Below are 112,685 nucleotides of genomic sequence, written 5' to 3' on the forward strand. Positions count from 1 at the left end.
GATCCCATCCCGAACTCGGCCGTGAAAAACCCCAGCGCCCATGATACTGTGCCTCAAGGCACGGGAAAGTCGGTCGCCGCCAGATCTTCCAGTCAGTCCTTTCCTAAACCCCCTCCTGTTTCCAACAGGAGGGGGTTTTTTGTTCTGCAGATACAGTAATGGGTGGGATCAGCGTCGGCGTGTGGCCATGTGCAACGTGAGCAGGAAGGCAAGCGTGGCGCAGATCCCACCCACCAGAAAGACCGAGGCATATCCGGTGCGATCCGCCAGCAGGCCGGTCAGTGGTCCTGTCGCGCCATAGGCCAGGTCCTGAAAAGCGGCAAATCCGCCGAGTGCGGTCCCACGCAGATGTGGCGGCATGATGCGTACGACCTCCACGCCCAATGCCGGATAGACCATCGAGCATCCCATTCCTGTCAGCACCGCCCCGACCAGCGCCAGCGTAGGAGAGGGTGCACACCACAGGAGATATTGTCCCGTTGCCTCCACCATCAGGGAGGCCAGCGCAACACGTACGCCCCCGACCCGGTCCGGCAGGTGCCCGCACAACAGACGGACAGCAACGAATGCTCCGCCGAAACAGGTGAGCCCCAGGCCTGCATGGGGCCAGTTACGGTGCATGAAATAGAGTGAGATGAACGTCCCCAGTGCGGCAAAGCCAACGCCCTGCAACCCCAATGCACAGCCGGGTTGCCAGATCCGGCCCAGTATGTGCCAGAATGGTTCGCGCCGTCCGTCATGTATGGGTGACGGCATGATGTCCTGTGACAGCAGCAATCCTGCGGCAGGCAGAATGGCACAGGTCAGCATGACCCCGCCAAATCCCGCCAGGTGAAAGATCGCAAGCCCCAGCGGTGCCCCCACGGCAAAGGCGCCATACATGGCCATTCCGGTCCATGCCATGACCTTTCCCGCGCGGGCATGTCCCATCAGGCCAATGCCCCAGCCAAGCATGCCGACCACGGTCAGGCTTTCCCCCACACCCAGCACCAGTCGCCCGGCCACCAGGACGAGATAGCGTAGTGGATAAGGCAATATGGGCAGGCTTGCCCCCGCGCAGATCAGGCCGGCAAGGATATAGCCCGCAAGGCCCAACCGCATGCAGGTGCGTCCGCCGCGCCCGTCTGCCAACTGTCCGGCATGGTTCCGGCTGATGATGGTGGAGGCAAAGGCAATTCCCACTGCCAGCCCTGCCAGCATGTTGCCGTATCCCGGCCATTGCGTGACGTACACCGGAATGACCGGCAATGATAACGCAACCGCCAGATATCCCAGGAACAGTGCTGCCGTCAGGCGCATCAGCACGCGGGAACGGTCATCGGGAGGGGAGATATCCATAATGTGCCTGCCGTCGTGCAAGGGAAGAGGAAAGACCGGATAAATTCATCGGATGTTTTTAAGGCATTTCGGGATATCGGCAAACCATGCCACGTATCTGTGATGGAAAGGCCCTGATCCCATCAACATGAATCAGGTGACTGCTTTACCTGACGACATCCGATACAAAGCCAGTCCTATGGGGATGGAAAATAATCTTTTTGCCAAGACCTGCTGCGATCAATGCATGACTGGCAGGGGAGATGCCCGGTACGATCGATTTGTTGTTCCGGATACGTCATATGAGCGAATGAAGCCATTTTACAAACGATATTCGTAACGTTATCGAGGGCATGTTTGTAAAACTGAAAGGATCATTGGCGGATGGATATGATCCATGATGCTGTCCGTATCAAAACTCCTGACAGGCTTGGTGAGACTGCTATATTGCATGTAAATAGCAACAGACAGAATGACGATGAGAGTTTTCTGCTGATTTTATCGTCAATTTTTTAAATCTGTTCGCGCTTGTGAGCCAAATAGAAAATGTTCAGTCACATAAGCCGATCTTGTGAAAAACTTGCTGTGGCATGTACAAGAGACATCTGCCGAGGTGTGTTGTCAGTGTACGGATCCCGACAAACGGGCACTTCCTTGAAAACGGGTTCTTCTGCTCAGCATGCAGATAGCCTGTAACGCAATGATTGGTTATGGGCGTGTCTGGGACAAAGACATCCCCCATGGAAAGCGAGGGCCGGGAAACGAACCGGGCAAGATGCACGACAATATGGTTTCTGATGGAAAATTACACGGATCATCAAAAACTTATAATTAAAAGAAATATTCCAATCCCGGATACGAAGTAAAATATAATAACACTAAAAAAACATTTATGATCATCTATGATGAAATCGCGGAAAAAAGAATGCGCTTTCCTGTCTCCTCATCTCAATGACGTTCTATTGCATGTATTTTTTAAATAAATAAGCTGCACATATTATCTTTTTATGCTGGCAAAAAGGTTGCGCGACTTCGCCGAAGGTGATGCTCTCGAGACATCAATATCTCGAAACATCAGGACGAGGCATGAAGATGACAACGCGTAAATCGGTGGGAACCTACCTGATCGAACGTCTCATGGCGCTGGGGGTTCGGCGGATCTATGGGGTGCCGGGTGATTACAACCTTGAATTCCTCGAACTGATTGAACGGACTGAGGGTATTTCCTTTGTCGGGAACTGCAACGAACTCAATGCGGCCTATGCCGCTGATGGTGATGCGCGCCTGTCGGGCCTGTCGGCGGTCCTGACCACCTATGGCGTGGGGGACCTCAGCGCCCTGTCCGCCATCGCGGGGGCCTATGCCGAAGGTGTGCCGGTCATCATGATCTCCGGCGTGCCGCCCTTGCATGCGATCACGCAGCGCGCGCTTCTGCATCATACGCTGGCCGACGGCAATTATGAAAATGTCATGAACTGCTATAGCCAGTTCACCGTCGCGCAGGCGCGGCTGCTGCCGCAGGATGCGGCGGGCGAGATCGACCGTGTGCTCGGTGCCGCATGGCGGGAGAAGCGTCCGGTCTATCTGCAACTGCCATCCGATACCTGCTGTGTGTCGGTGCAGGTTCCCGCCACGCAGGACGTGCCCGCACCGTGCGGCAGCGATCCGGTGCAACTGCAGGCCGCCGTTGCGAACATCATGGAGCGTCTGGCGCATGCGACAAGGCCCGTGCTGCTGCTTGATGCCCTTGTAAGGCGTTTTGACCTGCATGAACGGGTGGGAAAGCTTTCGCGGATGCTTGATATCCCGTTTGCAACCCTTCCGACGGGCAAGGGGGCATTATGTGAAACAGACCCGAATTATCAGGGGATCTACAGCGGCAAGGCCTCGGCCCCGGCATTGTATGAACGGGTCAGGACGGCTGACTGCGTGATCGGGCTTGGGGTCAGGTTTGTGGATGCGACCTCGGGCTATTTCTCATATGCCTTTGATCCTGCCGCATTCATCAATATCCAGGATTTTGACACGCGCTGCGGTGGGGATGTGTTCATGGGGGTGGCGGCAGCGGATCTGCTTGATGCCATCCTTGCGCAGGTCAGTGAACGCAGCGCGGCGCAGCAGGCGCCCACCCCCGCGGCCCCGCAGCCTGTGACGCCGCCACGGCACGCCACGGACACGCAGGACGCCGCGAACTGGGGACAGCCCGCATTCTGGGCACGTATCCAGACATTCCTGCGGCAGGGGGATGTCGTGCTGGCGGATAACGGCACGTCGCTGGTGGCGCTGACGCATATGCGCCTGCCCGCGCAGTGCCATTTCGTATCCCAGCCCATATGGGCGGCAATCGGCTATACGCTGCCGGCCCTGCTGGGGTCGCTCAATGCCGGGCCCAAGCGGCGTCACCTGCTGTTTATCGGGGATGGATCGTTCCAGATGACCGCGCAGGAACTGTCGGGCGTACTGCGCGCGCGGCACAAGCCGGTGATCTTCCTGCTCAATAACCGTGGCTATACCATTGAACGCATGATCCTTGGGGAAACGGCGGCCTATAATGACATCGCCAACTGGGACTATGCCGCGCTGCCTGGTGCGATGGGACCGTCCGATGCGGCCGTGTGCCTGCGGGTTAACAGCATGGCCGAACTCGAGGAGGCGCTGAAACAGGCCGAGGACCCGCAGCGCCTGGTGTTCATCGAGCTTGGATTCGCGCCAATGGATGGTCCGACGGGAATCACCACCTTTGGCGGCGTGGTGCGCCATTATGATTACGGCGCGTTTGGCGAGGGCTGATTTTCCCGCCGATATGTCACGGCAGGGGGCGATTTTGCATTGCGCTTCCTGCCGATCCGGCTATCCTATTGAAAAGCACGACAATCTGGTTTGCCTGCACAATTTTGCATCGCACGGCATTCCTGATGCAAAAATCAGCATCCCCCACATTCCAAAAATCATCACGAAAACGTGATCACAGTGATTAAAAAATAGGCTGTTCGCCCGTTTTTTGTGCATCGGATTGGGGCGGCAGGATCATTTGCGCATGGCCTGCCGTTATTTTCGTCACAAATATTCAAATGGTATTTTGACCCGACCGGATGTGGCATGGCGCAGTGTTTGTTTTGTGGTCAAATAATAATGACGATTTCCTTATGAAAATGTCATGAAAATAGTTCCCGATTATTTCCCGTTGCGGTGCGCCGGTGTTTCGTGTTTTTACCGCGTCACTCGAAGCCGAGAAATTGAAGGACAAAAAGAAATGCTGATCCAGAACCTGAGCGCCCTGCTTGCCAACTCCGTCCATGCCATGTCTTCGCTGACCATGGTGTCTTTCCTGCCGATGATCGCGGCACTGATGATTGCGACCCTGGTTTCCGACCGCGTTGCATAAGGCGGGGGTTTCTACCCCCACCTTGACCCTGTCCTCTTTTTTACCGGGCAGGTTTCCTGCAGTGGTTCCGATATGATGGCCAATGCCGCGGAAAATCCCGGCAGACATGATATCCCGCTGTAGTTCGCGATCGGGAGATGCCCGCAGGTTCCATAATGGACCTGATGGGAAGAAGATCGCGCTTCCGGCAATCTGGCATGTCATGATGCCAGTATTGACCGGGTATGATGACCATGAAGACATCATGAACAGAACTGTCACGCAGGGCAGGTCATCCGGACCGTTTCCCCCGATTGCCTGACAGAAGAGATCGCACGATGCCCGGCCATGCCGGGTCGGCGCATACAGGCCCAGCGCCTGTCCACACACCACCATGCCAGTCATCAGGATGTTTTGGGTGAAGCTTTTTTCAAAAAGCCAGCATCCGGAAATCCGTCCTGTCTCAAACCACCCCGATCAACTGATGGGCAGGTTCCGGTTGAGCGCACTCATGCCGCGGATGATGCTGTAGATTGTCCATGCGGCCCACCACAGCATCAGCAGCGCCGGGAAAGCCAGCAGGATGATCCCGGCCCCGCCCGTCAGTGCGGCGATCGCGATGCTGCACAGGTACAGGACCAGTCCTGCAATGGCGTAAAGCAGGCCCTTGAGGAAAAGGGTGATCTGGAACTGAAAGTGCGAGGTATAGGGTTGGGTCGAACTGTCCCTGTTGATGTAGGCCAGTATGATTCCCATGGCGCTGGTGCCGGGGATGAAAAACCCGATCAGGTAGAGAATATAGATAATATTGACCATGGAATTTCCGCTGCTCCCGGTGGGGGAGGGAGGGGAGGCCATGCTGTCATGAGGACTGAATTCCATGATGTGCCTTTTCTGCTGCCGTATCTGCTGGGGCGCGTCTGACGGTGAGTGACGGGCGTATGTCATCGTAGCATCCTGCTGCCGCGATGTGGTTGGAAGATGACATGGAGCCGGCCCGGTACGATGTGTAACCCTGCATGCCTGCGTGCAGCCTGCTGTTCCTGTCGTACTGCGTTTTGATATTATCGCAAATAACAGGATTACGTTCCGTATGGAATGCGCTGTCCCTGTTGGACTGGCGCGGATGCGACGGCATGTGCGGCGGATTTTGTCGAAATGTGGCGACGGGCCATCCCGGTGGGGAGGGGGCTTGCCTCCATCGGGGACGTGGGTGTATCGCCGATGCAAAGACGACCGTAAAACCGGTCATTACTATACTTCCATACAGAGCAGATACATGACCGAAACACCGACCGTCCAGCGTGCCGGGACGTCCGAGTCCTGGCGTGCGTCCATACATCCCGCATGGATCTTCTTCATTCTGGCGATGGGGGGATTTGCCATCGGCACCGCCGAATTCGCGGCGATGAGCCTTGTGCCGATGATTTCGCACGACATGCATGTGACCGTGCCGCAGGCGGGGCACGCGATCATCGCCTATGCGGTGGGGGTGTGCGTCGGCGCGCCGCTGATTGCCCTGATCGGGGCGAAGGCCAGCCGCAAGCTGATGCTGATCGGCATGACCGCGCTTTATGTGCTGGGCAGCGCGCTGACCGCGGTCGCGCCATCGTTTTCGTGGCTGCTGCTGTTCCGTTTCATCAGCGGCCTGCCCCATGGGGCCTATTTCGGCACGGCGGGCATTGTCGCAGCCTCCCTCGTGCCTGAACGCCAGCGCACGCAGGCGGTCGCGCGCGTGGTGCTGGGCCTGACGATCGCGACCATCGCGGGCGTGCCGCTGGCCAATGGGCTGGGGCTGCTGCTGGGATGGCGCTGGGCCTTCGTGCTGATTGCAGGCCTGGCCTTTGCCACCATGATGCTGGTGGTCGTGTTCGTGCCTGCCGATCCGGCGCGTCCCGACGCCAATGCCCTGACCGAACTGCGCGCCATGCGCAGCCGCCAGGTCTGGCTGACGCTGGGGATCGGGGTCATCGGGTTTGGCGGTATTTTCTGCGTCTATACCTATCTTGCCTCCATCTTGCAGGAGGTGACGCATGCGCAGCCGATCATGGTGCCGGTCATGCTTGCGGTCTTTGGCGTGGGCATGACGGTGGGCACGATGGCGTGCGCCTGGGCGGCGGACCGCAAGATGATGCCGACCATTGGCGGTACGCTGCTGGTCAATGCGGCGGCGCTGGCCGGGTTTCCGGGATCAATTCACAGTGTATGGGGCATGATGCCCATCGTGTTCATGATCGGCTGTGGCGGGGGGCTGGGCACCGTGATCCAGTCGCGGCTGCTCAGTGTCGCGGTCAATGCGCAGGCCCTTGCCGCCGCCATGAACCAGAGCGCCTTCAACCTTGCCAACGCCATTGGCCCATGGCTTGGCGGCCTTGCGATCTCGGCAGGCTGGGGCTGGGGTTCGGTCGGCTGGGTCGGGTGCGCGTTGGCGATGGGCGGATTTACGATGTGGATGCTCTCGCTCAGTGACGAGCGCGCGGCCGCCCGGCGCAGGGCTGGTGGCTAGGCTACGGTATTGAATGGTCAAGCCCCGGGCCTGTAACCTTGGGGCATGACATCTTTTTTTCCTGATGGGGTGATGCTGCCGCCTTTGCTGGGCGATCTCTTTCCCCCTTATGTCCTTCCACGCGCGGATGCGCCGCTGCTTTTGCGGGTGCAGGAAATACTCGACGCCGATATCGCCCCGCATGCGGCCGACCATGACCGTAACGGGCGGTATCCGGTCCATGCCGTCTCGCTGCTGAAACAGGCGGGGCTGCTGCTGCTGCCGGTGCCGCGCGCCTATGGCGGGATGGGGGCGACGCAGGCCCTCTCGCTGGAGGTCATGGTCAGGATCGCGGCGGCCGATCCCGCCGTCGCACAGATATATAAGGTGCATGACGACCTGGTGCGGGAGATATTTTCCTACGCCACCCCGGCCTTCTGCCATCACCTGGCCCAGCGCATCATGTCGGACCATGCGATCATCGGCATGGCGGTTGCGGAAAATGGCCGCACCGCCGACAGTTTCGTCCAGACGCTGGCCATTGCGCAGCCCGGCGGGCACTGGCTCCTGCGCGGGCGCAAGATCTATGCCACGGGTGCGGCGGGGGCGGACCTGATCGCCATTACGTCCTTTGACCCGCTTGCGGCACGGCGGTGCGATGACGTGCGTGCCGGCCTGCGTTTCGACCTTGTGCCACGTGGCGCGCCGGGATTGCGGGTCCTGCGTGACTGGGACCGGATGGGCCAGCGCGCGACGGATTCGGGCACGGTTGTGCTGGACGATGTCCGGGTCAGTGCCGCAACCAACGCCCTTGCACCGCAAAGCCCCCTGCCGATCCATACATCGCTGCGCCACCAGGCGGGATTCAGTGCCATCCTGGTCGGGATCGGCATCGGCGCGCTGCGTGCCGGGTGCGCCTTTGTCGCGCAGCACAGCCGTCCGTGGGGCGCCGCACAGGTCGAACGCGCGACGGATGATCCGTATGTGCGTCGCATGGTGGGGGAAATGGGGGCGGACCTGTCGGTGGCGTACTGCGCCGTGCGGCAGTGTGGCGACCTGCTGGACCTGTATGAACGCGGCGGCCTGTCGCGGGCCGCCCTGGCCATGCCCGTCAGCGCGGCGCGCTCTGTCGCGACGCGCGCGGCATTGCGGGCAACATCGGACATCCTGGCCGCGACCGGTGCGCGCGGCACGGACGCCCTGCATGGCTTTGACCGTTACTGGCGCGATGCGCGCACCCTGTCGCTGCATGACCCGGTGGACTGGAAAAATGCGGAGATCGGGCGACATCTCCTGACGGGCTGGACGCCGGAACCCGGGCCGTACCAGTAAGCCGGTGACGGAAAACTGCCATTGATGGAAAGGTAGAAGTTTTTGGTGAAGCTTTTTCCAAAAAGCTTCGAAAGACACTGCCTTTCTGAAAAAGGGCGGCACCCAGAAATTTTTATCTGATGCATGTAACGTTTCCTCCTTGGGGGGAGGAGATGGCCTGTGGCCTGTCATTTCGAATATACAACCACGTCCTGCCGCCAGTATGGCGGACATGGTGGAGAAAAGGATGATGGGCATGTTGCACGCGATCGGGTTGATGAGTGGCACGTCGCTTGACGGGGTTGACGCGGCACTGGTCGAGACGGACGGCCACAGGGTTGGCGCCCGTGGGCCGTCGCTGTCGCTTCCCTATGCCCCGGCCCTGCGGGAGAGGATGCGCGACCTGCTGGACCGTGCGCCCACCCTGCCGGCCGACGCCCCCGAAGTGCGCGCGGTGGAGCGTGAACTGACCCTGCGCCATGCCGAAGCCGTGCAGGCCCTGCGGGAAAAGGCGGGAAACCCGCATGTCGATGTTATCGGTTTCCACGGGCAGACCCTGCTGCACCAGCCACAGGCGCATCGCACATGGCAGGTGGGGGATGCGGACCTGTTGTGGCGGGAGACGGGGATCCCGGTTGTTTACGACTTCCGCAGCGCCGACGTGGCGAATGGGGGGGAGGGCGCGCCACTGGTCCCGTTCTATCACGCGGCCCTTCTGGCGGGGCGGGAACGCCCGGTTGCGATCGTCAATATCGGTGGCGTGTCGAACGTGACGCTGCTGGACACCGACGGGCGCGTGCATGCCTGCGATACGGGGCCGGGCAATGCGCTGCTTGACGACTGGGCGCGCATCCATACCGGCCATCCCTGCGATGTTGACGGGCAACTGGCCAGTGCGGGGCAGGTGGATGCGGATGTGCTGCATGCGCTGCTGTCGGATCCGTTCTTTGCACGGCCCGCGCCGAAATCGCTGGACCGGCAGTCGTTTCACCGCGCGCTGTCGATGGTGTCGCACCTGTCGGCGCAGGACGGGGCGGCGACGCTTGCGGCCTTTACCGTGGCGGCCATTGCCTCCGTCCCGCTGCCGCAGGTGCCGCGTGCGTGGTACATCTGCGGCGGCGGGGTGCATAACCCGGCCATCATGCGGGGCCTGCGCGCGTGTCTGCCCGGTATCGTCGCCCCTGTGTCCGGACTGGGCTGGGACGGGGATGCGCTGGAGGCGGAATGTTTCGGCTTCCTTGCCGTGCGTTCACTGCTGGGCCTGCCCATTTCCGCGCCCGAAACCACCGGGGTCAGCCATCCGCTGACGGGGGGATGCATTGTCGGTGCGCCTTTGCGCGCGTAAATAAGGCCCCCCGCGTTCATAACGGACTGTCCCTTCCCATGCCCGATGCCGCTTCCCTGCCTTTTGTCACGGTCATCTCCACCGGTGGAACGATCGCACGCCATTCGGACAATCCATGCGATACCGTGGATTATGCGGAAATAGGGCGCGACCTCGGGGCCGGTCACCTGCTGTCCGCGCTGCCCGATGTGGTGCGTGCGCGCTTTCGCGTGCGTGAAATCACGTTTTCCCAAAAAGACAGCAGCCATATGGATATGTCGCAATGGGCGGACCTTGCGCGCCGGATCCGCGACGTGCTGCGGGAAAGCCCCGACATGGCGGGCGTGGTGGTAACGCACGGCACCACCACGCTGGAGGAGGCGGCATTCTTCCTTGACCTTGTCCTGCATGAGGAACGCCCGGTCGTGCTGGTGGGGGCGCAACGTCCCGCCAGCGCCATCAGCGCGGATGGCCCGGCAAACCTGCATGCGGCCCTGCTGGTTGCCGCCAGCGTGCAGGCGCGGGGGCAGGGGGTACTGGTGGTTTCCGACAACGAGATCCATGCCGCGGGCAGCGTGACCAAGGCCTCGACCTATCGCCTGGATACGTTCCGCTCCCCCGATTTCGGCCCGCTTGGCGTGATCGAGGGGGATGAGGTCTGCTTCGCCCGGAAGGTGACGGCGCGCAGGCACATTGATGGCGATGTGCTGGACCGCATCATGCACGACAGGCCGCGCGTGGATATCTGCTACAGCTATTCCGGTGGGGATGGGGCCGCGATCGCGGCGTTCCGTGCGGCGGGCGCGCGGGGCATCGTGGTTGCCAGCATGCTGCCGGGCATGTGCGCCCCGGCGGAAAGTGCGGCGCTTGATGCGGCCTGCGCGCAGGGTGTGGCCATCGTCATGTCCAGCCAGGGATCATCCGGCGCGACACTGGCACGGCAGGACCTGCGTCAGCGCGGGATCATGGCGGCAGGGCGACTGCGCCCACGGCAGGCACGCATCCTGCTGACACTGTGCCTTGCACTCGACATGCCAGCGGCGCGCATCCAGCACCTGTTCGATCTTCCCTGAAGATAAAGGGCCGAAAAGAAGTTTTTTGGTGAAGCTTTTTCCAAAAAGCTTCGAAAGACGCCGCCTTTCTGAAAAAAGGCGGCACCTGAAAACGTCCATCACCCTACCGCGTCCATCAGAATACGCTGTTGAACGCGAATTGCGGGCACAGGACGCGCGCCGTGTTGTGCCCGGCGAACAGTGCGGACACCCCGGCAATGATGCCGAAACGCGGTGACCAGTTATATTCGATGGCCGGGGCGATCATCCAGTCACCCGAAGCCTCACCCGTGCTGCGTACCAGATGGCCCTGCGCATCGTGGCCATGGACGTACGCCCCGTCGGCCCAGTCGCGGGCGAGGTCCATCGCCAGGACCCATCTCTGGCTGATGCCGTATTCCAGCGAAAATCCACCCTCCCCATACATGCCGGGATGCGCCGCGCCACGAAATCCCGGCGTCGTGCCATAACTGCTGGTGTTGGTGATGCGTGCGGCACCCAGCGCGCGGCGCCATGTGCCCCATATCCGCAGGCGCAGCGCATGGTGCCCGGGCAGGACGTAGGTGGACTGCTCCGTCATGGCGAGGCGGAAGGTATAGGCCCCGCTGCCCACGCCGTCCTCGCTCCGGCCGAGGTTGCGGTAATCCCCGGTGGGAAAGGCGACGCCGGCAAAGATGCTGAGTGCGGGGATGAAATGCCGGGGATCCGCATTCAGGTAACGCCACATCACGTCCACGGGCAGGTCGCCCATTTTCGCGCCGCTGGTGGTGTCGCCATGCCTGCGCCACCCGTAGCTGATGGTGGGTGTGGTCTGCACGCTGATGGAATCGGTAATTGCGTATTTGTACAGCGTGAAATTCGAAATCTCGCGCATGCCGTCATGGATGGGGCGGCCATGTCCCCCGCTATCGAGGAAACCTGTCGGCGTGCTGTAGGTGAAATAGGGTTCCCACGCAAAAACGCCCTTCTGCGTCAGCGCGCCGGAGGGCGAGACGAGGGAGCCGGTATACCACTGTTCATACGTCCGTTCCTGCGCCTGTGACCCGCCGGCCGTACCATTGCCGGTATTCGCTGCCCGGGCGTCACACAGCGGCAGCATGATGATGGCGGCAAAGGCAATCCATGCATGCCGCATGGCGCTGCATGGACGGCGCTGCGTGGTGGTCAGGCATCTGTCGGGTATGTGTCCATGGGGGGCGCCATGGTCTGTGTGGGCGGGCAATAGGCTGGACTCGATATCGCAGGACAGGAAGGGAACCCGTGTGGAAACAGGGCGGGCCTGTCCGTGCGGTTCATGATGGGAGGGGCTGCGGCGGGGCGCTGCATTTCAGGGCATCATGACGGTTCTTGCTTTCCACCACATATCCATGATCGCCCGCCTGTCGCGCTCCTGCGCCACGGGTCGGGCCGGGCAGGACCGGGTCAGGTCCTGCCATGGTGGGAAAGAAAAGATAAAAGCCCGGGTGAAACAACAGTTTAAAAAGAATGGCTGCCATTTCCCCCTGAAAGGTGGGTTTTATTTGCGCCGCAGCATGTACCACCCCAGCGCAAGGATGGCGCCAATGATGGGGGTCGCCGCGATCGTGGAGGTGCCGGCGGGATAGTCACACAGCATCAGGAACAGCACGCACACCAGAAAGCCGAGCGACAGCCATGCCGTGACGGGGGCGCCGGGCATGGGAAAGCCTGTGGGCGCGATCTCGCCGCGTGTAATGGCCTGACGCAGCCTGATCTGGCTGAGCAGGATGAAGATCCACGTGCTGATGATGCCGACGGACGCGAAATTGAGGACGATTTCAAAGACCTGACTTGGCACGATGTAATTGAGCACCACGCCGATCAGGTAGATCGCAACCGTCAGCCCGATCCCCGCCGCAGGCACGGAATTGCTGTTCATGTAGGACAGGAAACGCGGCGCCGTGCCACCCAGCGACATGGCGCGCAGCACGCGGCCGGTCGAATACAGGCCGGAATTCAGGCTCGACAGGGCGGCGGTCAGCACGACGATGTTCATGACCGTGTCGATCCCCGGGATGCCCAGCGCCTGAAAGAACGTGACGAACGGGCTGACACCCGCATGATACGCCGTCCACGGCAGCAGGCAGACCAGCAGGATGACCGACCCGACATAGAACAGGCCGATGCGCCAGATGACGCTGTTGATGCTGCGCGGCAGGACGGTGCGCACGTCCTCGCACTCGCCCGCGGCGGTGCCGATCAGTTCGATCCCCGAATAGGCAAAGACCACGCCCTGCGTCAGGATCAGCGCGGGGATCAGCCCATGGGGAAACAGCCCACCATTTTCGGAAATCAGGTGAAAGCCCGTGGTATGCCCGCCCACCGGCACGCGCAGGCCCAGCACCGCCGCACCGACGACAAGGAACAGCGACAGCGCCACGACCTTGATGAGGGAGAACCAGAATTCCATCTCCCCGAACCATTTGACGCCGATCATGTTCATGCTGGTGACGATGCCCATCGCACCCAGCGCGAACACCCATTGCGGCACATGTTCGAACGTACCCCAGAAATGCATGTACAGCGCCACGGCGGTGATATCGACAATGCCCGTCATGGCCCAGTTCAGGAACGACAGCCATCCCGCGACGAAAGAGGCCTTCTCGCCAAGGAATTCGCGCGCATAGGACACGAAGCTGCCGCAGGTGGGGCGATACATCACCAGTTCGCCCAGCGCACGCAGGATCAGGAACGAAAAGAACCCGCACACCAGATAGACGATCGCAAGCGACGGCCCCGCGATCTGCAGTCGCGATCCCGCGCCAAGGAACAGGCCGGTGCCGATCGCCCCACCAATGGCGATCATCTGGATCTGACGTTTGCCAAGGCCCTTATGATATCCTTCGTCTTCCCCATCCGGCAGGATATGCACGTCGTCTTCGGGAGAGGGGGCGGGAGGGTTCATGCTTGTGTTTCCGATTGCCGATGGGAAATGGGGGCAGGGGACGAAAGGGCCTTTTCCCTCTCGATACGATAAAGGACCGGGGCAAGTGCCGCCCTCAGGTCCGGGGGATGGGGACTGTCATGTGGTGGTGGGACTGCGCTCGCCTCGATCCGTTCCAGCAGCAGCGCACGCGCACGTGGCATGTCGCCATCGCCCATGGCCTCCATGATGGCGGTGTGCGCTGCGTGCACTGCCCGGGCGGTATGGAACGTCGGTGTCGCGCGTGCAAGGCAGGAGCGCGCCATGAGGGAGCGCATGCTTTCCGTCATCGCCGGATTGTGGATCAGGCGCGTCAGGCAGACATGGAAATCCGCCAGCAGGAAGCATGTGTGGATGATGTCGCCATCTTCCAGCGCCGCGTGCTGCCGCGCAAGGTGATGGCGCACGGAGGCCGCATCCCGCGCCGACAGCGGGACCGTCAGGGTCAGGATGCCCGTCTGTATGATCCGCCGTGCCTCGCAGGTTGCGCGGATTTCGTCGCATCCCTGTTCGGGGATGAACCATCCGCGCTTCGCCACCACATGCACAAGCCCGCGTCCCTGCAGCCGGACCAGGGCCTCACGCACGGTTGCGCGCGACGCGCCAAAGGCGAAGGCAAGCCGCCCCTCGCTCAGGCAGGTGCCCGGCACAAGGCGGCGCGCCATGATGGCACGCAGCATAACACGCTCGATATACACGGGAAAAGCTTCGTTCATTGCCCTGTCGTGTTGTTCCGGGTTGCGCTCGAACTTGTCAGACATCTTCATGTCTGACAAGGGCACGGCCGTACCGCGGGGGCAGGCGGGGCCTGACAACAAATTGTGCCGCCCGGTGGGGTACGGTATCGAGGCGGGGCCATGCGCGAAAGCGCGGATCATGGGGTGTGATGGTGGTGCTGCGCGGACTGCTTTGTATGTTTCTGTTCCTTGTCGGGACGCTGTGCGCGGCCCATGCGGAGGACGAGCGTTTCGACGCCGACGAACTTGCGTCCGGCGCGCCCCGGTATTTCGTGCTGCGTGCGACCGATGCGCGCACCACGCGCATGACGGGTGATGTGCGGCTGTCGGAAACGGCGCTGGATTTCACCAACGGCAGCAGGATGGACGTGCAGCCCGTCGATGCCGACATGCGCGACGGCCTTGTCTATCGTGTGCTGGACAATGAAAATCCGCTGATGCCGTCGGGCCGTCCGCTCTGTCCCGCGCCGCTGCACCCGCTCTACCTTGTCTTTGACAATACGGGCGGGCATGCGGCTTCCGGTCCGTCAGGCGACGATACGTATCACATGACGCTGTATTGCGGGTCGCGGCCGCTGGATTTCGCGCTGGTGGATCCCGCGCGGCGGGCGGCGGTGCTGACCTATCGCAGGACCACGGACACCAACTGGGCCCAGTCGGCGGACGAAGGGGGATATGTGCGCGGACAGGTGGAGGCGCATTGCCGTGCGACCCATCCCCCCGGCGTTCCGGGCGAACAGGTCTGCATCCAGCGCGAGGAGGAGGCCTACCGGCAGATCCTGCTGCTCAGGGCGCCATCGGACGCCCTGAAACGCTGCGGTTCGTACGTGACGGCGCGGGCGTCGCATGCGCAGGGCGAGGATGTCAGTTTTTCCAACATCCTGCACTGCCTCGGGCTACGCGACAGCCGTGCGGTGTTCGATTACTGCGCCATGCGGATCACGGGGCAGAAACGTCCCAATGACACGACCTTCTGGGACGGGCAGCCCGAACAGGCGCACGGGATATCGCTGTGTTTCAATGCGCTGGCGGCCCGCCAGGGACATAACTGACGTCGCGGCGGGGCGAGCGGATCAAGGGTCCGCGGTGCCGCACGATCAGCCGATCGGGTCGAGGATCATGATTTCAAGCGGCTTTGCCAGCAGCGTGGCAAAGCTTCGGGCCATCGCCTGGAAATGCGGGGTCTTTTCATGCTCCGCCAGTGCTTCGCGGCTGGCCCAGCGTTCGACGAACACGAAACGCGACGGGTTGGCGCTGTCACGATGGGGGACGTAGGCGTCATTGGCGGCCTCCGCACGTGATGGCGGCACACAGGCAGCGATGGCGGCTTCCACCTGTGCTTCGCATCCGGGCCTGGCCTCCGCGATGGCGACGACGGTGATCTGCTTGCTCATGCACGACTCTCCATAAAATACCGGGACATGGTGCCCCGGATACAGGCCCGGCAAAGGTCGGACCATTGTCCCTATGTCCTGATGGGCCGGAAAGTTCAATGTCGTGCGTCCCGCTGCCATCGCGGCGGTGGCCTCAGGCGACCTGCGGGGCTTCGACCTGGCTTGCGAATTTCTGCAGTTCCTCGTGGTGGAGCACGAAGACACGGCTGCTCTTGCCAAGCTGTATCGCCTGCTGCGTGTATGGCGCGTTGGAGACGACAACCGCGATCCGTGCCGACAGGCCCGCGCGCGCCGCGATGCACTGGCGCACGATGTCTTCCTCCACCGGGCGGCGTTCGGTCCAGCACTGCACCACCATCGACAGGCCATCCTTCGTCGCCACGATCACCGTGGCGGCCTGTCCCGCGTTTGCGGACATGCGCGTATCCCAGCCCGCCTTTTCAAGCAGCCCCATGCAGTAGCTGACATACTGTGCGCACGTCATGTCCGCGTGGTAGGGGACAGGGGCCGTGACCAGGCGCAGGTCGGGGCGGGGACGTGCGCGTGTGGAAACGGCCTCGATGCAGGCCAGCACCTTTCTTTCGATCGCGGCCCAGTACTGCTCCCGCCACTCGTGGGCGAGGGCGGGCATAAGGGTCGTGCGGCAGAAACGGTCCACCTCGCGCTGCCATTGCTGCGCTGGGGCATGGCCATGGGCGGCCTGCCCCTCATGCGCGTGCAGGCGCCGCTGGATCAGCAGCCCGGCATTGCGTTCCACCAGCGCCGTGGCCTGGCGCAGGGCCGCACGCCGCCCCACGAATGCCATGATCATGCGATAGACAACCCACAATACCCATCCCGCCCCGAGGGCAAGCAGCGCGGAGAGCAGCATTGAGCCCAGTTTCTGGAACCCCCCGGTCATGAAGAACAGGTCCGTTGGTGCCGGCGGGTCGGTATGGGTGATGATGACCGGCGCGGTCTGCGGTGATGCGGCGCTGTCGGCGGCCTGCGGGTCCGTGACGTCGGCGGGCTTTGCCGGTGCGGGCGCGGGCGTGGCGGTGTCGGCGGGCCTGCCGGGTGCCGCGGGGGGAGCCGTGATGTCGGCAATGTCGGACGCCATGAAATATAGCGGCGGCATCCCCGCGATCGGCGGGTTGCGCCGCAGCAGCGGAAGTCCGTTACGGTTGGCGATCTTTTCCCAGCGCATGTCGGGTGTTACGGTGTAGCACTGGCCCTGCACCATCGTGGCCTGCCGCCATTGGGGATCGGTCAGGTGCTGATTGGTCCGGTCGTTCAGGGCCTTCAGGGCGAAGTCATCGCCACAGGCGATACTCGGGTGCTTCACCCGGTAGGTGCTGCCGGCCTGGGCATGGACAGGCAGGCACAGAAGCAGACAGGCAAATGCCCATATCCGCATGTTTTTCTCCGTCTTGCCCCGTCCACCGCAGGGTTGGTGGCCAGCATATAGATGATTTCTGACGATTTGTGCGAAAACAACGCAGATATGCAGAAGATATCCATATCTGTAAAGTTGAGGGGCGGCCCCTTTCCGGCATGTGACCGCGTGCCGCGCACATAACATTTAAGCGAGGTCCGCGCCGCGCCACCCCGTTCCCCGGCGTTTGCGTGGCGGGCATGTGTCCACCGGATATCTGCCCCATCCCTTCGGGTATGGCGTACGGGGTGTTCCTGTCGGAACCTGCGGGCGGTTTTTGGCGGACGTGGGCGGGACAGGGCGCATGGATAATCAATTTCTGGTGGCACTCGCGCGGCATCCTGCGGTCCGGGACGCGCTGGGACGCTGTTACGGCCGTGCCGACATGATGCTTGATGCCGGGTGGGAACAGGTGGCCGACGGGATGAAGGCGGTCATGCGCGGAATCGGGTGCGAGGTCATCTTTACCTCTCCCGCCACGCGCTGCCGCCTTGTCGCGCAACGGATCGCAACCGCGCTGGGGCTGGAAATCCGCATTGACGAACGCCTGCACGAACTGGATTTCGGCCGGTGGGAAGGCATGCTGTGGCGTGACGTGCCCCGCCCCGCCCTTGATGCATGGGCCAGCGATGTGGAGGGGTTCACCTTCCCGGAAGGCGAGAATGGCCGCGCCCTGCGCGCGCGCGTGGGCGAATTCTGGGACGATATCGTGCGGCAGGGGCGTGCGTGCGCGGTGGTCACGCATGGGGGGCCGCTGCGCCTGATGCGTGCGCTGGCGCGCGGGGATGTGGCCTCGCTCCTTGCGGATGCCCCCCCGATTGGCAGCGTCCATGTCATGCAGGCGCGCGCCCATCCCGTCCCCATGGCCGGAGGTGGCGCTCCCGGCATGGCCATGCCCTCCCTGACCTGACCCCGCGGCAGTCACAAAGGAATGTCCCTTATGCAAGGGCCGCAGGTATGGCCGCCAGCAGCACACATTCCCCAAGGCACGCCACGGCGCCGAGCACATCGCCCGTCTGCCCGCCCACCTGCCGGTAGGCAAGGGCCGCCATCGCGCTCCCCATGGCCAGTGTGACGAGGATCGCCCATCCCCCCGCCCATGCGCCAAGCAGCCACGGCGCAAGCCCGAGCGGCGGCAGCATGCATGCGGCCAGCGCGGGCAGGGGGATGCGCGCCATCGTGCTGGCCAGCCCATCGGTGCGGGCGGGGGGCAGCACGGCCAGCACGCCCGCCATCGCCACGCGCGCCAGTGCGCCCGCGACCGGCAGCACCAGCAGCGCCAGCCCCGCCGGAAGGGTGCTGATCGCCCCCACGCGCGCCAGCAGCGCAAGGCAGAGCGCCATCATCCCGTAACTGCCGATGCGGCTGTCGCGCATGATCTCCAGTTTGCGCGCGCGTGTTCTCCCGCCGCCAAACCCGTCCGCCATGTCCGCCAGTCCGTCCTCATGCAGGCCACCGGTCAGCAGCAGTTGCGCCGCCACCGCAAGGGCCGCGGCAGGCAGCGGCGCGATGCGCAGGTGCGACAGTGCGATGAACATTCCCGCGCCAAGCAGGCCGCACACAGCACCAACAGTCGGCCATGTCCACACGCTGCGCGTCATGGAATACGGCAGTCCGTCGCGCGCCAGCACACCCACCGGCAGGCGTGTCAGCAGCCCCACGCCGTAGACGATATCCGCGCGCAGGCGTGCCAGCGCGCCGGTCATGCGCGGCCGCTGACCCGTGCCTGTGCGAAGGTGGCCATGCCGGTATGGCACGCAAGCGCGCTGCGCAGCAGCGGGATGACCAGCGCCGCACCCGAGGCCTCGCCCAGGCGCAGGCCGAAATCCAGCAGCGGCGACAGCCCCAGCGCGCGCGCCAGCACCACATGCCCGCTTTCGGCGGAACAGTGCGACAGCACGGTGTGGTCCAGCCCACGGGCATGCAGGCGCGCCAGCGGGGCGGCGGCGGCGGTGCAGACAAACCCGTCCAGCACGACCGGAATCCCGCGCCACCGCGCGGCAAGGACCGCGCCCATGATCGCCGCGAGTTCGTATCCCCCCAGCATCCGCGCCACCAGCAGCGGATCGTCCAGCACGCCTTCATGCAGGGCCAGCGCACGGTCGATCACGCTGCCCTTGTGCACGACGCCCGCCCGGTCCAGCCCGGTGCCGCGCCCGGCCCACTGCGCCCCGTGACCACCGAACAGGCCCGCAGCAACGGCGGACGCCGCCGTGGTGTTGCCGATTCCCATCTCGCCAAGGCACAGGAGGTCGGTTTCCTCCCCCACGGCGTTCATGCCAGTGGTGACGGCGTTAAGGAACGCGGCCTCGGTCATGGCGGGGGCGCGGGTGAAATCCGCCGTGGGATGCAGGTCCATCAGGGGCACGACCCGCAGCTCGGCCTGCCCGATCCGGGCGATCTGGTTGATGGCCGCGCCCCCGGCCTCGAAATTCGCCACCATCTGCGCGGTGACGCTGGCGGGCCAGGGGGAGACGCCCTGCGCCACGACTCCATGGTTCCCGGCAAAGACGATTATGCGCACATGATCCAGCGTCGGGCGCGCACGCCCCTGCCAGCGGCCCATCCATGCCGTCAGCCGTTCCAGCCGCCCGAGGCTGCCCGGTGGTTTCGTCAGCGTCAGGTCGCGTTCGGCGATCAGGGCGTCAATGCTGGCGTCGGGGGGCGGCATGTCGCGGCATGCGGCGCGGAGTTGCGTCATCGACGTCAGGCGCTGCGGAAGGGAAGCTGCCGTGGCAGCGCTGGAGGCATGGGGTGGCATAGACGCAGTTGTGTGGTCTTATGCCGCGCGATGCAAGATGGCGGAGGGGTTTAATGCAGGCTTCGGATGGGACGGCGGGTGCCGCGTGCGGCATGGCGGGCGCCGTGCTGGTGCTGGGTGGGGCGCGTTCGGGAAAAAGCAGTTTCGCCGAAGGGGTTGTCACACGCTGGCCACGCCCATGGACCTATGTCGCGACGTCACGTGTGTATGACGCGGAAATGCGCGAACGCGTCGCCCATCACCGTGCCGGGCGGGCCGAAGGCTGGGACACGGTGGAGGAGGCGCGCGACATCGCCCCGGTGCTGGACGCGGCGGGCGCCCGGCCCGTGCTGGTGGACTGCCTGACGCTGTGGCTGACGAACCTGCTGCTTGACGGGTGCGATATCGTGGCCGCGCGCGAGGGGCTGCTGTCCGCCCTGCGGCGCAGGGCCGGCCCCACGGTGCTGGTGGGGAACGAGGTCGGATTGGGCATCGTGCCCGACAATGCGCTGTCGCGCCGTTTCCGTGACGAGGCAGGCCTGCTGCATCAGGCCATTGCGCGGGAGGCCGGGCGCGTGGTGTTTGTGGCGGCAGGTTTGCCGATGGAGATGAAATGACCGATATGCCCGACGCGGAACGCCACCGCGAAAAGATGCGCAAGCGCAAGGAAGTGCAGGACCGCGAGGTCGCGGCCAAGGCGGTGGAGAAGGGGCTGCTTGCGGTCCATACCGGCCCCGGCAAGGGCAAGTCCACGGCGGCGTTCGGCATGGCGCTGCGCACGGTGGCGCATGGCGGGCGTGTGGTGGTGATCCAGTTCATCAAGGGTGCATGGAACACGGGGGAGCGCATCGCGCTGGAGAAATTCGGCGACCTTGTGGAATGGCATGCGCTGGGCGAGGGATTTACATGGAACACGCAGGACCGTGCCCGCGACATCGCCGCGTGCGAACGCGCGTGGGAACAGGCGCGCGCGGCCCTGCGGCGGGAGGATGTGGCGCTGGTGATCCTCGATGAACTCAATATCGCGCTACGCTACGACTACCTGCCGCTGGAGGAGGTCATCGCCGACATCGCCGCACGTCCCCCGATGCAGCATGTCGTCGTCACGGGCCGCAACGCGCGCCCGGCCATGATCGCGGCCGCCGACCTCGTGACGGAGATGGGGCTGGTGAAGCATCATTTCAAAGATGGCGTGAAGGCGCAGGCCGGGATCGAATTCTGATGGCGCGTGCGCTGATGTTCCAGGGCACGGGATCAAGCGTCGGGAAATCGGTGCTGGTCGCGGGCCTTGCCCGTGCGTGCGTGCGGCGTGGGGTGCGGGTGCGGCCGTTCAAGCCGCAGAACATGTCCAACAATGCCGCCGTCACCGCCGATGGCGGCGAAATCGGCCGCGCGCAGGCATTGCAGGCGCGTGCCTGCGGTGTGGCGCCGGGCGTGGACATGAACCCCGTCCTGCTTAAGCCGCAGGGGATGACGGGATCGCAGCTTGTGGTGCGCGGGCAGGTGCGCGGGCAGGTCCATGCGCGCGATTTCCAGTCCTTCAAGCGTGGCCTGATGTCCGAGGTCCTGCAGTCCTTTGCCCGCCTTGCCGATGAATGTGACCTCGTGCTGGTCGAAGGCGCGGGTTCCGCGTCGGAGGTCAACCTGCGCGCCGACGATATCGCGAACATGGGTTTCGCGCAGGCGGCGGACATTGACGTCGTGCTGATCGGCGATATCGACCGGGGCGGCGTGATCGCAAGCCTCGTCGGCACGCAGGCCGTGCTGGATGCACGCGATGCCGCGCGGATCCGTGGGTTCATCGTCAACCGCATGCGTGGCGACCCGTCCCTGTTCGCCGATGGCATGGATGCGATCGCACGTCATACGGGGTGGGCCGCGCTGGGGCTTGTGCCATTCCTTGACCGCGTCCGCGACCTGCCGGCGGAGGACGCGGCCGACCTGCGCGCGGGACGCACTGGGCATGGGCGCATGGGGCAGGGGACGTTGCACGTGGTCGTGCCATGGCTGCCGATGATCGCCAATTTCGATGACCTCGACCCCCTGCGCGCCGAACCCGGTATCGTCCTGACGGTTGTCGCGCGCGGGCAGCCATTGCCGCCATGCGACCTTGTGGTGCTGCCGGGGTCGAAGGCGACAATCGCCGACCTTGCCGCCCTGCGCGGGGAAGGGTGGGATATCGACATCCTTGCCCATGTGCGTCGTGGCGGGCATGTACTGGGGATCTGTGGCGGATACCAGATGCTGGGCCATCATGTGGCCGACCCGCAGGGGATCGAGGGACCGCCCGGTCGCGTTGCGGGACTTGGGCTGCTGGATGTGCAGACCGTGCTGTCGGGGGACAAGCGGCTGGAAAACGTGTCGGGCAGGCTGCTGCCCGAAGGCGTTGCGGTGCGCGGGTATGAAATGCACATGGGCGTCACCGACGGGCCGGACCATGTGGATCGTCCCCTGATCGACCTTGGCACGCATGCCGATGGCGCGGTTGCGCGTTCGGGGCGCGTGTGGGGCAGTTACGTGCACGGGCTTCTGGCCGATGGCGCGGCGCGCCGGGCGCTGCTTGCACGGCTTGGCGCGCAATCAGGCGGGCGCGACCATGATGGGACGGTGGAAGATACGCTCGACGCGCTGGCCGATCATCTGGAACGCCATGTCGATATCAGCGCCCTGCTGGAACTGGCGCGCCCGGTTGCCTCATGACGGGCGACGTGCGCGCCACGCACGGCGCAGCATGACCGACAGCGCCACAAGCACGCCGCCCTGCAGCATGCAGGCGCGGCGGTACAGCGCGAGCGCACGGTCAAGGTCGTGCGGCGTCAGGTCCGCACGCCCGTCACCCACCCATGGTTCGTGGGAGACCACCCCGTTATAGGAACGCGGTCCCGACAGGCGCACGCCCAGCGCGCCCGCCATCGCCGCCTCCGGCCATCCGGCATTGGGGGAGCGGTGATGGCCCGCATCGCGCCGCAGGATACGCCATGCCCCGCGCGCATCCATGTCCGCCATGGTCATGGCGGCAAGGAGGATCCACACCGCCGACAGCCGTGATGCGGGCAGGTTTACAAGGTCATCCAGCCTTGCCGCGGCAAAGCCGAAACGGTCATGGCGTGGCGTGCGGTGGCCGATCATGCTGTCGGCGGTATTGACCGATTTGTAGAACACCGCCCCCGCCGGGCCGCCCAGCGACATCCACAGCAGGGGGGCGACGATACCGTCCGAGAAATTTTCGGCCAGTGTTTCCACCGCCGCGCGCATGACCGCCGCCTCGTCAAGCTGCGCGGGATCGCGTCCGACAATATGGGAAACTGCCGTGCGCGCCTGTGGCAATCCCTGCCGCGCGGCGATGGAGACGGCGCGCACATGCTCCCACAATGAACGCTGCGCGCTTAGCGAACTGCCAAGGATTCCCCCCGCGATGATGGCAAGTGGCGGCGGCAGGCGGCGAAAGGCGAGCACCTGCACCAGCGCCACGGTCGCGCACGGGACGGTCGCGATGATCGACATTGCCACAAAACCGTTCCGGTACCTGACAGGATCGGAATCCGTGTCGCGGTTCAGTCGCCGGTCCAGCATGTCCGTCAGCCGTCCGATCCACATGACGGGATGGCCGATCCGTTGCACCAGGCGCTGCGGATATCCGGCAACGGCGTCGCATGCCGCGGCGATGGCAGTCGTCGAAAGGTTGCGGCCAGGGAAAAGGACGATCTTCATGGGCGCGCAATATTGTGCCGCACGGGTATGGTCAAGGCAGGCGAGCGAATATGTCCAACCTGTACACATGGCTTGTCTGTTCCCAGCGTGGGGCAGAAATGTCCGCAGGGAGAATGAAAATTCATTTCATATCAAAAAACTGATGATTTTATCATCGGATATCGAAAATACGTTCTGGCGTCCATCCTGGCGCGATACTGCCGCGTCATGTTTTTACGTTCCGGATTGTTACGCTTGATATTAAGAAAAACAGCCGGATTATTCCACATTCGCTTGACATTGTCAGGTTTCGCGTCGCAATGAAGGAACATTCTGGTATATCCATAATGTCCCAGTTGCGTGTTTTGTAATGTCAGCCCAACAGCAGGTCACTGCGATGAAAAGCATCGTCGGGGCGTGATCTGTCATCCGGTCGGGAACGGTGCGGGCGGTGCCGATTGCGATGTCATGCACCGGGTTGATGATGGGATACATACATTTATATTCTCAAAGGTGGAGTGTATGGCAGACAACAAAAAGGCAACCGTTCGCAAGGGACGGCGTACGGTAGCCGCAGGCGCATCCCGTCGCGCCAGGGCCGTCGAGGAAGCTGAAATCGTGGAACAGAAAGTGTCCGCTCCGAAAAAGCGCCCTGCACGGAAGAAGAAAACCGAAACCGTGCCCCAGGCCGAACCCGTCCAGATCGAACTGATCGAGGAAGTGGTCGAAGCCGTGCCGGCGCGCAAGGGCAAGGGCCGTCGCAAGGCCGCCGCAACGACAGCGCCCGCCGCCCCGGTCGGGGACAGCGTGGCGGAAAAGAAAACCACCACCCGTCGCAGGCGCGCCACCCCTGCCGCCGTGGCGGAAGCACCCGCTGCGGCAGAGGTGAAGCCGCGTCGCCGTCGTGCCGCAGCCCCCGTACCGGTTGAGGAACCTGCCGCACCGGTCAGGAAAGTCCGCAAGCGTCGCGTGGCCGCACCCGCCCCGGTGGAAGTCGAGGTCGAGGCGGTGGAAGTCGCGGCGCCTGCACGCCGCACCCGCAAGGCGAAGGCAAAGACGGCCCCTGTGGAGGCGGTTGCCGCCCCCGCGCCGAAGCGTGCGGCTCGCCGGAAGGCGGCCGTGGCCGACGTGGTGGAAGAACCCGCCCCCGCGCCAAAGGCGACCCGTAAGACACGCCGCACCACAAAGGCGGCAGACGCGGAAGAAGTCGCGGTGCCAGCACCCGCGCGCAAGGCCACCAGAACCCGCACGGCAAAGGCGCCCGCGAAAAAGGCCGCCCCCGCGAAGGCCGAGACGGCCGCCCCCGCGCGTCGCACGAAGGCGGCCGAACGTGCGCCGAAGGTGAAGCGTTCCGCCGTGGAGGCATGGCGCGAGGCCCGTGCGCTGCGCAAGCAGGTGCGCCTTGAACGTCTGGCCGCGGAACGCAAGGGACGCTGATTCCGCCGCCATTATTCTGACGGACCGTTCCCGCGCGTCGCCTGCTGCTGGCACGCGGGTGGAGACACTGTCCCCGATGATGCGACCCGCCCCGTGTGGCGGGTCGTTTCATTTTCGGGACGAATGGTTCAGGATATGACAATGATTTGCTGGCATGGATCGGCCAGTATGGGGCAGGCATGGCGATGTCCCCCTTGCATCCAGACCGTAATGATGGAGACATGACATCTCGATGAACAGGTCGCATGCCCTCCCTTCCCGTCGCACGTTCATGCAGGTCATGGCTGGCACCACCGCACTGGTGGCGATGCCGTATGGCGTGGCGCGTGCCGGTGCCCCCACGGCCGGTATGTCCCATACGCCGGTATTCTTTGACGCTGCCGAATGGAAATTTCTCAACGCCGCGTGTGCGCGCCTGATCCCGCATGATGCGCTCGGGCCGGACGGGGTGGCGCTTGGCGTGCCGCGCTTCATCGACCTGCAGATGGATACGCCCTATGGCCGGGGGGAGATGTGGTACATGCACGAACCCTTTGTCGAAGGGCCGGCCAACCTTGGCTACCAGTTGCCCTATCCCCCGCGGGAGGTCTATCGCCGGGGGATTGCGGGCGCCAATGCATGGTGCCAGCACAATGATGGTGCGGATTTCGCCGCCCTGTCCCCCGAACGTCAGGATGAAGTCCTGGCCATGATGGAAAAGGGGGAAATGATGTTTCCCGACCTGCCCGCCGCACAGTTTTTTGAACAGTTGCTGTCCAATACGATGGAAGGCGCGTTTGCCGATCCCATCCATGGCGGGAATGTTGGACTGCGGTCATGGACCATGATCGGCTTCCCCGGCGCGCGTGCCGACTTCATGGACTGGGTGGACCAGTATGGCGTGAAATATCCGCTGGGGACCGTCTCGATTTCCGGGGAGACCGCCTGACATGGATGATGCAACGCGACTGAAACCCGTCGATGTCGTCATTGTCGGGGGTGGCTGGGCCGGTTCGATCATGGCCAAGGAAATGACCGAGGCCGGGCGCAATGTCGTCATGCTCGAACGCGGTCCCGACCGCAGCACCGCCGTCGAGGGGGCCTATCCCGGTTCGATTGATGAACTGGAGGGCAATTTCCGCTATCGCCTGTTCCAGGACCTTTCGAAAAACACCGTTACAATCAGGAACAATATCCACCAGCGCGCCCTGCCATACCGGCGCATGGCCGCGTTCCTGCCGGGCGAGGGCGTCGGCGGCGCGGGCCTGCACTGGTCTGGCGTGCATTTCCGCATGCCACCCGATGACCTTATCCTGCGTTCGAAGGTGATCGAGCGGTATGGAAAATCCTTTATTCCCGAAGGCATGAACCTTCAGGATTACGGCGTCACCTATGACGAACTGGAACCATTTTTCGACCGCGCGGAAAAGGTGTTCGGCACGTCGGGGGAACCTTACAAGATCAATGGCAAGGTGGTGGGGCAGGGCAATGTCTTTTCCCCGTCGCGTTCCGGGCCGTTCCCGCTGCCTGCGCTCAAGGACGTCTATAGCGCGCACCTGTTCCGCAAGGCCGCGACGGAGGCGGGCTTCCATCCCTATTCCATGCCTGCGGCCAATGCATCGGCGCAGTATACCAATCCCTATGGCGCGCAGATGGGGCCGTGCAATTTCTGTGGATATTGCAGCGGTTATGCCTGCTACATGTATTCCAAGGCATCGCCCAACGTGAACATCCTGCCGGTCCTGCGGCGTGACCCGCTGTTTGAACTGCGCACGCATGCCAATGTCCTGCGCGTGGAGATGGACAGCACGAAAACCCGTGCCACGGGCGTGACTTATGCCGATCGCGAAGGGCGGACATGGACGCAGCCTGCCGAACTGGTGATCCTCAGCGCGTTCCAGTTCCATAACGTCCGGCTCATGCTGCTGTCGGGAATTGGGAAACCTTATGATCCTGTCGCCAACGAAGGCGTCGTGGGGCGTAACTTCGTCTACCAGAACGTGACGACCAGCATGGTCTGGCTGGATCAGGGGATCGAGACCGAACAGTTCGTCGGTACCGGCGGTGGCGGTGTCGCATTCGATGATTTCAACAGCGAAAATTTCGACCATGGCCCGCTGGGATTTGTCGGGGGATCGCCCGTATGGGTGAACCAGGCGGGGGTGAAGGCCATCGCCGCGGCACAGGCGGGCGGGCCGCCGGGCACGCCGCGCTGGGGCAGTGCGTGGAAAAAGGGACTGGTCGATACCTACCGCCATTCCCTGCGCATTGATGCGCACGGGGCGAACATGGCCTATCGCGATGTGTTCCTCGACCTCGACCCGACATGGAAGGACGCCTATGGCCTGCCTCTGCTGCGCATGACGTTCGACTGGAAAGACAACGATATCCGCATGAACCGTTATGTGGTGGACCGCATTGGCGATGTGGCGCGTGCGATGGGCGCGCGGCAGGTGCAGTTGACGAAGCGGGAATTCGGCGTGCCGTTCGACACGCGCAAATACCAGACCACGCATCTGGGCGGTGGCGCGGTGATGGGGACGGACCCGAACACCAGTGCGCTCAACCGTTACCTGCAGGTGTGGGACGTGCCGAATGTGTTTGTCATCGGCGCCAATGCGTTTCCGCAGGGGACGGGATACAACCCGACCGGCATGGTCGCGGCCCTTGCCTACTGGGCGGCGCATCATATCCGGCAGACCTACCTGAAAAATCCCGGCCCCCTGGTGTCACTGTGAAGGGGGGGCGTGTCCTTGCCCTGCTGCTGGGGCTTGCCGGATGGGGGACTGCTCCCGCGCGTGCGGCGGATGACGCGGGGGAGCAGGCGCAGGTCGCGGCGGGGGAGTATGTGGCGCGTGCCGCGGACTGTTCCGCGTGCCACAGCCTGCCGGGCGGGAAGCCCTTTGCCGGGGGGCTGGCGTTCCACCTGCCGATGGGCACGATCCGCGCGTCCAACATCACGCCCGATCCCAAGGCGGGTATCGGTAGCTATAGCGAGGCGGAATTCGCCCGCGCGGTGCGTCAGGGGATCCGCCGTGACGGGGCGACGCTGTATCCGGCCATGCCCTATCCGTCCTATGCGCACATGACGGATGCGGATGTGCATGCGCTGTATGTCTATTTCATGAAGGGCGTTGCCCCTGTCGCCACCCCGGTTGCGCCCAATGACATTGTCTGGCCGCTGTCGATGCGCTGGCCGCTGGTGGCGTGGCGGATGATGTTTGCCCCGTCGGGTGCGCAGGGCGTGCGGACTTTCGCCGATCCGCAACTGGCGCGCGGGGCCTACCTGGTGGAGGGGCCGGGCCATTGCGGGGCCTGCCATACTCCACGCGGCATCGCGATGCAGGAAAAGGCCCTGACGGCGGTGGACGGGCCACTGTACCTGTCGGGCGGCAGCGCGGTGGACGGGTGGAATCCCGTCAGCCTGCGCGGGGAAATGCGCGAGGGCCTTGGCCGGTGGAGCGAGGAGGATATCGTGACCTTCCTGCAGACCGGCCGCGTCATGCATGCCGCCGCCTTTGGCGGGATGACGGATGCGATCCGCCACGGCACGCAGCATCTGAGCGATGATGACCTGCGGGCGATCGCCCATTACCTGAAATCCCTGCCGCCCGCGCACCCGCAGGCGCGCGCGTGGCAGTATGATGAAACGACGGGCCGCACCCTGCATGCAGGCGACCTGTCGGCGCGTGGCGCGCGGGCCTATGTCGATAACTGCGCCGCCTGCCACCGCACCGACGGGCGTGGCTATCCCACGACGTTCCCGCCGCTTGCGGGAAATCCGGTGGTGATGGATGCCTCCGCCACGTCGCTGATCCGCATCGTGCTGACGGGCAGTGTGCTGCGCGCCACCCATCAGGCGCCGTCCGCCTTTGTCATGCCCGGTTTCGCGGCACGCATGGACGACCGGGCCGTGGCCGACGTGGTCAGTTTCATCCGCCAGTCATGGGGCAATGACGTGCCGCAGGTCAGCGCGGCGGAGGTCGCGGAGGTGCGGCGTTCCCTGAAAGGCAGCGGGGACGCCCCCCCGGCGCGCCAGCCCCTGAACTGATCGTGATGGGGCGGGGCGGTTGTCCCTGCCGTGAGGCTCCGTCACTGTGGCGGGGAAGGGCAGGCGGCTTTCTGATGAAGTTATAAAAGTTTTTTTGGTGTCGCCTTTTGATTGAAAAAAGCGACGTTCTTTCGAAGCTTTTTGAAAAAAGCTTCACCAAAAACTTCTTTGGATTTTCAGGCAGGTGGCAAGCGGGAAAGGAACACTCATGAAGCGTCGTTCATTACTGGGGGCAGCCGTTCCCATGGGTGTTGCCGCAGCACTGGCCCGGACGGCGGGACGCGCCCATGCCGCCCCCGCCGCAACAGAGGGCACGAACCGCGATCACGGCCTCAATTCGGCAGGCCCGTTCGAGGTCGTGGCCCGTTTTGACGGTCCCGGCCCATCGGGGGTTGCGGTGACACCGGGACGGCGCATCTTCGTCGGTTTTCCCCGCCATGCCGTCAACCATACGGGGGCCACGCTTGCGGAACTGCGCGATGACGGGATTCATGCCTATCCCGATGCGCAATGGAGCCTGCCGTCGGACCGCCCGCCCGCGCAGCGCCTGATGTCGGTCCATGGCATGACCACCGATACGCGCGGGCGGCTGTGGTGCATTGACGATGGCAAGCTCGCGGGGCTGCCGCTGGCGCCGGGGGCGGCGAAGGTGATTGGGATTGATCCTGCCACCAACACGATTTTTTCCAATATCGTGCTGCGTCCCGGCATCGTCCTGCCCGACAGCCACATGAACGACCTGCGCGTGGACCTGAAGCATGGGGCGGCGGGGACGGTGTATGTCACGGACTCTTCGTTCGGCATGTCGCCTGCGCTGGTTGTGGTTGACATTGCCACCGGGCGGCAGCGGCGGGTACTGGCGCAGCATCACGCCACACAGGCGGAGCGCGGTTTCATGGCCGTGGTCGAAGGCCGCCCGCTGGTGTTCGATCCCCCGCGGCACAAACCCGCCTTCGTCTGGGGCGGGGCGGACGGGATTACGCTCTCCCCCGACAGTGGCACGCTGTATTTCTGTCCGCTGACCAGCAGGCGGCTCTACAGTATTTCCACGGCGCTCCTGTCCGACTTTTCCACGACCGAGGCGCAACTGGCGCAGGCCGTGCGTGACGAAGGGGAAAAGGGTGTGGCCGACGGGCTTGCCACCGATGGGCAGGGACGCATCTACACCACCAATTTCGAACATGACGCCATCTTTCGCCGCAATGTCGATGGGTCGTTCGACACCATGGTGCGCGATCCGCGCGTGCTGTCACCGGACGGGATCTTTGTCGATGGTGGCGACGTTTATTGCACGCTGGGACAGTGGAACCGGCTTGGCGGGCTGAACGGGGGGCACGACCTGCGGGTGCCTCCCTATTACCTGATCCGCTTTCCCACGGACCCGGCGGCAGCGGTCGATGCGCTGCATGTGAAATAGGCACGCCCCTTTCCCTTTGGGACGAATTGCGGCAAAAATCCCGGTCATGAATATTATGTCGCGCATGATGATGCCCCTGATCCGGCGCCTTGATCCCGAGGACGCCCATCAGCTTGCCCTCAATGCCCTGCAACTCGGGCTTGGCGGCGTATCGGACCCGGCCCGGGACGATCCCGCCCTGTCGATTCGCGCCATGGGCCTGCGGTTTCCGAACCCGATCGGCATTGGTGCGGGGTTCGACAAGAACGCGCTGGTGGTGCGTCCGCTGTCGCGTTCGGGCTTCGGTTTCGTGGAGGCCGGGACCGTCACCCCGCGCCCGCAGCCGGGCAATCCGCGTCCGCGCCTGTTCCGCCTGACGGAAGACCGCGCGATCATCAACCGCATGGGCTTCAACAATCAGGGCATCGACCGCTTTGCCGTGCGCATGGCGCGCCTGCACCGCGTCAGCGCGTCGGGCTGGCATGTGGGGGCAAAGGTACCGGTGGGCGCGAACCTTGGCATCAACAAGACCGGCGCGGACCCGGAGCGCGACTATCCCCTGCTGGTCAGCCGCATCAAGAATTATGTCGATTACATCGTCATCAACCTGTCGTCGCCCAATACTCCGGGCCTGCGTGACCTGCTGGAGGCGTCGCGCCTGAAATCCATCCTTGATGCGATTGCCGCAGCCCATCCCGAACGTCCGCCGATGCTGGTCAAGCTGTCGCCCGACATGGCGCGCGACGATATCCCCGATGTGGTGGAGGCCGCGATTGCGGGCGGTGCGCAGGGCCTGATCGTCACCAACACCACGATCTCGCGCCCGCGCAGCCTGCGCAGCGCCTATGCCACGGAAACCGGCGGCCTGTCGGGGCGTCCGCTGACGCCGCTGTCGTGCGATACGCTGTCGCACGTGTCCCGCGCGGCAAAGGGACGCCTGACGCTGGTGGCGTGCGGTGGTATCGAAAGTGGTGCGGACATTGTGGAGCGCGTACGCATGGGGGCCGACCTTGTGCAGCTTTATACCGCCTATGCCTATGAAGGGCCGGCGATCCTGTCGCGACTGAAGCGCGAGACGCTGACGGCGTTGCGCCTGCAGGGGTTCGAGACCCTGTCCGATGCGAAAGGAACCGCCCTGTCGTGAAGGAAGCCAGCGGAATCGCCCCTGTGGCGGATCGGTATGACGGGTATATCGTTGACCTGTGGGGCGTCATCCATAACGGCGTCGCCCCGTATCCCGGTGCGCCGGAATGCCTGCGGCAGCTACGCAAGGCGGGCAGGCGGGTGATCCTGCTGTCCAATGCCCCGCGCCGGGCCGACACGGTGCAGCGTGGCCTGCGGGCGATGGGCATTGGCGACGACCTGTATGAAGGGCTGATGACCAGCGGCGAATGCACGCGCCGGATGCTGCAGTCGCGCACCGACCCATGGTTCGCGCAACTGGGTCGGCGGATGCTCCACCTTGGGCCGCAGAAGGATGTAGACCTGTTCGCGGGACTGGACCTCGATGTGGTGGAAGATCCGGCGCAGGCGGATTTCATCCTCAATACCGGGCCAGATGCCGACCGGGGGGAGGAGGACATTACGCCCTATCTGCCGATTCTGGACCAGTGCGCCAGACATGGGCTGAAGATGATCTGCGCCAACCCTGACCAGCAGGTGATCCGTGGCAACCGTCGCATGCTGTGCGCCGGTGCGCTGGCCAGTCGGTATGAGGAAAGCCAGGGCGGGGAGGTGCGCTGGATCGGCAAGCCCCATCCGGAGGTCTATGCCCTTGTGGCGGGCATGATGGACCTGCCGGTGTCACGCATCCTTGCGGTGGGCGACTCCCTTGCCACCGACATGCGCGGCGCAAAGGGCGCGGGCGTCGATGGCTGCTGGGTGCTGGGCGGTATCCATCAGGAAATGCTGGGCGGAAGCTGGGCCGAGGGGCGCGATGCCGATTACGCTCTCGCGGTGGAGGAAGCCCATGGCGCGGGGCTTGATCCGGCGGTGTGCGTGCCGTCCTTCCGGTGGTAGGCGAGGCGGTCGCGATAGACAGATAAAAGTTTTTGGGCGCTGCCTTTTTTAAAAAGGCGGGGTTCCTTGAAGCTTTTTGGAAAAAGCTTCACCAAAAACTTTTATTGTTAAGAGGCCTTTTTATTCGTACCGGTGACCGTTGACCGTCACATAGCCCGCGATGGGCCAGTTCCGGCTGGTGCCATGATGGGTCCAGTCGATACCCTGGCTGCGCAGGTTGTCGAAGTAATAGCGTCCGACCACATCCACATCATCGCCCTTCGCCACCCACGGCCATTGCGGGGCCTCCATGCGGTCAAGATCGGAGACGATGCGGATGGAAATTCCCGACCCGACATCGACATAGAAATAGCCATGCCAGCCACTGCGGGTCCGGCGCGCGCGGGAGACGGCGATGACCCGGCCGCAGACATGTTCGGGCAGGTCGGCATTGCGGCTGTGGCGTTCCTCGTTCTCGAACCTGCGCTGGTCCTCAAGGAACCTGCGATTGTCACAACTGGGGGAAACGGACTCCCCCCACGCATGCGCGCTCGCACTGGTCATCACCTGTGCGGCGGTGACCATCATGGCGCCCGCGCAAAAGGAGCGCAGCAGGGTTAAGCGTGCCGACATCACAGTCCTCATTCTGTCACTACATGCCTTCCATGCGTGGGATGCGTGCGCGCGTCAATGACCCGCACACGCATGCGTTATATGCGGATGTGACGTTCTATGTCTTTTCGGCCATCAGTTGCTGGCGGGCCTTTTTCATTTCCGCGCGCGCGGCGGCGTCAAGCTTGGGCATCTGCAGGTCAAGCTGCTCAAGCGCTGCGATCAGCGTCTCGATCACCACCAGGCGGGCGAACCATTTCTGGTCCGCCGGAACCACGAACCATGGGGCATGCGGGCCGGCCGTATTGCGGATCGCCTGTTCATAGGCGTCCTGGTAACTGTCCCAGTATCCGCGTTCATGGATGTCGGCTGCTGAAAATTTCCAGTTCTTTTCAGGATGGTTGATGCGTGACAGGAAACGCTTGCGCTGTTCGTCCTTTGACAGGTGCAGGAAGAATTTGACGATCACCGTGCCCTGACGCGCCAGATACTCCTCGAAATGGCGGATGTCGCGATACCGGTCGTCCCACAGCGTAGGTGATTTGCGAAGTTGTGGCGGGATCTTCTGGTTTTCAAGGATCTCGGGATGCACCCGCGTGACCAGCACTTCTTCATAATGGCTGCGGTTGAAGATGCCGATATGCCCGCCCTGCGGCAGGGCCAGATGTTCGCGCCACAGATAGTCATGGGCAAGTTCGACCGGGCCGGGCTGCTTGAAGGAGGTGACATTGACGCCTTCGGGATTGATGCCGGACATCACATGCTTGATGACGCCATCCTTGCCCGCCGCGTCCAGTGCCTGCAGCACGATCAGCATCGACCATTCACCATTGGCATACAGCCGTGCCTGCAGTTCCGACAGGCGGCCGATCCGTTCATACAGCCGCCGCTTGCCGCCTTTCTTTTCCAGTCCGCAGTCCTGCGCCGCACGCGTCGGGCAGGCCGAAAGCCTGAAATCCGTGCCATCGGTAATGCGAAAACGTGTCGCCAGTTCAGCCTGCGCCGCGATTGTGGCCGCGTCGGGCTGGGTTTTGGTAATCTTGGTCCTGTCCTGCATTGATACGGCTCAGTCCTTCATGCCCTTGACGACGGACAGGCCACCGGCCGCCTGACAGACCGGCATCATCTCGATCTGGTTGATGTTGACATGCGCCGGCAGGTTCACGACCCACGATACCGTTTCCGCGATGTCATCGGGCAGCAGGGGATGCGTGCCTTCGTAAACGGCCGCAGCCTTCGCATCGTCACGCAGGCGCACCTTGCTGAACTCGCTGCCGCCGCACAGGCCGGGCGCGATGTTGGTGGCGCGGACATTCCTGCCCAGCAGGTCGCAGCGCAGGTTGCGCATGAACTGTTCCACGAACGCCTTGGTGGCGCCATAGACGTTGCCGCCGACATAGGGATAGATCCCGGCCGTGCTGCCCAGCGAGACGATATGCCCGCGATCGCGTGCGACCATGCCCGGCAGCAGCGCGCGCGTCAGTTCCACCATGCCGGTGACATTGGTTGCGATCATGCGCTCCCAGTCGCTGATATCGCTTTCCTGCGCCTTGGAAATGCCAAGGGCGAGGCCGGCATTGTTCACAAGGATATCGACCTCCCGCCACTCGGCGGGCAGAGCGTCAGGCAGGGAGGCGATCGCGGCCTTGTCCATCATGTCAAGGCGCAGGGGCAGCAGCGCCTTGCCCAACTGTGCCGCCAGTGCATCCAGCCGTTCCTGGCGCCGGCCCGTGGCGATGACACGATATCCATCGCGCACCAGGCGTTCGGCAATGGCCTTTCCAAAACCGGCGGTTGCACCGGTGACAAGGGCGATCTTCGACATGGGATGATCCTTTCGTTGTGTGATGGGGGTCATGGCGGACAGTGTGACGGTCCTGCGTGACAGATTCAAATTCGTAACGCGGATGGGCCGGGTTTTGTCCCGGGCGGGAGCGATTGCATGAAACGGTTGCAAAAAGGGGGGGATGTGGTTCTATCCTTTGCTCATGCCTAAGATATCCCTGACATCGGGCCACAACCTGACCGGACATTTGCTGGTGGCGACACCGGCGCTGATGGATACGCCCTTTGAGCGTAGCGTCATCTATCTGTGCGCCCATTCGGCCGAAGACGGGGCGATGGGGCTGGTGGTGAACCGTCGCCTGTCGCAACCCATGCTTGACGATGTGCTGGAGCAGCTTGGCGTGGCCCCTGTGCCCCCGCGGCGTCGGATCGGCCTGTGCGCGGGTGGCCCGGTGGACAGTTCACGCGGCTTTGTCCTGCATTCCGCCGATTGGGAAGGCAATGGCAGCATGGCCGTCAATGACAGCACCATCCTGACCGCCAGTCTGGACATATTGCGGGTGATCGCCGATGGGGCAGGACCGCAGCATGCGCTGCTGGCGATGGGGCATGCAAGCTGGGAGGCCGGTCAACTGGAAGACGAAATCCTGCGCCATAACGCATGGGTCTCCGCCCCCGCGACGGAACAGATCGTCTTCAGCCCCGATCATTCCGGCAAATGGCGGCAGGCACTGGCCAGCGTGAACCTTGATCCCGCATGGTTCAGTTCCGATAGCGGAAACGCATAGGAAAAAAGCAGCAGCGAGACCATTACTTTAAAATGAATCAGGGTGCAGGGATCCTCCGGGCAGCGCCCGGATGTTCCATGTGCCGACTGCGGTGCACATTCAGGGGCTTTGCCCCCGAACCCCCACCAAAGGGCGCGGCCCTTTGGAAACCACTACTTTTGAATGGATCAGGGCGCGGGGAGTACGCTCCCTTTTGGGGCCGGGCATGTTTCAGGGGCTTTGCCCCGAACCCTCACCAATACGAAAACAGGGGCCGTTTCCGACCCCTGTTCCCGGTTTCTCCGTCCTGAACGGCTGGAGATCAGTCCGCCGCTTCGGACTCTTTCTCGTTATCGCCTTCATCCCCTTCCGTCGCCGAGGACGACGGATCGTGGGAGATGTAGTCGAAGTCCAGCTTGCCATCCTTGAGCGAGATCTTGACCACCCCACCCTTGACCAGCTTGCCGAACAGCAGTTCCTCGGCCAGCGGCTTCTTGATGTTTTCCTGAATGACACGACCCAGGGGGCGCGCGCCATACAGGCGGTCATAACCACGTTCCGCCAGCCATTCCTTCGCCGCCGACGAAATCTCGATCATCACGTTGCGATCCGCCAGTTGGGCTTCAAGCTGGAAGATGAACTTCTCCACCACGCGGTCCACCACTTCGGGCGACAGGTGGGCAAAGGGAATGATCGCATCGAGGCGGTTGCGGAATTCAGGGGTGAAGATGCGCTTGATGGCTTCCTCATCCTCGCCCTCACGCCCGTTGCGGGCAAAGCCGATGGCCTCCTTGCTCAGGTCCGCGGCCCCCTCATTCGTCGTCATGATCAGCATGACATTGCGGAAATCGACCGTCTTGCCGTTATGGTCCGTCAGGCGACCATGGTCCATGACCTGCAACAGCACGTTATACAGGTCGGGATGCGCCTTCTCGATCTCGTCAAGCAGCAGGACCGCATGCGGGTGCTGGTCGATGGCATCGGTCAGCAGGCCGCCCTGGTCAAACCCGACATAGCCCGGCGGCGCACCGATCAGGCGCGAGATCGAATGACGCTCCATGTATTCGGACATGTCGAAGCGGATCAGTTCGATGCCCAGCGTGCTGGCCAACTGCTTCGCCACCTCGGTCTTGCCCACGCCCGTCGGGCCGGAGAACAGGTAGTTGCCAATCGGCTTCTCCGCATCGCGCAGACCCGCGCGTGACAGCTTGATCGCGGCCGTCAGCGCCTCGATCGCCTTGTCCTGCCCATAGACCATGCCCTTGAGGTCACGTTCGAGGGAGCGCAGCGTCTCCTTGTCGTCCGACGACACGCTCTTGGGCGGGATGCGGGCGATCTTGGCGACGATGTCCTCCACATCCTTCAGGGTGACGGTCTTGCGGCGGCGGTTTTCGGGCACCAGCATGCGCGACGCGCCCACCTCGTCAATGACGTCGATGGCCTTGTCCGGCAGCTTGCGGTCATGGATGTATTTCGCCGCCAGTTCCACCGCCCCACGGATCGCATCGTCGGTATAGCGGACCTTGTGGTGCTTTTCGTAATTGACCTTCAGGCCACGCAGGATCTTCACCGCATCGTCGATGGAAGGTTCCGCCACGTCGATCTTCTGGAACCGGCGCACCAGCGCGCGGTCCTTTTCGAAATGCTGGCGGTATTCCTTGTACGTGGTGGACCCGATGCAGCGCAGCGTCCCCGCCGCCAGCGCGGGCTTCAGCAGGTTCGACGCATCCATCGCCCCGCCCGACGTCGCACCCGCACCGATGACGGTGTGGATTTCGTCGATGAACAGGATGCTGCCCGGGTTGTTGTCGAGTTCGGTGACAACCGCCTTCAGCCGTTCCTCGAAATCACCGCGATAGCGCGTCCCCGCCAGCAGCGCGCCCATGTCGAGCGAATAGATCGTGGAGTTGAGCAGCACCTCCGGCACGTCGCCCTCGACGATCCGCTTGGCCAGTCCTTCGGCGATCGCGGTCTTGCCCACGCCGGGATCACCCACGTAAAGCGGGTTGTTCTTCGTGCGGCGGCACAGGATCTGGATCGTGCGCTCGATTTCCGAGTCGCGGCCGATCAGCGGGTCGATCTTCCCCTCGCTCGCCTTGTCGTTGAGGTTCGTGCAGTAGGTGGACAGCGCATCCTGGTTCTTCTGCCGTCCCTTGCCGGTTTCCTCGCGTTCGGGGTCGGGGCCTTCGGACGGTGTGCCTGCGACCGGGCGGCGCGTCGAACGCTCCGGCGCCTTGGCGATCCCGTGGGAGATGAAGTTGACGGCATCCAGCCGCGTCATGTCCTGCAACTGCAGGAAATAGACGGCATGGCTTTCGCGTTCGGCGAACAGGGCGACAAGGACGTTCGCGCCCGTCACCTCGTCCCGGCCGGTGGACTGCACATGGATCGCGGCGCGCTGGATCACGCGCTGGAACGCGGCCGTGGGCTTGGGATCGACGGTGCGGTCCGACGCCAGCCCCGCAAGGTCCTTGTCCAGGAATTCCGTCAGGTCGTGGCGCAGCTTGTCAAGGTCAACACCGCAGGCGCGAAAGACCGTGACCGCGTCCGGGTCGTCGATGAGGGAGAGGAGAAGATGTTCGAGGGTGGCATATTCATGCCGCCGTTCGCTGGCGAGTGTCAGCGCACGATGAAGCGTCTGTTCCAGATTACGTGACAACATGCCGAGACGCTCCTTTTCCAAGGGGGGCCATTGCGGCCCCGGGGATCATGACCGGACAATCACTCCGATCTTTGTCCCGTTGCGGGGGGAATGCCAGAGGAAATTTGCATAAATCCGCATGAAAGAATGCAAAGGTGGGAAAATGCCTGATCGTGGCCTCAGTCCTTTTCGATCGTGCACTGCAGGGGATGCTGGTTCTGGCGTGCGAGGTCCATGACCTGCGTGACCTTCGTTTCAGCAACTTCGTAGGTAAAGACGCCACAGACGCCAACGCCGCGCTTGTGGACATGCAGCATGATGTCCGTCGCCTCTTCACGCGATTTCTGGAAAAACCGTTCCAGCACGTGGACGACGAACTCCATCGGGGTGTAGTCGTCATTGAGCATCAGCACCTTGTACATCGCCGGCTTGCGGGTCTGTGGCCGGGTGCGGATGACAACGCCCGCCAGTCCGTCATCATTGCCGCTGTCGCCGTCGGGCCGGCGCGGCGGGGTGTTTCCGCCATGTGCATGCGCAGGCAGGCGCATGCCGCGATGGTGCGGGGCTTGGGCGACAGGGGAGGGCAGGCGTGTGACGGACATGATCCTACCATATTGGAACTCTGTTCCCTGTTGAAAGGGGCAGGCGGCATTATGGGGCATCATTTTTTCACCTCCTCTCGGTTTCGTGTGGCGGCGGGGGACGGGGCATATGGCCCGGCAATATAAAGTTGCATGCGGTTTCAGCCATTTTTCGCAATTCCGCTCTGGACGCCGGTGCGTTCCGATGTCTAGGATGGCGCAGAATTAATTGTCATATGATGGCGACCGCGGGGATGTTCACCCGGTCCAGCACTGGATGATAATCACCGCATGTCCCCTTTTCCCCGTCGTCTGAAGCGTCTTTTCACTGCACGCGGCACCAGGGTGAAGGTTTCACTGCTGGTAGCGGGCGGCCTGATCGCGGGGCTGTTTGGCGGAGCGGGACAGGCCCGTGCCCAGTATGTGGGACAGATCAGTTCCATCGTCATGGATGCCCGTACCGGGGCCGTCCTGTCGCAGTCCAATGCCAGCCTGCGCCGCTATCCCGCCAGCCTGACGAAGCTGATGACCCTCTACCTGACGTTCAAGGCGCTCAGGGCGGGGCGCATCACGCTGGACCAGGTGGTGCCCGTCAGTGCGCATGCCGCCTCCATGGAACCGTCGAAGCTTGGTCTGCGTCCGGGCAGCTATTTGACGGTGGAGGAGGCGATCCTTGCCCTCGTGACGAAATCGGCCAATGACGCGGCCTGTGCGCTGGGCGAATTCCTTGGCGCGGGGAGCGAGGAAACCTTCGCGCAGATCATGACGCAGCAGGCCGCGCGCCTGTCGATGAACGACACGTCGTTCCGCAATGCATCGGGCCTGCCGAATGAGGAGCAGATGACCTCCGCGCGTGACCTTGCGACGCTTGCGCGGCATATCGCCCTCGATTTCAGCGAATATTACCATTATTTCGCGGTCCCCGCCTTCTATTTCCGGGGCCGGTACGTGCCCAACCATGACCCGATGCTCCAGTCCTATCCGGGGGCGGACGGGCTCAAGACCGGTTACACCGCCGTTGCCGGGCATAACCTTGTCACCTCCGCCGTGCGCGACAATGTCCGCCTGATCGGGGTGGTCATGGGCGCCTCGTCGAACGCGGAGCGTAACGAGGTGATGGCCGACCTGCTCGACGACAGTTTCAAGGCGGAGGGAATCGCCCCGGTCCAGCGTCCGCTTGTCCTTGCGCGCAATGCCCTTGCCGCACGCCACCGCGCGGTATCCGGGCGCGGTCGCCTCATGCTGGCGAGTTCGCGCTATCGCATGGACGGGCCTGAACAGGTCGCCGATGCGTCGATTCCGCTGTCCTATGCGCGATTGCGGCACGGGACGAATCCGGCCGCTGTCCATGCTGTCTCGCATGCCGCGACGTCGCATACCCATGCCGCCACTACGCATGCGCACGTCCATCTTGTCGGGATGGGGCAGGCGCATCGCGTCGCCACCACAAAGGCCAAGACGCGCAGCTAGATCCGCCTCGGCCGCTGACACGGCGCGCCGATGGGGGTATAGAACCTGTCGCCGTTCATGGGATGGCATCGCATCCATCGGGCCGTGGCGCCGGGAACCTGTCCCGGCGGGCGCGGGCGCGTGGATGTGATTACGCGATGACTAGCGACGAAGGAATATCGGCATGGATGGCGACATGAACGAGGGCGCGATCGTCCTGCACTCCCCCGAGGATTTTGTCGGCATGCGGGCGGCGGGACAGCTTGCGGCACGGACGCTCGACATGATTACGCCATATGTGCAGGCGGGTGTGACGACCGGCGAACTGGATGAGCGTATCCATGCCTTCATGGTGGCGCATGGCGGCGTGTCCGCCACGATTGGCTATCGCGGGTATGAAAAGGCAAGCTGCATTTCCATCAACCATGTCGTCTGCCACGGCATCCCCGGCGACAAGGTGCTCAAGGAAGGCGATATCCTCAATATCGACGTGACCGTCATCCTTGATGGCTGGTTTGGCGATACCAGTCGTATGTACACGGTGGGCACGCCGTCGAAGAAGGCGCAGAACCTGATCGACGCCACCTATGAATCGCTGATGCTGGCCATCAGGGCGGTGCGCCCGGGCGCCACGCTTGGGGATGTGGGTCATGTGATCCAGACCTATGCGGAGGAACGGCGCTTTTCCGTCGTGCGCGACTTCTGCGGCCACGGCATCGGCCGGACCTTCCACGCCGCGCCAAACGTGCTGCATTATGGCCGTCCGGGGCATGGCGTCGTCCTGCGTCCTGGCATGTTCTTCACCATTGAACCGATGCTCAATATCGGCCGCCCGGATGTGAAGATCCTTGGCGATGGCTGGACCGCCGTGACGCGCGACCGTTCGCTGTCGGCGCAGTTCGAGCACATGATGGGCGTGACGGAGGACGGGTGCGAGGTCTTCACCTACTCTCCCGCAGGGCTGAACAAGCCGCCTTACAATATTGCCGGGTAAATGATTTCTATGGCAGTTCTTTGATAAAAAACAATAAAAGTTCCCGGGCGTCGCCTCTGTCCTGAAAAGGGCGGCGTCCCTGAGGCTTTTTGGAAAAAGCGTCACCGGAAACTTTTATAATTTCAGTATCGTATCTATTTTCTTTTTATCAGTTTTTTGGAAAAAACGTGGCATGTCATTGCCTGTCAGGAAAATGAAAATGGTTGCTGGTCTGCGTCGTTCCCCATCCCGCCGGGCCGGTGGCCTGCTGCTGGCGGGCATGCTGCTGCTGTCGGATGGGGTGGCGTATGCTGCTGTCGCGCCGGCGGCGGTGCAGGATGATCCGCTGGCGTTCGGCGGCACGTCCGTGCCGGTGGCGTCGGCCCCGCCCGTGGGCGGGCACGAGGGGATGGTCGTCTCCGCCCAGACGCTGGCGTCGCAGGTGGGCGCGCGCATCCTGCATGAAGGTGGCAATGCCGTGGATGCCGCCGTGGCCGTGGGCTATGCGCTGGCCGTGGTCTATCCGGCGGCGGGGAACCTGGGCGGTGGCGGGTTCATGACCCTGCGGCCTGCGAACGGGCCTGCGGTGTTCCTCGATTTCCGCGAACATGCGCCCGGTGCCGCGACGGCGACGATGTTCCAGGATGCGAAGGGGAACGTCATCCCCGGACTTTCGACCAAGGGGTGGAAGGCCGTGGCGATTCCCGGCACCGTCGCGGGGCTGGAACTCGCCCGGCAGCGCTGGGGCCATCTGTCGCGCCAGCAGGTGATGGCGCCCGCCATCGCGCTGGCGCGTGACGGGTTCGTCCTTGCGCCGGGCGATGTGGAACTGATTTCGCATGGCAATGACGACTTCCGTCGCGATCCCGTGGCGCGCCGGTCCTTCCTGCATCATGACGGCAGCGGACTGCAGGTGGGGGACAGGCTGGTGCAGCCTGAACTGGCCCGCGTGCTGGAACGGATTTCGCGCAAGGGGACCGACGGATTCTACGCGGGCAAGACCGCGCGTGAGATCGTGCGTGCCAGCCGCAAGGGGGGCGGCCTGCTGACGCGCGCCGACCTGTCGGGATACAGGCCGCGCATCCTGCCGACCCTGACATGCGATTACCGGGGCTATCACATCGACACAGCCCCCCCGCCGAGCGGTGGTGGCGTTGCGCTGTGCGAGATGCTGAACATCCTGTCCGGCTATGACATGCATCGCCTCGGCCTTTATACCGTCCCCGCCGTGCAGCGTGAGGTCGAGGCCATGCGCCATGCCTATGCCGACCGGCAGGACCTGGGGGATCCGGCGTTCGTGTCGAACCCGGTCGATCATCTGCTTGACGTGAATTACGCGCGCCAGATCCGCGCCGCCATTCCCAACGCCCGCGCGGTTCCGTCTGCCGCCGTGCGCCCCGGCGTCGCCGGGAACGAAGGGCAGGAGACCACGCATTATTCCGTGATGGACCGTGACGGCAATGCGGTCGCGGTGACCTATACGCTCAACGGATGGTTCGGCGCGGGCATGGTCGCGGGGCGGACGGGCGTGTTCATGAACGACGAAATGGACGATTTCTCCACCCGTCCGGGCGCGCCCAACATGTTCGGGATCATCGGCAGCAAGGCGAACGAGATCGCGCCGGGCAAGACGCCGCTGTCATCCATGACGCCCACCGTCATTTCCCGTGGCGGGAAGCCGGTCATGGTGATCGGCAGCCCCGGCGGGTCGCGCATTCCCACCATCGTGCTGGCATCCGTGCTGGGCGTGATCGATTACGGCCTGGACATCCAGCACGCCGTGGACCTGCCGCGCATCCATGAACAGTGGCAGCCCGAACCCGTGCAGGTGGAAGCCGGCGCGCTGACGCCCGGTGTCATCGCCAGGCTCCAGCATGAGGGCTACAGCTTCAAGGCCTATCCGCACTGGGGCGTGGCAGAGGGGATCCTTGTTGGCGGGCCAAGCCTGAATACACCGGGGGCCGACCGCTATTACGGTGGGGCGGACCGCCGCCACAGCACCAGCGCCGCCGTGGGCGAATGATGGCGGGGGCTTTTTTCGTACAAAGCCCCTTGTGCCGCACCGGGGTGTATGTGTTATGAAGTCCGTGGAAGATCGGCCGTAGACGGGTACCTTTCCAACCCGGTCAGGTCCGGAAGGAAGCAGCCGCAGTGAGTTTCGCTCGGGTTATGTGTCCGGTCTTCCACCCCTGAATCCAGTCCCTGCCACCCTGCGATGCAGGATGCAGTGCGCACCATTCACCAAGGCCGGATGCATCAATGAACGCTTCTTCGGATCAGGATCGTTCCGGGGAGGAAGGTCTGCCGTCCCCGCCCGTGGATGATGGCCACGGCCTGTTTGGCGATGCCCCCCCACCCGCCGCCGCCGCCGTGACGCAGAATGCGGCGCCCTATCGCGTGCTGGCGCGCAAATACCGTCCCACCACATTCGATGACCTGATCGGCCAGGACACCACGGTGCGGATCCTGCGCAACGCCTTTGCGCTGGGCCGTGTCGCGCATGCCTTCATGCTGACGGGCGTGCGCGGCGTGGGCAAGACGACGACGGCGCGGATCATTGCGCGCGCGCTCAACTGCACCGGCCCGGACGGGCAGGGCGGGCCGACCGCCGATCCGTGCGGGGTCTGTCCCAACTGTGTCGCGATCCTTGCCGACCGTCATCCCGACGTCATGGAAATGGACGCCGCCTCCCGCACCGGCGTGGACGACGTGCGCGAGATCATCGACTCCACGCATTTCCGCCCCATCCAGGGACGCATGAAGGTCTTCATCATCGATGAGGTCCACATGCTGTCGCGCAACGCGTTCAACGCGCTGCTCAAGACGCTGGAGGAGCCACCGTCGCAGGTGACGTTCATCTTTGCCACCACCGAACTGCGCAAGGTGCCGGTAACGGTGCTGTCGCGCTGCCAGACCTTTGACCTGCGCCGCGTGCCGCAGGACATGCTTGCCGCGCATTTCGACCGGGTCGCGACGGAGGAGGGCGTGCGTTTCGCGCCTGATGCGCTGGCGCTGATCGCGCGCGCGGCGGACGGGTCGGTGCGTGATGGCCTGTCGCTGCTGGACCAGGCCATCGCGCAGGGGACGCTCGATGGTGAAGGGCAGGGTGACGGCAAGCCGATCGACGCCACACTGGTCAGCGGCATGCTGGGGCAGGCCGACCGGGGCATGGTGTTCGACCTGCTCGACGCCGTGCTGGCCGGGCGGCCGGACCAGGCCCTGGCCATCACGGACGAGGTCTTCGCCCGTGGAGCGGACCTCGGGGTCATGCTGGCGGATGTGCTGGAGCTGATCCATTCGGTCTCCCGCCTCAAGGCGGTGCCGCACCTGCGCGACAGTTCCGACATGCCGCAGATGGAGCGCGAACGCTGCATGGCCATTGCGGAGCGCGTGTCCGTCCCCGTGCTGGGACGCACATGGCAGATGCTGCTCAAGGGGCAGGGCGAGGTCGAACATGCGCCCGACCGCAGGCAGGCCGCCGAAATGGTGCTGATCCGCATGTGTTACGTCGCGGACCTGCCGCCGCCGGGCGACCTTGTGCGGCAGGTGGTCGAAGGCGGGGCCGGCGGTGACACGGCGCAGGCTGCAACCATTTCCGCCCCCCCGAATGGGGAAGGCGGTACGCTGGCGGCCGCACCCCACGCTGGCGTAGCCCGGACTGGCGCGCCACAGGCGGGAACGGCCGCGCCGTCGGGTGGCCCGGCCCTGCGCATGGTGGCCAATGGCGGCGTGCGCGTCGATGCCGTGGCGGGGGCGCCTGCCGCGGCCGACCCCGTGATCCCCGAACCGCCACGCCTTCGCACATGGCGCGAGGTCGTGGCCTTTGTGTCGGGGCGCGATGCGATGCTGCACGGGCATCTGCGGCATTCGACGCATCTGGTGGCGTTTGCCGCGCCTGAAATCCGCATCCGGGTGGATGCGGCGGCAATGCCCGGGCTTGCGCGGCGGCTGGAAACCCTGCTGCGCAACGAGACGGGTGATGCGTCGTGGCAGATCCGCACCTCCACAGAGGAAGGCGAACCCACGCTTGCCGAACAGGGGGCGGAGATCATCCAGCTTCATCGTGCCGATGCGGCGTCCCATCCGCTGGTGCAGGCGGTGATGGCCGCGTTCCCGTCCGCGCGCCTGGGTCAGGTGACGGACCATGCGCTTGACGATTACGGTCTTCCGCCCGAAGAGATCACACCAGCCATGCTGGCCCCGGATCTGGAATTCGCGCCACTGGATGCCGAACTGGTGGATGAAGACGATCTGCCGACCGACGACTGACTGACGCCCAAAGGAGAAGACAGAACATGAAAAATCTTGCCGGCCTGATGAAGCAGGCCACGCAGATGCAGGCCCGCATGGAAGAAATGCAGGCCAAGCTCGAATCCATGGTGATCGAGGGAAGTTCCGGCGCGGGGATGGTGCAGGTCACCCTGAACGGCAAGGGCGACATGAAGGCGATCCGCATCGACCCCAAGCTGGCCGATCCGGAGGAAATGGACATGCTGCAGGACCTGATCCTTGCGGCGTGCAGCGACGCGCGCACGAAGCTTGACGCCACGGCGAGCGAGGAAATGAAGAAGGTGACCGGCGGCCTGAACCTGCCCGGCGGCATGAAGTTCCCGTTCTGAGCCCGAACCGGGAGCCTGTGTGATGGGCGGCGCGGAGATCGAGCGGCTGATTACCCTTCTGGGGCGATTGCCGGGGCTTGGCCCCCGTTCGGCCCGTCGCGCTGCCCTTGCCATGCTGCGCCAGCCGCACACCCGCATGCTGCCGCTGGCGCAGGCGATGGAACAGGCGGCGCGCGCGGTGCGGACCTGTTCGTCGTGCGGCAACCTTGATACCTGCGATCCCTGTTCGATCTGCGCGGATCCGGCCCGTGACCACGGGCTGGTCTGCGTGGTGGAAAATGTGGGCGACCTGTGGGCGCTGGAACGCGCGGGCGTCCATCGCGGCGTCTATCAGGTGCTTGGCGGGACGCTGTCGGCGCTCGACGGGGTCGGGCCTGACGACCTCAATGTCGCCCCGCTTTATGCACGGCTGGAGGCCGGGGGCGTGCGGGAGGTCATCCTTGCGCTGGGTACTACGGTCGATGGGGCGACGACCATGCACTGGCTGCATGACAGCCTGCTGCGATTCCATGTGCCCATCAGCCGTGTGGGGCAGGGAGTGCCTGTGGGCGGTGCGCTCGATGTGCTCGATGATGGCACGCTGGCCGCTGCCCTGATGGCGCGACGCCCGGCATGACCGTGCCGGGAATAAGCTGGCCTGTCCCGCCGGGGATCGCACGGGTGGCGCTGGTGACTGGCGGGGCCGCGCGGCTTGGGCGCGCCATTGCGCTGGAACTGGCGCGCAACGGCTTTGACATCGCCATCCATTACAATCGCAGCGCGGACGCGGCCCGGCGCACACTGGCCGATATCACGGCGCTCGGGCGCAGGGGATGCGTGCTGCGCGCCGACCTGTCGCGCGAGGACGAGGTCCGCACCCTGCTGCCGCGCGTGGGCGACGCATTCGGGACCGTGGGCGTCTTGGTCAATAATGCCAGCGTGTTTGAACGTGATGAATGGGATAGTGCGACGCGGGAGGGATGGGATGCCCATATGGAGCCCAACCTGCGCGCGCCCTTCGTCCTGATGCAGGATTTTGCACGGCAGATGCCCGAGGGACGGCAGGGCATGGTGCTGAACATGCTGGACGAGCGGGTCTGGTCACTGACACCGCATTTCGTCAGCTATACCGTCTCCAAGGCGGCGTTATGGTCCCTGACGCAGAGCATGGCGCTGGCGCTTGCGCCCCATGGAATCCGGGTCAACGCCATCGGGCCGGGTCCCGTCCTGCCGACGCCACGGCAGAGCGCGGCGCAGTTCGCACGGCAATGCGCGTCCCTGCCGCTGGGATACGGGGCGGGGGTGGAAGAAATCGCGCACGCGGCGCTGTCGCTGCTGTGCATGCCGTCCGTCACGGGGCAGATGCTGGCCCTTGATGGCGGGCAGCACCTGCAATGGTCGCCCGCACGGCCCAACCCTGCAACCGGAGCCTGAGCCACGCATGTCAGTGTTTCCCCCATGGCCGGACCAGCCACCGCTGCGCTGCGTTTTCGTGCGTGACCTGCTGCTGGAGGCCAATATCGGCGTTTTCGCGCATGAGCAGGGCGTGACGCAGCGTATCTGCGTCAATGTCGCCTTTGGCGTGGCGGACATGCCGGGGCTGGATGTCGGGGAGGATGAACTCGACCGCACGGTTTCTTACGAGGATGTCGTGCTGCTGGTGCGCGACCTTGTGCGTCAGGGTCATGTGCAACTGGTGGAGACGCTGGCCGAACGGATCGCGGCGGGGATGCTGGCCGATGCACGGATTCGCGTGGCGCGGATTCGGGTGGAGAAGCTGGATATCTTCGCCGATGCACGGGCCGTAGGCGTGGAAATCGAACGCCGCAGCCCGCATCCCGTCCCGTGACGGGGACGGTGCGCGGCGTCATGTCGCGCATCGCGGGCAGGGCCGTGCGGGCGATGCCACCGGCGGCATTGCCGCCGGGGCGGGGGCGTCAGTTGTCGTGGTCTTCCTTGTCGGTTTTCAGGTCGATGTCGGCGCTGCTGATGTCATCATCGTCGTCGTCATCGTCCAGGCCGACTTCATCTTCCATCACATCATCCGTGTCGGCATCGGTATCGAGATCCGTATCGGGATCAAGATCGTCGGGGGCCGTCTTCTTGGCGGACTCGGGTGCGGCCGGTTCCACCGGACGCCGCACGCGCGGCAGTTCCACCGGCTGTTCCGCACCGCATTTCGGGCAGACTGCCGGATTCTTGTTCAGGTCATAAAAGCGGGCGCTGCAGGAGACACAGACGCGCTTGGTGCCGAGGTTGGGCTGGGCCATCTTGAACCTGTCGATCCTGTTCTGTGCAAAGGAAATAAAGCCACCGTCGCGATGTGGCAAAAGGGCGCAGCCCCATGCCAGTTTGTTCGGCGTATGTCAAACGATGCGCTCCATGCAATGGGGGAGGGGATGTTTTTGTGTCAATATCGGATTGACACCCGGCGCAGGAATTCGGAATTGGAACGGTATGAAAACTGCCCAGATGTTACCGTCCCGCCCATCACCGTCCCGGGGCGTGGTGGCCCGTGTCCATGGCCGCCCGCTGTCCCGTCCGTCGCTGTCGCGCGCCCTCCTGGGCGGGTGTGACGTGGGGATGGTGGCATGACCGCGCCACTGGTCATTGCCGTTGACGGACCGGCGGCAGCGGGCAAGGGAACGCTTGCGCAGCGGCTGGCGCGCGCGCTGGACCTGCCGTACCTCGATACCGGGCTGCTGTATCGCGCGACGGGGCGGCGCATGCTCGATGCGGGCCTGGACCCGGCTTCGCCGGCGGATGCGCAGGCCCGGCTGGTCACGCTGGGGGACCTGTCGCGCACCGACCTGCGTGTCCCGCAGGTGGACCGCGCCGCAAGCCTTGTCGCGTCGCAGCCCACGGTGCGGCGCATCCTTGTGGGGATACAGCGCGACTTTGCCGCCCGCCATGGCGCGGTCCTTGACGGGCGTGACATCGGCACCGTGATCTTTCCCGATGCCCGGGTAAAACTGTTCGTGACCGCGTCGCTTGGCGCGCGTGCGCGGCGGCGGTGGGAACAGATGGCCACGGACCCCGACGCCCCCGACCGCGAGGCGCAGATCGCGCGCGTGGCGCAGGAACTGCAGGCACGGGACGTGGCCGATTCCTCCCGCGCGGCGGCGCCGCTGCGCGCGGCCCCCGACGCCATCCATATCGAGACCGATGACATGAGCGCGGACGAAGTCCTGGCCGAGGCGCTGCGCATTGTGGCGGACATGACGCGCTGACACGCATTTGTGGGCGGTTTTTCGCGCTGTCCCTTACGTTTTTATTGACACGGACGGGTCAGAGGGTGTCTGTGCTTGGAAATGTTGTCGTGTCGCCATCCGTGGGGGCGCGACGCGTGTTTGTGTTGGTCGTCAGGCATGCCATGACCGTGTCATGGATCGCAGCCGGACAAGACGTTCCGATCAGGGTCATGCAGGATCATGAAGCGGGGCGCAGGATTTTCCGGCCCTCCCCATGGGTCCGGCCGGATACGGGATTTACAAGTAACTCATGGCTTCAGCCACAACACAGCCTACCGCCGAATACGCGGGTGGCGAGGACTTCGCCGCCCTTCTCGAAGAGACCCTGGGCCGCGATAGCGCATTTGACGGTTCCGTCGTTACGGGTCGCGTCGTCCGCCTGACGGACGAATTCGCGATCGTCGATGTCGGCCTCAAGAGCGAAGGGCGTGTCGCCCTCAAGGAATTCGGCCAGCCGGGCGTGACCCCCGACGTGAAGCCGGGTGATGTCATCGAACTGTTCGTCGAGCGTTACGAGGACCGTGACGGTTCCATCGTGCTGTCGCGTGAAAAGGCGCGGCGCGAGGAAGCGTGGACGAACCTTGAAAAGGCGTTCGAAGGCAACCAGCGCGTCAACGGCACGATCTATGGCCGCGTCAAGGGTGGCTTTACGGTTGACCTTGGTGGCGCGATGGCGTTCCTGCCAGGCAGCCAGGTTGACATCCGCCCCGTGCGCGACGTCACCCCGCTGATGGGTGTGCCGCAGCCGTTCCAGATCCTGAAGATGGACCGTGCGCGTGGCAACATCGTCGTGTCGCGTCGCGCCGTCCTCGAGGAGACGCGTGCGGAACAGCGCAGCGAACTGATCCAGGGCCTGAAGGAAGGCATGATCCTCGACGGCGTGGTCAAGAACATCACCGATTACGGTGCGTTCGTTGACCTCGGCGGCGTTGACGGCCTGCTGCATGTCACGGACATCGCGTGGAAGCGCATCAACCACCCGTCCGAGGCCATGCAGATCGGTCAGCCGGTCCGCGTGCAGGTCATCCGCTTCAACCCCGATACGCAGCGCATCTCGCTGGGCATGAAGCAGCTTGAGGCCGATCCGTGGGAGAACGTGGCGATCAAGTATCCGCCGGGTGCCCGCTACACCGGTCGCGTCACGAACATCACCGACTACGGTGCGTTCGTGGAGCTGGAGCCGGGCGTCGAAGGCCTGGTGCACGTTTCCGAAATGTCCTGGACGAAGAAGAACGTCCATCCGGGCAAGATCGTCGCCACTTCGCAGGAAGTCGACGTCATGGTCCTGGATGTGGACAGCGCGAAGCGCCGCATCTCGCTTGGCCTGAAGCAGGTCCAGCGCAACCCGTGGGAGCAGTTCGCCGAGGAACACAAGGTTGGTTCCGTGGTGGAAGGCGAGATCCGCAACATCACCGAATTCGGCCTGTTCATCGGCCTGTCCGCGGACATCGACGGCATGGTCCACATGTCCGACCTGTCGTGGGACGAGCCGGGCGAAGTCGCCATGACGCATTACGAAAAGGGTCAGGTCGTCAAGGCCAAGGTCCTGGACGTGGATGTGGAAAAGGAACGCATCTCGCTTGGCATCAAGCAGCTGCATGAAGATCCGGCGGCCGACACCCTGAGCAAGGTGCAGAAGGGTGCGATCGTGACCTGCATCGTGACCGCGGTCCAGTCCAACGGCATCGAGGTCAAGGTTGACGACGTGCTGACGGGCTTCATCCGTCGCGCCGAACTGGCCCGCGACAAGGCCGACCAGCGTCCGGAGCGTTTCGCGGTTGGCGAACGCGTCGATGCGAAGATCGTGTCTGTTGACCGTGCGGCCCGCAAGCTGGCGCTGACGATCCGCGGCCGTGAGGTCGAGGAAGACAAGCAGGCGATCAACGAATACGGCTCGTCCGACAGCGGCGCGTCGCTGGGCGATATCCTTGGTGCGGCGATCCGTCGTCGTAACGCCGAGAGCTGATATTGTTCCGTTCCCTGCCCTTCGGGGTGGGGAATACGAAAAGGGCGGTACCTTCTGGTGCCGCCCTTTTTTATTGTCCGTCACGTTCGACAGACCTGAATCATAAAGAAGTTTTTGGTGAAGCTTTTTTCAAAAAGCTTCAAAGACACCGCCTTTTTGAAAAAAGGCGGCGCCCAAGAACCTTTGACGTTATCAATCCCTTACGGCCCCTTGATGATCTCGGCCATGTCGGCGGGACGCAGCCAGCGGGCAAAGGCGTTCTGCACGTCCTGCGCCGTCATGTTGTAATAGGCATTGGCAGCCGTATTCCCGTTATCGAGCGGCAGGCCAAGGCTGCTGAGATGCAGGTAGGTCGCGGCAATCGAATCCAGACTGGCCTGTTGCAGCGACAGGCCATGCAGCAGGCTGGCCTTGGCCATCGTCAGTTCATCCTCGCCCAGCGGATGGGCCTGCATGTCGGCCACGTCGCGCAGCGCCGCGTCACGCGCGGGCGCGACCTTCGACGGGTCGGCCCCGAACGTGATGGTATAGGCCGCGCGCTGCCGGTGCCATGCCAGATGGCTGCGCACGGTATAGACATATCCCGTGCGGACCCGCAGGTCACGATAGAGCCGCGAGGAGAACCCGTCGCCCAGTGCCTCGTTCCCCAGTGTCAGGGCGAAATGGTCGGGATCGCGCGCCGTCAGCCCAAGGCTTTCGGCCAGGGTCACGCTGTCCTGCACGCTGGACTGGTCCGGTACGCGGGCGACGGAGGCATGGCTGTCGGGACGCGGCGGCAGGTCCACCACGGGGGCGGGGCCGGTTGCGCGCCATGCGCCGAATGTCGCGCGCACGGCCTGCAATGCCTTTTGCGGGGCAATGTCGCCGGTAATGACAATGGTCGTCAGGTCCGGACGATAGGCCGCATTATAGAAGGCGCGACATTCCGCGAGCGTCAGCTTCATGACCTGTGCCGGGTCCGCCTGCCGCAGTGACGGGTCATGCGGCGGGGAGATGGCGGATTTCACCGCGCGTCCCACCAGGTAATCCGGCGATTGCAGCAGGCCAGCCAGCGAGGACGCGGTGTTCATGCGCACCACCTCGAACGCCTTTTCGGGGAAGGCGGGGTGCAGTTCGTTGTCCGCCAGCAGCCGCAGGCCCTTTTCAAAGTCCTGCGTCAGCACGTTCAGGCTGAACTCCGATCCCGCGCTTTCGGTCGCGGCGATATCATCGAGCGCTTTCTGGAAGCTGACGCGGTCATGGGTCGTGGTGCCGTAATGGAACAGTTCATCCGTGATATCGGCGATACCTTCCTGCCCCACGGGTTCCTGCATGTCGGAGTTCTGGCGCACCACGCCATACACGCTGACGGTATGGCTGACATGGGCGGGTCGTACGATCAGGTGCAACCCGTTGGGCAGGACATAGCTGGCTGGTGCCGGGGTGGGCGTGGGCGGCGCCAGCGTCATCAGGTCCTTTTGCGCCCATTGCGGCAGGACCACCGGATGGTCCGGCGGGGCGGCAAAGGATTCGGAGCCGCCAAATCCCTTGCCCGCCACGGGATGGCCGGAGGAGCGCGGCGTCAGGATGGCGGTCACGGCCTGCGCGGGGTCGAGCACCTGCCGGGCAAGGCGGTTCACGTCCTCCGGCGTGACGCTGGCATAGGCACTGGCCAGTGCGTCAGGCGAATCGAGTCCCATGACCGCCACCGCCTCGGACCAGCTTTCCGCCAGTCCGGAAATGCTGTTCGCGGCATAGCCAAGCTGCGCCAGTTCCTTGCGCCGCGCGGCATCCACCAGGTCCGACGGCACGCCATGCGCCCGCAGCGACGCCAGCGTGTCACGCAGCGTCTGCAACAGCGCCGACGGGTCCTTGCCCGCCGGGAAGGCGGCCAGTGCAATGCCGATTCCCGCATCCGCCTTGGGCGCGTAATCAAACCCGGTCAGCAGCGCCTTGCCTTCGGGCACGAGGTCGTAAAGCGCGCCGCGCTGGCTGGAGAGTACGTCCGACAGGATCTGTGCCGTGGCATAGTCGCGCGCGCGCTGCCCGGGCATGCGGCTGGCGATCGCGACCAGCCCGATGGGATAATCGGTCGGGAAATGCAGCAGTTGCGGCTGCACCGCGCCCGGTTCGATGATCGGGCGTGCCGGCAGGGCGCGCGCAGGCAGGGGGGAGAAGATGTCGCGGGCATGGGCCAGCGCCTGGTCGGCATCGACATTGCCGGTGATGATCAGGATGGCGTTATTGGGCGCATACCAGTCGCGATAGAACCGGCGCAGCATCGCCGCATCCGTATGGTCGAACGATGCGCGCGTACCCAGCGCGTCATGTTCATAGGGCGTATGCGCGAACAGGATCGACTGCAGGCGCGAAAGGTACTGGTAACCGGGGCTGGAGAGATCGCGGGAGACTTCCTGCTCGATCGCGCCGCGTTCGCGTTTCCAGTCGGCCTCCGACAGGGTCAGGCCGTTCATGCGCAGCGCCTCGATCCGCAGTGCGATGTCGAGGTCTTCGGCCGGCGCGGTATAGAAGAACTGCGTCGTGTTTTCCGTGGTGTCCGCGTTGTAATTGCCGCCCATCCGCGCGCCGATGGCCGAAAGCTGGTCCTTGTCGAGTCCTTTGCTGCCACGGAACATCATGTGTTCCAGCGCGTGCGCCGTGCCGGGGAAACCGCGCGGTGCGGCGGCCGACCCGACGAGGTAGTTCATCTCCGTCGTGACGACGGGGGCAAGCCGGTCGGGCACGATGATGATGCGCATGCCATTGGGCAGCGTCGTGCGCACTGGCGCTTCGGCCCCGGCCTGCTCAGGCGTGGCGGGGGCTGGCGATGGGGCGGATGCTGTCCATCCCGGTGTGGACAGAAGGCTGCTGCCCGCCATGAGGAGGGAAAACAACGTGGGAAACAGGCGTTTGTTCATGCGTGACAGGTTACGCCGCTTTGCGCGGGGGGGCCAGTTCCCGTCCGCCCTTTGCGTGGGCGGGGCGATATGGCCTATGTCATGAAAGGTGCCGAATATACGCGAAAGAGCATCATGATGACACAGGAACAGACCGACGCCATGCCCGCCCGCGTGGTGCGTGTCGTGGATGAGGCTGTCGCCAGCGGGCGCGTGGTGGGGGCCGTGGTGATGGTCGCCCGCGACGGGCGGGTCGTGTTGCGCCATGCGGCGGGGATGGAGGATCGCGAATCCGCAGCCCCGATGCGCGTGGATACGTGTTTCCGGCTGGCCTCCGTCACAAAGCCGGTCGTGACCGCGCTGGCCCTTGCGATGGCCGAACGCGGGCAGGTGGACCTGGACGCCCCGGTGTCACGCTACCTGCCGTTCTTCCGCCCCGTCCTGCCCGATGGCGGAGCAGTGGAAATCCCGCTGCACCTGCTCCTCAGCCACACAAGCGGCCTGTCCTACGGGTTCCAGTTCCCGCGTGACGACAATCCGTATGCGCGTGCCGGGGTTTCCGACGGACTGGCCGAACCCGACCTGTCGCTGCATGAAAACCTGCGGCGTCTGGCGCAGGTGCCGCTGACCTTCGTGCCGGGGACGGGGTGGGCGTACTCACTGGGGCTGGATGTCATGGGGGGCGTGCTGGAGCAGGCGGGAAATGCGTCCCTGCCGGATCTGGTGCAACGCCATATCGGCGACAGGCTGGGCGGATGGGCGCAGACCGGGTTCCATGCCCCTGCGGACATGATGCTTGCGACCTGTTATGCCGACGGGCGTCCCGCGCCGGTGCGCATGCCCGCGGATTACCGCCTGTCGCGCCTGCTGCCCGGTGGCGCGGTCTCGGACATCCATTTCGTGCCCGATCGTGTGCGCAATCCCGCCTCCTACCCTTCGGGTGGGGCAGGGATGGTTGGCACGGCGGAGGATATCCTGACGTTCCTTGAGGCCGTGCGCCGTGATGGCGGTCCCCTCCTGTCGCCGCAATCGGCGCGGCGTTTCGGGGCGAACGCGGTGGGGGACGTGGCGATGGGGCCGCTCAATCGCGGGCGTCGCTTCGGCTTTGGCGGGGCCGTCGTGGTGGACCCGGTCCAGGCGCGGACGCCGCTTTCGCCCGGCAGCTTTACGTGGGGCGGGGTTTATGGCCATCAGTGGACGGTGGACCGCGCGCGGGGTATTTCCATCGTGATGCTGAGCAACACGGCGCTTGCGGGGATGGCCGGTGCATATCCCGATGCGGTGGTGCGGGCGGTGTACGGGGTATGAGCGTACGCGGCGGATGGCAATTCGACTGTTACGGGAAGTGCAATGTCTTTTGGTGATCGCGTCAACCAGTTCGATGCATGGCTGCTCGATCGGGTATTCCAGCCTTTTGCCGATGCCCTGCCTGAACGCCTGCCGGCAATGGAACTGGGGATGAGCTTTCAGGTCGGCTCCATCGTGCTGTCGGCCGTGTCGATTTCCGCCCTGCTGATGCTGGAGGGCATGTCGTTCAGCAATGTCGTGACCAACATGCTGGGATGGTGTTTCGAGGTCATCTTCTACATCGGCATCCACCGCATGCGCGGCATGGTGCGGCCTGGATATCTCAATCCCCTGCGCGGGATGCTGGCGGGGATGCGCCCGATTTCCGTCCCGTTCGCGATGTATGCGATCTATCAGGCCGTGACGGCGGAGCGCGCCTATGAACTGGCGCTGTGGTTCAATTCCCTGTCGCAGATCGTGTTCGTTGCCGGGATCTACCTGATTTCATGCCACATGCCGCCACCGCGCCAGCGTGCGCGGCAGGGCTTTGGCCGTGGGTTCCAGCCCAACGAAACCTGACGGGGCCATCGCGCGTCACCAGGTGACGCGCGGGCCGGCGCATCAGAAGTCGATGCAGCGTCCCTTGACGGTCCAGTCATTGTAACGGGTGGGTTCCGGTCCCTTTGGGCCGCCACGCTCGTTCGGTTCGGCAGGCTGCTTCAGGCGGACCTTGTCTGCCTCTTCCAGCGCCTTTTCGGATGTCAGGGGTTCGGGATGGGTGTCTTTGTCGCTCATGGGACAAAGTGTCGGTCCAATCGCGGTGCCGGGCAAGGGCAAAAGGACGTGATCGCGGTGTCCTGAAACCGGGTGCTGTGATCCTTGGTAGAAAGATAAAAGTTTTTGGGTGCCGCCTTTTTCAAAAAGGCGGCGTCTTTGAAGCTTTTTGAAAAAAGCTTCACCAAAAACTTTTTATGATTTGGCTTTTACTGATGCTCCGACTGCGCGATGCGCTGCTGGACGGCCATGCGCCATGGTGCGTCCGCCGGGGCCGCATCCAGCGCACGCCGGTACAGGTCCGCCGTTTCGGGGGAGATATGGCCACCATCGGCCATTGTCTGCGCCTCCGCCGCGCGGGCGGCGAGTTCGGGTTCGAACCTGCTGGCGATGGCTTCGCGCCATGCCTGTGCTGCCGCGGCGTAATGGTCGCGCGCGGCTTCCGCCTGACCCAGCAGGACATAGCCCTGAAATCGGCTCGGGTCATCGGCGGGCATGTGCTGCAGGCTGTCGCGCAGGCGGTTGATCAGGTCGTCATTGCGATGGTCCGCCTTGTCCGCCGCTGCAAGGCGCGGGGCCAGCGGCATCGCGGGCATGGAGGGATGGCCGCAGGTTAGGTAAAGCCCCACCGACGCCAGTGGCAGCGCAAGCAGCGCCGCCGAGATCGCCAGCGTGGATGCGCCATGGCGTGGGGCGGGCACTGCCATGTTGTCCGAACCCAGCAGGCGGCGCTGGATCTCCAGCCGTGCGCTATCATGTTCGGTGGGCGCAATCAGCCCTTCGGCCAGGTCACGGTCAAGTTCGACCATCTGCGCCTGATGCAGTTCAAAGGCGCTTTCACGTTCATCACGCAGCAATGTCGTCCTGCGGAACGAGATGAGGCAGGGCAGCAGCGCGATTACGCTGAGCAGGAAGATACCAATCCAGATCATTATTTTCTCAGCGCGGTCGGGTCAGGTCGGCCAACCGCGCGCGCTCGGCGTCGGTCAGGGGCGGGGGGGAGGATGTCCGGGGCCGGCGGAAGGCACGCAGCGCGACCGCAACCCCCACCAGCAGCGCCAGAACCGGCATCAGCCACAACAGCAGCGTGCCAGTGGTCAGCGGCGGGCGCAGGCGGATGAAGTTGCCATAACGCGCCACCATCCAGTCCATGACCTGCTTGTTGCTTTCGCCCTTGGCCACATGTTCGCGCACCACATGGCGCAGGTCACGCGCAAGGTCGGCGCTGCTGTCCTCGATCGATTCGTTCTGGCAGACAAGGCAGCGCAGTTGCGCGCCAATGGCCTCGGCGCGCTGTTCCTGCGCCGGGTCGGGCAGCATTTCGGACGGGTCATCCACCGCGCCAGCCACCAGCGGCAGCAGTGCAAGGCACAGGGTCAGCGCAATCAGCGCGCGTCGCAGGATACGGACGGTCATTGTTTCAGGCGGTCCACGAGGGGCAGGATGGTCGTGCGGATCAGTTCCTCGGTAATCGGGGCGGCGGTATGCCAGCGGATGATGCCCCCCGGCCCGATCAGGAAGGTTTCCGGCACGCCCGACACGCCCCAGTCGATCGCTGCCAGCCCATCACGGTCGGCGGCGATGCGGGCATAGGGATTGCCCGCGCGCTCCACAAAGCCCAGGGCATGTTCGGGTTTGTCCTTGTACGCGATGCCCCAGATCGGCACCTGCGCCTTCAGCGCGTTCAGGGTCGGCATTTCCGCGACGCACGGGATGCACCATGACGCGAAGTAATTGACCAGCACCGGTGCCTTGAGCGCACGCAGGTCGGCCGCGCCAAATCCCTGCGACGGGGGCTGGTCCGGCAGGGTGAAGTCCGGCACCGGCTTGTCCAGCACCGGGGCATGGATGTCATGCGGGTCAAAGGATCCGTGCGACATGCCCGACAGCATCCGCCAGAAGGCAACTCCCGTCGCCCCGGCAAGGACAAGGGGAGTCGCCATCAGAAGCCGCCGCCGCGTGGGGGAGGAGGGAGGGGTGTTGTCGTTCATGCCGGTGTCACCATGTTTGCCGCGCGTGCCCGGCGCGGCGCGCCCACGCGCACCCGCCGGTCCGACAGCGACAGCGCGCCGCCGATGGCCATGACCAGTCCGCCCAGCCACATCCACGGCGCCAGCGGGTTGTGGTGCAGGCGCAGGACATAGGTCGGGTCGGCATCCGTCCCATGCTTGTCCCCCAGCACGCCATAGGTATCGGAAATCAGGTTGGTATGGATCGCGACCTCGGTCGTGGTCTGGTGCTGGCTGGCGAAGGTGCGCTTGGCCGGATGCAGCGTCGTGACCAGGCGGCCATTGTGGCGTACCTCGATCGTCGCGATCATGGCGTCGTAATTCGGTCCCTTCGCATTGCGCACGTCCGTCAGGGTCCATGCGTCACCGGCCAGCATCTCGGTCTGGCCGATATGCACCTCGACAATGCGGTGGCTGGCCTGCGACATTCCGGCCAGGCCAAGGACCGTGATCCCCACGCCCGCATGCGCCAGTGCCGCGCCAAACACCGCGCGCGGCAGGCTGCGCGCACGCTGCAGGCTGGCGGACAGCGGCTGTCGGAACAGGCGCAGGCGTTCGACGATGTCGGTGGCGCTGCTGGCGATGACCCACACCGCCATGCCGGTCGCAAGGATCGGCAGGATGTCGCGCATGCGCACCATGGCGATCACCAGTGCGACCAGCGACACCGCCGCCGCCCACCACAGGCGGCGCAGGACCGGCCACATATGCGCGCGCTTCCACGGCATCATCGGGCCAAAGCCCATGAACGCCATCAGCGGGATTGCCAGCGGGATGGTCGTCGCGTCAAAGAACGGCTTGCCCACCGAAATCGTCTTGCCGAACAGCAGCGACATGAAGGGCGGGTACATCGTGCCCGTCAGCACCACGGCGCAGATCGAGCACAGCAGGATGTTGTTGAGCACCAGCAGCCCCTCGCGCGAGACGGGGGCGAACAGGCCGCCGGTCGTCAGTTGCGGCGCGCGCATGGCGAACAGCAGCAGCGAGCCGCCGATGACCAGCGCCAGCAGCCCGAGGATGAAGATGCCGCGCGCCGGGTCGTTGGCGAACGCATGCACGGAATTGAGGATGCCCGAACGCACGAGGAACGTGCCCGACAGGGAGAAGGAGAACGTGCCGATCGCCAGCAGCACCGTCCAGATCTTTAGCCCCTCGCGCTTTTCCACGACAATGGCCGAATGCACCAGCGCGGTGCCCGTCAGCCACGGGATGAGCGAGGCATTTTCCACCGGGTCCCAGAACCAGTAACCGCCCCAGCCCAGCACATAGTACGACCACCACGACCCCAGTGCGATACCGCAGGTCAAAAAGCACCAGGCTGCAACCGCCCACGGCCGTACCCACCGGCCCCATGCCGCATCGACCCGCCCCTCGATCAGGGCGGCGATGGCGAAGGCGAACGGCACGGCAAAGCCGACATAGCCGGTGTAGAGGATGGGCGGATGGAACGCGAGGCCGGGATCCTGCAGCAGCGGGTTCATGCCCTGCCCGTCCATCGGCGCGGGCCAGACGCGTGCAAACGGGTTGGAGGTCAGCAGGCAGAACAGTTCGAACCCGGCCGCCACCCCGCCCAGCACCGCGATCACGCGCGCCTGCAGGGCGGACGGCAGGTTGCGCCCGAACAGGGCGACCGCACCGCCGCAGATCGACAGGATCATCGCCCACAGCAGGACCGATCCCTCATGGTTGCCCCATACGCCGGTAATTTTGTACAGCAGCGGCTTGTCCACCGCGCTGTTGGCCGCGACGTTCTGGACCGAGAAATCGTTGGTGATCGCCGCATGGATCAGGCAGGCGAACGACGTGATCAGGCACAGCATCTGCCCCACCGCCAGCGCGGGCGCCAGCGCCATCAGGCGTGGGTCACGGCGTTGCGCGCCGATCAGGGGCAGGATGGCCTGCCCGGCGGCGATCCCGCAGGCCAGCGCCAGGGCAAAGTTTCCAAGTTCCGGATTCATGGCGGCAATCAGCTTCCGTGCTGCGTGGGGTCGGATGCCTTCGCAGGCGCGTCCTTGGCGGTCATGGTGTTCCAGCTTGCGGCGTCGGGCGCCTTGCCGTAACGCGGGTCCCACTTGCCGGTGCGCTTGAGTTCCTCGGCCACTTCCTTGGGCATGTAGGTCTCGTCATGCTTGGCCAGGACCTCGGTCGCGCGCATCGTGCCGTCGGGGTTGATCGTGCCCACGGCCACCACGGACTGTCCCTCGCGGAACAGGTCGGGCAGGATGCCTTCATACCGCACGGTCACGGCGTCCTGCCCGTCGGTGACGTCAAAGATCGCAACGGGCGTGTCCTTCACCTTCTCCCGCCGGACACTGCCTGCGACCACCATGCCGCCAAGGCGGATGGTGCGGTCCTTTGGCGGCGGTTTCGTATGCACCTGCGACGGCGCCATGAAGAAGACGATGTTCGATGAAAACGCATTCAGCGTCAGCGCGGCCGCCGAACCCAGTCCGATCAGGCACGCGATCACCAGCCACAGCCGGCGCGTCTTGCGCGTCATGCCGGGCGTCCCGTCGTGCGGGCGTTGCGGCCTGGGCGTTCGATCGTCGCCAGCCGCGCACGCGCGCGGCGCAGCCGCAGCGCGGCATTGACCGAAAGGACGACGGCCACGCCAAGCGTCAGGCCGTAGGCTGCGATGATATAGGGAAGATGGGTCATGAAGCGTTACCGGTGGAGGAGTCCTGTCGGCCCCGGTTCGCGGCCAGGGCGGTGCGGATGCGGCTTTCCATCACGGCGGCCCGCAGGCGGGCGAGCACGATGGCCCCGAATCCCAGCGTGAAGCCCAGCGTCACGACGGCAAGCGGCCACAGCATGGAGGTGGACATGGTCGGCGCGCCCGTCACGGTGATGCTGTCGGGCTGGTGCAGGGTGTTCCACCACTGCACGCTGAATTTGATGATCGGCAGGTCGATCGCCCCCGCCAGCCCCAGGATCGCGGCGGCGCGGTAACCACGTTGTGGTTCGTCAAACGCGCGAATCAGGGCAATATGACCCAGATAGAGGAAGAACAGGACCAGCACCGATGTCAGCCGCGCGTCCCACACCCACCATGTTCCCCACATGGGCTTGCCCCACAGGGAGCCGGTCGCAAGGCACACGGCGGTGATGGCCGCGCCCACCGGGCCGATTTCCACGGCGGCAAGGTCCGCCAGCGGATGGCGCCAGACAAGCGAGAGGAGCGAGCACACCGCAAGAGCCATATACCCCGACGATGCCAGCCATGCGGTGGGCACATGGACATACATGATCCGCACGCTGTCCCCCTGCTGCCAGTCGGCGGGAGAGAGGAACAGCCCCCACACCAGTCCGGTGATGGACAGCACAAGGGCGGGCCATGTCAGCCATGGCTGCAGGCGTGCGCCAAGCCGCAGGAAGCGGCCGGGATTGGCATAGCGATGAAAGAGGTTGCCTGTCCGTGCGGTAAGGCTCTGCGTCGCGTTCAAGGTTTAAGTCCATCCGTGCCGTGGGGCACCCGTCAATAAGGGAAAGGGATCCGCAAAAAACCAGTCTCTTGGCACATGTGCGTGTGCCTGTGTTTTCCTGCTCTACACTATCGTGTCAAAAAAGACACGGCCAGTCCTGTCCAGACAAGGCGCGGGGCCGTGCAAAGAGGAGAAAAACATGCTGTTCGCGATTATTTGTACTGACAAACCCGCATCCCATGAAACCCGCCAGGCCACCCGCACGCGGCACCTGGCCTACCTCGAAACCTATCGCGAACGGCTGGTGCAGGGGGGGCCGATCCTGGATGCGGACAACCGTCCGTGCGGCAGTCTTCTGCTGATTGACGTGGCCGACCGCGCTGCCGCCGAAGGCTTTGCCGCGGGCGACCCGTATGCCAAGGCCGACCTGTTCGAGAGCGTGGTCATCCGCCCGTTCCGTTCAGTTTTTCGTGATGGCGCACGGGTGGAATGAAACGGGCATGGCCTACTGGCTTGTAAAATCCGAACCCGACGCGTTTTCGTGGGACGAACAGGTCGCCAATGACGTCGAACCCTGGACGGGCGTGCGCAACCACCAGGCAAAGAAGAACCTGATGGCGATGGCCGTGGGTGACCGCGCGTTCTTCTACCACTCCAATGTCGGGCGGGAGATCGTGGGCGTGGTGGACATCGTGCGCGCGGCCTATCCCGACCCGACGGACCCGCAGGGGCAGTGGGTCTGCGTCGATGTGCGCGCGGTGGGGCCGATGCCCCGTCCCGTGACACTGGCGCAGATCAAGGCCGACCCGACGCTGGCAGACCTTGCGCTGGTGCGGCAGTCGCGCCTGTCGGTCGTGCCGGTGTCGGATGCGCACTGGGCCCATCTGTGCCGGATGGGCGAATGGGCGCGATGACCGCCGCGTAAGGCAGCGCGCCATGACGCCGCCGCTCCCGCACATGAGGTATGACATGCGCACAGGTGGCGATTCCCGCTGCCTGTGCGTTGTCGTCACATGTCGTCGGCGGGGGCATCGCGCGGGTGGCCCGGCTTTTTACGCGGGGTTGCCAGGCGGCAGGCGAATTGCCAAAGGCATGCTATGATGTTCAAAACCACCAGACCGGTCCGCGTGCGTGCGCGCGCCGGTACCCAGGCGTGCCAGCAGGCGGCGGGGATACCGGCGGGCATGGGGCACGGACGGCGGGACCACAGGGCACCATCAGGCAAGAGGGCATTGCAATGAGTACAGGTACCGGGAGCGAGTTGGCGCCGATGGCATTGGACAGCACGTCGATGACCGAACTCCAGCAGGCGCTTGAGCGGGTGGAGAGCGGACGTGGCGTGATCGTCCGCCTTGCGGACCTGATGGGTGGCGCGGTGGGACAGGCGGCGCGGCTTGGCGTGCGCAGCCTTGGCATGGCGCCCGCCTTTCAGGCGAAGCTCCAGTCCATGGCGGAATCCGCGATCACGCGCGCCTTTGACGTCGCGGTCCTGGGCATGCGACCGACAGAGGACGTGCGCGCCGAACCCGGCGCCCTGTCGCAGTGGCGCGATCCCGCGGTCCGCACGGCGGTCGCGGTTTCGGGGGCGGTGGGTGGCTTTACCGGCCTTCCGGGACTGGTGGCCGATGTCGGGTTCACCACCATGACCATCATGCGTGAAATCGCGCGCATCGCCCGCGAACAGGGCGAAGACCTGTCCACGGCGGATGCGCGCACGGCCTGCCTCGAAGTGTTCGCGCTGCGGGCCTTCCCGTTCGCCGCGCGCGACCAGGAAAGCGAACTGGGATATTTCTCCGCCCGGGCGATGCTGCGCGGGCGTCCGGTCGTGATGCTGATCAGCGAGGTCGCCACCCATTACGGGCTGGGCCTGTCGCGCAAGCTTGCGGTGCAGATGATGCCGGTGGCGGGCGCGCTGTGCGGCGCGTCGCTCAATTCCGCCTTCCTTGCGCATTACCGCGCCGTGGCGCAGGCCCATTTCACCATCCGCAGGCTGGAGCGCGAATACGGGCCGGAGGTGCGGCGCACCGCGCAGGACCTGCGCACCCATGTGGCAGGCCAGGCGGCGGCGGGACAGGTCTGACATACCCGTCCGTCCCGGCGGCACGGGCCATCGCCGCCGGGAGGGTCGGTTATTTCCCGGCCGGGGGCGGCAGCGTGGCGTCAGGCGTGCGCCGCGTGATGCCCAGCACCAGCGCCACCACCGCGAAGATCAGGTAAAATCCCTCCAGCGTCTGGCAGTAGCCGCCCATATGCGGGAAAATGAGTTCGATCACATAAGTCCCCGCCGCAAAGGCGAGGAAGACACCCGCGATCCCCATGAACCTCTCCCCCCGTCAGGCCGTGACCGGTGTCGGCAGCGGCCGGTTGGCCAGTGCGGCCTCGATATTGTCAACCGCCAGCATGCCCATGTCCGTGCGGGTTTCCATCGTGGCGCTGCCGACATGCGGGGTCGCGAACACGTTGGGCAGGTCCACAAGGCGCCGGTCCGGGGTGGGTTCATTGCGGAACACATCCAGCCCAGCCGCGGCGATGTGCCCGTCACGCAGGGCGGCGATCAGTGCGTCCTCGTCCACCAGCGCGCCGCGCGCGGCATTGACGAAAATGGCCCCGCGCGGCAGCAGCGACAGCATCCGAGCATTGATCATCCCGTCCGACGCGGCACTCGCGGGCAGGTGGAGCGACAGGATGTCGCAATGGGGCAGCATCTCCTCCGGCGTTGCGAAATACCGCGCGCCCTGTTCATCGTCCGCGCTGAGGCGACGGCGGTTGGAATACAGGATCTTCATGCCGAATCCGCGCGCGCGCTGCGCCACGGCGCGGCCGATGCGGCCCATGCCGATGATGCCCAGCGTCTTGCCCGCCACGCGGCAGCCCAGCATCTCGTCCATCGCCAGCCCACGTCCCCAGCCCTTTTTCATCAGGTCGAGATATTCCGCCGCACGCCTTGATGCCGCAAGGATCAGCAGGAGGGCGAGGTCCGCGTTGCAGTCCGTCAGGACGTCCGGCGTGTTGCTCAGCGCGATTCCACGCCCGAGAATCGCGGGAATGTCCAGATGGTCGGTGCCCACGCTGACGGTGGCGATGACGCGCACGCTGGGCGGCAGTTGCGCCACCTCGGCCGCGCGCACCGGCAGGGAGGTGGAGACCATGATCGCGTCCGGCCTGAACTCCTGCGCCGCCGCCACAAGCTCTGCCGGGGTCATCTGCGTTTCGGGGACCGCAAAGAGGGTGAAGTCCTTCTGCAGGCGTGCCATCACGGCAGGAGTCTGGCGCTGGCCCAGGAGCAGGCGGGGGCGAGGAGATGCCATGGTAAAATGTCTTCCCTTGAAACAGAATGGCGGCTTGTGGCTTGTCCGCAACGGGGCTCCGGCCTTATGACGCAGGGCGCGGGGCCGGGTTGCGGCGCAGGCGGGAGGGTTATCCGAAGATCATGACGGGTCAAGGGGAAGCGCTGGAGATCACGCCAGATCTGATGATCCGTGCCTATGCCATCGGGCTGTTTCCCATGGCGCCCGATGCCGGCTCTGCGGAACTGGAATGGTATGACCCGCCGATGCGTGGCGTCCTGCCGCTGGATGCGTTCCATATCCCGCGCAGGCTGTACCGCACGGTCATGTCGGATCGGTTCGAGGTCGTGTCCGACCGCGATTTCCGCGCCACCATCGTGGCCTGCGCGCAGCCCGCGCCAGGGCGGGAGCAGACATGGATCAACGCACAGATCATCGACCTGTTCTGCGCGCTGCATGACATGGGATACGCCCACAGCGTGGAGACGTGGCGCGACGGGCGGATGGTAGGCGGCCTGTATGGTGTCTCCATCGGTGGCGCGTTCTTTGGCGAAAGCATGTTCAGCCGCGAACGCGACGCGTCGAAGGTCGCGCTGGTGCATCTGGTGGCGCGCCTGCGGGTGGGGGGATACGGCCTGCTCGATACGCAGTTCGGCACCGCGCACCTTGCGACGTTCGGCGGGGTGGAGATTCCCGCCACGGATTACAAGCGCAGGCTGCGCCATGCCCTTGCGCTGCCGGCGGCATGGCCCGGTGATGGCCGTGGCCCTGAAATCGTGGCAGCCATGCGCGCAATCCGTGGCGGAGGTTGACACGGCCCGCCCTGCGGGTTTGGGTCAGCGCGACATCACGATGGGGAAAGCCATGACGGAACCGGTCTTTATGCATGATGACACGTCCCCCGCCCCGCGCGCGGGGGCGGCCCGGCGGGTGCTGCTGTCGGCGCTGCTGGCATCAGGCATGGGCTGCGGCGCGGCGGTGGCGCAGGATGCCCCGGTCGTGGGTGAACATCCCCCCCTGACGCCCACGCGCGACGTGCAGGTCGATTACGACGTGCAGCCTGATGGCGTGCCCGAACCAAAGCGGGTGCGGACATGGTTTGCCGAAAATGGTGGCCTGATGCGAATCGACAGCCCCCAGGGCATGGGGGAGACGATCCTCAACCGCATGACCCGCCAGGTCACAATCATCATCAACACGCAGAAGATCTACAGCCAGCTTGATGCCCGTTATGGCATCAGCAACCCGTTCCTCCTGGACCTGTCGATGTCGTTTTCGCGCAAGGGCGCGTCCAGTGTCGCGGGGGTGGCCTGCACCGAATGGGACGTGCGCACCGACCAGGGCACGGCCGTCGCCTGTGTGACGGATGACGGCGTGATCCTGCGCGAGGTCGGGGTCGATGGCGATGGGCTGAAGGGCCGGATCGAGGCGGTGCATGTCACCTATGGCCCGATTGCCTCGGACATGTTCCAGCCCCCCGCCAATTACCGCCGCATCGACCCGCCACCACCGCCCGGCACCCCGAAAGGGGGGGAGAAGAAATGAACATGACACCAGTGAAAACCCGTTCGGGCGCCGCCTTCATGCGCGCCTGCCTCGCCAGTGCCGTGGCGGGTGTCCTTGCGGTCTCGGCAGGGGCTGTCGCGCGGGCGGCCGACGCCCCGGCACAGGACAGTGCGGCGCAAAGCCCCTTTGTCACGCCGCAGCATGATGTGGACGTGACCTATACGATCTATCCGCCCCATGCGACGCAGATGACCCTGACACAGCGCATGCGCTGGTCGGAGGCACGGATGATGCAGCGTATCGACCCCGGCAATACCGGCACCTACATGATTACGGATTACCGTGCGAAGACGCTGACGGTGATCGACCCGGACCGGCACATCAAGACCGTCGTGCCCGCGCCGGGTGCGGCGTCGGTCGATCCGTCACGCCGGGCGGAGGGGACGTGGCTGCGCACGGGCGGGGCCACGGTGGCGGGCCATCCCTGCACGCTGTGGCAGACCAGCGATACGGACCAGCGCCCCAGCGAGATCTGCTATACCGATGATGGCGTCATGCTGGAGGTCGTGCGCGACGGCAAGGTAATGGTCGAGGCGTCGAGCATTAGCACCACACCACAGGATTCGTCCACGTTCGACATCCCTTCGGGCCTGAAGGAAGTCAAGGCCGCCAATCCCTGAGGACCGCCTCCCCAAAGGTCCATCGTTTTCCAAAAAGCTTCGAAAGACGCCGCCCTTTCCGCACAAAGGGCGGCCCCCAAAAAACTTTCAGTCATTTGATCCGCGCCCCTGCACGCCGGCCCACGGGGTTTGTGGCGTGAAAGGGGCGGGCCCTGCCCGCAAATCGCCATGAGCACGGTGTTTCCTTGATCCCAAGGCCGTCCCCGACGGCATTCAAGGGAGTTTCAGGGCCATGCGTGGTTTCTTGCGGACATTGATGATCGTGCCGGTGGTCGGGGGCGTGCTGTTTGCCGCTCCCCACATGGCGCAGGCCCACAGGGGCCCGGGCGATGCGTTCGTGGGTGGGCTTGTCGGCGGGGTGGTTGGCGGAATGGTCGGGGGCGCGGTCATGGAGGCCTATGGCCCGCCGCCGCCACCTCCGCCGCCGCCCCGCCCGATGATGTATTACGGCCCGCCGCCCATGGCTTACGGACCGCCGCCTCCGCCCCCACCGCAGGCCGGTTATGGTGGCTATGGCGGGGGATATTACGGGCCGCCGCCCTACTGAACCTGCATGGGGCGGGTGCGGCCCGGCCGTCCTCAGCCCCCGGCGTGCAGGGCGTTGACGGCCTTCATCACGGCGGCGACATGGCCCGTTACCTTGACCTTGCGCCATGCCTGCACCAGGCGGCCCTGCGCATCGACGAGGAAGGTGGCGCGCTCGATCCCCATATAGGTCCGGCCGTACATGGATTTTTCCACCCACACGCCATAGGCCTGCGTGACTTCGCCCGTCGCGTCGGAGGCCAGCGGGAAGGACAGGCCCTGCGCATCCGCGAATTTCTCGATTGCGGGCATGTCGTCGCGTGACACGCCGATCACGGTGACGCCTTCCTTGCCCAGCGCGTCAAGCGCCTCCTGAAAGCCGCATGCTTCCTTGGTACAGCCCGAGGTATTCGCCTTGGGATAGAAATACAGGACGAACGGCTTTCCACGCAGCGCCGACAGGCTGACGCGGCGGCCACGGCTTGCGGCCATGTCGAAATCGGGTACCGGCGCGCCGGGTTCGGGAAAGACAGGGGGTGAAGTCTCATTCATCACGAAATGCCTTTGAAATTCATCCTGGGGAAAATCATCGTGTGGCGGATGGGCGGGACCCATCCGTCATGCCTCCGTGTTTGTGTGGGGCTTTGCGCCGTTGCGCAACGGTTTCCTTCATGCCCCGTCCCCCATGCCGTCAATGGCGGGCAGGGGGGCGATCAGGCGGCAGAAGGCGTCGCGCACATGGCGCGCCATGTCGTCCATGCGCGCAAGCATGTCCGCCCCGTCACGGGCGTCGAGTTCGCGCATCATGATCTCCTGCGCCGCAGGGGGCAGGTGGTCGGGGATTTCCGTGCCCATCAGGATGCGCAGCATGCCCTGCGCCGAACGCCAGAACAGGTCCGCGCGCCGCAGCATCCGCGCGTCCGCGGCCGACAGCATCCCCGCGCGCGCCAGTCGCGTGAAGGCCACCCGCGTGCAGGGCGAGCGCGCGGCGGGACGGGCGGCAAGCAGTTGCAGTCCCTGCGCGATGAATTCCACCTCCATCAGGCCACCGGCCCGGCGCTTGATGTCCCATGGCCCCTGTGGCGGCAGGTCGCGCATCAGGCGCGCGCGCATCGCCCTGACATCCTCGCGCAGTGCCTCTGGCGTCATGGCGCGTCCGGTGCCGGGTTCCCCGTCAAGCGCCGCGTCAATCGCCGCGCGCAGGTGGCGGGCCAGTTCGGGCGGCCCTGCGACGATGCGCGCGCGCGTCAGGGCCATGCGCTCCCACGTCCAGGCGGATTCCGCGTGATACCGCCGGAAGGAGGACAGCGAGACCGCGACCGGTCCCTTCGATCCCGACGGGCGCAGGCGCATGTCGGCCTCATACAGCGGGCCTTCGGCCCCCGGCGCGGTCAGGGTGGCGATGAAGGCATGCGCCAGCCGCACGAAATAGGTGCCCGCCCCCAGCGGGCGCGCAGCAGGCATTCCCGCGCGGCGTGTATGTGGCACCACGCTTTCCATGACATCGTCGGGGTGGTCGAACACCAGCATGAGGTCAAGGTCGGAGCCGGGCATCATCTCCCGCGATCCGGCCTTGCCCATCGCCACCACCGCCATCGCCCCGCCCGGCACATGGCCGTGGCGCGCGCGGTGTTCCGTCGTGACGGTGCGCAGAAGCCCGCGCATGACCGCATCGGCCATCGCGGTGCGCACGCGCGCGGTCCGGTCCTCGGTCATGCGATGTTCGAGCCGCGCGACGGAGAGGCGGAATTCCTCCCCGCAGACAAGGCCGCGCAGCACCGGCAGCAGGCGTTCCGGCCCCGCCGCCTGGGCCACGGCCTGCGCCACGTGCTGGCGCACCAGCGCCACGGCGGCGCGGGCCGTGTCATCCGTGCCCTCGATCATGCTGGCGTCGAGCAGGCCGTCAAGCGCGGAGGGCGCCTGGGCCAGATGGTTGGCCAGGAACGCGGACCCGTCGAGCACGGTCATGATCCGGTGCACCAGCGCGGGATTGCGTTCCAGCAGCGACAGGAACTGCACCCCCGCCCATTGCCGTTCCAGCAGCGAGTCAAAGCGGCGCAGCACCGTCAGCGGATCGCGCCGCGCCCCGATTTCGCGCAATATCCCCGGCAGCAGGCGGCGCAGCAGCATCCGCGCGCGGTCCGATCGCAGGGCGCGCAGGCGGTTGGTGTCCCAGCGTTGCAGGATGCTGCGCGCATCATCGAGGGTCGCGGGCGAAAAGCCCGCCTGCTCCAGCCGTTCGCCCAGTTCCGCATCCTCTGGCGCGATGGTCTCGTCCGGGCTGCCGGGTTCGGAGAACTGCTGTTCAAAGATGCGGCGCGAAGCCTGCATGACAGGCAGCATGGCGCGGGCAAGGGCGGGGCCGTCCGCCTCGTTCATGAAAATGGCGAACAGCGCGAATCTGTCGGCGGTTTCAGGCAGCCTGTGGGTCTGGTGGTCGGCACGCATCTGCAGGCGGTGTTCGACCTGCCGCATCATGTGGTAGTTGCGATACAGGATTGTGTATTGCGCATGCGAAATCAGGTCCGCCTGCGTCAGGCGCCGCAGCGCGCCCAGCGTCGTGGGATCGCGCAGGTCGGGCCTGCGTCCGCCCCAGACCAGTTGCAGCGCCTGCGCCACAAACTCCACCTCCCGGATGCCGCCCTGGCCAAGCTTTACATCATGGCCGAGCAGCCAGTCACGCATGGCCGGGGCGCAACCGGGGCCGTCGGCCGGCACGTCGTCAAGCCCGCCACGCCCGGCATTCCTGTGCCTGTCGATGCGTGCTTTCATGTCATGTATGTCGTCAATCACCGCGAAATCGAGATGACGCCGCCAGACAAAGGGGTGGATTGCGGCAAGGAAACGCTGCCCCGCGGCGATGTCGCCCGCGACGGGGCGCGCCTTGATCATGGCGGCGCGTTCCCATGTGCGGCCCATGCTTTCATAATAGGTGATGGCCGTGGGAAACGAGACGGCCAGCGGCGTGGCCGACGGGTCGGGGCGCAGGCGCAGGTCGGTACGGAAAACGTAACCATCTGCATCGCGCGCTTCCATCAGGCCGACAAGGTCGCTAGTCATGCGGACGAAGATACGCCGCAGGTCCTCGTGTTCGGGGTGGCAGGCCGGGTCGTAAAGGACGATCAGGTCGATATCGGAGGAGTAGTTCAGTTCCCGCGCGCCCAATTTCCCCATGGCCAGGACAACGAAGCCACTGCCGCGCGCAGGCTCGTCCGGGTCAGGCAGAACCAGACGGCCCGCATCATGGGCCGTGCGCAGCAGATGTCTGACCGCGACCTGCAGGGTCGTTTCGGCCAGGTGGATGAGCGCATGCGTCACCTGCTGCAGCGACCATGCCCCCCCGATATCCGCAAGTGCGATCGTCATGGCGGCATGACGCTTGGCCGTGCGCAGGGCATGGGCAATCGCGTGGCGGGACTGTCGTGGCGATTCGGCGCGTACATCGGACAGGGTGGTGCGCATGACGCTGTCCGGCCCCTCGCGCAGCAGGCGTGCGAAGAGGTCGGTATCGCGGCGCGCAAGGTCCGACAGGTAGGGACTGTTGCCCCCCATCGCGGCCACCATCGCGGCGACGGGCGGCATGGCCAGCCACGCCGCATCCAGCCCGTGTTCACCAAACGCGCGCTCCATGTCCTCGTGCAGCAGCGCCGCGCCGCGCGCATCGGCCGGCGCGGGCCATGTACAGGCGCGCCATCCGCGATGGAGGTCGGGGGCAGCAGGGGGGTGGGACATCCGGGACAACCTGGGCAGCAATGGCGATGTGATGGCGCACGATCGCGCCGGGGCGCAGCGTGGACGCCATGAAGCACGACGGTCAAGACACCCCCCCGCTGTCGGCCACGCCCCCCGATGGGCCGGACGGGGCGGCGGATGATGCGCCGGGTGGTCGGCTGCGGCTGATCGGGCTGCGTGTGCTGCGCGTGCTGGTCTGGACGATGCTTGCGTGCATCGTGGTGCCTGCGGTGCTGCTGCTGGTGCTGACGCTGCGCCTGTCGGCGGGGCCGATCGACGTGACGCCGGTGGTGCGGATGATGACGCCGCTGTCGGTCCTGCACGGGCCGGGGACGGACCGGCGGCAGGGACGCCTGACGGTGCAGCATGTGCGCATCGGCTGGAACGCGCTGCATGCGGGCATACGCACCCCGCTGGATGTCTGGGCGGATGACGTGGCGATCATGAGCGCCAATGGCACCATCGCCAACAGCATCCATCACGGGCATGTCGTGCTTGACACGCCTGCGCTGGTGCATGGGGACGTGGTGCTGGAACGGCTGTCGGTCAGTGACGTCCACCTGGCGCTGGCGCGCAACAGGTCGGGGGATATCGGGCTTGACCTTGGTCCCGGCACGCCGGAGGACAGCACCCATTCCCATGGCGGTTCGGTGAACCTGTCGCTGCTGCGGCGGATCATCGTTTCCGACGCGCAGGTGAAATTCAGCGACCAGATATCAGGGCGCACATGGCAGACACGCGATGCCTCCGCCAACCTGCATGTCCTGTCCTATCAGGGCCAGATCGGGGCCAGCGGGTCGGTCGGCTTCATGCTGGAGGGCAATGGCAAGCACCTTGTCCTGCGCGGCGAAGGACAGGAATCAGTACCGGGAAACATTAGCTGGACCGTGAAACTCGATCCCGTCAGTCCCTCCGCCTTCGCCCCGGGACAGAAGGAGGTCGCGCCGCTCGACCTGCCGGTGGGCGGGACGCTGCAGGTGTCGCTTGCGGCCGGGGGGGCCGGGCAGTTCATGGCCCCGCGTACGCTGGGGGCCTATCTGAAGGTCGGCAACGGCACGGTGGTCACGCGCCGCAACGGCACGCTGCTGGTCGGTGACGGGCAGGCCCACCTTGTCGCCTCCTTCGACCCCGGCCCGGCCGATGCGCCGTTCGATGGCCCCATCCACGCAACGCTGGAGAAAATGGTCGTGCACCTGCGTGCGCCGGGCCATCCGGCGGATGACGGCAGCGGGCCGACGCTGACGGCCACCGGCAGCCTGCATGCGTCCTCCGTGCTGCATCCGCGTGATATCGGCATCGGCGTCTCGGCCGAGGCGCTGGCCCTTGATTTCGCGACACTGGGCGATTTCTGGCCGCCCGGCGCGATGAAGGGCGCGCGGCGCTGGGTGACGACGAACATCACCAAGGGCCATGTCAGCGAACTGCAGGCGCGTATCGGGATGGTCAGCCATGATGGCTGGAACGGGCTGGACCTGACATCGCTTGCCGGTGACATCCGTGCGGAGGGGATGGAGCTTTACTGGCTGCGCCCGATCCCGCCCCTGCATGACATGGACGCCCACCTGACGTTCGAGGGCCCGGACGAGATTGCGATCAGCTTCGGCCATGCCTACCAACTGGTGGACCGCACCGACCGCCACGTCAACGCGACCGGCATCGGCCGGATCGAGGTCGGGCCGGGCTCCATGCTGATCACCGGCCTGATGAAGAAGATCCAGATGGGGGACATCAACACCACCCTGCAGGGCAATGCGCGCGATATCCTTGCCCTGCTGGCGGAGCCACGGCTGAACGTGCTGTCGCGTCACCCGATGAGCTTCACGTCACCGTCGGGCAAGGCCAACGTGTCGCTGCATATCGCGCTGCCGCTCGATGCGCATGTCAAGCTGGCGCAGATCGACCTGCGCACCCATACCGACCTTGCGCAGGTGCATCTTGGCAATGTGGTGATGGGCCGTCCGCTTGATGGCGGGCGCTTCGGGATCGACGCCTCCATCGACGGGCTGATGCTCAAGGGGACGGGGAACCTGTCGGGCATCCCTTCCTCCATCCTCTATACGATGGATTTCCGTTCCGTCCCGTCGGACCGCGCGGTCGAAAGTGCGAGCGTGCAGGGATACCTGACGCCGTCCGGCCTGCGCCGCGCGGGACTGGACATGGTGGATCATTTCGGCGGCAGCGCGGCGCTGGATGTGGATTATGACCGCTATCCCGGGGGCAAGGCGCAGGTGGACATCGACCTCGACCTCAAGCGTTCGGCCCTGACCATCCCGATCTGGAGCAAGCAGGTGGGCGAGGACGCCAATGCGTCCGTCGTCATCAACCTCGACCACGGGCATGTCGCCTCCATCGAGGACATCCGCGCGGCGGGGCCGGAACTGCTGATCGACGGGCATGCCGAAACGGCGGAGGGGATGGGCAGGCGCCTGATCCTGCACGGGTTCCGCGTGGGGCGGTCGAACGGCAACGCCATCATCACCATCCCGGCGGGGGAGAAGGAACCGTATGGCGTGTCGGTCGCGGCGCGCGTGCTCGACCTGTCGCCGCTGCTGACCTACCAGCGCCAGAACGAGAAGGCGGCCGATGGCGCCGCCGCCGCAGCGCAGGCCAAGGGATATCACATGCCCGAGGCCGCCACCGGCCGGGTGAAGAGCGCACCGGGGCATAGCTGGAACATCAATGTCGATGCGCGCACCGTTTTCTATACCAAGATGCAGTCGATCCAGGGCGTGCGCAGCCATCTGGAGGATGACGGCGTACGCCTGACGCGTGGTTCGTTCTCCATGACCGGGCCGACCTCCGCCTCCGCCACGCTGACGCCGCGCGGGCAGAGCAGGGTGCTGTCGATGCATATCGCGGACCTTGGCGTGCTGCTCAAGGACATGAAGCTTGGGGACCGTATGGAGGGGGGGCAGGTCGATCTGGAAGGGTCGTTCGATGACCAGGACGCCAGCGCGCCCTTCTCCGGCGAACTCACCACCGGGCCGTTTGTCCTGCGGCAGGTGCCCGCCGTGGTGCGGATGGTCAACAATGCCTCCATCTATGGCTGGCTGAAGGCCCCGCATGCGCCTGAATTCGAGGTCGAGCATGTCACGATGCCCCTGACGTTCCGCGACGGGGTGGTCAACATCACAGATGGCCTGGTCAGCAATGCCTCGCTCGGGGCGACGGTGGCGGGGCGCATCAACCTCGACAAGGCGACGCTGGACCTTGACGGGACGATCATCCCGGCCTTTGCCGTCAATGCTGCCCCCGGCCATCTGCCCGGCGTGCTGGGATGGCTGTTCAGCCCGGAAAAGAACGGCGGCGTGGTGTCGGCGACGTACCAGATCAACGGGTCGTTCGATAACCCGAGCGTGCATGTCAATCCGTATGCCCTGCTGCTGCCCGGTTTCCTGCGTGACCTGACCCACATGCACTGATCCCCGCAGGCAGCGGGGAACGGGCATGGGGAAATCATGCAGAAGTTTCTGGTGAAGCTTTTTTCATAAAGCTTCAAATAACGTCGCCTTTTTGAAAAAAGCGGCATGCGAAAACTTTTATTTTTTTATCAAAATGGTATTTCAGGAACAGTCTTTAAAACCTTGATCCACCGGTTTTATCGATCGGCCAGGTCCGTTCTGGCGGGTCATGTTTTCATATTGCCTGAAAGAAGTGTTCCCTTTCATGACGCGTCTTTTTCATCGTCGAAAAGCCCTGATGACCGCGGCCTCGCTGGCGGGACTGTCTGCCCTGCCGGGATGCGCGGGGGCGCGTTCGCGCCGCCATGACCTTGATGCCGATGTGCGCCACATCCCGGTCATCCGGGCGCGCAACGACCGGATCGACCGCATCACGGTTTGCCTGCGTCCCTTCCGCGCGGCGGGACCGCGACTGGAGGTCGAGCAGGTCGGGCGCAAGTCGGTCGTCCATAATTACGGCCACGGGGGCAGTGGCTGGTCGCTGTCGTGGGGGACGGCGAAACTGGCGGTGGAGCGTGCCGCCATCTCCTCCGGGCAGAAGGTCGGCGTGATCGGCTGCGGGGCGATCGGCCTGACAACGGCCATCGTCGCACAGCAGGCGGGCGCGCAGGTCACGATCTATGCGCAGCAGACGCCGCCCTTCGTGCGTTCGGCCCGTGCCTCGGGAATCTGGACGCCGTCCTCGCGCATTGTGAAGACCAGCGACCTGACACCAGAATTCGCCGCGCGGTGGGAACAGATGGCCCGCTATTCCTTCTCCTGCTACCAGAACCTGCAGGGCCTGCCGGGCAATCCGATCGAATGGGACACGTTCTATGGCCTGAAGTCGCGTGACGCCCGGCCGACGCCGCCCGATCCCATCGGCTTTGCCGAACTGGGCGATCGTCTCCGCGACATCGAACCGCAGGGCAACCGGGTTCCCGTCCATGACAACCGCCTGCCTTATTGCGAGGTGCTCAAGCAGCCGAACCTGATCTTCAACGTCACCACCTATGCCGACTACCTCATGCGGCAGTTTTTCGAGCGTGGCGGCAAAATCCGGACCATGACGCTGCATCATCCGTCGGAACTGACGGCCCTGCCGGATCCCGTCTTCATCAACTGCACCGGCTATGGTGCGCGGGCGTTGTGGAATGACGAGAGCATCATTCCGGTCCGCGGGCAGATCGCATGGCTGATCCCGCAGCCAGAGGCGCTGTTCAGCATGGAATATGAAAATGTCTATGTCGTCTCCCGCCGTGACGGCATCGTCGTGCAGTGGCAGGGCGAGGACATGGGACACGGATATAATCGGACCGATGAAATGCCCAATGTGGATGAGGCGCGCAGGGGCGTTTCCATCATCAACGGTCTGTACAAAAGCATGGGCTATAACGTCTGAATCCGGACCCATCCGGTTTTGACAGGATAAAGTAATAAAAGTTTTTGGGTGCCGCCTTTTTTCAAAAAGGCGGCGTTCTTTCGAAGCTTTTTGGAAAAAGCTTCACCCAAAACTTTTACTCATGCCTCCGGCGTGATGCGGTCGCGTGACGGCAGCAGGAACAGCACCGTCAACAGCGAGCAGGCGATGCAGCCCGTGACATACCAGTAGAACCAGTCCTCGTGCCCGGCCTGCTTGAACCACAGGGCCACATATTCCGCCGTGCCGCCAAAGATCGACACCGTCAGCGCATAGGGCAGCGCCACGCCCAGCGCACGGATGCGCGCGGGGAACAGTTCCGCCTTCACCACCGCATTGATCGAGGTATAGCCCGAAATGCACAGCAGCGCCGTCACCAGCAGCCCCAGCGCCACGGCCGGGGAGGACGCATGCGCCATTGCATGCATCAGCGGGACGGTGACGATGCAGCCAATGATACCGAAAGACAGCAGCAGCGGCCGCCGCCCGACACGATCTGACAGAGCGCCAAAGATCGGCTGCGCCAGCGCGAAGACCGCAAGGGCGGTGGTGGAGATGACGGTCGAGGCTTCCTTGCTCAGTCCCGTCGTGTTGACGAGGTATTTCTGCATGTAGATGGTGAAGGTATAGAACGCGACCGTCCCGCCAAGCGTCAGGCCACAGACCGCCACGACCTCCCGCGGGTGATGCAGCAGCACGCGCAGGCCCCCCTTGGCCGCCGGGTCGCGGGTTGCGTGGCTGAACTGCTCGCTCTCGACCATGCCGCGCCGGAACCACAGCACCGACAGCGCCAGCAGCGCGCCGATGCCGAACGGGATGCGCCATCCCCATGCCCCGATCTGCTGCGGGGTCAGGACCGCAAACTGCAGCACCAGAAGCACGACGAGGGCCAGCAACTGCCCCGCCACCAGCGTCACATACTGGAAACTGGCGTAAAACCCGCGCTGCGCAGGAGGGGCGATTTCCGAAAGGTACGTGGCGCTGGCCCCGTATTCACCGCCAAGGCTCAGCCCCTGTACCAGCCGTGCGAACAGCAGGATGGCGGGGGCGAAGACGCCGATGCTGTCATAACCGGGGCACAGCGCGATCGTCAGCGACCCGACGCACATCGCCAGCACCGAGAGGCTGAGCGCGAAGCGGCGCCCGTGGCGGTCGGCCACCAGCCCCATGATCCATCCCCCGATCGGGCGCATCAGGAACCCGATGGCAAAGATCGCCGCACTGCGCAGCAGTTCCGCCGTCTGGTTGCCGTGGGGAAAGAACGCATGGGCGAAATACAGCGAAAACGCCGCATAGACGTACCAGTCGTAATATTCGATCAGGTTGCCCGAGGAGCCGGCGATGATGCTGTGTATCCGCTGGCGGGTGGTCAGCGGGACATGGGGCAGGGGGGTGATTTCCATGTAGGTCCGAACTGCTTTTGTGCGTCTGGGAGAGGGGAAAATGGGATCAGGCGTTATGCGCGCCGGAGGTCAGGACCGGGCGGTCGGCCTCGTCCTCGGGGATGCTCCCGCTCAGCGCGGCATGCAGGCGCTGCGTGTCCAGTTCGTTTTCCCACCGCGCCAGCACGATGGTGGCCACCGCATTGCCGATGATGTTCGTCAGGGACCGGCATTCCGACATGAACCGGTCGATCCCCAGGATCAGCGCCATGCCGCTGACGGGCACGTCGGGCACCACCGCAAGGGTCGCGGCCAGTGTCACGAACCCCGCCCCGGTCACGCCCGCGGCCCCTTTGGAACTGACCATCGCCACAAGCAGGAGGGAGACCTGCTGCCCCAGTCCCAGATGCACGCCGGTCGCCTGCGCGATGAACAGGGCGGAGAGCGACATGTAGATGTTGGTGCCATCAAGGTTGAAGGAATAGCCCATCGGCACCACCAGGCCGACGACGGACGGGGCGCAGCCGGCATTCTCCATCTTGGTCATCAGCGTCGGCAGCGCGGATTCCGACGAACTCGTGCCCAGCACGATCAGCAGTTCCTCACGCAGGTAGGCCAGCAGCGGCAGGATGCGAAACCCGTTATATCGCGCCACCAGTCCCAGCACGACCACGATGAACAGCGCCGAGGTGGCATAGAACGTGACCACGAGGAAGGCGAGGTTGAGCACCGATCCGATGCCAAAGCGCCCGATGGTGAACGCCATCGCCCCGAACGCCCCGATCGGGGCCGCCAGCATCACCAGTCGCACGACGCCGAAGACGAGTTCGGTCAACTGCCTGAACAGCGACAGGATCGCATGCCCGCGCGCGCCCATGTGCGACAGGCTGATGCTGAACAGGATCGCGATCAGCAGCACCTGCAGGATATCGCCCGAGACAAAGGCGCTGAGCACGGTATCGGGGATGATGTTCAGCACGAACCCGCTGAAGGAATGGTCCTGCGCGCGCGCCACGAACGCGGCGACGGCATGCGTATCCATGCTCGACAGGTCGGCATGCACGCCAGCACCGGGACGCACAACGTTCGCGACCAGCATCCCCACCACCAGCGCAAGGGTGGAGAAGGTCAGGAAATAGACCATCGCCTTGCCCGCAAGGCGCCCCGCCTTGCCAAGGTCCGACAGGCCCGCCACCCCGGTCACCACCGTCAGGAAGATGACCGGCGGGATGATCATCTTGACCAGCCGGATGAACCCGTCGCCAAGCGGCTTGAGCGCGGTTCCCGCATGGGGCCAGAAATGGCCGACCGCAATCCCGGCGACAACCGCGACGATGACCTGGAAATACAGGCTCCGGAACGGGGAGCGCCGCTGGGGCGCGGGTGGCGGGGACACGTGGATCATGGGGTTGGAGCCTTGGTGAGGAAACAGGTCCGGCCATGCCGGGAAATGGGCCGGGGAAATGGGTAAGGGATGCAGCCTATCGTGCCCGTGGCACATCGGGGATTGAAAAACTGGTGACCGGCCGGGGCGCGAGGTCACGCCCGGCATAGCATGAAGATCAGATATTCCAAAAATGTATGGTCGGCCTGTCATAACTGCATTACAGGCTGCGGACATGGTTTGTTCTTTTGAACGGGCATAACGGCCCTGGGGGGATACCTGATTTGTTCGATACGCTGACCACGATCGCGATATGGGGGGGCGCGCTGGGATCGGGGCTTGCGTGCCTGCTGCTGCTGGCGCTTCTGGCGCAACTGCGCCAGCGCGAGGGCGGGCAGGGGGAGGAAGACCTGCTGGCGCGGCTGTATGTGATGATGGAGCGTGAAGGCAGCGCCCGCATGGCCGATGCCGAAAACCAGCGTGCGCGGCTTGCGGAAATCGAACGCGTCCTGACCTCCCGGATCGAGCAGCGCCATCAGGACACGTCACAGGGCCTGGGCCGCATCGCCAATATCGTCAGCCGCGAGATGGGGGAGATGCGCCTGAACCAGTCCGAGGCCCTGCGCACCATGGCCACCGACAGCGCCAGCCAGCTTGAGGCCATCCGCCTTGCGGTCAATGAACGCCTGCACGAGGCGGTGGAGCGGCAGATGCAGACCTCGTTCCAGCGCGTGCTCGAACAGCTTTCCGCCATGCAGAAGGCCATGGGCGAGGTCTCGGCCATGACCGCGCAGGTAGGCGACCTCAAGCGGCTGTTTTCCAACGTCAAGACGCGCGGTGGCTGGGGGGAGGCGCAGTTGCGCGCCATCCTTGACGACGTGCTGCCCGAAGGCGCGTACGAGATGAACTGCCGCCTGAGCGACAAGAGCCGCGACGTGGTCGAATTCGCGGTGCGCATGCCGGTCAAGGCATCCGTGCCGCCCGTGCTGGCGATTGATTCGAAATTCCCGACCGAGGCGTACGAACGCCTGCTGCAGGCGGTGGAGGACGTCAATCCCGACGCCGAACGCGCCGCCCGCCGCGCGCTGGAGACCACCGTGCGCATTGAGGCGCGCAAGATCGCCGCCAAATACATACAGCCCCCCGTCACGGTGGAATTCGCCGTCCTCTACCTGCCGACCGACGGGCTGTATGCGGAAGTCGCGCGCATTCCCGGCCTGATTGACGAAATCGGCCGCACCAGTCGCGTCATCATCATGGGGCCGGGCCTGATGCCCGCGATGCTGCGCACGATCCACCTCGGCTATGTCACGCTGGCGCTGGAGAAGCGGACAGATGACATCGCCCGCCTGCTCGGCGCGACGCGCCAGGAAATGCTGCGGATGGACGGCGTGCTTGAAAAACTGGCGCGCAACGCATCGGCCATGACCAGTTCGATTGACGAGGCCCGGCGTCGTACCGGCATCGTGACACGGCAGCTTCGCGACCTTGACACCGCCTCGTTCGTTGGGGACATGACGGACGATCCCGCGCACCACGAGGCCCCGCCCGTGGCCGCTCCCTTCGAGTGAAAGGGATTTTAATAGGCGCACGCCGTCCTCCTCGCCCATAGTCGGAGCTGTCATGATAGGTCCAAACACCCCTGATCGCGTTGAAAACATGCCGTCTCCGGCCATGGCCGCCGGGCCGAGCGTGCTGCTGGTCGAAGATGACGTGAAGATCGCGCAGGAAGTGGTGGAGGAACTCGAAAGCCGCTGCTTCCGGGTCCGGCACGAGGTTTCGGGCTCGCAGGGGCTGGAGGTCGGGCTCTCGCATGAGTTCGACGTGATGATCGTCGATCGCATGCTGCCCGAACTCGACGGCCTCAGCCTGATCGAGACGCTGCGCGAACGCCGGGTGCGCGCGCCGGTACTGGTCCTGTCCGCGCTGTCGGCGGTCGATGACCGTGTCAGCGGGCTGAAGGCCGGGGGCGACGACTACCTGACCAAGCCGTTCGCGATGGAGGAACTTGCCGCACGGCTCGAGGCGCTGCTGCGCCGTCCCAACAACTCGCGCGAGACGATGCTCCATGCCGGGCCTCTGACGATGGACCTGATCGAGCGCACCGTGACGCGCGACGGGGAGCCGATCGAGCTGCTGCCGCGTGAATTCCGGCTGCTGGAATACCTGATGCGTCGGCCCGACCAGGTGCTGACGCGCAACATGCTGCTGGAGGATGTGTGGAATTACCGCTTCATCCCGCAGACGAACCTTGTTGACGTGCATATCGGCAAGCTGCGGCGCAAGGTGGATGAAGCGGGCGCTCCCTCCCTGATCCAGAGCATACGCGGCGCCGGGTTCATGCTTCGTGTTTCTAAATGAACTGTTCCGGACCGCGACATTCCGCCTGACGCTGGCGGTTGTCGCGGCCATGATCGGGTCGGCCGCGTTCCAGTTCTTCCTCGGCTACAGCCAGGCCACGGTGTTCGAGGCACGGCGTTCGGACACGCTGCTGTACCGCGAGGCCGCCCTGCTGCAGACCGAAAGCGCGGAGGACCTGGAGCGCAAGGTCCGCGACCGTGCGACCGATGACCTGCGTGTCATCATGAATGTCACGACGCTGTTCAGCGGGGACCACCGGTATATCGTGGGCGACCTGCATGACTGGCCCGACGGGCTTGTGGCGGACGGGCATGTCCATGAAATCAACATCCAGCCCCCCGCCAGCGCCCTGCAGGCCAGTGGCGCATCCAGCAGCGGCACGCCTGCTGCGGACCATTCGCCCGGCGTGCTGCGCATGCTCGCGGTGAACGTGCGCGGCGGGCGTGTCCTCGTGCTGGGGCGAAGCTGGCACATGCGCAGCGAACTGCGCCTGATGATGCGCCATTCCCTGCTGGTCTCCATCGTGCCGACGGTGCTGTTCGCGCTGATGACCGGCATCGTGCTCAGCCACCGCGCCCTTGCCCGCGTCAAGGACATGCATGAGGCGATCGACCGCATCATGGAAGGCGACCTGCACGAACGCCTGCCCGCCGGCCGGCAGCGCGACGACCTGCAGCGCCTTGCGGGCAGCGTGAACAGGATGCTCGACCGCCTCGAACGCCTGATGGACGAGATCCGTGACGTCGGCAACGACATCGCCCATGACCTGCGCACGCCGCTGACACGGGTGCGCGCGCGCCTCGACCGGGCGCGCTCGGCCGGACATTCGGCGGAGGCGCTGCGCAATGTCATCGCACGCGCCATCGACGACCTTGACCAGTCCTTTGCCGTCATCACCGCGCTGTTGCGCATTGGCGAGATCGAGAATGGCCGCCGCCGGGTGGGGTTCGGGATGGTGGATCTCGACAGCCTTGCCGACGACATCATCGACCTGTACGAACCCATCGCCGAAAGCCGGGGGATCATGCTGGCGCATGTGCGCGGGCAGGGGGTGGGCGAGGTCCTTGGCGATCGCGACCTTCTGATCGAGGTGCTGGCCAACCTTGTGGACAACGCCATGAAGTTCACGCCGGAGGGCGGGCATGTCACGATCCGCACCGGCGGGGACGCGCAGGGCGTGACGCTGGAGGTCGAGGATACGGGAATCGGCATCCCGCCGGAGGAACGCCGCGCGGTGACCGGACGTTTCTACCGGTCCGACAAGAGCAGGCACGTCCCCGGAAGCGGACTTGGGCTGAGCCTGGTATGGGCGATCGTGCAGCTTCATAACGCCAGCCTGCGCATTGGTGCCGCGCGGTGCGACGCCAGCCTGCCGGGTGCGGTTTTCACCATATGTTTCGCCCCCGTGGCGCATGCGCCCCCCCCGCCCGAGGAGGTGGCGTGACGACATTAAACAGAATTTTCATTTGTCTGGGGCGTTCCCCATTTTAACACGAAATGAGGGACGGAGAGATTATGACGATGCATGAGCAAGCCTTGCCGGGCGCACGCAATGGGGAAAACCCATTCCTGCCCGCAATGGAAAACGCCACCGGCGACCGGACTCCAGCGCCGGAGGTAGCAACCCGCGCATGAATGGTATCGTTGTTACCGCGCTCAAGCGGCCTTACACGTTCGTCGTCCTGTCCATCCTGATTGTTGTCTTTGGCGTGCGCGGCCTGCTGCGCACCCCCACCGACGTCTTTCCCAGCATCAACATCCCCGTTGTCGCGATCTGCTGGACCTATACCGGCCTGATGCCGGAGGACATGTCCGGCCGCGTCGTCTATTATTACGAACGTGCGCTGACCGCGACGGTCAACAACATCGAACATATCGAAAGCCAGTCCTATTACGGGCGCGGCATCGTCAAGGTGTTCTTCCAGCCCGGGACCGATACCGCCGTCGCACAGACGCAGATCACGTCCGTGTCCCAGACGGTCATCAAGCAGATGCCCGCCGGCATGACCCCGCCGCTGGTGCTGACCTACAACGCGTCCTCCGTCCCGGTGCTGACGCTGCAGGTGTCGTCTGATTCGATGACCGCCTCGCAGATCTATGACATGTCGTCCAACCTGATCCGCCCGGCGCTGGTGTCGGTGGCGGGGGCGGCCATTCCCAATCCCTATGGCGGGCAGCCGGGCAACATCATGGTTGACCTCGACCAGACGAAGCTGCTGGCCCACGGCCTGTCGGCCACCGATATCGGCAACGCGCTGGGCAAGCAGAACATCGTGCTGCCCGCCGGTGATCAGCAGATCGGCGCCTTCGACTACATGGTGCAGACCAACGCCTCGCCCGAGGAGATCGACACCTTCAACAACATGCCGATCAAGCAGGAGGGCAATTCCGTCGTCTACCTGCGTGACGTGGCGTGGGTGCATGCGGGCGGGCCGCCGCAGACCAACATGGTGCTGGTCAAGGGGCACCAGGCGGTCCTGATCGTCATCATGAAAAGTGGTGACGCCTCCACCCTGTCGGTCGTCAGCGGGATCAAGGCGCTGCTGCCGGGCATCATAAAGACGCTGCCGGCGGGGGTGAACATCACCGTGCTGGGCGATGCCTCCACCTTCGTGAAGGAGGCGGTGCGCGACGTGGTGCAGGAAATGGGTACGGCGGCGCTGCTCACCAGCCTTGTCGTGCTACTGTTCCTGGGATCGTGGCGATCGACGGTCATCATCGCGACCTCCATCCCGCTGGCGATGCTGTGTTCGGTCATCGGGCTGGGCATGGCGGGGCAGACGATCAACGTCATGACGCTTGGCGGGCTTGCGCTTGCGGTGGGTATCCTCGTCGATGACGCCACCGTCATGATCGAGAACATCGACGCCCATCTGGAGATGGAGAAGGATCTGGAAACCGCCATCATCGACGCGGCGAACCAGATCGTCATTCCCACCTTCGTCTCCACATTGTGCATCTGTATCGTGTGGATGCCGCTGTTCCAGTTGACCGGGGTCGCGGGCTGGCTGTTCATGCCGATGGCCGAGGCGATCATCTTCGCCATGATCGCCTCCTTCATCCTGTCGCGCACGCTGGTGCCGACGATGGCGAAATACATGCTTGCGGCGCAGGTGGCGGCGCACCATGCGCTGGCCACCGGGCAGGTCGCCCCGTCGCAGAGCATCTTCGCGCGGTTCCAGCGCGGGTTCGAGGCGTATTTCGTCCTCTTCCGCAACCGTTACCGCGCCATCCTGATGCACCTGCTGGCGACACGCAGGCGCTTCGTGCCGCTGTTTTCACTGGTGGCATTCTCATCGCTGGGGCTTCTGTTCTTTGCGGGGCAGGACTTCTTCCCCGAAATCAATTCCAACGCGCTGTCGATCCACATGCGCGCGCCGCTTGGCACCAAGATCGCCGAGGCGGGCAAGATCTCCATGCTGGTGAATTACGAGATCGAGCGCCTGCTGCCCGGCGAGGTCGAGGGCATCGTCAATAACTGCGGCCTGCCGTTCAGCCCGCTGAACCAGGCCTTCATCCCCACGCCCACCGTCGGCACGCAGGACTGCGACCTGACGGTGACGCTGAAGGACGAGGAAGCGCCGGTCGCGAAATATCGCGGCATCCTGCGCAAGGGACTGGCGGAGAAATTCCCCGGGACCGAGATCACCTTCATGCCTGCCGACCTGACGGCCAAGATCCTGAATTTCGGCCTGCCCGCGCCAATCGACGTGCAGGTGTCGGGCCGCAACCTGTATGGCAATTTCGACTTTGCGGAACACCTTGCCGCCCGCCTGCGCAAGATCACCGGCGTGGCCGATGTGTCGGTGCAGGAACCGATGAATACGCCGACCCTGCGCGTCAATGCGCGCCGGACCTATGCGTTGGGCACCGGCCTGACGGAGGCGGACGTGGCGAACAACGCCCTTGCCGTGCTGTCGGGCAGTGGCCAGGTCTCGCCCACCTACTGGCTGGACCCCAAGACCGGGGTGTCGCATCTGGTGGATATCCAGACGCCGCTGCAGTTCCTGCAGACGATGAACGACCTGGAGACGATCCCCATCGACCGGGGCGACGGCAACCCGCAGGACCTGCCGCCGCAGATCCTCGGTGGTCTCAGCCAGATCGTGCAGACCGGCACGCCGGGGGAGGTCGCGCATTACAACATCATGCCGGTCTTCGACATCTATGCCACGAACGAGGGGCTGGACCTTGGCACCGTCTCCCGCGAGGTGACGCGCGTGGTCGAGGAGGAGCGCAAGTCGCTTCCCCGCGGGTCGAGCCTGTATGTCCGCGGGCAGGCGACGACCATGAATGGCGCCTATACGCAGTTGATATCCGGCCTCGCAATGTCGATCCTGCTGGTCTATCTGATCATTGTCGTCAATTTCCAGTCGTGGCTTGACCCCTTCATCATCATCACCGCGCTGCCCGGTGCGCTGGCCGGGATCGCGTGGGCGCTGTTCCTGACGCACACCGCGCTGTCGGTGCCGGCGCTGACGGGGGCGATCATGTGCATGGGCACCGCGACGGCGAACTCCATCCTTGTGGTGGCCTTCGCGCGGGAGCGGATGGACCTGCACGGCGATGCGGTCAAGGCCGCGATCGAGGCGGGATATGAACGTATCCGCCCGGTGCTGATGACCGCGTCGGCCATGATCATCGGCATGCTGCCCATGTCGCTGAGCAATTCGCAGAACGCGCCGCTGGGCCGTGCGGTGATGGGGGGCCTGATGGTCGCCACCTGCGCCACGCTGCTGTTCGTGCCGTGCGTGTTCGCGCTGATTCATTCAAGAAAATCTAAGACCACGACTGCCGAGGGAGAACGCGCATGACGGGCGCCGATGATATCAAGGGCCAGCGCGGGCGCGGCAGCAGGATCTGGGTCGGGCTGGGGGTGGTCGTGGTGGCCGTCATCGTCGTCGGCGGGATCGTCGAACGACGCATGCATGTCGAAAGCCTGAGCCGGCAGACCGCCGACGCCGCCATCCCGCGCGTGCAGGTGATCGAACACGAACACGGGCCAAAGACCCGCACGCTGGACCTGCCGGGCAATATCTCTGCATGGTACCAGGCCCCGATCTATGCGCAGGTCTCGGGCTATGTGCAGATGTGGTACAAGGATATCGGCGCGAAGGTGAAGGCGGGCGAGATCCTGGCCACCATCGACACGCCGGGACTTGATGCGCAGTACGCCGCGTCAAAGGCCAATTTCGACGTGGCCATGGCGCGTTACAAGCTGGCGCAGATCACGGCGAAACGCTGGAAGGCGCTGCAGGGCACGCAGGCCGTCTCGCAGCAGGAAGTCGATGTGCAGGCCGCCAATGCCGAAGCGCAGGCCGCCGAGGTGGAGGCCGCCCGGCACGAGGTCTCCCGCTATGCCGCGCTGATCGGGTTCAAGCAGATCGTCGCCCCCTTTGACGGTGTGGTGACGGCGCGCCTGGCCGACGTGGGCGATTATGTCAACGCGGGCGGCGGGGACGTGTCCTCCCACGGGACGGCGAGCGAACTGTTCAGCGTGGCGGACGTGCACCGCATGCGTGTCTTCGTGTCCGTGCCGCAGGATTATGCCGACATCATCGGGCCGAAGCTGACGGGTGACATCACCGTGCCGCAGTATCCGGGGCGGGTGTTCAAGGCGAAGTTCCTGGCCACGGCAAAGGCGTTCAACGCCTCCACCCGCACCGTGACGACGGAACTGGTGGTTGATAACGACAAGCGCGAACTGTGGCCCGATTCCTATGCCACCGTGCATTTCACGGCGCCCGGCGACCCGGATATCCTGATCCTGCCCGAAGGCGCGCTGCTGTTCCGTGCGCAGGGCATGCAGGTGGCCGTGGTGGACGACCATAACCGCATCAGGCTGCGCAATGTCACGGTGGGGACGAACCTTGGCACCAAGGTGCAGATCCTTGCCGGGGTGGGGCTGCATGACCGCGTGGTCAACAATCCGTCCTCCGGCCTGCTGGAGGGGCAGGAGGTGTATCTGGTCGGTTCCACCCCCGGATATAATGACGTGGGTGCCTCGGCGATGGCCAAGGCCCCGACGTCCGAAAACACGAAGGATGACGATGTCCGGGCCATGCCGTCCGACCAGGGGACGACGGATGCCGTGGCGCGCCGATGAGGGGCAGCTTCATGTGGATGCGCGCGCGCCACCGGTCGATGCGCGCGGCCTGCCTTGCCGGGTGCGCGATCATGGCCGCGGGCCTTGGCGGGTGCGTGGACCTCGCGCCGAAATACAAACACGCACATTACCTCTACCCCGACAACTGGCAGGGGGAGGGGATCATGCATTACGGCGTCCCCGCCGATGGTGCGCCCCGTGGGGACTGGTGGACGGTCTTCAACGATCCGCTCCTCAACCAGCTTGAGGAACGGGCCGGGCACCTGAATCCCGACCTGCAGGCGGCGGCGGAAACCTTCACGCAGGCACGTGACCTGTCGGCGGAGGCCGCGTCGGAGCTTTATCCGCAGATCAGTGGCGATGCCGGGGCGTCGAACAACCAGGCCTCCCAGCATCGTCTGTGGCGTGGTGCGGGATCACAGGGCCCGACCTACATGTCATCGCAGCAATGGGGTGCATCCGTCCGGTGGGAGCCGGATTTCTGGTCCGCGATCCGTAACCGCAAGCGCATGCGCCAGCAGCAGGCGCAGGCATCCGCCGCCGACTTTGCCGTGGCGCGGCTGAGTATCCAGTCCGAACTGGCGAACGATTACATGCAGTTGCGTGGCATGGATGCGCAGCATGCGGTGTATCAGGATTCGATCCGCTACTATGAAAAGGCGGTGCAGATCACCCAGATGCGTCAGGCCGGCGCGATCGCGGCGGGCATCGACGTGTCGCGCGCACAGACGCAGCTTTCGGCGACGCAGGCGTCCGATACCGACCTTCTGGCGCGCCGTGCGGTGATGGAACATGCGATCGCGGTGCTGGTGAACGTCTCGCCCTCGGCGTTCCATATCACGCCGACATCCGAAATCCGCTTCCCCAAGGTGAAGATCGCCACGGGCATTCCGTCCACCCTGCTGGAACGGCGTCCCGATGTCGCCAGCGCCGAGCGTAACATGGCGCAGGCGAACCGCGCGATCGGCGTCTCGCGCGCGGCGTTCTATCCCCATGTGACCTTCAGCGCCATGGCCGGGTTCATGGATAATGGCTTCACCCTCGATAAGTTCGCCAACGGCATGTACAACTATGCCGCGCAGGCCGTGCTGCCGCTGTTCCAGGGCGGGATGCGGCGCGCCGAACTGCAGCGGAGCTGGTCGCAGTACCGCCAGGCGGAGGACCGTTACCGCGCCACCGTGCTGGCCGCCTTCAAGGATGTGGAGGACGGGCTGAGCCTGACCCATGACCTTGATGTCGAGACCGCGCAGGAAGGTGCGGCCGTCAAGGCGTCGCTGCGAACGCAGAACATGACGATGCAGCTTTATACCGGTGGCCTGACCAACTATCTCGACGTGGTGGTGGCGCAGGTGGCGGCGCTGACCGCACGTATTGCCGAGGTGCAGGTGGAAACCCGCTACATGCAGGCGCAGGTCGAACTGATCCGCGCGCTTGGCGGGGGCTGGGATACCAGCCAGTTGCCCAACCACAGGCAGATCCGCCCGTTCGGCCCGCTGCAATATTCCCACCTGCGGATTCCAAAGACGGCCGGCGGCGTGAACGTGGACAATGGTCCGGAGTCGAAAGACCTCCAGATGCCTGCCCTGTCGGGGCAGGGGTTGACAGCACCCCCGAATCAGCGGTAGGTGTACGCCTCTTATCGGAACGCGGGAGGTCCCTTGCCTTCGCCAGGTCATGGCGGGGGTGACCGCCTGAACCGCGGTCCGGGTGAAACAGTCAGGAGCCCCGGATATGGCCAAAAAAATCGTTGGCTACATCAAGCTGCAGATTCCCGCCGGCAAGGCGAATCCCTCCCCGCCGGTTGGTCCGGCCCTTGGTCAGCGCGGCCTGAACATCATGCAGTTCTGCAAGGAGTTCAACGCCAAGACGCAGGGTATGGAACCGGGGATGCCCATTCCCGTGGTCATCACGGCCTATGCCGACCGTACCTTCAGCTTCATCACCAAGACCCCGCCGAACACGTACTTCCTGATGAAGGCTGCCAAGATCAACAAGGGCAGCTCCACCGTCGGAAAGGCCGCGACCGTCGGCAAGGTGACCATCGCGCAGCTGCGTGAGATCGCCGAGGTGAAGATGAAAGACATGAACGCCAATGACATCGACGGCGCCGTGCGCATGCTGAGCGGTTCAGCGCGCTCCATCGGCCTCGACGTGGTGGAGGGCTAAAGTCCATGGCAAAGAACAAGCGTCTGGCCGCCGCGCGCGCCAATGTTGATTCGACCAAGGCCTATGGCCTCGACGACGCCATCTCCCTGGTGAAGCAGGGCGCGAAGGCGAAGTTCGACGAGACCGTCGAAATCTCCATGAACCTTGGTATCGACCCGCGCCATGCCGACCAGATGGTCCGTGGCCTGCTGTCGCTGCCCAACGGCACGGGCAAGACCCTGCGCGTCGGCGTGTTCGCCCGTGGCCCGAAGGCCGAGGAAGCGAAGGCCGCCGGTGCCGATGTGGTCGGTGCCGAAGACCTCGCCGAAAAGGTGCAGGCTGGCGAGATCGAGTTCGACCGCTGCATCGCGACGCCGGACATGATGGCGCTCGTCGGTCGCCTGGGCAAGATCCTCGGCCCGCGTGGCCTGATGCCCAACCCGAAGCTGGGCACCGTCACGATGGACGTGAAGGGCGCGGTCACGGCCGCAAAGTCCGGTCAGGTCGAATACCGCGCCGAGAAGGCCGGTATCGTGCATGCCGGCATCGGCAAGGCGTCGTTCGACGAAGCGAAGCTTGCGGAAAACATCCGCGCGTTCGTCGATGCGGTGCAGAAGGCCCGTCCCACGGGCGCGAAGGGCACCTACATCAAGAAGGTGTCCCTGTCGTCCACGATGGGACCGGGTGTGCATCTGGATGTGGCGGCGCTCGTCGCATCCTGATGAAGGATTGTCCCGCCCCTGACGGGGGGGGATGAAAAGGGAATGGTCCGCCCGGCGGGCCATTTTCCGAACCTGTCCATGACCGGATGCGGCCCTGTGCCTTGATTGTCCTTCGCCAGAGGGACGGCAGCCGGAAGACGGGGATGCCGGATTACAGGCGCATGTCGCCTGACACTGGTTGTTCCGTTTGCAAAGGACAGGCGAACCGGGGTGTGCCCATGCCGGGCGGGCCCCAAGGGTAAACCCAATCCGTCAGGTTTCCTGATGGATTACGATGGAGACGGGATTTGGACCGTACGGAGAAGCGGGAGTTTGTTGCCTCCCTCGCGACCGTGTTCGCCAAGACGTCCATGGTCATTGTCACCCGTAATGACGGGCTGAATGTGGCTGATGTGACGGAACTTCGGCGGCGTGTGCGCGCGGCCGGAGCGACTTACAAGGTCGCGAAGAACCGGCTGGCCGATCTCGCCCTGGCAGGGACCCAGTTCGAAGGCATCAAGCCGCTGCTGAAGGGGCCGACCTCGATTTCGTGGGCGGATGAACCCGTGGCCGTGGCGAAGGTGCTGGTCGAGTTCGCCAAAACCAACGAAAAGCTTGTTCTGCTCGGCGGATCGCTTGGCTCCCAGACACTGAATGTCGAGGGAATCAAGGCGCTGGCGGAACTGCCGTCCCTGGACGTGCTCCGGGCGCAGCTGGTGGGGCTCATCTCCACGCCGGCAACGCGCATCGCGGGTGTGCTTCAGGCACCGGGCGGACAGCTTGCGCGGGTTTTCGGCGCCTATGCCAAGACGGGCGAGGCAGCCTAGCCACCCATGTCCCGGTGCGCCGGGATATCAACAAAATGGCACTTTCCCGAAATTTCGGGATTGTATCACGCCAACCAGTGTATAAATTAGGAAGACTGAATCATGGCCGATCTGAACAAACTTGTTGACGAACTGTCCGCTCTGACCGTTCTCGAAGCTGCCGAACTGTCCAAGCTGCTGGAAGAGAAGTGGGGCGTTTCCGCTGCTGCTCCGGTTGCTGTTGCCGCTGCTGCTCCCGGCGCTGCTGCTGCTCCGGCTGAAGAGAAGACCGAGTTCGACGTCGTGCTGACGAAGGCTGGCGACAAGAAGATCAACGTCATCAAGGAAATCCGTGGCATCACGGGCCTGGGCCTGAAGGAAGCCAAGGACCTGGTCGAGGGCGCGCCCAAGACCGTCAAGGAAGGCGTCAGCAAGGATGAAGCCGAGAAGATCAAGAAGACCCTTGAAGACAACGGTGCTTCTGTCGAAATCAAATAAGATGTATCCTGTCAACATTCCCGCTTGCGGATGTTGAGATGATATTCAGGTGAGGGTGGAGATCTTCTGATCTCCGCCCCCTTGGGCGTTACAGGCACCCTGACCGCAAGGTCTCGGGTGCCTTTGGCGGTAGAAGGGGTCGTCCTCAAGTCATGTGAAGGGACGGGTCTGGGGTCGGGCCATGAGGATGGGCGACCTGAAAGAATTTCTGGATCTGTCTTTGTCCCGTGGCCGCAAGGCAATGACGGCGGATGGGGAGCAGGTCTTGTGTGGATGGGGGCTGGATAGGCGATGAACGCGATTACGAAATCGTTCACGGGACGCAAACGCATCCGCAAGAGCTTCGGGCGTATACCCGAAATCGCTCCGATGCCCAATCTGATCGACGTGCAGCGTGCCAGTTACGAGGCATTCCTGCAGATGAACGTGTCACCCGACAGCCGGACGCCGACCGGGCTGCAGGAAGTGTTCCGTTCCGTCTTTCCGATCAATGATTTTGCCGGACGTGGTCGACTCGAATTCGTCAGCTATGAACTCGAAGAGCCGAAATACGATGTTGAGGAATGCATCCAGCGCGGGCTGACCTTTGCCGCCCCGCTGAAGGTGATCCTGCGCCTGATCGTGTGGGACGTGGACGAGGATACGGGTTCGCGCTCGATCCGTGATATCAAGGAGCAGCCGGTCTACATGGGCGACATGCCGCTCATGACGGATAACGGCACGTTCATCATCAACGGGACCGAGCGCGTCATCGTCAGCCAGATGCACCGCAGTCCCGGCGTGTTTTTCGACCATGACAAGGGTAAGACCCATTCGTCGGGCAAGTTCCTGTTCGCCGCGCGCGTCATCCCGTACCGTGGCTCGTGGCTCGACTTCGAATTCGACAGCAAGGACCTGATCTACGTCCGCATCGACCGCAAGCGCAAGCTGCCGGTCACCACGCTGCTGTACGCGCTGGAGGGCGAGGAATCCCGCGCCGCGCGCGACGCGAAGGCGGCCGAGGGCGGCGACGTCGAATCGATGGAAATCCGGGGCATGACGCCCGATGAAATCCTTGGCTATTTCTATGGTCAGGTCGAGTTCATCAAGAGCGAGAAGGGCTGGGCCCGCCGTTTCGACCCCGATGCGTTCCGTGGCCAGAAGCTGCTGGAACCCCTGGTGGATGCCGATACGGGCGAAATCGTCGCCCAGGTGGACACCAAGCTGACGGCGCGCATGGTCCGCAAGATCGCGGAAACCACGAAGGACGTGCTGGTCGGCCCGGCCGGCCTGATCGGTCGTTTCATCGCGTTCGACATGGTCAATCCCGAAACCGGCGAGATCTTTGCCGAGGCCGGGGACGAACTGACCGAAGCCCGCCTTGAGGCGCTTGAGGCCGATGGTGTCACCAAGCTGGTGACGCTGGCGATCGACGCGACCAACGGCCCGTGGATCCGCAATACGCTGGCGATCGACAAGAATACGTCGCGTGACGATGCGCTGACCGATATCTATCGTGTCATGCGCCCCGGTGAGCCGCCGACGCCCGAGACGGCCGAAGCGATGTTCTCCGGCCTGTTCTTCGATCCCGACCGCTATGACCTGTCCGCCGTTGGCCGCGTGAAGATGAACATGCGCCTTGGCGTGGACGTGCCCGACACGGTGCGCGTCCTGCGCAAGGAAGACATCCTGCGCACGGTCAAGATCATGTGCGAACTGAAGGATGGTCGCGGCGCGATCGACGACATCGACAACCTTGGCAACCGTCGTGTCCGCTCCGTCGGCGAACTGATGGAAAACCAGTATCGCGTCGGCCTGCTGCGCATGGAGCGCGCGATCCGTGAACGCATGGGGTCGGTCGATATCGACACGGTCATGCCGCATGACCTGATCAATGCAAAGCCGGCTGCCGCCGCAGTGCGTGAGTTCTTCGGCTCCTCGCAGCTCAGCCAGTTCATGGACCAGACCAACCCGCTGTCGGAAGTCACGCACAAGCGTCGTCTTTCGGCGCTTGGCCCGGGCGGCCTGACGCGTGAGCGCGCGGGCTTTGAAGTCCGTGACGTCCATCCGACCCATTATGGCCGCATCTGCCCGATCGAGACGCCGGAAGGCCCGAACATCGGCCTGATCAACTCGCTGGCCACCTATGCGAAGGTCAACAAGTACGGCTTCATCGAAACGCCGTACCGCATGGTCGAGAACGGCGTCCTGCAGAGCGGCTGGAAATATCTGTCCGCGATGGAGGAAGACAAGCTCATCGTCGCGCAGGCGGATGCGGAACAGGACGACAAGGGCAACCTGACCGGTGAACTGGTGTCCGTGCGCCGTGGTGGCGACTTCCGCCAGGTCCTGCCTGACGAGGTGACGGCCTGTGACGTGTCGCCCAAGCAGCTTGTGTCGGTCGCCGCGGCCCTGATCCCGTTCCTTGAGAACGATGACGCGAACCGTGCGCTCATGGGCTCGAACATGCAGCGTCAGGCGGTGCCGCTGGTGCGTTCCGACGCGCCGCTGGTCGGCACCGGGATGGAAGCCGCCGTCGCCCATGACTCGGGTGCGACCATCGTCGCCCGCCGCCGTGGCATCGTGGACCAGATCGACGGTGCGCGCATCGTCGTGCGTGCCACCGATGATGCCGGTGCGACGCAGGGTGTCGATATCTACCGCCTGCGCAAATACATGCGCTCGAACCAGTCCACCTGCATCAACCAGCGTCCGCTGGTCCGCGTGGGGGATCAGGTTTCGGCGGGCGAGATCATCGCCGACGGTCCCTCCACCGAGCTTGGTGAACTGGCGCTGGGACGGAACGTGCTGGTCGCGTTCATGCCGTGGAACGGGTACAACTTCGAAGATTCGATCCTGATTTCCGAGCGGATCGCGCGTGATGACGTCTTCACCTCGATCCATATCGAGGAATTCGAGGTCATGGCCCGCGACACCAAGCTGGGTCAGGAAGAAATCACCCGCGACATCCCCAATGTCGGTGAGGAAGCGCTGCGCAACCTCGACGAGGCCGGCATCGTCTATGTGGGCGCCGAGGTGAACCCCGGCGACATTCTGATCGGCAAGGTTACGCCGAAGGGCGAAAGCCCGATGACGCCGGAAGAAAAGCTCCTGCGCGCCATCTTCGGTGAAAAGGCGTCCGACGTCCGCGACACCTCGCTGAAGCTGCCGCCGGGCACCAGTGGCACGATCGTTGACGTGCGCGTCTTCTCCCGCCGTGGCGTGGACAAGGACGAGCGCGCGATGGCGATCGAGCGTGCCGAGATCGAGCGTCTGGCCAAGGACCGCGATGACGAACGCGCCATTCAGGAACGCTCCTTCTACAACCGCCTGCGCGAACACCTGATCGGGCAGACGGCGGGTGCGGGCTTCAAGGGCATCCGTTCGGGCACCGTCATCACGGACGAGGTCCTGTCGGAGCATCCGCGTGGCGCATGGCGCAACATCACCGTGGTGTCCGATGCGGTGATGGCGGAACTCGAGGTGCTGCGCCGCGAGTTCGATACGGCGGTGTCGCGCATCCAGGCGCGTTTCGACAACAAGGTCGAAAAGCTGCAGCGCGGTGACGAACTGCCGCCGGGCGTGATGAAGATGGTCAAGGTGTTCGTCGCGGTGAAGCGCAAGCTGCAGCCGGGCGACAAGATGGCCGGCCGCCACGGCAACAAGGGTGTCGTCTCCCGCGTCGTGCCGGTCGAGGACATGCCGTTCCTTGAGGACGGGACCCCGGTTGACCTGCTGCTCAACCCGCTGGGCGTGCCGTCGCGCATGAATGTGGGGCAGATCCTTGAAACCCACCTCGGCTGGGCCTGCGCCAATATCGGCCGCGAGATCGGGCAGCTTGTCGATACCTATCACAAGACGGGCGAGAAGCGTCAGGAACTGCTTGACGAGCTGCGTTCGGTCTATGGCGACGAGGCCTTTGCCTCCACCATTGCCGACATGACGGATGCGCAGCTGATCGAACTGTCGAACAACCTGCGCAAGGGCGTGCCCATCGCGACACCGGTGTTCGATGGCGCCTCCATCCCGGACATCGAGGCGATGCTGGAGAAAGCAGGGCTCGACAAGTCGGGGCAGTCGCAGCTGATCGATGGCCGCACGGGCGAGCCGTTCGAGCGCAAGACCACGGTCGGCTACATCTACATGCTGAAGCTGCATCACCTTGTCGATGATAAGATCCATGCACGTTCGATCGGTCCCTACTCGCTGGTGACCCAGCAGCCGCTGGGCGGTAAGGCGCAGTTCGGCGGGCAGCGCTTCGGTGAGATGGAAGTCTGGGCGCTGGAAGCCTACGGCGCGGCCTACACGCTGCAGGAAATGCTGACGGTGAAGTCCGATGACGTGTCGGGCCGCACCAAGGTCTATGAAGCCATCGTGCGCGAGCAGGATGATTTCGAGGCCGGCATCCCCGAAAGCTTCAACGTCCTGATCAAGGAACTGAAGTCGCTGGGCCTGAACGTGGACCTCGAACAGAGCGGCACCTGATCGTTCCATGAGCAAGGTAACGACCCGTCCATACGTTTTATTTTCAGGGTCGGGGGCAGATAGTCGGTCTGTCCCCGTCCTTTTCCCTCAGGGGGTTTGCGGCGCATGAATGAACTCATGAAGATCCTTGGCCAGACTGGCCAGGCGATGACCTTCGACCAGATCAAGATCCAGCTCGCCTCGGCCGAGCAGATCCGGTCATGGTCCTATGGCGAGATCAAGAAGCCCGAGACCATCAATTATCGCACCTTCAAGCCGGAGCGTGATGGTCTGTTCTGTGCGCGGATTTTCGGTCCGATCAAGGATTACGAATGTCTGTGCGGCAAATACAAGCGGATGAAATTCCGCGGGATCATCTGCGAGAAGTGCGGCGTCGAAGTCACGCTGGCGAAGGTCCGTCGCGAACGTATGGGCCATATCGAGCTTGCCAACCCGGTTGCGCACATCTGGTTCCTGAAGTCGCTGCCCAGCCGTATCGGCCTGATGGTCGACATGACGCTGAAGGATCTGGAAAAGATCCTGTATTTCGAAAGCTATGTGGTGCTTGAACCCGGCACCTCGCCGCTCAAGCAGTACAGCCTGCTGACCGAAGACCAGTATCTCGACGTCATGGACGAGCATGGCGACGAGGGGATCGAGGTCGGGATCGGGGCCGAGGCGATCAAGAAGATCCTTGAGCGCATCGACTGCGATCAGGAAAAGGTCGAACTGCGCCAGGAACTGAAGGAAACCACGTCCGAGGCCAAGCGCAAGAAGCTGGTCAAGCGCCTGAAGCTGATCGAGGCGTTTTCCGAAAGTGAATCGCGCCCCGAATGGATGATCATGGAGCTGATCCCGGTCATCCCGCCGGAACTGCGCCCGCTGGTCCCGCTGGATGGTGGCCGTTTCGCGACGTCCGACCTGAACGACCTGTACCGCCGCGTCATCAACCGTAACAACCGCCTGAAGCGGCTGATCGAACTGCGCGCGCCCGACATCATCGTGCGTAACGAAAAGCGCATGCTGCAGGAATCGGTTGACGCCCTGTTCGACAATGGCCGTCGCGGCCGCGCCATCACGGGGGCGAACAAGCGCCCGCTGAAGTCGCTGTCCGACATGCTCAAGGGCAAGCAGGGGCGTTTCCGCCAGAACCTGCTGGGCAAGCGCGTCGATTACTCCGGCCGTTCGGTCATCGTGGTCGGACCGGAACTGAAGCTGCACCAGTGCGGCCTGCCCAAGAAGATGGCGCTGGAGCTGTTCAAGCCGTTCATCTACTCCAAGCTGGAAAAGTACGGTCACGCCACCACCATCAAGGCCGCCAAGCGGATGGTGGAAAAGGAACGTCCCGAGGTCTGGGACATCCTTGAAGAAGTGATCCGCGAACATCCGGTCATGCTGAACCGCGCGCCGACGCTGCACCGTCTGGGCATCCAGGCGTTCGAGCCGGTGCTGATCGAAGGCAAGGCGATCCAGCTGCACCCGCTGGTCTGCACCGCCTTCAACGCGGACTTCGACGGTGACCAGATGGCCGTGCACGTCCCGCTGAGCCTTGAGGCGCAGCTCGAGGCGCGCGTGCTGATGATGTCCACCAACAACATCCTCAGCCCCGCCAACGGCAAGCCGATCATCGTGCCGTCGCAGGATATCGTGCTGGGCCTGTATTACCTGAGCCTCGAGACGCCCGAATTCCGCGCAACCCCGGACCGCAACGAATATGATGCGCAGGGTAAGGTGACGGTGGCCGGTGCGTCGTCGTTCTCCAGCGTGGGTGAGGTCGAATACGCGCTGACCACCGGCGCGGTGAAGCTGCATGACAAGATCCGCGCGCGCATCGAGAACATCGACGCCGAAGGCAATGTCACGCGTGAAACCGTCGTCACCACGCCGGGCCGCATGCTGGTCGCGCAGATCCTGCCGCGCAGCGCGGCGCTGCCGTTCTCGCTGATCAACAAGCAGCTGACCAAGAAGACGGTGTCCGACGTCATCGACGCGGTGTACCGCCATTGCGGCCAGAAAGAGTGCGTGATCTTCTGTGACCGCCTGATGGGGCTTGGCTTCAAGCACGCGGCGAAGGCCGGCATTTCCTTCGGCAAGGACGACATGATCGTGCCGAAGGAGAAGAAGGAACTCGTCGAGCATACCGCCAACGAGGTCAAGGAGTTCGAGCAGCAGTATCAGGACGGCCTGATCACGGCGGGCGAGCGCTACAACAAGGTGGTTGACGCCTGGTCGCGCTGCACGGACGAAGTGCAGGCCGCGATGATGAAGGAGATCTCCAAGCAGGAGATCGGCAAGCCCACCAACTCGGTGTGGATGATGAGCCACTCCGGTGCCCGTGGGTCGCCAGCGCAGATGAAGCAGCTGGCCGGCATGCGCGGCCTGATGGCCAAGCCGTCGGGCGAGATCATCGAGCAGCCGATCATCGCCAACTTCAAGGAAGGCCTGTCGGTTCTCGACTACTTCACCTCCAGCCATGGCGCGCGTAAGGGCCTGGCCGATACGGCGCTGAAGACCGCGAACTCCGGTTACCTGACGCGTCGCCTGGTCGACGTGGCGCAGGACTGCATCATCGTCGAGGACGATTGCGGCACGGAACGCGGCCTGACGGTGCGTGCGGTCATGGATGGGGGCGAGGTTGTCGCCTCCCTGTCCGAGCGCATGCTGGGCCGCACGCTGGCCGCCGACGTGCTGGACCCCGCAACGGGTGAGGTGCTGTTCAAGCGCAACACCCTGATCGAGGAAGCGCAGGCGGAACAGATCGAGAAGGCCGGGGTGGAAAGCATCCTGATCCGCTCGGTCCTGACCTGTGACAGCCGTGTGGGCGTGTGTGGCCACTGCTATGGCCGTGACCTTGCACGCGGCACGCCGGTCAATATCGGCGAGGCCGTGGGCGTCATTGCCGCCCAGTCCATTGGTGAGCCGGGCACGCAGCTGACGATGCGCACCTTCCATATCGGCGGTGCCGCGCAGCGTGGCGCGGAACAGTCGATGGTCGAGGCTTCGCGCGATGGCAAGGTGACGATCCGCAACCGCAACGTGGTGCAGAACAGCCAGAACGTGCCCATCGTCATGTCGCGTAACTGCGAAATCCTGCTGACGGACGACAAGGGGACGGAGCGCGCGCGCTATCGCGTGCCCTATGGTGCGCGCCTGCTGATCGAGGACGGGGTCGAGGTGACGCGTGGCCAGAAGCTGGCCGAGTGGGATCCGTACACCCTGCCGATCATCACCGAACAGGCGGGCACGGTCGAATATCTCGACCTGATCGATTCCATCACGCTTGTCGAGCGTATGGATGAGGTCACCGGCCTGACGTCGAAGGTCGTCGTTGACTACAAGCAGGCCTCCAAGGGCGTCGACCTGCGGCCGCGCCTGCAGCTCAAGGACGCCAAGGGCGATGTGGTCAAGCTGGCGAACGGCAACGACGCACGCTACTTCCTGTCGCCTGACTCGCTGCTGTCGGTTGAAAACGGCGCGCATGTGAATGCGGGTGACGTGCTGGCGCGCATCCCGCGCGAAGGTTCGAAGACGCGTGACATTACCGGTGGTCTGCCGCGCGTGGCCGAACTGTTCGAGGCACGGCGTCCGAAGGATCACGCGATCATTTCCGAGACCGAAGGCCGTGTCGAATTCGGCAAGGACTACAAGTCGAAGCGCCGTGTCATCGTCAAGAACGACGAGACGGGCGAGGAAACCGATTACCTGATCCCCAAGGGCAAGCATGTCTCGGTTCAGGAAGGCGACTTCGTGCAGGTTGGCGATCCGCTGGTCGATGGTCCGCGCGTGCCGCATGACATCCTGAAGGTTCTTGGGGTCGAGGCGCTGTCCGACTACCTCGTGAATGAAATCCAGGACGTCTATCGACTGCAGGGCGTGAAGATCAACGACAAGCACATCGAGGTGATCGTCCGCCAGATGCTGCAGAAGGTCGAGATCCTCGAGCCGGGCGACACGACCTACCTGATTGGCGAGACGGTGGACCGGATCGAATACGAGACCGAGAACACCAAGCGCCTGAATATGGGCGAGCGTCCGGCCGTGGCCATGCCCGTGCTTCAGGGCATCACCAAGGCCTCGCTGCAGACGCAGTCGTTCATCTCCGCCGCGTCCTTCCAGGAGACGACGCGCGTCCTGACCGAAGCCGCCACGGCGGGCAAGAAGGACACGCTCAACGGCCTGAAGGAAAACGTGATCGTCGGGCGCCTGATCCCGGCGGGCACGGGCAGCGTGATGAACAAGCTGCGTGCGGTGGCGGCCGGTCAGGACCGTCAGCGCCTGGCACATGCGAAGCCTGCGGTGGCCACGACGAAGGCTGCCGAGTAACGGATACCGGCCGATGGGTGGGGCGCGCTGCTGTGTCCCGCCCGTCGGCCAATGCTGCATCGGGGTTCGCCCACGGGTGGATTCCGATTCGGGACTCGGCGCATGAACCGCCGAATCATCCCGTTTCATATTTTAATGGGGTGTTTTGACGCCTCATGCGGAATGGTCATGCCGCATGCATGTCCGAATCCTGAGCAAAGGCTTGACTTCAAGCCATTCTCTTCGTAGGTTCCGCGCCCTCGGCTAGCCCTGTCTGAATGACGTCGTTGGCCGTCGAATGCAGCATGCTCGCATGCGGTACCGCCTCCCGGGAATCGGGCGGCCCAGGCCGGATGCATATATGATGCCCGACCGAATGATCTTCATTCGTTGGGGTTTTGTTGTGAACGACAGTCGGCAACCGGACTATGGGGTTGGCCGGCCGAAATTTGTAAGGATCGGGAAAGGCGTATGCCGACCATCAACCAGTTGATCGCGAAAGGCCGCGAGCCCGCAGCCAAACGCAACAAGGTACCTGCCCTGCAGGGATGTCCGCAGAAGCGTGGCGTTTGTACTCGTGTTTACACAACCACACCGAAGAAGCCGAACTCGGCTCTGCGTAAGGTTGCGAAGGTGCGCCTGACGAACGGTTATGAGGTTGTGAGCTATATTCCGGGTGAAGGCCACAACCTTCAGGAACATAGTGTCGTCCTGATCCGCGGCGGTCGCGTCAAGGATCTTCCTGGCGTGCGATATCACATTCTGCGCGGCGTTCTGGATACCCAGGGTATCGCCAAGCGTCGTCAGCGTCGCTCGCTCTATGGCGCGAAGCGTCCTAAGTAAAAGGAATACCAGGCATGAGTCGCCGTCATCGCGCTGTTAAGCGCGAGATTCTTCCCGATCCGAAATTTGGTGATGTCGTCATCACGCGTTTCATGAACGCCCTGATGTACGACGGCAAGAAGTCCACCGCCGAAGGGATCGTCTATGGCGCCCTTGAGGTGCTGCGTCGCCGCGGTGGTGCTGCTGCTGATCCGGTCGTGCTGTTCCACGGCGCGCTGGACAACGTGAAGCCGGCCGTCGAGGTGCGTTCGCGCCGCGTTGGTGGTGCGACCTACCAGGTTCCGGTCGAAGTCCGGGCCGAGCGTCGTCAGGCGCTTGCGATCCGCTGGCTCATCGACGCGTCGCGCAAGCGCGGCGAAAACACGATGCAGGAACGCCTGTCGAACGAGCTTCTGGACGCGGTCAACAACCGTGGCGCCGCCGTCAAGAAGCGCGAAGACACGCATCGCATGGCGGAAGCCAACAAGGCGTTCAGTCATTACCGCTGGTAAAGGGCGTCAGGTCGGTATATTCACCGGCTCGGCTTCCGACACGGAACTTTCTAACCCGACTTTCGGCATGAGGCCGAAGTAACGGAGAAAACGATGGCAAAGGCTAAATTTGAGCGGAATAAGCCGCACTGCAACATCGGCACGATTGGTCACGTCGATCACGGCAAGACCTCGCTGACCGCTGCTATCACCAAGACGCTTGCCAAGGCTGGTGGTGCGGAGTTCAAGGCTTACGACATGATCGACGCGGCGCCGGAAGAGCGCGCCCGTGGTATCACGATCTCCACCGCTCACGTCGAATACGAAACGGCGAAGCGTCACTATGCGCACGTCGACTGCCCCGGCCACGCCGACTACGTGAAGAACATGATCACTGGTGCGGCGCAGATGGACGGCGCGATCCTGGTTGTGTCGGCCGCTGACGGCCCGATGCCCCAGACGCGTGAGCACATCCTGCTGGCCCGCCAGGTTGGCGTTCCGGCCCTGGTCGTCTTCCTGAACAAGGTTGACCAGGTTGACGATCCGGAACTGCTGGAACTGGTGGAAATGGAAGTTCGTGAACTTCTGTCCGCCTATCAGTTCCCCGGCGACGATATCCCCATCATCAAGGGTTCGGCCCTGGTGACGCTGGAAGATGGTGATCCGGAAGTCGGCGAAAACCGCGTCATGGATCTCATGAACGCCGTTGACGAATACATTCCGCAGCCGGAGCGTCCGATCGACCGTCCGTTCCTGATGCCGATCGAAGACGTGTTCTCGATCTCCGGTCGTGGCACCGTGGTGACGGGCCGTGTCGAGCGTGGCGCCGTGAACGTTGGTGACGAAATCGAAATCGTTGGTCTGCGTCCGACGCAGAAGACGACGGTGACGGGCGTCGAAATGTTCCGCAAGCTGCTGGATCGCGGCGAAGCCGGCGACAACATCGGCGCGCTGCTGCGTGGCACGAAGCGCGAAGACGTGGAGCGTGGTCAGGTCCTGGCGAAGCCGGGTTCCATCACCCCGCACACGAAGTTCAAGGCGGAAGCCTACATCCTGACGAAGGAAGAGGGTGGCCGTCACACGCCGTTCTTCACCAACTATCGTCCGCAGTTCTATTTCCGCACGACCGACGTCACCGGCGTCGTTCACCTGCCGGAAGGCACGGAAATGGTCATGCCTGGCGATAACGTCGCCATGGATGTCGAACTGATTGCTCCGATCGCCATGGATGAAGGCCTGCGCTTCGCTATCCGCGAAGGTGGCCGTACGGTCGGTGCAGGCGTGGTCGCTTCGATCACTGCGTGATTGTAAGTAACTGAAGTGATGATGTCCCCGGCCGGAGCGATCTGGCCGGGGATATCATTGGCGGATCGGGTTCCCCCGAACCAGTTAAAGTTGGACTGAAACAGAAAGATGGACAACCAGAACATCCGCATTCGCCTGAAGGCGTACGATCATCGGGTGCTCGATAACAGCACAAAAGAGATCGTCAATACGGCGAAGCGTACGGGTGCGCGGGTTCGGGGTCCTATCCCGCTGCCGACGCATATCGAACGGTTCACTGTCAACCGTTCTCCCCATGTGGACAAGAAAAGCCGCGAGCAGTTCGAAATTCGGACCCATCGCCGGCTGCTCGACATTGTCGAGCCGACCCCGCAGACCGTGGACGCTCTCATGAAACTCGACCTCGCCGCTGGCGTGGATGTCGAGATTAAACTCTAAGGTCCAGACGATGCGCACCGGATTGATCGCAAAGAAGCTGGGTATGACCCGGCTGTTCAAGGAAGACGGCACACATGTGCCGGTGACTGTCCTGCAGGTGGATGACCTGCAGGTGGTTGATGTCCGCACCAAGGAACGTGACGGCTACTCCGCCGTCCAGCTTGGGTCGGGCAAGGCCAAGGTCAAGAATGTAACGAAGCCGTGCCGTGGCCATTTCGCCAAGGCGAAGGTTGAGCCGAAGAGGAAGCTGGTTGAATTCCGGGTGGCCGATGATGCCGTCCTGGAAGTCGGCGCCACGCTGTCCGCCGCTCACTTCGTCGTCGGGCAGAAAGTGGATGTGACCGGCACCAGCAAAGGTAAAGGTTTTGCCGGCGCGATGAAGCGCTGGAACTTTGCCGGTCTCGAAGCCTCGCATGGTGTCTCGATCAGTCACCGTTCGCACGGATCGACGGGTAATCGTCAGGATCCGGGCAAGGTCTTCAAGAACAAGAAAATGGCCGGACATCTCGGTTCGGAACGTGTGACCACCCTGAATCTGGAAGTGGCCGCCGTCGATGCCGAGAAGAATCTGCTGATGATCTGCGGCTCCGTCACGGGCGGCAAGAATGAGCTGATTCTGGTTCGTGATGCGATCAAGAAGCCCCGTCATGCCGAGGTGCCGTATCCGGCCGCCCTGGCCCAGGTAGCGGGCTGAGGATAGAGGGCAATGGATTACGAGATCAAAACCCTCGAGAACGGAAGCGCCGGTACGGCAACGCTTCCCGACGAGATTTTCAAGGTTGAGCCGCGCGCCGACATCATGGCCCGCGTCGTTCACTGGCAGCTGGCAAAGCGCCGTGCGGGCACGCACAAGGTCAAGGGCATGGGGGAAATCTCCGGCACGACCAAGAAGCCCTATCGGCAGAAGGGCACCGGTAGCGCCCGTCAGGGTTCGCTGCGTTCGCCGCAGTACCGCACCGGTGGCGTGGTTCATGGTCCGGTCGTGCGTGACCATGGCTATGACCTGCCCAAGAAGGTGCGCCGTCTGGGCCTGATTTCCGCGCTGTCGCAGAAGGCTGCCGAAGGCAAGCTGGTGGTGCTTGACGCCGCGACCGCCTCGGGCAAGTCGTCCGACCTGGCGAAGAAGCTGAAGGTGCTTGGCTGGAAGTCGGCGCTGATCGTGGACGCCGCGGTCGAGGAAAACTTCGGTCGTGCGGCACGCAACCTGCCGAAGATCGACATCCTCCCGACCATCGGTGCGAATGTCTATGATATCCTCAACCATGAGGTGCTGGCCATCACGCGCGCCGGGCTTGAGGGTCTGAAGGAGCGTCTGGCATGACCAACATCCTCGCACTGCGCAAGAAGGCGGAACGTATGTCGCGCGAAGCGATGTACGACATCATCCGCGCGCCGCTGATCACGGAAAAGGCGACAGCCCTGTCCGAAAAGAACCAGGTCGGGTTCAAGGTCGCGTCCGGCGCGTCGAAGTTCGAGATCAAGGTCGCGGTGGAAACACTGTTCGGCGTCAAGGTCCTTGGTGTGAACACCCTTGTCCAGAAGGGCAAGGCGAAGCGCTTCAAGGGACGTCCCGGCCAGCGGTCTGATGTGAAGAAGGCGTTCGTGCAGCTTGCTGATGGTCAGTCCATTGACCTGACCGCCAAGCTGTCCTGACGCGGGGTGACAAGAAATGGCATTGAAGCACTTTAACCCGGTTACCCCCAGCCTGCGCGGAACGGTCCTGATCGACCGCAAGGAGCTTTGGAAGGGCAAGCCCGTCAAGGGGCTGACCGAGGGCAAGAACAAGAGCGGCGGTCGTAACAATCACGGCCGCACCACCTCGCGTTTCATCGGTGGTGGTCACAAGCAGTCCTACCGCTATGTCGATTTCAAGCGTCGCAAGTTCGACGTCGTCGGCACGGTGGAGCGTCTGGAATATGACCCCAACCGCACGGCCTTCATCGCGCTGGTGAAGTATGCTGACGGTGAACTCGCCTACATCATCGCGCCGCAGCGCCTGCAGGCGGGTGATCAGGTGGTGTCCGGCCTGCGCGCCGACATCAAGCCGGGCAACGCGATGCCGCTGTCGGCGGTGCCGGTGGGGACGATCATCCACAACATCGAGCTCAAGGCGGGTGCTGGTGGGAAGATCGCCCGTTCGGCTGGCACCTACGCACAGCTGGTCGGCAAGGACATGGGCTATGCCCAGATCAAGCTGCAGTCCGGTGAGCTGCGTGTCGTGCGTGCCGAATGCATGGCGACGATCGGTGCGGTGTCCAACCCGGACAACATGAACCAGCACATGGGCAAGGCAGGTCGTGCCCGCTGGCTCGGCCGTCGTCCGCACAACCGTGGCGTTGTCATGAACCCGGTCGACCATCCGCATGGCGGTGGTGAAGGCCGGACTTCGGGCGGACGTCATCCGGTTACGCCGTGGGGCAAGCCGACAAAGGGTTACAAGACCATGGTCAACAAGCGTACGGACAGTCTGATTATCCGTCGCCGGAAGACCGGCAAGTAAGGGGCATACAAGATGGCACGTTCCGTCTGGAAGGGCCCGTTCGTGGACGGGTATCTACTGAACAAAGCCGATGCGTCGCGCGCATCGGGCCGTAACGAAGTGATCAAGATCTGGTCGCGTCGCTCAACCATTCTGCCGCAGTTCGTGGGACTGACGTTTGGCGTCTATAACGGGCACAAGTTCCTGCCCGTGCAGGTGACCGAGAACATGGTGGGGCACAAGTTCGGTGAATTTTCGCCGACCCGCACCTTCACGGGTCATTCCTCGGACAAGAAAGCGAAGCGGGGCTGATCATGAGCAAGCCTAAGCATCCGCGCACGCTCGCGGAAACCGAAGCGCAGGCCACCACGCGGAATATCCGCATTAGCCCGCGTAAACTGAACCTTGTTGCGGGTCTGATTCGCAACAAGCCTGCCGCACAGGCCGTCGCGACGCTGACGTTCTCCAAGCGCCGCATCGCACAGCAGGTCAAGAAGACGCTGGAAAGCGCCATCGCGAATGCCGAAAACAACCATCAGCTGGACGTTGACCAGCTGGTGGTGGCGCGCGCGGAAGTTGGCAAGTCGATCGTCATGCGCCGCTTCCATGCCCGCGGGCGTGGCCGTTCGGCCCGTATCGAAAAGTTTTTCAGCCATCTGACGATCATCGTGGCGGAGCGTCAGCCCGAGGCAGAAGCGGCAACCGGAAAGAAGGCGGCCTGATCCATGGGACATAAAGTCAATCCGATCGGGCTGCGGCTCGGCATCAACCGCACCTGGGACAGCCGCTGGTATGCGGACGCCGATTATGCCCGTCTGCTGCATGATGACCTGAAGCTGCGTTCCTACCTGCGTCGCAAGCTGTCGGGTGCTGGCGTGTCGCGCGTCGTGATCGAACGTCCGGCCAAGAAGCCGCGCGTGACGATCTATGCCGCGCGTCCGGGTGTCGTGATCGGCAAGAAGGGCCAGGACATCGACGTGCTGCGCAAGGATCTGACCCGCATGGCGAAGACCGACGTTGCGCTGAACATCGTCGAGATCCGCAAGCCGGAAATCGATGCGACGCTGGTGGCCGACAACATCGCCCAGCAGCTCGAACGCCGCGTGGCCTTCCGTCGTGCCATGAAGCGTGCCGTGCAGTCCGCCATGCGTCTTGGCGCGCAGGGGATCCGGATCAACTGCTCCGGCCGTCTGGGTGGCGCTGAAATCGCGCGTGTCGAATGGTATCGCGAAGGCCGCGTGCCGCTGCATACGCTGCGTGCAGATATCGATTACGGTGTGGCGACGGCAAAGACGACCTATGGCACCTGTGGTGTGAAGGTCTGGATCTTCAAGGGCGAGATTCTTGCCCATGATCCGTTGGCGCAGGATCGTCGCGCCGCCGAGCAGGCCCCGCAGCGCTGATCTGCGGGGAATAGGGAACAGAGTGCGCCAGGCGGCGCTGAGGATTTGAAAAAATGCTTTCTCCCAAGCGGACAAAGTTCCGCAAGGCCCACAAGGGCCGCATCCACGGACTGGCGAAAGTGGGGACGACCCTGAACTTTGGGGCTTTCGGCCTCAAGGCCCTGCAGCCGGAACGGATTACCGCCCGTCAGATCGAAGCGGCCCGTCGGGCCATCACCCGCGCCATGAAACGTGCGGGTCGCGTGTGGATTCGGATTTTTCCTGACCTTCCGGTCTCGACAAAGCCCGCAGAAGTGCGTATGGGCTCCGGCAAGGGGTCGCCTGAATATTGGGTGGCCCGTGTGAAGCCGGGTCGTATCCTGTTCGAGATCGAAGGCGTGTCGCCGGAAGTCGCGCGTGAAGCGCTGGCTCTTGGCGCGGCAAAGCTGCCGATCAAGACGAAGTTTGTGACCCGTATTGGAGACGCGTGAGATGGCAAAGGCAACCAAGCCGGCCGATCTGCGTGCCAAGACTGTTGAAGAACTGGATACGCTTCTCATCGATCTGAAGCGCGAGCAGTTCAATCTTCGGTTCCAGCATGCAACCGGCCAGACCGAAGGGCAGTCGCGTATGCGTGCGGTGCGTCGCGAGATTGCCCGCGTCAAGACGATTGCGTCTGAGGCGTTGAAGAAGATCGCTGCCGGCACTACGCCGGCAGTCAAGTCCTGAAGGGAGACGGGCGATGCCAAGGCGCGTCCTGACCGGACGGGTGACCAGCGACAAGATGGACAAGACGGTGACCGTCCTTGTCGATCGTCGCGTCATCCATCCGCTGTACAAGAAGTTCATCCGTCGCTCGAAGAAGTATGCGGCGCATGACCAGCTGAATGAATGCAAGATCGGGGATACGGTGCGCATCGAAGAATGCCGCCCCATTTCCCGGCGCAAGACCTGGACCGTCGTGGTTCGCAATGGCGCCCCCCTCGCGGCTGCCCCTGCGACCGAGGCCCAGTCTGGCGCACAGGCGTAAAGAAGGGCATAGAGCATGATCCATCCCGAGACCAACCTTGACGTCGCCGACAATTCCGGCGCGCGTCAGGTGCAGTGCATCAAGGTGCTGGGCGGTTCCAAGCGGAAGTCCGCCTCGGTCGGCGACGTGATTGTCGTGTCCGTCAAGGAAGCGATTCCCCGCGGCAAGGTCAAGAAGGGTGATGTGCACCAGGCGGTGATCGTCCGCACGTCCTATCCCGTGCGTCGTCCCGATGGCAGCGCCATCCGCTTTGACCGCAATGCCGCCGTGCTGATCAACAAGCAGCAGGAACCGATCGGAACCCGTATCTTTGGCCCGGTCGTGCGTGAACTGCGTGCGCGCAAGTTCATGAAGATCATTTCGCTGGCGCCGGAGGTGCTGTAATGGCCGCACGTATCAAGAAGGGCGACCAGGTCCTGGTCATCACCGGTTCGTCGCGCGGTACGCGCGGTGAGGTCGTGACCGTGCTGCCCGCCGCCGAAAAGGCCATCGTGCGCGGTGTCGCGATCGCGAAGCGTCATACCCGCCCCAGCCGCATGGGTGAGCAGGGAGGCATCATCGAGAAGGAGATGCCGGTTCACCTGTCCAACCTGAAGCTGATCGATCCCAAGAGTGGCGATCCGACGCGCGTCGGCTATCGCATTCTGGAAAACGGTCGCAAGGTTCGCGTCGCCAAGGCGACCGGCGAAGTCATCGAAGGCTGAGGAGGCGGGGATGTCAGAAGCTAACGTAACCCGCTCGGTGCCGCGTCTGCAGAAGCGTTACAATGACGAACTGCGCGCGAAACTGCGCGAGGAGTTCGGCTACAAGAATGTGATGCAGGTTCCGGCGCTTGAGAAGATCGTTCTCAACATGGGTGTCGGCGAAGCCGCAGGCGACCAGAAGAAGCTGGATGCCGCGTACCAGGAAATGACCCTGATCGCTGGTCAGAAGCCGGTCAAGACGGTTGCCAAGAAGGCTATCGCGGGCTTCAAGATCCGTGAAGGTCTGCCGATCGGGTGCAAGGTCACGCTGCGCCGTGCGCAGATGTATGAGTTCCTTGACCGTCTGGTGACGATCGCCCTGCCGCGTGTCCGCGATTTCCGCGGCCTGCCGGCGAACAAGGGGTTCGACGGGCATGGCAACTTCGCCATGGGCCTGAAGGAACAGATCGTCTTTCCGGAAATCGAGTACGACAAGGTCGACGATATTCGCGGCATGGACATCATCTTCGTCACGAGCGCGAAGACCGATGCTGAAGCCAAGGCTCTTCTGAAGGCATTCGATCTGCCCTTCGCAGCATAAAAGTTGCGAGAGGGGCTTTCACTGGAAGCCAGGAAGACCTAAGACACACGTAGTTTGGAAAACCGTTGGGAATGGCCCGACAGGTTCCGGAGGATAAAACAAGGCATGGCCAAGATTTCCGCCGTAAACCGGAATGTCAAGCGTGAGCGCATGGCAGCACGGGACAAGGCAAAGCGGACTGCATTGAAAAACATCATCATGGACCGCTCTCTGCCGGTCGAGGATCGTTTTGATGCATCGCTGAAGCTTGCTGAACTTCCGCGGAACGGATCGCGCGTGCGCGTCCGCCTGCGGTGCAAGTTGACGGGGCGTCCCCGCGCCAATTACAGAAAGTTCGAACTCTGCCGTATCGCCCTGCGCGACCTGGCCTCCAATGGTCAGATCCCGGGTATGGTTAAATCGAGCTGGTAAGGGCAGGGAACGATGTCACTTTCTGATCCTTTGGGTGATCTCCTCACCCGGATCCGCAATGCCCAGCGTGCGCGTCACGCGGCATGCGTCGCACCGTCGTCAAAGCTGCGTGCAAACGTACTCGAGGCGCTGCGCCGCGAGGGATACATCCGTGGTTTTTCCAAGGAAGAACTGCGCAAGGGTGTCGCCCAGCTGCGTATCGAGCTGAAGTATCTTGATGGCGAGCCCGTGATCAAGGAAATCCACCGCGTCTCCAAGCCGGGACGTCGCGTGTATTCCAAGATCAAGGAACTGCCGCGTGTGTATGCCGGGCTGGGCGTGTCGATCCTGTCGACCCCGCGTGGCGTGCTGTCGGATGGGGAAGCCCGCGCTGCCAATGTCGGCGGCGAAGTTCTCTGCCGCGTATTCTAAGGAGGGATGAATGTCGAGAGTTGGCAAATATCCCGTCGAGATTACGTCGGGAGTTCAGGTTTCCATCGCTGATGGTGTGCTGACGGCCAAGGGCAAGCTCGGTGAGCTGAAGCTGCCCCTGTCGCATCACATCGAAGCTGAAGTCGCGGACGGCAAGGTTTCGGTCAAGCCGGTCGGCACGCAGGCGCAGGCCCGCATGATGTGGGGCACGACGCGTTCGCTGATCGCCAGCATGGTCAAGGGAGTGTCCGAAGGGTTCTCCAAGACGCTGGAAATCAGTGGCACGGGTTACCGCGCTGCGGTTCAGGGCAAGAACCTTGTCATGAACCTCGGGTATTCGCACGATATCGTGTATGAGATCCCGGCCGGTATCAAGATCACGACCCCGCGTCCGACCGCTGTGACCGTCGAGGGCATCGACAAGCAGCGCGTTGGCCAGGTTGCGCTTGATATCCGCAGCTTCCGCAAGCCCGAGCCCTACAAGGGCAAAGGTGTCCGTTATGAAACGGAGACCATCCGTCGCAAGGAAGGTAAGAAGAAATAATGAGCGCGCAGCAGGATCTGCGGGAGCGGCGTCGTCAGCGTCTTCGCTTCCAGCTTCGCCGCAAGAGTGGCGGACGGCCGCGCCTTTCGGTGTTCCGGTCGGGCAAGAATATTTACGCGCAGGTGATCGACGATGTCGCCGGCCGCACACTGGCCGCAGCGTCTTCCATCGAGAAGGATCTGCGTACCTCGCTCAAGAGCGGTGCGGACGTGGCAGCGGCTGGCGCCGTTGGCAAGCTGCTTGCCGAACGCGCGGTTGCGGCGGGTGTGTCGAAGGTCGTGTTCGATCGCGGCTCGTATCTGTATCATGGGCGTATCAAAGCCCTGGCGGAGGCTGCCCGTGAGGGCGGTCTCTCGTTCTGACGAAAGGGTCACGCACAATGGCACGTGAACCGAGAGAAGGCGGCCGGGGCGGCCGCGATCGTGATCGCGAAGGCGATGATCTCGTTGACAAGCTGGTCACGATCAATCGTGTTGCGAAGGTGGTCAAGGGCGGTCGTCGCTTCGCTTTCGCCGCACTGGTTGTCGTCGGTGACCAGAAGGGTCGCGTAGGGTTCGGCGCGGGTAAGGCCCGTGAAGTTCCCGAAGCGATCCGCAAGGCAACCGACCGCGCCAAGCGCGCGATGATCCGCGTCCCCATGAAGGAAGGGCGTACCCTTCATCATGACGTGGCGGGTCATTTCGGCGCCGGCAAGGTGGTGCTGCGTTCGGCTGACGCCGGCACGGGCATCATCGCGGGCGGTCCGATGCGCGCAGTGTTCGAAAGCCTGGGCATCAATGATGTCGTGGCCAAGTCGCTGGGCACCCGGAACCCGCACAACATGGTCAAGGCGACCTTTGCTGCCCTGGAACGCTGCGCAAGCCCGCGTTCGGTTGCAAACCGCCGTGGCAAGAAGGTTTCCGATATCCTTGGTCGCCGTGAGGTGACTGCATCGGCGGAGGCTGCTGCAGATGTCTGAGGCAAAGGGAACCATCAAGGTCACCCAGATCCAGTCTGGCAACGGGCGCAAGCCGGGTCAGCAGGCTACGCTGATCGGTCTGGGACTGAACAAGATCGGCCGTACGCGTGAATTGGAGGATACTCCTTCGGTCCGCGGCATGGTGCGCAAGGTCGCCCACCTTGTGAAGGTGGAGAATTGAGATGAATCTCAACGAACTTCGCGATAACGAAGGTGCCCGCTACCGCAAGAAGCGTCTGGGGCGTGGCATCGGGTCCGGCAAGGGCAAGACTTCCGGGAAGGGCGTCAAGGGTCAGAAGGCCCGTTCCGGCGTCTCCCTGAATGGCTTTGAAGGTGGTCAGCTTCCGCTGTACCGTCGTCTGCCCAAGCGTGGATTCAAGAACATCTTCCGCAAGGAATTTGCCATCCTGAATCTCGGCGTGCTGGACAAGGCGATCGAAGCCGGCAAGATCGATGCCAAGGCTCCGGTGACCGAGGATGTCCTGCGCAAGGCAGGACTGGTGACGGAAACGGGTGTGGCGGGTGTCCGCCTGCTGGGCAACGGTGAACTTCATCATGGCGTGACCATTGAAGTTTCCGGTGCTTCCGCCGGTGCCATTGCCGCGGTCGAGAAGGCCGGCGGCAAGGTGCAGGTCAAGGAAAAGGCCGCCAAGGCGGTTGCTGCTCCTGCGAAATGACTGGATGGGGGACTGTTCCATCTCCCCCACGCCAGAATAATGAAAGCGATGCGTCTTGCACTGTGCAGGCGCATCGCTTTATTATTTTAAACAGGTTTTTATCATGACAGCGTCCCGCTTTATGTGGTGACGCTG

General features: G+C 64.0%; 108 protein-coding genes, 1 rRNA gene and 1 other RNA gene. 78 read left to right on the plus strand and 32 right to left on the minus strand.

All coding sequences use genetic code 11. From position 1 onward, the window contains the following. A 5S ribosomal RNA gene (gene rrf, locus CFR72_RS18495) occupies positions 1-85 on the plus strand; the annotation flags it as partial. A gap of 83 nt (positions 86-168) precedes the next feature. Here the strand turns inward: rrf and CFR72_RS00005 are convergent. Then, complete coding sequence (locus tag CFR72_RS00005) at positions 169-1,338, minus strand: MFS transporter (RefSeq protein ID WP_110912052.1); 1,170 nt, start codon at positions 1,336-1,338, stop codon at positions 169-171. A gap of 1,071 nt (positions 1,339-2,409) precedes the next feature. Between CFR72_RS00005 and CFR72_RS00010 the strand changes: the two genes are divergently transcribed. Both CFR72_RS00010 and CFR72_RS17070 read left to right on the plus strand, forming a co-directional pair. Continuing rightward, positions 2,410-4,107, plus strand: a complete 1,698-nt coding sequence (locus tag CFR72_RS00010; RefSeq protein ID WP_110912199.1) for an alpha-keto acid decarboxylase family protein — start codon at positions 2,410-2,412, stop codon at positions 4,105-4,107. After that, complete coding sequence (locus CFR72_RS17070) at positions 4,079-4,282, plus strand: hypothetical protein (protein ID WP_146220630.1); 204 nt, start codon at positions 4,079-4,081, stop codon at positions 4,280-4,282. Before CFR72_RS00010 ends, CFR72_RS17070 begins: the two co-directional genes overlap by 29 nt. Positions 4,283-4,384: 102 nt before the next feature. Here the strand turns inward: CFR72_RS17070 and CFR72_RS17415 are convergent, their stop codons facing one another. Both CFR72_RS17415 and CFR72_RS00015 read right to left on the minus strand, forming a co-directional pair. Then, entirely contained in the window at positions 4,385-4,963 is a 579-nt protein-coding gene (locus CFR72_RS17415; protein ID WP_167400251.1) for a hypothetical protein, read from the minus strand. Between the two features lie 195 nt (positions 4,964-5,158). Further along, entirely contained in the window at positions 5,159-5,563 is a 405-nt protein-coding gene (locus CFR72_RS00015) for a DUF4870 family protein (RefSeq protein ID WP_146220632.1), read from the minus strand. 397 nt (positions 5,564-5,960) lie between these two features. Here CFR72_RS00015 and CFR72_RS00020 point away from each other — a divergent pair, with 397 nt between their 5' ends. The 4 genes from CFR72_RS00020 to CFR72_RS00035 all read left to right on the plus strand — a co-directional run bounded on the left by CFR72_RS00020 (position 5,961) and on the right by CFR72_RS00035 (position 10,874). Further along, complete coding sequence (locus CFR72_RS00020; RefSeq protein ID WP_110912054.1) at positions 5,961-7,187, plus strand: MFS transporter; 1,227 nt, start codon at positions 5,961-5,963, stop codon at positions 7,185-7,187. A gap of 45 nt (positions 7,188-7,232) precedes the next feature. Then, the gene (locus tag CFR72_RS00025; RefSeq protein ID WP_110912055.1) at positions 7,233-8,498 is read left to right on the plus strand and encodes an acyl-CoA dehydrogenase family protein; all 1,266 of its coding nucleotides are present in this window, start codon (positions 7,233-7,235) and stop codon (positions 8,496-8,498) included. 235 nt (positions 8,499-8,733) lie between these two features. Beyond that, entirely contained in the window at positions 8,734-9,822 is a 1,089-nt protein-coding gene (locus tag CFR72_RS00030) for an anhydro-N-acetylmuramic acid kinase (protein ID WP_408869948.1), read from the plus strand. Positions 9,823-9,860: 38 nt separating this feature from the next. Next, on the plus strand, positions 9,861-10,874 hold the full coding sequence (locus CFR72_RS00035) for an asparaginase (RefSeq protein WP_110912056.1): 1,014 nt from the start codon (positions 9,861-9,863) through the stop codon (positions 10,872-10,874). A 115-nt stretch (positions 10,875-10,989) separates the two neighbouring features. On the opposite strand, the gene CFR72_RS00045 is transcribed toward CFR72_RS00035, so the two are convergent. From CFR72_RS00045 to CFR72_RS00060, 3 genes are all read right to left on the minus strand, one after another. After that, positions 10,990-11,988, minus strand: coding sequence for a hypothetical protein (locus tag CFR72_RS00045; protein WP_233042928.1), 999 nt, complete (start codon positions 11,986-11,988; stop codon positions 10,990-10,992). A gap of 381 nt (positions 11,989-12,369) precedes the next feature. Continuing rightward, the gene (locus CFR72_RS00055) at positions 12,370-13,776 is read right to left on the minus strand and encodes an amino acid permease (protein ID WP_110912059.1); all 1,407 of its coding nucleotides are present in this window, start codon (positions 13,774-13,776) and stop codon (positions 12,370-12,372) included. Continuing rightward, on the minus strand, positions 13,773-14,555 hold the full coding sequence (locus CFR72_RS00060) for a GntR family transcriptional regulator (RefSeq protein WP_167400252.1): 783 nt from the start codon (positions 14,553-14,555) through the stop codon (positions 13,773-13,775). Before CFR72_RS00060 ends, CFR72_RS00055 begins: the two co-directional genes overlap by 4 nt. A 152-nt stretch (positions 14,556-14,707) precedes the next feature. On the opposite strand from CFR72_RS00060, the gene CFR72_RS00065 reads away from it, so the two are divergent. Next, a complete protein-coding gene (locus CFR72_RS00065) occupies positions 14,708-15,583 on the plus strand; it encodes a hypothetical protein (RefSeq protein WP_110912202.1) in 876 nt (291 codons plus the stop codon). A 45-nt stretch (positions 15,584-15,628) separates the two neighbouring features. On the opposite strand, the gene CFR72_RS00070 is transcribed toward CFR72_RS00065, so the two are convergent. Together CFR72_RS00070 and CFR72_RS00075 are read right to left on the minus strand one after the other, a co-directional pair. Further along, positions 15,629-15,925, minus strand: a complete 297-nt coding sequence (locus CFR72_RS00070) for a putative quinol monooxygenase (protein WP_110912061.1) — start codon at positions 15,923-15,925, stop codon at positions 15,629-15,631. A 133-nt stretch (positions 15,926-16,058) separates the two neighbouring features. Next, complete coding sequence (locus tag CFR72_RS00075; protein WP_167400253.1) at positions 16,059-17,321, minus strand: restriction endonuclease; 1,263 nt, start codon at positions 17,319-17,321, stop codon at positions 16,059-16,061. Positions 17,322-17,643: 322 nt separating this feature from the next. Here CFR72_RS00075 and CFR72_RS00080 point away from each other — a divergent pair, with 322 nt between their 5' ends. Next, positions 17,644-18,249 carry a histidine phosphatase family protein gene (locus tag CFR72_RS00080; RefSeq protein ID WP_110912203.1) on the plus strand — a complete coding sequence of 202 codons (606 nt, stop codon included), beginning with the start codon at positions 17,644-17,646 and terminating at the stop codon, positions 18,247-18,249. A gap of 28 nt (positions 18,250-18,277) precedes the next feature. Here CFR72_RS00080 and cobS read toward each other — a convergent pair whose 3' ends face one another. Both cobS and cobT read right to left on the minus strand, forming a co-directional pair. Then, entirely contained in the window at positions 18,278-19,045 is a 768-nt protein-coding gene (gene cobS / locus CFR72_RS00085; RefSeq protein WP_110912063.1) for an adenosylcobinamide-GDP ribazoletransferase, read from the minus strand. Next, positions 19,042-20,040, minus strand: a complete 999-nt coding sequence (gene cobT / locus CFR72_RS00090) for a nicotinate-nucleotide--dimethylbenzimidazole phosphoribosyltransferase (protein ID WP_110912064.1) — start codon at positions 20,038-20,040, stop codon at positions 19,042-19,044. Before cobT ends, cobS begins: the two co-directional genes overlap by 4 nt. Positions 20,041-20,153: 113 nt before the next feature. Here cobT and cobU point away from each other — a divergent pair, with 113 nt between their 5' ends. The 3 genes from cobU to CFR72_RS00105 are packed head-to-tail and all read left to right on the plus strand — an operon-like array spanning position 20,154 to position 22,779. Then, positions 20,154-20,696, plus strand: a complete 543-nt coding sequence (gene cobU / locus CFR72_RS00095) for a bifunctional adenosylcobinamide kinase/adenosylcobinamide-phosphate guanylyltransferase (protein WP_110912065.1) — start codon at positions 20,154-20,156, stop codon at positions 20,694-20,696. Further along, a complete protein-coding gene (gene cobO, locus CFR72_RS00100) occupies positions 20,693-21,301 on the plus strand; it encodes a cob(I)yrinic acid a,c-diamide adenosyltransferase (RefSeq protein ID WP_110912066.1) in 609 nt (202 codons plus the stop codon). Before cobU ends, cobO begins: the two co-directional genes overlap by 4 nt. After that, complete coding sequence (locus tag CFR72_RS00105) at positions 21,301-22,779, plus strand: cobyric acid synthase (RefSeq protein ID WP_110912067.1); 1,479 nt, start codon at positions 21,301-21,303, stop codon at positions 22,777-22,779. The genes cobO and CFR72_RS00105 overlap by 1 nt, the downstream gene beginning before the upstream one ends. On the opposite strand, the gene cbiB is transcribed toward CFR72_RS00105, so the two are convergent. Then, entirely contained in the window at positions 22,774-23,790 is a 1,017-nt protein-coding gene (cbiB, locus tag CFR72_RS00110; protein ID WP_110912068.1) for an adenosylcobinamide-phosphate synthase CbiB, read from the minus strand. The two genes, CFR72_RS00105 and cbiB, sit on opposite strands and share 6 nt — an antisense overlap. Positions 23,791-24,291: 501 nt before the next feature. On the opposite strand from cbiB, the gene CFR72_RS00115 reads away from it, so the two are divergent. The 7 genes from CFR72_RS00115 to CFR72_RS00150 all read left to right on the plus strand — a co-directional run bounded on the left by CFR72_RS00115 (position 24,292) and on the right by CFR72_RS00150 (position 32,651). Beyond that, positions 24,292-25,206, plus strand: coding sequence for a hypothetical protein (locus tag CFR72_RS00115; protein WP_110912069.1), 915 nt, complete (start codon positions 24,292-24,294; stop codon positions 25,204-25,206). Between the two features lie 232 nt (positions 25,207-25,438). Beyond that, positions 25,439-26,134 carry a gluconate 2-dehydrogenase subunit 3 family protein gene (locus CFR72_RS00120; RefSeq protein WP_233042932.1) on the plus strand — a complete coding sequence of 232 codons (696 nt, stop codon included), beginning with the start codon at positions 25,439-25,441 and terminating at the stop codon, positions 26,132-26,134. A 1-nt stretch (position 26,135) separates the two neighbouring features. After that, entirely contained in the window at positions 26,136-27,923 is a 1,788-nt protein-coding gene (locus tag CFR72_RS00125; protein WP_110912070.1) for a GMC family oxidoreductase, read from the plus strand. After that, positions 27,920-29,236 carry a c-type cytochrome gene (locus CFR72_RS00130; protein WP_110912071.1) on the plus strand — a complete coding sequence of 439 codons (1,317 nt, stop codon included), beginning with the start codon at positions 27,920-27,922 and terminating at the stop codon, positions 29,234-29,236. The genes CFR72_RS00125 and CFR72_RS00130 overlap by 4 nt, the downstream gene beginning before the upstream one ends. Before the next feature lie 208 nt (positions 29,237-29,444). Then, complete coding sequence (locus CFR72_RS00140; RefSeq protein WP_110912073.1) at positions 29,445-30,653, plus strand: L-dopachrome tautomerase-related protein; 1,209 nt, start codon at positions 29,445-29,447, stop codon at positions 30,651-30,653. A 46-nt stretch (positions 30,654-30,699) separates the two neighbouring features. After that, the gene (locus tag CFR72_RS00145; protein ID WP_110912074.1) at positions 30,700-31,776 is read left to right on the plus strand and encodes a quinone-dependent dihydroorotate dehydrogenase; all 1,077 of its coding nucleotides are present in this window, start codon (positions 30,700-30,702) and stop codon (positions 31,774-31,776) included. Then, complete coding sequence (locus CFR72_RS00150) at positions 31,773-32,651, plus strand: TIGR01459 family HAD-type hydrolase (protein WP_110912075.1); 879 nt, start codon at positions 31,773-31,775, stop codon at positions 32,649-32,651. Before CFR72_RS00145 ends, CFR72_RS00150 begins: the two co-directional genes overlap by 4 nt. A gap of 120 nt (positions 32,652-32,771) precedes the next feature. Here the strand turns inward: CFR72_RS00150 and CFR72_RS00155 are convergent, their stop codons facing one another. From CFR72_RS00155 to CFR72_RS00165, 3 genes are all read right to left on the minus strand, one after another. After that, positions 32,772-33,263, minus strand: a complete 492-nt coding sequence (locus CFR72_RS00155; RefSeq protein WP_110912076.1) for a DUF3465 domain-containing protein — start codon at positions 33,261-33,263, stop codon at positions 32,772-32,774. Positions 33,264-33,360: 97 nt separating this feature from the next. Beyond that, positions 33,361-34,299: a polyphosphate kinase 2 family protein gene (locus CFR72_RS00160; RefSeq protein ID WP_233042936.1), complete on the minus strand. Its 939-nt coding sequence runs from the start codon at positions 34,297-34,299 to the stop codon at positions 33,361-33,363. A gap of 9 nt (positions 34,300-34,308) precedes the next feature. Next, positions 34,309-35,067, minus strand: coding sequence for an SDR family NAD(P)-dependent oxidoreductase (locus tag CFR72_RS00165; protein WP_110912077.1), 759 nt, complete (start codon positions 35,065-35,067; stop codon positions 34,309-34,311). A 163-nt stretch (positions 35,068-35,230) separates the two neighbouring features. Here CFR72_RS00165 and CFR72_RS00170 point away from each other — a divergent pair, with 163 nt between their 5' ends. Beyond that, on the plus strand, positions 35,231-35,815 hold the full coding sequence (locus tag CFR72_RS00170) for a YqgE/AlgH family protein (protein WP_110912206.1): 585 nt from the start codon (positions 35,231-35,233) through the stop codon (positions 35,813-35,815). Positions 35,816-36,116: 301 nt separating this feature from the next. Here CFR72_RS00170 and clpA read toward each other — a convergent pair whose 3' ends face one another. Both clpA and clpS read right to left on the minus strand, forming a co-directional pair. Beyond that, positions 36,117-38,456, minus strand: a complete 2,340-nt coding sequence (gene clpA, locus CFR72_RS00175) for an ATP-dependent Clp protease ATP-binding subunit ClpA (RefSeq protein ID WP_110912207.1) — start codon at positions 38,454-38,456, stop codon at positions 36,117-36,119. A gap of 158 nt (positions 38,457-38,614) precedes the next feature. Continuing rightward, complete coding sequence (clpS, locus tag CFR72_RS00180) at positions 38,615-38,983, minus strand: ATP-dependent Clp protease adapter ClpS (protein ID WP_110912078.1); 369 nt, start codon at positions 38,981-38,983, stop codon at positions 38,615-38,617. Positions 38,984-39,307: 324 nt separating this feature from the next. Here clpS and CFR72_RS00185 point away from each other — a divergent pair, with 324 nt between their 5' ends. From CFR72_RS00185 to CFR72_RS00225, 9 genes are all read left to right on the plus strand, one after another. After that, a complete protein-coding gene (locus tag CFR72_RS00185) occupies positions 39,308-40,486 on the plus strand; it encodes a D-alanyl-D-alanine carboxypeptidase family protein (protein WP_110912079.1) in 1,179 nt (392 codons plus the stop codon). Between the two features lie 163 nt (positions 40,487-40,649). After that, positions 40,650-41,459 (plus strand): type I methionyl aminopeptidase, encoded by an 810-nt coding sequence (gene map, locus CFR72_RS00190; protein ID WP_110912080.1) that lies wholly within the window; start codon positions 40,650-40,652, stop codon positions 41,457-41,459. 199 nt (positions 41,460-41,658) lie between these two features. Next, on the plus strand, positions 41,659-43,461 hold the full coding sequence (ggt, locus tag CFR72_RS00195; protein ID WP_208629931.1) for a gamma-glutamyltransferase: 1,803 nt from the start codon (positions 41,659-41,661) through the stop codon (positions 43,459-43,461). Between the two features lie 67 nt (positions 43,462-43,528). Further along, positions 43,529-43,625: signal recognition particle sRNA small type (ffs, locus tag CFR72_RS00200), an RNA gene on the plus strand. Positions 43,626-43,697: 72 nt separating this feature from the next. Beyond that, positions 43,698-45,707, plus strand: a complete 2,010-nt coding sequence (locus tag CFR72_RS00205) for a DNA polymerase III subunit gamma/tau (RefSeq protein WP_110912081.1) — start codon at positions 43,698-43,700, stop codon at positions 45,705-45,707. Between the two features lie 26 nt (positions 45,708-45,733). After that, complete coding sequence (locus CFR72_RS00210) at positions 45,734-46,057, plus strand: YbaB/EbfC family nucleoid-associated protein (protein ID WP_110095718.1); 324 nt, start codon at positions 45,734-45,736, stop codon at positions 46,055-46,057. A 22-nt stretch (positions 46,058-46,079) separates the two neighbouring features. Next, positions 46,080-46,673, plus strand: coding sequence for a recombination mediator RecR (gene recR / locus CFR72_RS00215; protein WP_167400254.1), 594 nt, complete (start codon positions 46,080-46,082; stop codon positions 46,671-46,673). Further along, entirely contained in the window at positions 46,670-47,470 is an 801-nt protein-coding gene (locus tag CFR72_RS00220; protein ID WP_110912083.1) for an SDR family oxidoreductase, read from the plus strand. The genes recR and CFR72_RS00220 overlap by 4 nt, the downstream gene beginning before the upstream one ends. Positions 47,471-47,477: 7 nt before the next feature. Then, the gene (locus CFR72_RS00225) at positions 47,478-47,885 is read left to right on the plus strand and encodes a dihydroneopterin aldolase (protein WP_110912084.1); all 408 of its coding nucleotides are present in this window, start codon (positions 47,478-47,480) and stop codon (positions 47,883-47,885) included. A gap of 88 nt (positions 47,886-47,973) precedes the next feature. On the opposite strand, the gene CFR72_RS00230 is transcribed toward CFR72_RS00225, so the two are convergent. Beyond that, the gene (locus CFR72_RS00230; protein WP_110912085.1) at positions 47,974-48,306 is read right to left on the minus strand and encodes a TIGR02300 family protein; all 333 of its coding nucleotides are present in this window, start codon (positions 48,304-48,306) and stop codon (positions 47,974-47,976) included. A 321-nt stretch (positions 48,307-48,627) separates the two neighbouring features. Here CFR72_RS00230 and cmk point away from each other — a divergent pair, with 321 nt between their 5' ends. Continuing rightward, positions 48,628-49,266 (plus strand): (d)CMP kinase, encoded by a 639-nt coding sequence (gene cmk, locus CFR72_RS00235; RefSeq protein ID WP_110912086.1) that lies wholly within the window; start codon positions 48,628-48,630, stop codon positions 49,264-49,266. A gap of 271 nt (positions 49,267-49,537) precedes the next feature. Then, complete coding sequence (gene rpsA, locus CFR72_RS00240) at positions 49,538-51,253, plus strand: 30S ribosomal protein S1 (RefSeq protein ID WP_110912087.1); 1,716 nt, start codon at positions 49,538-49,540, stop codon at positions 51,251-51,253. A 200-nt stretch (positions 51,254-51,453) separates the two neighbouring features. On the opposite strand, the gene CFR72_RS00245 is transcribed toward rpsA, so the two are convergent. Further along, positions 51,454-54,150 carry a M16 family metallopeptidase gene (locus tag CFR72_RS00245; protein ID WP_233042939.1) on the minus strand — a complete coding sequence of 899 codons (2,697 nt, stop codon included), beginning with the start codon at positions 54,148-54,150 and terminating at the stop codon, positions 51,454-51,456. Positions 54,151-54,267: 117 nt separating this feature from the next. Between CFR72_RS00245 and CFR72_RS00250 the strand changes: the two genes are divergently transcribed. Together CFR72_RS00250 and CFR72_RS00255 are read left to right on the plus strand one after the other, a co-directional pair. Next, complete coding sequence (locus CFR72_RS00250) at positions 54,268-55,437, plus strand: serine hydrolase domain-containing protein (RefSeq protein ID WP_110912210.1); 1,170 nt, start codon at positions 54,268-54,270, stop codon at positions 55,435-55,437. Positions 55,438-55,479: 42 nt separating this feature from the next. After that, positions 55,480-55,995 (plus strand): hypothetical protein, encoded by a 516-nt coding sequence (locus CFR72_RS00255; protein ID WP_110912088.1) that lies wholly within the window; start codon positions 55,480-55,482, stop codon positions 55,993-55,995. Positions 55,996-56,037: 42 nt separating this feature from the next. Here CFR72_RS00255 and CFR72_RS00260 read toward each other — a convergent pair whose 3' ends face one another. The 8 genes from CFR72_RS00260 to CFR72_RS00295 all read right to left on the minus strand — a co-directional run bounded on the left by CFR72_RS00260 (position 56,038) and on the right by CFR72_RS00295 (position 61,642). Beyond that, positions 56,038-56,211, minus strand: a complete 174-nt coding sequence (locus CFR72_RS00260; protein WP_110912089.1) for a DUF1674 domain-containing protein — start codon at positions 56,209-56,211, stop codon at positions 56,038-56,040. A 188-nt stretch (positions 56,212-56,399) separates the two neighbouring features. Continuing rightward, the gene (ccmI, locus tag CFR72_RS00265; protein WP_110912090.1) at positions 56,400-57,122 is read right to left on the minus strand and encodes a c-type cytochrome biogenesis protein CcmI; all 723 of its coding nucleotides are present in this window, start codon (positions 57,120-57,122) and stop codon (positions 56,400-56,402) included. Positions 57,123-57,129: 7 nt separating this feature from the next. Then, on the minus strand, positions 57,130-57,606 hold the full coding sequence (locus CFR72_RS00270; protein WP_110912091.1) for a cytochrome c-type biogenesis protein: 477 nt from the start codon (positions 57,604-57,606) through the stop codon (positions 57,130-57,132). Beyond that, positions 57,603-58,181 (minus strand): DsbE family thiol:disulfide interchange protein, encoded by a 579-nt coding sequence (locus CFR72_RS00275; RefSeq protein ID WP_110912092.1) that lies wholly within the window; start codon positions 58,179-58,181, stop codon positions 57,603-57,605. Before CFR72_RS00275 ends, CFR72_RS00270 begins: the two co-directional genes overlap by 4 nt. Further along, positions 58,178-60,157, minus strand: a complete 1,980-nt coding sequence (locus CFR72_RS00280) for a heme lyase CcmF/NrfE family subunit (protein WP_110912093.1) — start codon at positions 60,155-60,157, stop codon at positions 58,178-58,180. The genes CFR72_RS00275 and CFR72_RS00280 overlap by 4 nt, the downstream gene beginning before the upstream one ends. 8 nt (positions 60,158-60,165) lie before the next feature. Continuing rightward, entirely contained in the window at positions 60,166-60,699 is a 534-nt protein-coding gene (ccmE, locus tag CFR72_RS00285; protein WP_110912094.1) for a cytochrome c maturation protein CcmE, read from the minus strand. After that, complete coding sequence (gene ccmD, locus CFR72_RS00290; RefSeq protein WP_110094643.1) at positions 60,696-60,857, minus strand: heme exporter protein CcmD; 162 nt, start codon at positions 60,855-60,857, stop codon at positions 60,696-60,698. Before ccmD ends, ccmE begins: the two co-directional genes overlap by 4 nt. Next, positions 60,854-61,642, minus strand: coding sequence for a heme ABC transporter permease (locus CFR72_RS00295; protein WP_110912095.1), 789 nt, complete (start codon positions 61,640-61,642; stop codon positions 60,854-60,856). Before CFR72_RS00295 ends, ccmD begins: the two co-directional genes overlap by 4 nt. Positions 61,643-61,820: 178 nt before the next feature. On the opposite strand from CFR72_RS00295, the gene CFR72_RS00300 reads away from it, so the two are divergent. The 3 genes from CFR72_RS00300 to CFR72_RS00310 all read left to right on the plus strand — a co-directional run bounded on the left by CFR72_RS00300 (position 61,821) and on the right by CFR72_RS00310 (position 63,701). Beyond that, complete coding sequence (locus CFR72_RS00300) at positions 61,821-62,114, plus strand: YciI family protein (protein ID WP_110912096.1); 294 nt, start codon at positions 61,821-61,823, stop codon at positions 62,112-62,114. A 7-nt stretch (positions 62,115-62,121) separates the two neighbouring features. After that, entirely contained in the window at positions 62,122-62,535 is a 414-nt protein-coding gene (locus CFR72_RS00305) for an EVE domain-containing protein (protein WP_110912097.1), read from the plus strand. 323 nt (positions 62,536-62,858) lie between these two features. Continuing rightward, entirely contained in the window at positions 62,859-63,701 is an 843-nt protein-coding gene (locus CFR72_RS00310; protein WP_110912211.1) for an EcsC family protein, read from the plus strand. Between the two features lie 49 nt (positions 63,702-63,750). Here CFR72_RS00310 and CFR72_RS00315 read toward each other — a convergent pair whose 3' ends face one another. Together CFR72_RS00315 and CFR72_RS00320 are read right to left on the minus strand one after the other, a co-directional pair. Next, positions 63,751-63,939, minus strand: coding sequence for a hypothetical protein (locus CFR72_RS00315; RefSeq protein ID WP_110912098.1), 189 nt, complete (start codon positions 63,937-63,939; stop codon positions 63,751-63,753). Positions 63,940-63,954: 15 nt separating this feature from the next. Continuing rightward, entirely contained in the window at positions 63,955-64,929 is a 975-nt protein-coding gene (locus CFR72_RS00320) for a 2-hydroxyacid dehydrogenase (RefSeq protein WP_110912099.1), read from the minus strand. Positions 64,930-65,051: 122 nt separating this feature from the next. On the opposite strand from CFR72_RS00320, the gene aat reads away from it, so the two are divergent. From aat to CFR72_RS00340, 4 genes are all read left to right on the plus strand, one after another. After that, positions 65,052-65,720: a leucyl/phenylalanyl-tRNA--protein transferase gene (gene aat / locus CFR72_RS00325; protein WP_110912212.1), complete on the plus strand. Its 669-nt coding sequence runs from the start codon at positions 65,052-65,054 to the stop codon at positions 65,718-65,720. A 70-nt stretch (positions 65,721-65,790) separates the two neighbouring features. Further along, a complete protein-coding gene (locus CFR72_RS00330; RefSeq protein WP_110912213.1) occupies positions 65,791-66,453 on the plus strand; it encodes a hypothetical protein in 663 nt (220 codons plus the stop codon). Beyond that, entirely contained in the window at positions 66,450-67,094 is a 645-nt protein-coding gene (locus CFR72_RS00335) for a hypothetical protein (protein WP_233042941.1), read from the plus strand. Before CFR72_RS00330 ends, CFR72_RS00335 begins: the two co-directional genes overlap by 4 nt. Positions 67,095-67,326: 232 nt before the next feature. Beyond that, on the plus strand, positions 67,327-67,641 hold the full coding sequence (locus CFR72_RS00340; protein WP_110912100.1) for a hypothetical protein: 315 nt from the start codon (positions 67,327-67,329) through the stop codon (positions 67,639-67,641). A 32-nt stretch (positions 67,642-67,673) separates the two neighbouring features. Here CFR72_RS00340 and CFR72_RS00345 read toward each other — a convergent pair whose 3' ends face one another. Next, positions 67,674-68,171 (minus strand): peroxiredoxin, encoded by a 498-nt coding sequence (locus CFR72_RS00345; RefSeq protein ID WP_110912215.1) that lies wholly within the window; start codon positions 68,169-68,171, stop codon positions 67,674-67,676. Between the two features lie 117 nt (positions 68,172-68,288). Beyond that, positions 68,289-71,351 (minus strand): bifunctional [glutamine synthetase] adenylyltransferase/[glutamine synthetase]-adenylyl-L-tyrosine phosphorylase, encoded by a 3,063-nt coding sequence (locus CFR72_RS00350; protein ID WP_110912101.1) that lies wholly within the window; start codon positions 71,349-71,351, stop codon positions 68,289-68,291. A 68-nt stretch (positions 71,352-71,419) separates the two neighbouring features. Between CFR72_RS00350 and CFR72_RS00355 the strand changes: the two genes are divergently transcribed. Both CFR72_RS00355 and CFR72_RS00360 read left to right on the plus strand, forming a co-directional pair. Next, entirely contained in the window at positions 71,420-74,773 is a 3,354-nt protein-coding gene (locus CFR72_RS00355; RefSeq protein WP_110912102.1) for an AsmA-like C-terminal region-containing protein, read from the plus strand. Positions 74,774-75,017: 244 nt separating this feature from the next. Next, entirely contained in the window at positions 75,018-76,193 is a 1,176-nt protein-coding gene (locus tag CFR72_RS00360) for an FAD-dependent oxidoreductase (protein WP_110912103.1), read from the plus strand. Between the two features lie 119 nt (positions 76,194-76,312). Here the strand turns inward: CFR72_RS00360 and CFR72_RS00365 are convergent, their stop codons facing one another. Both CFR72_RS00365 and CFR72_RS00370 read right to left on the minus strand, forming a co-directional pair. Then, positions 76,313-77,614 carry an MFS transporter gene (locus CFR72_RS00365; protein ID WP_110912104.1) on the minus strand — a complete coding sequence of 434 codons (1,302 nt, stop codon included), beginning with the start codon at positions 77,612-77,614 and terminating at the stop codon, positions 76,313-76,315. A gap of 46 nt (positions 77,615-77,660) precedes the next feature. Beyond that, entirely contained in the window at positions 77,661-78,998 is a 1,338-nt protein-coding gene (locus tag CFR72_RS00370) for a dicarboxylate/amino acid:cation symporter (protein WP_110912105.1), read from the minus strand. 263 nt (positions 78,999-79,261) lie between these two features. Between CFR72_RS00370 and CFR72_RS00375 the strand changes: the two genes are divergently transcribed. The 36 genes from CFR72_RS00375 (at position 79,262) to rplO (ending at position 112,550) form a co-directional block, all read left to right on the plus strand. Then, on the plus strand, positions 79,262-80,548 hold the full coding sequence (locus tag CFR72_RS00375; RefSeq protein WP_110912106.1) for a DNA recombination protein RmuC: 1,287 nt from the start codon (positions 79,262-79,264) through the stop codon (positions 80,546-80,548). An 88-nt stretch (positions 80,549-80,636) separates the two neighbouring features. Then, positions 80,637-81,338 carry a response regulator transcription factor gene (locus CFR72_RS00380; protein WP_171791018.1) on the plus strand — a complete coding sequence of 234 codons (702 nt, stop codon included), beginning with the start codon at positions 80,637-80,639 and terminating at the stop codon, positions 81,336-81,338. Next, positions 81,325-82,782: a sensor histidine kinase gene (locus tag CFR72_RS00385; RefSeq protein ID WP_110912108.1), complete on the plus strand. Its 1,458-nt coding sequence runs from the start codon at positions 81,325-81,327 to the stop codon at positions 82,780-82,782. Before CFR72_RS00380 ends, CFR72_RS00385 begins: the two co-directional genes overlap by 14 nt. Positions 82,783-82,969: 187 nt before the next feature. Further along, entirely contained in the window at positions 82,970-86,152 is a 3,183-nt protein-coding gene (locus tag CFR72_RS00390; protein ID WP_110912109.1) for an efflux RND transporter permease subunit, read from the plus strand. Continuing rightward, positions 86,149-87,444, plus strand: a complete 1,296-nt coding sequence (locus tag CFR72_RS00395; RefSeq protein WP_110912110.1) for an efflux RND transporter periplasmic adaptor subunit — start codon at positions 86,149-86,151, stop codon at positions 87,442-87,444. The genes CFR72_RS00390 and CFR72_RS00395 overlap by 4 nt, the downstream gene beginning before the upstream one ends. Then, on the plus strand, positions 87,441-89,069 hold the full coding sequence (locus tag CFR72_RS00400) for an efflux transporter outer membrane subunit (RefSeq protein WP_390669946.1): 1,629 nt from the start codon (positions 87,441-87,443) through the stop codon (positions 89,067-89,069). The genes CFR72_RS00395 and CFR72_RS00400 overlap by 4 nt, the downstream gene beginning before the upstream one ends. 106 nt (positions 89,070-89,175) lie before the next feature. Further along, positions 89,176-89,610 (plus strand): 50S ribosomal protein L11, encoded by a 435-nt coding sequence (gene rplK, locus CFR72_RS00405; protein ID WP_110094624.1) that lies wholly within the window; start codon positions 89,176-89,178, stop codon positions 89,608-89,610. A gap of 5 nt (positions 89,611-89,615) precedes the next feature. Beyond that, positions 89,616-90,311 (plus strand): 50S ribosomal protein L1, encoded by a 696-nt coding sequence (gene rplA / locus CFR72_RS00410; RefSeq protein WP_110912111.1) that lies wholly within the window; start codon positions 89,616-89,618, stop codon positions 90,309-90,311. A 287-nt stretch (positions 90,312-90,598) separates the two neighbouring features. After that, the gene (rplJ, locus tag CFR72_RS00415; protein ID WP_110912112.1) at positions 90,599-91,117 is read left to right on the plus strand and encodes a 50S ribosomal protein L10; all 519 of its coding nucleotides are present in this window, start codon (positions 90,599-90,601) and stop codon (positions 91,115-91,117) included. A gap of 102 nt (positions 91,118-91,219) precedes the next feature. After that, positions 91,220-91,594: a 50S ribosomal protein L7/L12 gene (rplL, locus tag CFR72_RS00420; RefSeq protein WP_110094621.1), complete on the plus strand. Its 375-nt coding sequence runs from the start codon at positions 91,220-91,222 to the stop codon at positions 91,592-91,594. Between the two features lie 291 nt (positions 91,595-91,885). Then, positions 91,886-96,058: a DNA-directed RNA polymerase subunit beta gene (gene rpoB, locus CFR72_RS00425; protein WP_110912113.1), complete on the plus strand. Its 4,173-nt coding sequence runs from the start codon at positions 91,886-91,888 to the stop codon at positions 96,056-96,058. Between the two features lie 105 nt (positions 96,059-96,163). Continuing rightward, positions 96,164-100,360: a DNA-directed RNA polymerase subunit beta' gene (gene rpoC / locus CFR72_RS00430; protein ID WP_110912114.1), complete on the plus strand. Its 4,197-nt coding sequence runs from the start codon at positions 96,164-96,166 to the stop codon at positions 100,358-100,360. 450 nt (positions 100,361-100,810) lie between these two features. After that, on the plus strand, positions 100,811-101,182 hold the full coding sequence (rpsL, locus tag CFR72_RS00435) for a 30S ribosomal protein S12 (RefSeq protein WP_003621118.1): 372 nt from the start codon (positions 100,811-100,813) through the stop codon (positions 101,180-101,182). Between the two features lie 14 nt (positions 101,183-101,196). Then, positions 101,197-101,673 carry a 30S ribosomal protein S7 gene (gene rpsG, locus CFR72_RS00440; RefSeq protein WP_003621106.1) on the plus strand — a complete coding sequence of 159 codons (477 nt, stop codon included), beginning with the start codon at positions 101,197-101,199 and terminating at the stop codon, positions 101,671-101,673. 93 nt (positions 101,674-101,766) lie between these two features. After that, entirely contained in the window at positions 101,767-102,957 is a 1,191-nt protein-coding gene (gene tuf, locus CFR72_RS00445; RefSeq protein WP_010506739.1) for an elongation factor Tu, read from the plus strand. 108 nt (positions 102,958-103,065) lie between these two features. Then, positions 103,066-103,374: a 30S ribosomal protein S10 gene (gene rpsJ, locus CFR72_RS00450; protein ID WP_007282720.1), complete on the plus strand. Its 309-nt coding sequence runs from the start codon at positions 103,066-103,068 to the stop codon at positions 103,372-103,374. A 10-nt stretch (positions 103,375-103,384) separates the two neighbouring features. Then, positions 103,385-104,068 (plus strand): 50S ribosomal protein L3, encoded by a 684-nt coding sequence (rplC, locus tag CFR72_RS00455; RefSeq protein WP_110912115.1) that lies wholly within the window; start codon positions 103,385-103,387, stop codon positions 104,066-104,068. Between the two features lie 12 nt (positions 104,069-104,080). Beyond that, positions 104,081-104,695: a 50S ribosomal protein L4 gene (gene rplD, locus CFR72_RS00460; protein WP_110094616.1), complete on the plus strand. Its 615-nt coding sequence runs from the start codon at positions 104,081-104,083 to the stop codon at positions 104,693-104,695. Positions 104,696-104,730: 35 nt separating this feature from the next. Next, the gene (locus CFR72_RS00465; protein ID WP_171791019.1) at positions 104,731-105,027 is read left to right on the plus strand and encodes a 50S ribosomal protein L23; all 297 of its coding nucleotides are present in this window, start codon (positions 104,731-104,733) and stop codon (positions 105,025-105,027) included. Between the two features lie 16 nt (positions 105,028-105,043). Continuing rightward, positions 105,044-105,874, plus strand: coding sequence for a 50S ribosomal protein L2 (rplB, locus tag CFR72_RS00470; protein ID WP_110912116.1), 831 nt, complete (start codon positions 105,044-105,046; stop codon positions 105,872-105,874). Positions 105,875-105,886: 12 nt separating this feature from the next. Next, positions 105,887-106,165, plus strand: coding sequence for a 30S ribosomal protein S19 (gene rpsS, locus CFR72_RS00475; RefSeq protein ID WP_003621102.1), 279 nt, complete (start codon positions 105,887-105,889; stop codon positions 106,163-106,165). A gap of 2 nt (positions 106,166-106,167) precedes the next feature. Further along, positions 106,168-106,575, plus strand: coding sequence for a 50S ribosomal protein L22 (rplV, locus tag CFR72_RS00480; RefSeq protein WP_003621100.1), 408 nt, complete (start codon positions 106,168-106,170; stop codon positions 106,573-106,575). Between the two features lie 3 nt (positions 106,576-106,578). Beyond that, positions 106,579-107,256 carry a 30S ribosomal protein S3 gene (rpsC, locus tag CFR72_RS00485; protein ID WP_003621098.1) on the plus strand — a complete coding sequence of 226 codons (678 nt, stop codon included), beginning with the start codon at positions 106,579-106,581 and terminating at the stop codon, positions 107,254-107,256. A 53-nt stretch (positions 107,257-107,309) separates the two neighbouring features. Further along, positions 107,310-107,726 carry a 50S ribosomal protein L16 gene (gene rplP / locus CFR72_RS00490; protein ID WP_110912117.1) on the plus strand — a complete coding sequence of 139 codons (417 nt, stop codon included), beginning with the start codon at positions 107,310-107,312 and terminating at the stop codon, positions 107,724-107,726. 1 nt (position 107,727) lies between these two features. Continuing rightward, on the plus strand, positions 107,728-107,964 hold the full coding sequence (gene rpmC / locus CFR72_RS00495) for a 50S ribosomal protein L29 (protein ID WP_110094614.1): 237 nt from the start codon (positions 107,728-107,730) through the stop codon (positions 107,962-107,964). 13 nt (positions 107,965-107,977) lie between these two features. Next, complete coding sequence (gene rpsQ / locus CFR72_RS00500; protein WP_110094613.1) at positions 107,978-108,265, plus strand: 30S ribosomal protein S17; 288 nt, start codon at positions 107,978-107,980, stop codon at positions 108,263-108,265. Between the two features lie 15 nt (positions 108,266-108,280). Further along, complete coding sequence (gene rplN / locus CFR72_RS00505; RefSeq protein WP_003621089.1) at positions 108,281-108,649, plus strand: 50S ribosomal protein L14; 369 nt, start codon at positions 108,281-108,283, stop codon at positions 108,647-108,649. Continuing rightward, on the plus strand, positions 108,649-108,969 hold the full coding sequence (gene rplX / locus CFR72_RS00510) for a 50S ribosomal protein L24 (protein ID WP_110912118.1): 321 nt from the start codon (positions 108,649-108,651) through the stop codon (positions 108,967-108,969). The genes rplN and rplX overlap by 1 nt, the downstream gene beginning before the upstream one ends. 10 nt (positions 108,970-108,979) lie before the next feature. Next, the gene (gene rplE, locus CFR72_RS00515; protein ID WP_110094611.1) at positions 108,980-109,549 is read left to right on the plus strand and encodes a 50S ribosomal protein L5; all 570 of its coding nucleotides are present in this window, start codon (positions 108,980-108,982) and stop codon (positions 109,547-109,549) included. Between the two features lie 105 nt (positions 109,550-109,654). Then, entirely contained in the window at positions 109,655-109,960 is a 306-nt protein-coding gene (rpsN, locus tag CFR72_RS00520) for a 30S ribosomal protein S14 (RefSeq protein ID WP_110525713.1), read from the plus strand. Between the two features lie 12 nt (positions 109,961-109,972). Next, entirely contained in the window at positions 109,973-110,371 is a 399-nt protein-coding gene (gene rpsH / locus CFR72_RS00525; RefSeq protein ID WP_110912119.1) for a 30S ribosomal protein S8, read from the plus strand. 10 nt (positions 110,372-110,381) lie between these two features. Beyond that, positions 110,382-110,915 carry a 50S ribosomal protein L6 gene (rplF, locus tag CFR72_RS00530; protein WP_110094608.1) on the plus strand — a complete coding sequence of 178 codons (534 nt, stop codon included), beginning with the start codon at positions 110,382-110,384 and terminating at the stop codon, positions 110,913-110,915. Further along, the gene (gene rplR, locus CFR72_RS00535) at positions 110,915-111,277 is read left to right on the plus strand and encodes a 50S ribosomal protein L18 (protein WP_110094607.1); all 363 of its coding nucleotides are present in this window, start codon (positions 110,915-110,917) and stop codon (positions 111,275-111,277) included. The genes rplF and rplR overlap by 1 nt, the downstream gene beginning before the upstream one ends. Before the next feature lie 17 nt (positions 111,278-111,294). Beyond that, positions 111,295-111,873, plus strand: coding sequence for a 30S ribosomal protein S5 (rpsE, locus tag CFR72_RS00540; RefSeq protein WP_110094606.1), 579 nt, complete (start codon positions 111,295-111,297; stop codon positions 111,871-111,873). Then, entirely contained in the window at positions 111,866-112,054 is a 189-nt protein-coding gene (gene rpmD / locus CFR72_RS00545) for a 50S ribosomal protein L30 (RefSeq protein ID WP_110912120.1), read from the plus strand. The genes rpsE and rpmD overlap by 8 nt, the downstream gene beginning before the upstream one ends. A 1-nt stretch (position 112,055) precedes the next feature. Beyond that, complete coding sequence (gene rplO / locus CFR72_RS00550; RefSeq protein WP_110912121.1) at positions 112,056-112,550, plus strand: 50S ribosomal protein L15; 495 nt, start codon at positions 112,056-112,058, stop codon at positions 112,548-112,550. Positions 112,551-112,685 lie beyond the last annotated feature (135 nt).

Source organism: Gluconacetobacter entanii (assembly GCF_003206495.1).
In the GTDB taxonomy this organism is placed as follows: domain Bacteria; phylum Pseudomonadota; class Alphaproteobacteria; order Acetobacterales; family Acetobacteraceae; genus Novacetimonas; species Novacetimonas entanii.

What these genes read in the sequence shown, in the direction of transcription:
- CFR72_RS00005 (WP_110912052.1), bottom strand. Translation starts at nt 1,338, where the DNA reads ATGGATATCTCCCCTCCCGATGACCGTTCCCGCGTGCTGATGCGCCTG.
- CFR72_RS00010 (WP_110912199.1), top strand. Translation starts at nt 2,410, where the DNA reads ATGACAACGCGTAAATCGGTGGGAACCTACCTGATCGAACGTCTCATG.
- CFR72_RS17070 (WP_146220630.1), top strand. Translation starts at nt 4,079, where the DNA reads ATGATTACGGCGCGTTTGGCGAGGGCTGATTTTCCCGCCGATATGTCA.
- CFR72_RS00015 (WP_146220632.1), bottom strand. Translation starts at nt 5,563, where the DNA reads ATGGAATTCAGTCCTCATGACAGCATGGCCTCCCCTCCCTCCCCCACC.
- CFR72_RS00020 (WP_110912054.1), top strand. Translation starts at nt 5,961, where the DNA reads ATGACCGAAACACCGACCGTCCAGCGTGCCGGGACGTCCGAGTCCTGG.
- CFR72_RS00025 (WP_110912055.1), top strand. Translation starts at nt 7,233, where the DNA reads ATGACATCTTTTTTTCCTGATGGGGTGATGCTGCCGCCTTTGCTGGGC.
- CFR72_RS00030 (WP_408869948.1), top strand. Translation starts at nt 8,734, where the DNA reads ATGTTGCACGCGATCGGGTTGATGAGTGGCACGTCGCTTGACGGGGTT.
- CFR72_RS00035 (WP_110912056.1), top strand. Translation starts at nt 9,861, where the DNA reads ATGCCCGATGCCGCTTCCCTGCCTTTTGTCACGGTCATCTCCACCGGT.
- CFR72_RS00045 (WP_233042928.1), bottom strand. Translation starts at nt 11,988, where the DNA reads ATGCGGCATGCATGGATTGCCTTTGCCGCCATCATCATGCTGCCGCTG.
- CFR72_RS00055 (WP_110912059.1), bottom strand. Translation starts at nt 13,776, where the DNA reads ATGAACCCTCCCGCCCCCTCTCCCGAAGACGACGTGCATATCCTGCCG.
- CFR72_RS00060 (WP_167400252.1), bottom strand. Translation starts at nt 14,555, where the DNA reads ATGTCTGACAAGTTCGAGCGCAACCCGGAACAACACGACAGGGCAATG.
- CFR72_RS00065 (WP_110912202.1), top strand. Translation starts at nt 14,708, where the DNA reads ATGTTTCTGTTCCTTGTCGGGACGCTGTGCGCGGCCCATGCGGAGGAC.
- CFR72_RS00070 (WP_110912061.1), bottom strand. Translation starts at nt 15,925, where the DNA reads ATGAGCAAGCAGATCACCGTCGTCGCCATCGCGGAGGCCAGGCCCGGA.
- CFR72_RS00075 (WP_167400253.1), bottom strand. Translation starts at nt 17,321, where the DNA reads ATGCGGATATGGGCATTTGCCTGTCTGCTTCTGTGCCTGCCTGTCCAT.
- CFR72_RS00080 (WP_110912203.1), top strand. Translation starts at nt 17,644, where the DNA reads ATGGATAATCAATTTCTGGTGGCACTCGCGCGGCATCCTGCGGTCCGG.
- cobS (WP_110912063.1), bottom strand. Translation starts at nt 19,045, where the DNA reads ATGACCGGCGCGCTGGCACGCCTGCGCGCGGATATCGTCTACGGCGTG.
- cobT (WP_110912064.1), bottom strand. Translation starts at nt 20,040, where the DNA reads ATGACGCAACTCCGCGCCGCATGCCGCGACATGCCGCCCCCCGACGCC.
- cobU (WP_110912065.1), top strand. Translation starts at nt 20,154, where the DNA reads ATGCAGGCTTCGGATGGGACGGCGGGTGCCGCGTGCGGCATGGCGGGC.
- cobO (WP_110912066.1), top strand. Translation starts at nt 20,693, where the DNA reads ATGACCGATATGCCCGACGCGGAACGCCACCGCGAAAAGATGCGCAAG.
- CFR72_RS00105 (WP_110912067.1), top strand. Translation starts at nt 21,301, where the DNA reads ATGGCGCGTGCGCTGATGTTCCAGGGCACGGGATCAAGCGTCGGGAAA.
- cbiB (WP_110912068.1), bottom strand. Translation starts at nt 23,790, where the DNA reads ATGAAGATCGTCCTTTTCCCTGGCCGCAACCTTTCGACGACTGCCATC.
- CFR72_RS00115 (WP_110912069.1), top strand. Translation starts at nt 24,292, where the DNA reads ATGGCAGACAACAAAAAGGCAACCGTTCGCAAGGGACGGCGTACGGTA.
- CFR72_RS00120 (WP_233042932.1), top strand. Translation starts at nt 25,439, where the DNA reads ATGAACAGGTCGCATGCCCTCCCTTCCCGTCGCACGTTCATGCAGGTC.
- CFR72_RS00125 (WP_110912070.1), top strand. Translation starts at nt 26,136, where the DNA reads ATGGATGATGCAACGCGACTGAAACCCGTCGATGTCGTCATTGTCGGG.
- CFR72_RS00140 (WP_110912073.1), top strand. Translation starts at nt 29,445, where the DNA reads ATGAAGCGTCGTTCATTACTGGGGGCAGCCGTTCCCATGGGTGTTGCC.
- CFR72_RS00145 (WP_110912074.1), top strand. Translation starts at nt 30,700, where the DNA reads ATGAATATTATGTCGCGCATGATGATGCCCCTGATCCGGCGCCTTGAT.
- CFR72_RS00155 (WP_110912076.1), bottom strand. Translation starts at nt 33,263, where the DNA reads ATGTCGGCACGCTTAACCCTGCTGCGCTCCTTTTGCGCGGGCGCCATG.
- CFR72_RS00160 (WP_233042936.1), bottom strand. Translation starts at nt 34,299, where the DNA reads ATGCAGGACAGGACCAAGATTACCAAAACCCAGCCCGACGCGGCCACA.
- CFR72_RS00165 (WP_110912077.1), bottom strand. Translation starts at nt 35,067, where the DNA reads ATGTCGAAGATCGCCCTTGTCACCGGTGCAACCGCCGGTTTTGGAAAG.
- CFR72_RS00170 (WP_110912206.1), top strand. Translation starts at nt 35,231, where the DNA reads ATGCCTAAGATATCCCTGACATCGGGCCACAACCTGACCGGACATTTG.
- clpA (WP_110912207.1), bottom strand. Translation starts at nt 38,456, where the DNA reads ATGTTGTCACGTAATCTGGAACAGACGCTTCATCGTGCGCTGACACTC.
- clpS (WP_110912078.1), bottom strand. Translation starts at nt 38,983, where the DNA reads ATGCGCCTGCCTGCGCATGCACATGGCGGAAACACCCCGCCGCGCCGG.
- CFR72_RS00185 (WP_110912079.1), top strand. Translation starts at nt 39,308, where the DNA reads ATGTCCCCTTTTCCCCGTCGTCTGAAGCGTCTTTTCACTGCACGCGGC.
- map (WP_110912080.1), top strand. Translation starts at nt 40,650, where the DNA reads ATGGATGGCGACATGAACGAGGGCGCGATCGTCCTGCACTCCCCCGAG.
- ggt (WP_208629931.1), top strand. Translation starts at nt 41,659, where the DNA reads ATGGTTGCTGGTCTGCGTCGTTCCCCATCCCGCCGGGCCGGTGGCCTG.
- CFR72_RS00205 (WP_110912081.1), top strand. Translation starts at nt 43,698, where the DNA reads ATGAACGCTTCTTCGGATCAGGATCGTTCCGGGGAGGAAGGTCTGCCG.
- CFR72_RS00210 (WP_110095718.1), top strand. Translation starts at nt 45,734, where the DNA reads ATGAAAAATCTTGCCGGCCTGATGAAGCAGGCCACGCAGATGCAGGCC.
- recR (WP_167400254.1), top strand. Translation starts at nt 46,080, where the DNA reads ATGGGCGGCGCGGAGATCGAGCGGCTGATTACCCTTCTGGGGCGATTG.
- CFR72_RS00220 (WP_110912083.1), top strand. Translation starts at nt 46,670, where the DNA reads ATGACCGTGCCGGGAATAAGCTGGCCTGTCCCGCCGGGGATCGCACGG.
- CFR72_RS00225 (WP_110912084.1), top strand. Translation starts at nt 47,478, where the DNA reads ATGTCAGTGTTTCCCCCATGGCCGGACCAGCCACCGCTGCGCTGCGTT.
- CFR72_RS00230 (WP_110912085.1), bottom strand. Translation starts at nt 48,306, where the DNA reads ATGGCCCAGCCCAACCTCGGCACCAAGCGCGTCTGTGTCTCCTGCAGC.
- cmk (WP_110912086.1), top strand. Translation starts at nt 48,628, where the DNA reads ATGACCGCGCCACTGGTCATTGCCGTTGACGGACCGGCGGCAGCGGGC.
- rpsA (WP_110912087.1), top strand. Translation starts at nt 49,538, where the DNA reads ATGGCTTCAGCCACAACACAGCCTACCGCCGAATACGCGGGTGGCGAG.
- CFR72_RS00245 (WP_233042939.1), bottom strand. Translation starts at nt 54,150, where the DNA reads ATGAACAAACGCCTGTTTCCCACGTTGTTTTCCCTCCTCATGGCGGGC.
- CFR72_RS00250 (WP_110912210.1), top strand. Translation starts at nt 54,268, where the DNA reads ATGACACAGGAACAGACCGACGCCATGCCCGCCCGCGTGGTGCGTGTC.
- CFR72_RS00255 (WP_110912088.1), top strand. Translation starts at nt 55,480, where the DNA reads ATGTCTTTTGGTGATCGCGTCAACCAGTTCGATGCATGGCTGCTCGAT.
- CFR72_RS00260 (WP_110912089.1), bottom strand. Translation starts at nt 56,211, where the DNA reads ATGAGCGACAAAGACACCCATCCCGAACCCCTGACATCCGAAAAGGCG.
- ccmI (WP_110912090.1), bottom strand. Translation starts at nt 57,122, where the DNA reads ATGATCTGGATTGGTATCTTCCTGCTCAGCGTAATCGCGCTGCTGCCC.
- CFR72_RS00270 (WP_110912091.1), bottom strand. Translation starts at nt 57,606, where the DNA reads ATGACCGTCCGTATCCTGCGACGCGCGCTGATTGCGCTGACCCTGTGC.
- CFR72_RS00275 (WP_110912092.1), bottom strand. Translation starts at nt 58,181, where the DNA reads ATGAACGACAACACCCCTCCCTCCTCCCCCACGCGGCGGCGGCTTCTG.
- CFR72_RS00280 (WP_110912093.1), bottom strand. Translation starts at nt 60,157, where the DNA reads ATGAATCCGGAACTTGGAAACTTTGCCCTGGCGCTGGCCTGCGGGATC.
- ccmE (WP_110912094.1), bottom strand. Translation starts at nt 60,699, where the DNA reads ATGACGCGCAAGACGCGCCGGCTGTGGCTGGTGATCGCGTGCCTGATC.
- ccmD (WP_110094643.1), bottom strand. Translation starts at nt 60,857, where the DNA reads ATGACCCATCTTCCCTATATCATCGCAGCCTACGGCCTGACGCTTGGC.
- CFR72_RS00300 (WP_110912096.1), top strand. Translation starts at nt 61,821, where the DNA reads ATGCTGTTCGCGATTATTTGTACTGACAAACCCGCATCCCATGAAACC.
- CFR72_RS00305 (WP_110912097.1), top strand. Translation starts at nt 62,122, where the DNA reads ATGGCCTACTGGCTTGTAAAATCCGAACCCGACGCGTTTTCGTGGGAC.
- CFR72_RS00310 (WP_110912211.1), top strand. Translation starts at nt 62,859, where the DNA reads ATGAGTACAGGTACCGGGAGCGAGTTGGCGCCGATGGCATTGGACAGC.
- CFR72_RS00315 (WP_110912098.1), bottom strand. Translation starts at nt 63,939, where the DNA reads ATGGGGATCGCGGGTGTCTTCCTCGCCTTTGCGGCGGGGACTTATGTG.
- CFR72_RS00320 (WP_110912099.1), bottom strand. Translation starts at nt 64,929, where the DNA reads ATGGCATCTCCTCGCCCCCGCCTGCTCCTGGGCCAGCGCCAGACTCCT.
- aat (WP_110912212.1), top strand. Translation starts at nt 65,052, where the DNA reads ATGACGGGTCAAGGGGAAGCGCTGGAGATCACGCCAGATCTGATGATC.
- CFR72_RS00330 (WP_110912213.1), top strand. Translation starts at nt 65,791, where the DNA reads ATGCATGATGACACGTCCCCCGCCCCGCGCGCGGGGGCGGCCCGGCGG.
- CFR72_RS00335 (WP_233042941.1), top strand. Translation starts at nt 66,450, where the DNA reads ATGAACATGACACCAGTGAAAACCCGTTCGGGCGCCGCCTTCATGCGC.
- CFR72_RS00340 (WP_110912100.1), top strand. Translation starts at nt 67,327, where the DNA reads ATGCGTGGTTTCTTGCGGACATTGATGATCGTGCCGGTGGTCGGGGGC.
- CFR72_RS00345 (WP_110912215.1), bottom strand. Translation starts at nt 68,171, where the DNA reads ATGAATGAGACTTCACCCCCTGTCTTTCCCGAACCCGGCGCGCCGGTA.
- CFR72_RS00350 (WP_110912101.1), bottom strand. Translation starts at nt 71,351, where the DNA reads ATGTCCCACCCCCCTGCTGCCCCCGACCTCCATCGCGGATGGCGCGCC.
- CFR72_RS00355 (WP_110912102.1), top strand. Translation starts at nt 71,420, where the DNA reads ATGAAGCACGACGGTCAAGACACCCCCCCGCTGTCGGCCACGCCCCCC.
- CFR72_RS00360 (WP_110912103.1), top strand. Translation starts at nt 75,018, where the DNA reads ATGACGCGTCTTTTTCATCGTCGAAAAGCCCTGATGACCGCGGCCTCG.
- CFR72_RS00365 (WP_110912104.1), bottom strand. Translation starts at nt 77,614, where the DNA reads ATGGAAATCACCCCCCTGCCCCATGTCCCGCTGACCACCCGCCAGCGG.
- CFR72_RS00370 (WP_110912105.1), bottom strand. Translation starts at nt 78,998, where the DNA reads ATGATCCACGTGTCCCCGCCACCCGCGCCCCAGCGGCGCTCCCCGTTC.
- CFR72_RS00380 (WP_171791018.1), top strand. Translation starts at nt 80,637, where the DNA reads ATGCCGTCTCCGGCCATGGCCGCCGGGCCGAGCGTGCTGCTGGTCGAA.
- CFR72_RS00390 (WP_110912109.1), top strand. Translation starts at nt 82,970, where the DNA reads ATGAATGGTATCGTTGTTACCGCGCTCAAGCGGCCTTACACGTTCGTC.
- CFR72_RS00395 (WP_110912110.1), top strand. Translation starts at nt 86,149, where the DNA reads ATGACGGGCGCCGATGATATCAAGGGCCAGCGCGGGCGCGGCAGCAGG.
- CFR72_RS00400 (WP_390669946.1), top strand. Translation starts at nt 87,441, where the DNA reads ATGAGGGGCAGCTTCATGTGGATGCGCGCGCGCCACCGGTCGATGCGC.
- rplK (WP_110094624.1), top strand. Translation starts at nt 89,176, where the DNA reads ATGGCCAAAAAAATCGTTGGCTACATCAAGCTGCAGATTCCCGCCGGC.
- rplA (WP_110912111.1), top strand. Translation starts at nt 89,616, where the DNA reads ATGGCAAAGAACAAGCGTCTGGCCGCCGCGCGCGCCAATGTTGATTCG.
- rplL (WP_110094621.1), top strand. Translation starts at nt 91,220, where the DNA reads ATGGCCGATCTGAACAAACTTGTTGACGAACTGTCCGCTCTGACCGTT.
- rpoB (WP_110912113.1), top strand. Translation starts at nt 91,886, where the DNA reads ATGAACGCGATTACGAAATCGTTCACGGGACGCAAACGCATCCGCAAG.
- rpoC (WP_110912114.1), top strand. Translation starts at nt 96,164, where the DNA reads ATGAATGAACTCATGAAGATCCTTGGCCAGACTGGCCAGGCGATGACC.
- rpsL (WP_003621118.1), top strand. Translation starts at nt 100,811, where the DNA reads ATGCCGACCATCAACCAGTTGATCGCGAAAGGCCGCGAGCCCGCAGCC.
- rpsG (WP_003621106.1), top strand. Translation starts at nt 101,197, where the DNA reads ATGAGTCGCCGTCATCGCGCTGTTAAGCGCGAGATTCTTCCCGATCCG.
- tuf (WP_010506739.1), top strand. Translation starts at nt 101,767, where the DNA reads ATGGCAAAGGCTAAATTTGAGCGGAATAAGCCGCACTGCAACATCGGC.
- rpsJ (WP_007282720.1), top strand. Translation starts at nt 103,066, where the DNA reads ATGGACAACCAGAACATCCGCATTCGCCTGAAGGCGTACGATCATCGG.
- rplC (WP_110912115.1), top strand. Translation starts at nt 103,385, where the DNA reads ATGCGCACCGGATTGATCGCAAAGAAGCTGGGTATGACCCGGCTGTTC.
- rplD (WP_110094616.1), top strand. Translation starts at nt 104,081, where the DNA reads ATGGATTACGAGATCAAAACCCTCGAGAACGGAAGCGCCGGTACGGCA.
- CFR72_RS00465 (WP_171791019.1), top strand. Translation starts at nt 104,731, where the DNA reads ATGTCGCGCGAAGCGATGTACGACATCATCCGCGCGCCGCTGATCACG.
- rplB (WP_110912116.1), top strand. Translation starts at nt 105,044, where the DNA reads ATGGCATTGAAGCACTTTAACCCGGTTACCCCCAGCCTGCGCGGAACG.
- rpsS (WP_003621102.1), top strand. Translation starts at nt 105,887, where the DNA reads ATGGCACGTTCCGTCTGGAAGGGCCCGTTCGTGGACGGGTATCTACTG.
- rplV (WP_003621100.1), top strand. Translation starts at nt 106,168, where the DNA reads ATGAGCAAGCCTAAGCATCCGCGCACGCTCGCGGAAACCGAAGCGCAG.
- rpsC (WP_003621098.1), top strand. Translation starts at nt 106,579, where the DNA reads ATGGGACATAAAGTCAATCCGATCGGGCTGCGGCTCGGCATCAACCGC.
- rplP (WP_110912117.1), top strand. Translation starts at nt 107,310, where the DNA reads ATGCTTTCTCCCAAGCGGACAAAGTTCCGCAAGGCCCACAAGGGCCGC.
- rpmC (WP_110094614.1), top strand. Translation starts at nt 107,728, where the DNA reads ATGGCAAAGGCAACCAAGCCGGCCGATCTGCGTGCCAAGACTGTTGAA.
- rpsQ (WP_110094613.1), top strand. Translation starts at nt 107,978, where the DNA reads ATGCCAAGGCGCGTCCTGACCGGACGGGTGACCAGCGACAAGATGGAC.
- rplN (WP_003621089.1), top strand. Translation starts at nt 108,281, where the DNA reads ATGATCCATCCCGAGACCAACCTTGACGTCGCCGACAATTCCGGCGCG.
- rplX (WP_110912118.1), top strand. Translation starts at nt 108,649, where the DNA reads ATGGCCGCACGTATCAAGAAGGGCGACCAGGTCCTGGTCATCACCGGT.
- rplE (WP_110094611.1), top strand. Translation starts at nt 108,980, where the DNA reads ATGTCAGAAGCTAACGTAACCCGCTCGGTGCCGCGTCTGCAGAAGCGT.
- rpsN (WP_110525713.1), top strand. Translation starts at nt 109,655, where the DNA reads ATGGCCAAGATTTCCGCCGTAAACCGGAATGTCAAGCGTGAGCGCATG.
- rpsH (WP_110912119.1), top strand. Translation starts at nt 109,973, where the DNA reads ATGTCACTTTCTGATCCTTTGGGTGATCTCCTCACCCGGATCCGCAAT.
- rplF (WP_110094608.1), top strand. Translation starts at nt 110,382, where the DNA reads ATGTCGAGAGTTGGCAAATATCCCGTCGAGATTACGTCGGGAGTTCAG.
- rplR (WP_110094607.1), top strand. Translation starts at nt 110,915, where the DNA reads ATGAGCGCGCAGCAGGATCTGCGGGAGCGGCGTCGTCAGCGTCTTCGC.
- rpsE (WP_110094606.1), top strand. Translation starts at nt 111,295, where the DNA reads ATGGCACGTGAACCGAGAGAAGGCGGCCGGGGCGGCCGCGATCGTGAT.
- rpmD (WP_110912120.1), top strand. Translation starts at nt 111,866, where the DNA reads ATGTCTGAGGCAAAGGGAACCATCAAGGTCACCCAGATCCAGTCTGGC.
- rplO (WP_110912121.1), top strand. Translation starts at nt 112,056, where the DNA reads ATGAATCTCAACGAACTTCGCGATAACGAAGGTGCCCGCTACCGCAAG.